Here is a 111,972-nt window from a genome sequence, read left to right on the forward strand (position 1 = left end):
CGACGTGGCCGTGCGCGCTCATGATTCTCCCTGGTCGAACGGTCGGCAGTAGGCTCGGAGAGAGGATTCATTTATCTCACGAGCTAAGTAACTTAGATGCTAAGGAGTATCTGCGTGGAGGGCAAGCCCCGCCCCCCGGCCACGGCCGCGGAGGCGATGTCGCGCATGGACCAGTACGTCGCCCTGGGCATCGTCGGCCAGCAGGAGGTGGCGCAGCGGCTCGGGCTCAACGTCACCGACCTGACCTGTCTGGGCCACATCCTGGGAGCCGGGGACACCCCCCTGGCCGCCGGTGACCTCGCCGAGCTGGTGGACCTCACGACCGGCGCCGTCACCGGGGTCCTCAACCGCCTGGAACGGGCCGGGTACGCGCGGCGCCGACCGGACCCCTCCGACCGGCGCCGGGTACGGGTGGTGGCCGAGCCGGAGGCGGCAGCCCGGGTCGTCGCGGTCTACCAGCCGTTCTACGACCGGCTGGGCGCCCTGTTCGCCGACTACACCCCCGACGAGGTCGCCGTGATCGCCGACTGGTTCGAGCGCGCCGCGGTCGAGGTCCGCGCCCACTGTGCGCAGGTGCGCTCCGGGGAGCTGGACACCGGGGAGGCTTAGCCCCCGCTGGTACCATGGGCGGTTGACCATCTTCTTTTCATCTGCTTCTTGCTTCGAAAGGTCCTGCATGAGGAACCCGTCAGTTCACGGACGCTTCGGTGTGAAGGGCGGTGCCAAGGCCGGAGCCAAGTCCGGCGGCAAGACCCCCCGGAGCATCGGGCCGCAGGGCGAGTTCACGATGCACGAGCCGAAGGTGCCGGGGCTGGCGCCGGTGGACTCGTTCTCGGAGCTCGACCTGCCCCTTGAGCTGGTGACGACCATGGCCTCCCTGGAGGTCAGGGAGCCGTTCCCCATCCAGGCCGCGACACTTCCCAACGCGCTGGCCGGCCGGGACGTCCTCGGCCGCGCGCAGACCGGCTCCGGCAAGACCCTCGCCTTCGGCCTGGCCCTGCTGGCGCGTACGGCGGGGCAGCAGGCGGACCCGAAGCGCCCGCTCGCGCTGATCCTCGTACCGACGCGCGAGCTGGCACAGCAGGTGACCGAGGCGCTGGAGCCGTACGCGGCGGCCCTGAAGCTGCGGATGGTCACCGTGGTCGGCGGCCTGTCCATCGGCCGGCAGGTGAGCACCCTGCGCACCGGCGCCGAGGTCGTGGTGGCCACCCCCGGCCGCCTGAGCGACCTCGTCGGGCGGCGGGACGTACACCTCGAGCGGGTGAAGATCACCGTGCTCGACGAGGCCGACCAGATGTGCGACATGGGCTTCATGCCGCAGGTCACGGAGATCCTGGACCAGGTGCACCACGCGGGGCAGCGGATGCTGTTCTCGGCGACCCTGGACCGCAACGTCGACCAGCTGGTGCGCGGCTACCTGAAGGACCCGGTCGCGCACTCCGTCGACCCGCAGGCCGGCGCGGTGACCACGATGGACCACCACGTGCTGCACATCCACGCGGCCGACAAGATCTCGGCGGCGACCGAGATCGCGGCCCGGGACGACCGGGTGCTGATGTTCCTCGACACCAAGCACGGGGTCGACCAGTTCGTGAAGCACCTGCGGGCCATGGGCGTACGGGCGGAAGGGCTGCACAGCGGCAAGTCGCAGCCGCAGCGCACGCGGACGCTGGCCCAGTTCAAGACCGGGGCCGTCACCGTCCTGGTCGCCACCAACGTCGCGGCACGCGGCATCCACATCGACGACCTCGACCTCGTGGTCAACGTGGACCCGCCCGCCGACCACAAGGACTACCTGCACCGGGGCGGCCGTACCGCCCGCGCCGGCGAGTCCGGCCGGGTCGTCACCCTCGTCACCCCGAACCAGCGCCGGGACATCGTCCGCCTGATGGCCGACGCCCGGATCCGGCCGACGATCACGCAGGTCCGGTCCGGTGAGGCGGCGCTGAGCCGGATCACCGGCGCCAAGGCCGCTCCCGGGGTCCCGCTGGCCGGTTCCGCACCGACCGACGCCAAGGGCCGGCCCTCGGGGTCGGACCTCGGCTTCCGCGGCATCGGCACCCGGCCGGGCCGGCCGGGGAAGGGCAAGGAGTCCCGCAAGACCTTGGAGGCCCGGCAGCAGGCCGAGGCCCGCCGCGCCGCCCGGGTCCGCCGGGGCATCTGACGGGCCGCGGCGCGGCCGGCCGTTTCAGACCGCGGTCCGCCTGCGCAGACGGACCGCGGCGGCGGTGCGGACGCGGCCGGTGCGGCCGCTGCTCGCCAGCAGGCGCAGGGCCTCGTACGAGGTCAGGGACTGGGCCACGGTGCGCTGGCACCAGTCCGAGGCAGCGGTGAGCTCCGCGGCGGACCAGGACTCGCCGCGGGTGATTGCCTTGAGCAGGACCCACTCCCGCAGCCGGCGCTCGGGGAAGGCCCGCCCGGCGAGCGCGGCGGCCATCGCCCGGGCCCAGGCGGGGAAACCCTCGTCGGAGAGCAGCCGCGCCGCCCGGCGGTCGAGGTGGGTGACCACCGCGCTCTCGGCCATCACCGGATCGGGGTCGCGCAGCACGGCGGCCACGGCCTCGGCCTCGGCGCTCCCGCACGGCGCGACGGCCAGTGCCTCCAGGTGGCGGCCGTACCGCCAGTGCTCCGGGGGCGTGGCGGCATCGGAACGGCTCATCGGGCGGCGCCTTCGCGTACGTGCCCGGCCCAGCCGTCGTCCGGCAGCGGCTCCCAGTCGACCTCCACGGTGAGCCCGTGGTGGTCCCGCGCGATGGCGGTCACGGTCGCGGTGGCGATGGCCTTCGCCTGGTCGGCGTCGACGACGGTGGAGTCCGCCCGGCCGCAGCCGACACCGGGGATCGACTGCGCCCAGCCGCCTCCCACCGGCATGACCAGGACCCGCTCCGGCATGCCTATGGCAGGCCGCTGCTGCTTCTTTCCTCTCCCCATGGCACCCATTCCACACGACCGCCGTGAACGGCCGGTCGTCAGGGTGCCGTCAGGGCGTCAACGGCCCGCGGGGGCCAGCAGCAGCGACTCGGCGCCGACCGGCCGGTAACCGGCGGCCTGGAAGGCGCGGATGCTGCGCGCGTTGCCGGTGGCCTGCTGGGACCAGACCGGCTGCCCGTCGGGCACCAGGTGGCGGGCTGCGCGGGCCAGTTCCCGGCCCAGCCCCCGGTGCCGGACGTCCTCGTCCACTTCGATCGCCGTCTCCCAGCGGCCCGCGACTCCCCTGCCGAGGACGAGGACTCCCCCGTCGGCCGACCAGACCCGTACGTCGTCCCGGCGCTTCAGGGCCCGCCGCACACGGGGGTGGTCGGGATCGGCCATCTCCCTGAGCTCCAGCGGGGGTTCACCGGGGAGCGGCCCCGCGACGGTGAGCAGGTCTATCGTGTCGGTGCTGCGTCCGGTGCGGTCCAGCAGGGCGGCCAGGAAGCGGGCGTTCATGGTGGCCGCGAGTGCGTCGCAGTCGAGGGCGTCGAGGGTGGAACGCACCCAGTCCGGGTCCTCGTCGGTGAACACGACGGAGTGCGCGGTGAAGGCGATGACGCCCGCGTCGCGCCGGTTCTCCTGCGGGACCACCGTGGTGCCGCCGTCCGGAGGCGGGAACCGCCCCTCGGCCGCGGCGTCCAGAATCTCCGTCAGTGTCTGTCCCATGCCCGTCAGCCCTGCCATTCGGGTGCCGTGTCGGCGCGCCTGATTCGTGGTCGCTACACATGATCCCAGGAGCGGTGCGGGCCGGTTCGGGCGGGGACGGCGGAGAGCCGGGCGGCGACGGGCCGTGCCGGACTGCAGGGGCCCGGCTCTCCGCGTCGCGGGTTCAGACCCCGTGCGTCCCGCGGTTCGGGCGGGGCTCGTGCGCCTCGTGGCCGCCCGCCCCCTGGCCGCCCTCGTGTTCCGGCTCGGGCAGCGGAGCCCCGGTCTCCAGAAGGGTCTTGAGGCTCGAAGCGAGCATCGGCCAGGCCCGCCCGCACATGCCGATCAGGGTGCCGCCGGGCTCGAACCCCTCGTGCAGGACGGTCAGCCGTGCGAGGGTGTCGCCGACCGGCTCGATCTCGTACGTCACCTTCGTGCGCCGCTCCTTGGCCAGTTCGGCCCGCAGCTCCTCGGCGATCCCGACCGAGGCCGCCCACTGCGGGCTGAAGGTGTGCCAGGTGTAGGAGAGCACGCGGTCCGGGATGCAGTCGAGGACCACCTGCTCGGGGTCGCTGGTGCGGGCACCGCGCTCGACCCAGTCCATCGACGAGCCCACCGCCCAGTCGGTCTCGAAGCTCAGGCCCCAGTACCGGCGGGTGAAGGCGGGGTCGGTCAGGGCCTGCCACACCCGGGAGGGATCGGCCTGGATGTACAGCGTGTAGGTGATCGCACTGTCGCTCATGGCCCCATGCTGCGGGACCGGGGACCGCGGACGCCGGATTTCCCGATCATGGCGGCGGCCGCGGCCGGGGCGGCCGCCGCCCGCGTCACCAGAGGACGCCGTCCTCCGGGAGCTCCATGGGCGGTGTGCGGGTGGGGACGGGGAGGGACAGACTCGCGCGCGCCGCGTGGACCGCCTCGACTTCTTGTGCGCCGGCCGGGCCCCAGTCGCTCAGTTCACGGACCTGCTCGGGAGTGGCCAGCAGGCGGGCGTACGCCGGGTCCGCGGCCGGCGGGAGGCCGGTGAGGCGGGCCGCGGTGCGGGCGTGGGCGCCCTGAGCGGTGTGCCGGTAGCCGAGCGGGACGGCCCCGGTGGCCGGTCCGGCCGTCGGGGGCGGCAGACGGGCCGTACCGGTGGCCCTGGCGATCAGGAGCAGGACCCGGCCGTCGGGGCCGAACAGCCAGCCGCAGTGGTCCCGTACGGGCAGCTGCGCTGGCACCGGACCCGGGTGCCAGGTGCCGTGCAGCGGGGTCCGCCGGGTACGGAGCACGCCGAGCCGGTCGAGGGCGGTCGGCGTGGTGGGGCGGCCGTCCTCCAGCAGGGCGGTGCCGGGGCCGTTGATGCGGGCGCGCAGGGCGGACAGGGCGCGGCGGGCGTCACCCGAGTCCATCAGGGCGGGCAGGTCGGCGGGCTCGGCGAAGTGGATTCCGGTGATCTCCTGGGCAGGGAGGCGGACGGCGTCGATCCGCTCGGCGGTCCAGGTGCCGCCGTCGTAGACGTGCAGGATCTCGCCGGGGAAGCGCATCTCGGGCGGGAAGCCGGGGGTGTCGGCCGGGATCCAGTCCACGGCCAGTCCGCGCGGGTAGCGGCCGTCGACGCCGAGTTCCTCGCGCAGCTCGCGGGCGGCGGCCGCGGAGGGCGCCTCGCCCGCGTCCACGGCTCCGCCGGGGAGCAGCCGGTCGGCGCGGTAGTCGACGCTCTGGACGAGGATGCGGCCGTCGGTGTCGGTGACGAGGACGACGGCCGCGGTCCAGACGGCGGCGCGGGAGGCCCCGTACTCCTCGGGGGTCATCCAGGTCCCCGCCCGGCCGTGGTCGTCCGTCTCGGCCCGGTCGGTCTCGGCCGGGCCGGACTCGGCCGGGCCGACCTCCGTCCCACTGGTCGCGGGCCGGCCGGCCTCCGCCCCGTCGGTCTCCGCCTGGTCGATCGCGCCCTGGTCGGTCAGCTGCGGCATCGGACTCCGTTCGCCGTGGGTGGACCCGCCGACTGTGCAACAGCGGGCGCGGCCCCCGGGTTACGGCGCCCCGCGCGCCTCGGCCCCCGACCCCCGCATGGCCGCCCCCATGGCTGCTTATTAGCTGGTTATGTCGCCCTTGGTACCTTCCGCAGGCGGACTGGCGGCATGAAAACCGCCGGTCCGACCACGTCACCGCACCGGCCGGACCCAGGAGAGATCCCCCCATGCGACGCGCTTCCCCCACGGGCACCCGGTCGGCGACCGGAAGGCGGCGGAGGGCAGCGGGCCCCGGCGGCGCGACCGCCGGCGCGACAGCGTGACGGGCGGCGCAAGCGGCGGGAGCGGGCGGCTGGCCGGGGTGGACGCGGTGCGCGGTCTCGCCGTCCTCGGCATGTTCGCCGTGCACGTCGGCCCCGGCCCGCGGCCCGAGGGCGCCGGTTACGTACTCGTCGCGGCCGACGGACGCGCCCCGGCCCTCTTCACGCTCCTCGCCGGTTTCTCCCTGGTCCTCGCCCAGCGCGGCCAGGACCCGGCGCGGCGGCCCGACGGCTGGGCGCGGCGGTGGCGTCCGCTGCTGATCCGGTGCGCCGTCCTGGCCGTACTCGGGCTGTTCCTGGCCTCGCTGCGGCCCGGGATCCTGGTCATCCTGGCCTTCTTCGCCGTGTACTTCCTGGCGGCCGAGCCCTTCACCCGGCTGTCGACGCCGGTGCTCGCCTCCGTGGCGGGCGTCTCGGTGGTGGCGGGTCCGCTGCTGTCGTTCCTGCTGGGCCCGGTGTTCGGGTACGGGTCATCCGGGCGGGGCCTGGTCCCGGAGGCCGCCGACCTGGCGAGCTGGTCCGGGCTGGGCACGGTGGTGTGCGAGCTGCTGCTCACCGGGGCGTATCCGCTGGCCACCTACTTCCCGTACGTCCTGGCCGGGATGGCCCTGGCCCGGCTGTGCAACGTGCGGGAGCTGGCCGTGGCCCGGCGGATGGCGGGGTGGGGCACGGCCGCCGCGGTCGCCGGATACGGCTCCGCCTGGCTCGCCGCCCACGTGTTCGGGGGCCGGCAGCGGCTGCTGGAGGCGATAGCCGTCCACCATCCGGAGGCCCTGGCCGCCGCCGACCCCGTCGGAGCGGTGCTGAGCGGGCAGTTCGGCGCCGTGCCCAGCACCTCCTGGGACTGGCTGCTGGTGGCCGACCCGTACAGCCAGACCCCGCTGGAGACCCTCGGCAACGCGGGGGTCGGGTGCGCCCTGATCGGCCTGTGCGCGACGGCCGCCCGGCACGCGCTGGGCGGGCGCCTGCTGCGGCCGCTCACGGTGCTCGGGGCGATGGCGCTGAGCGCGTACGTGGTCCACGCGCTGGTGCTGGCCGGTCCGGCGCACGGCGCCGCCTCCTGGTCCTCCTGGCTCGCCTTCAGCGGCACGGCGCTGGTCCTGACGTGGGTCTGGCAGCGGATCTGGGCCGGCAGCCCCCTGCGCCGCGGCCCGCTGGAACATGCGCTGCGCCTGGCCACGGGGGCGGGGCGCCCGACGCAGCCCGGGGGCGCGGAGCGCGGGAGGTGACCGGTCATCGGGCTTCCGAGCCCCCCACCCCCGTGGAGGGGCTCCGGCCGGGACCTCCCGTACTCCGTACCGCAGATGACTCCGTCTCACGGGGTCACGTGCCGTCCGCACCGTGCGGGAACGATCACCACGCCAGGGAAGGGGAGGGCACCCGGCCCATGGCAGCAGACGCCAGTCAGGGGACCGATCGCGCCAAGGGGGGACCCGGCACGCCACGCCGTCAGCATGCGAACCCTCCAGCGGCGCCTCGACGAGCACGGCACCACATGGAGCAACGAGGTCGAGACGGTACGCCGCGAGCACATCACGCGGCTGCTCCACGGCACGGACCTCAGCATCGACGCGACAGCCGCTCGAAGCGACTACGCCGACGCCCGCGCCCTGCGCCCGGCCGTCCAGCGCTGGTACAACACCACACCCGCCGCCCTGCGCCGCACCGGCCGTCCGCACGGCGGCGCGCGGACCGGCCTGGGCGACGAGCCCGCTGTGCCGGTTCCCGGCGCCCGCCGGTGACGTTCGAGCCCCTTCAGCCGTGCAGCAGCCGCATCCAGTCCTCCGGGACCCGGTCGGCCGGACCCGGCGCCGGCTGGTCCGCGGGGTGACCGCCCGGCGGCGTCAGCTCGGGCCCGGACTCGTACATCTCGTCGCGGTCGTAGTCCCAGAACCAGTCCTCGCCCGGTTCGAAGCTCTGCACCAGGGGATGCCCGCTGGACTTCCAGTGGGCGGTGGCGTGCTGGGCGGGGGACGAGTCGCAGCAGCCGATGTGGCCGCACTGGGCGCAGCGCCGCAGGTGGAACCACCAGCCGCCCAGTGCGTCGCAGTCGGCGCAGCCGGTGCCGGCGGGCGGGACGCTCGGGTCGATTCCCTTGATGTCGCTCATGCGGGCTCCTCGGCGGTCTCGGTGCCGGGCTCGGTCTCGGTGCCGGGCTCTGTCTCGGGTTCCGGGGCGGTCAGCGGCAACAGCACCTGGAAGCGGGTGTCGCCGGGTGCGGACTCGACCTGGAGGCTGCCGTGGTGCTTGTTGACGACGATCCGCCAGGAGATGTCCAGGCCGAGGCCGGTGCCCTCGCCGACCGGCTTGGTGGTGAAGAAGGGGTCGAAGATGCGGCTGCGGATGTCCGCCGGGATGCCGGGCCCGGTGTCGCGGAACTCCACCAGCAGCCGGTCCCCCTCCCGCGCCGTGCGGACCGTCAGCGTGCCGTCGCCGCCGGTGCTCCCGATGGCGAAGACCGCGTTGTCGATGAGGTTGGTCCACACCTGGTTGAGCTCCGCCGGGTAGGCGGGCACGTCCGGCAGGGAGCGGTCGTAGTCCTTGACCACCCGGACCCGGGCTCCGATCTTGCCGGACAGCATCAGCAGGGTGCTGTCGAGGAGTTCGTGGACGTCGACGACCCGGTGCGGGGCGCGGTCGAGCTGCGAGTACTGCTTGGCGGCGTCCACGAGGTGGGAGATGCGGGTGGTGGAGTCGTCGATCTCGTCCATCAGCAGCTCGGTCTCGACCGTGTAGTTGAGCCAGCCGACGGCCCCCGGGAGGATGTCCTCGGCCACGGCCGCCGCGACCTGCTCCAGCCAGTCCGTGTCCAGCCCGGCCTGTACGAAGGTCGGTGCGAGCCGCCAGCCCTCCGCGATGCCGTGGTCGTCGAGCCAGTCGGCGAGCTCGTCCTCCCGGTCGGACGCCTCCAGGGGGCTCAGCACCGGTGCCTTCGCGACGCGTTCGGCGGTGCGCTCCTGGATCTCGATGAGGTCGGCGAGCGCCTCGCGGGAGTACGGGCCGTGGGCGATGACGGCCAGCTTGTGCCGCATCTTGCCCACCCGCTCGCGCAGCGCCGCGGTGGCCCGGACGGCCGCCGCGGCAGGGTTGTTGAGCTCGTGGGTGAGCCCGGCGGACAAGGAACCCAGGGCCAGCAGCCGTTCGCGCTGTCCGATGGCCCGCTGGGTGTTCTTCGCGCCGAAGAAGAGCCCTTCCAGCAGGTGCGCGGCCATCGGGAACCATTCCTGCATGAAGTCCGCGAACGACTGCGCGGGCAGGACGAAGAACCGCGTCGGCTCGGTCACCCGCATCGAGTTGGTGTACGTCTGCGGCACCCGGTCGCCCAGGTAGGCCTGCATGGCTCCGGCGTACACCCCGCGCTGCGAGGTCCGGCTCACCTCGACGTCGTCGCCGCCGACCCGGCGGAACAGGACGACGGTGCCCTCGATCATCACGTAGAAGCAGGTCGCCGGCTCGCCCTCGGTGTAGACCGGACCGGTGTCGAACCGCTCGACCCGCCCCTCGGCGCACAACCGCCCGAGCTGCTCCGGGGAGAGCTTCTCGAACAGGAACAGGGAGGCGATCTCCTGCGGACTGCAGGGCATCGCCCGCCCGCTCATGACTGCTCCAGGTACCGGTGGACGAGCATCACGGCCATGGCTCCCTCTCCGACGGCGGACGCGACGCGCTTGGCGGACCGGGCCCGCGCGTCGCCCGCCACGAACACGCCGGGAATGTTGGTCTCCAGGTGGTAGGGCGGCCGGTCCAGCGGCCACTCGGCAGGCGGCCGGCCGTCCGGCGTGAGGTCCGGCCCGGCCAGGATGAAGCCGCGTTCGTCGCGCAGCACCGTGCCGTCCAGCCAGTCGGTCAGCGGGGCCGCGCCGATGAAGACGAACATCCACTGCGCGTCGACGAGTTCCGTCGCGCCGCTGTCCACGTCCCGCAGCACCAGCTGTTCCAGGTGCCCCTCGCCCTGCGCCGCCTCGACGACGGTCCTGGTGCGCACCGAGATGTTGGGCGCCTCCTGGATCTGCTGGATCAGGTAGTACGACATCGATGCGGTCAGGGACTCGCCGCGCACCAGCAGTGTCACCGACTTCGCACCGCGCGCCAGGTACATCGCGGCCTGTCCGGCGGAGTTGGCGCCGCCCACGATGTAGACGTCGTGCCCCTGGCAGGAGGACGCCTCGGTGAGCGAGGAGCCGTAGTACACCCCGCGGCCCGTCAGGTCTTCGCAGCCCGGCGCCAGGAGCTGCCGGTACGACACGCCGGTCGCCAGGATGACGCTGTGCGCGGCGACCGAGGAGCCGTCGGAGAAGCGGACGACGCGCGCCGGGCCATTGAGCTCCAGCCCGGTCACCTCGCGGGCGGTGAGGATCTCGGCGCCGAACCGGCCGGCCTGGCGGCGGGCGCGTTCGGTGAGCTGGGCGCCCGAGACGCCGTCGGGGAAGCCGAGGTAGTTCTCGATGCGGGAGCTCTGCCCGGCCTGCCCGCCGGTCGCCGACCGCTCGACCAGTACGGTCCGCAGTCCCTCGGAGGCTCCGTAGACGGCGGCGCCGAGCCCGGCGGGGCCGCCGCCGATCACGACGAGGTCGTAGAACTCGGCGGTCGGCGTCGTCGCGAGCCCCACGTGGGCGGCCAGGTCGGGCGCCTCCGGCTCGATCAGCACGGTGCAGTCCGGCGTGATCACCACGGGGAGCCGCTGGGCGTCGGCCCCGGCCGCCTCCAGCAGCCGCAGTCCCTCGGGCTCGTCGGAGGAGTACCAGCGGTACGGCACCTGGTTGCGGGCCAGGAACTCCCGCACCTGCGAGGAGCGGGCCGACCAGCGGTGCCCGACCACCTTGGTGGCGGGTACCGGCCGGTAGTCGCTGGCGCGCCAGGCGGCGAGCAGGTCGTCCACGACCGGGTAGAGCTTCTCCTCCGGCGGGTCCCAGGGCTTGAGCAGGTAGTGGTCGAGGTCGACGACGTTGATCGCGTCGATCGCCGCGTTGGTGTCGGCGTACGCGGTCAGCAGCACGCGCCGGGCGCCCGGGTACACGTTCAGGGCCTGTTCGAGGAACTCGATGCCGTTCATCTGCGGCATGCGGTAGTCGGCCAGGATCACGGCCACCAGGTCGCCCCGCAGCTTCAGCTCGTGCAGTGCCTCCAGCGCGGATTCGCCGGACTCGGCGCGCACGATCCGGTACCCGGCGCCGTAACGGCGCCGCAGGTCACGGGCGACGGCACGGGAGACCCCCGGATCGTCGTCCACGGTCAGGATGACGGTCCGCGCTGGGTCGGCGACCTCTGCCATACGTCTCCCACGACGGCCTGGACCGGCGGCACGGCGAGCCGCCCGCCCCGGTTCCCGCCCATCGTATGTTCGATCGTCCGGGTTCGCTCCGGGACGCCACGGCGCGTGCCCTCCCGGTGCACGCCGAGTCGCCGGGATCACTCGACCGTGTGATGGGTGCGGCCCGCTCGGCGCCGGTGCGGCAGGGTGGGCGGATGCAGCTGCGCCGGGCCCTGCCCCTGACCCTTGCCGCGCTCGTCACGGCCACCGGATGCGTGACGGTGCGCTCCGCCGGCCCGCCGGACGCGCCGCAGCCCGTGCCCGCGGCGGTCCGTGCGGAACCCCGGCAACCGACGCCTCTCGCCCTGCCGTTGGGGCCCCTGCCGGCGGTGTCCGAGCCCGCCCCGGCGCCGCCGGAGCCCGAGCGGGTGCCGCCGGTGCCCGTACCGGCCTCGGCACCGCAGCAGCCGCACCGGATCAGGCCCGCACGGCCTGCGAAACCGCCGAAGCCGGCCAGGCCGGCCAGGCCGGCCAGGCCCGCCGCCCCGGCCGCGCCGCGCAAGCGCCCGCCGGCGGCGAAGCCCGCGCCGAGGCCGGGGCCCGCACCGCAGCGCACGTACGACATGGCCCCCTTGTGCGCAGCAGCCCGCGACACGGTCCCACCCTGGATCGTCGCCCTGTGCCACTAGGCCGCCCCCTCCGGTCCCGGATCCCGGGAGGAGCGGAAAATCGATCTCGAGCACCGCTCCACTCACCGGGACGACGGTCCGGTGGCGAGCAACCTGCCGCTTGGTGCGAGAGAGGACAAGTCCGTGGGCGTCTACGTATCGGTCAGAGGATGGCTGGAGTGTGATGAGAGGCAACTCGCCGAAGTCGAAGCGATCATCTCGTCTCACCAGGACGATCACTACTCCCACGGATGGGGCACGCCTCGCCGGCACGTCAACTGGACGCACTACGTCTTCTACGGTGCCGACATTCGGCAGTCGGCCGTGGACTGGCTCGTCGAGCAGATCAGGGAGATCGCCCGGATCCCGGCTTCCGACGCCGACGGAGACCGCGTCAGGGGGCTGTTCCTCGCCGGCCACGAGACCGAGGGCACAGCCGAATGGCAGGTCCGCGAGGGACGCCTCTTCATCTCGCCGGGCGACATCAGGCACCGGTACCTCGACGGATAGTGCCGCATCAGGCAGCCTTCGCCCTGTCGACGACGCTGCTGCCGACCGAAAGCGACTGCCATGAACCGCCTTCCCGCGGACCCGACGGTGCTCCACCCGTTTCCCGACCAGCCTCGGGTGGTCCTGCTCAAGCCGCTGGTGACCTCGCCGCTGATCGAGGTCGGGGAGTACTCCTACTACGACGACCCCGACCATGCGACCGCGTTCGAGACCCGCAACGTCCTCTACCACTACGGGCCCGAGAAACTGGTCATCGGGAAGTTCTGCGCGCTGGGCACCGGAGTGCGGTTCATCATGAACGGCGCCAACCACCGTATGGACGGCCCCTCGACCTTCCCCTTCCCCATCATGGGCGGCTCCTGGGCCGAGCACTTCGACCTGATCACCGGCCTGCCGGGCAGGGGCGACACCGTCGTCGGAAACGACGTCTGGTTCGGCTACGACACCATGGTCATGCCCGGAGTGCGCGTCGGGCACGGCGCGGTCGTCGCCTCCGGGGCGGTCGTCGTGGACGACGTCCCCGACTACGGGGTCGTCGGCGGCAACCCGGCCAGACTCATCCGCACCCGCTACAACGACGACGACATCGCCCGTCTCCTCGACCTCGCCTGGTGGGACTGGCCCGCAGAGCACCTCACCGAACACCTCCGGGCCATCATGTCCGGCACCGTCGACGACCTCGAGGAGATCGCCCCCCGAAGCTGAGCCGCTCCCTCACGGACATGACGCGAGGCAACGGCGTCCGCCATCATGGTCGGCATGAACACGCCGAGCACCGACTGGGTCACCATCGCGGCCTACGAGCACCTGGGGCGCCTCCACCCGATGGCGGCCGCCCGCGCTTGACTGCGCGACCGAGGCATCGACTGGATGCCGTTCGATCCGGACGGCGTCCGGATCGACTTGTCCTGCGGCATCGGCCCTGACGGCCGCTGGCACGGCTGGTTCACCGTCCGCGTCCACACCGACGCGCTACGTCGCCTCGGCCTCCATCCCGACCAGCCCACTGCCGGGATCACCCACCCCTCCCCACCCGGCTGGTGGCACGCCACCGCCGAACGCCACGCGCTGCGGAGGTGACCTGCTGCGCCGGCGCCGTTCCGTTCCGCCATGATTTCCAGGAGCAGGTCGAACAGCGACGCGTCGCCGTCGGCGGTGGGCACGCGTCCTGCCAAGCGTCTCCTGGACTCGGCCGAAGTATCCGCCGGGCCCGTTGACGGCCTCACCGATCGCGCAGTAGAAGCTGTCCTTGTAGACGATGTGCCGGCCGTCCAAGGTGAACACCTCGCCTGCCGGAGCGTCGGGCCTCCCCTGGCACTGGTACTCCCGGGACCACAACGCCACCGACAGCCACGCGTGTCTGTCCTCGGGTGCGAGCTCGTGCCACATGCCGGTGCGGTTCAGGTGACCCGTGCGGAGCAGCTCCCACACGCGTTCCGCGCCTGCCAGGGCGTTCTCGCACCACAGTGTCAGCGTGAGGTCGACGAGGCCGGCTCCGCGGACGGAGGGCTCGACGCCGATGACGGTGACCTCGCCGACGAAGCAGGAACCCATGGTGGCACCGTCACCGTCGAGGAGGTCGAACCATGCGTTCCCGGCCGTGGCACGACGACTGCCCACGTGGCCAACGCTCTATCCGTCAAACCGCCCATCCGTCTCGCAGGACTCCGGCTCTCCGCCCTCGCCTGTCGGCCGGGCCGGATCATCCGAGTGGCTTCGGCCCGGCTGACGGGGTGGGGGTAGGGGGTTCGGTTGGATGGGTGGGGCGGGGCTCGGCCGGGCTCCGTACAGCCCTCCACCCCAGGGAGTCGCCATGGCGAAGATCGCCCTCTTCGGCTCGACCGGCACCATCGGCAGCCAGGTGCTGCGCGAAGCACTGCGTCGCGGCCACGAGGTCACGGCGGTCGTACGCGATCCCGCGAAACTCGCGGACCCGGCGGGCGGGGCCACGGCGGTGGTGCGGGGCGACGTGCTGGACCCGGCGTCCGTGGCCGGGGCGGTGGCCGGGCACGACGTCGTGATCAGCGCCTTCGGCCCCGGCTCCGGGGACCCCTCCGCCCTCGTGGCCGCCGCGAAGTCGCTGATCGGCGGGGTGCGTTCGCTCGGCACGGACTCACCCCGGCCGCGGGTGGTCGTCATCGGCGGGGCGGGCTCGCTGCGCACCCCCGGCGGCCCGCTGGTCTGGGACCGGGCGGGCATCCCGGCGCCCGTGCTGGCCCTCATGCACGCCCACGGGGACGCCCTGGACTTCCTGCGGACGGTGCCGGTGGAGGAGGTCCACTGGACCTGCCTGAGCCCGGCCGCGCAGATCGCTCCGGGCGAGCGCACGGGCACGTACCGGCTGGCGATCGACGACCTGGTCGTCGACGACGGGGGCCTCAGCCGGATCTCCACGGAGGACTTCGCCGTCGCCCTGCTCGACGAGATCGAGCTCGACGCGCACGCGGGCCGGCGGTTCACCCTCGGCTACTGAGCACCCCCGAGGGCCCGGGCTCTCCCGCGGGGTTAATGGGTGGATGCGTCTGCTCCGGATACCTACAGTGACGAGGCACCACGTCGTCGAGCAGGAGCGGACCATGCGCACCCACTATCCCCGTACGCCGCACCTGCCCTGGTCCCCCGGGGCCTCGGCGGACGACGTCCGGGCCGTCGGGCTGGCGGCGCTGGCCGGGCGCGAGGTGGTGGTGACGGAGAAGCTCGACGGGGAGAACACCACCCTGTACGCGGACGGCCTGCACGCCCGCTCCCTCGATTCGGCGCACCATCCCTCGCGGGCCTGGGTCAAGGGGCTCCAGGGCAGGATCGGCCCGGCGATCCCGGCCGGCTGGCGGGTGTGCGGGGAGAACCTGTACGCGCGGCACTCGATCCCGTACGAGGATCTGGACAGCTGGTTCTACGGGTTCTCGGTGTGGGACGGGGAGCACTGCCTGGACTGGGACCGGACCGTGCGCTTCCTGCGCGGGCTCGGGGTGCCCACGCCGCGCGTGCTGTGGCGGGGCACCTTCGACGAGCGCGCCCTGCGCAGGCTGAAGCTCGACACCGCGCGGGAGGAGGGGTACGTCGTGCGGACGGCGGCCGGTTTCGCGCGCGAGGACTTCGGGCGGTGCGTGGCCAAGTGGGTGCGGGGCGGGCACGTGCAGACCGGTACGCACTGGATGTTCGCCGAGGTCGTGCCCAACGGGCTGGGGCCGGCGGCCCCGTTGTGGGCGGTGCGCTCGGGAGCCGAACCGGACGTGGCGGCGCTGGCCGCCGCCGTCGGGGTGGCCGGGACCGATGCCGCCGGTGCGGACGAGGCCGCCGATGACGTGGCCGAGGTCGCCGCCCGGATCGACGGGGCGGGACGGACCGGCGAGGACCGGCTGGCCGGAGTGCTGGCCGCCCTGCTGCGGCGCGAGCCGCGCGGCCGGATCGCGGCGCGGCTCGCGGCGGGCCCGGCCGGGATGGGACTCGCCCGCCGGGTCGGCGACCTGGTGGGCCTGTACCCGTACCTGCAGCGGCCGTTCCCCGACGCGGACCGGCGGGCCGGGCTGGTCCGGATGGCCATGGCGGCCGATCTCGGGGTGCTGCACGCGCTCGCGGGGGCGCTGGCCGAGGGGCCGGAGGCGCGGGAGTACGTGGAGTGGTCCGCGCTGTGGGCCGACGAGGCGGGGCTGCTCGGCGGCCCGGATCCGCTGGGGTCCTTGCGTGCCGCGCTGCGGGAGCCCTTCGCCGGGCTGGACGCGGACGCGGCCGACCGTTGCTGGGCGGAGGCCCGGCGGGCCTTCGGGCAGGGGCGGATCGCGGCCGCGCGCCCCGGCCTGGCTCCCGGTGCCGGCTGCGCCGTGGCCGAGGAGGCGGTGGCGGCGACCTGGCAGTGGCGTGACGGAACGTTTCCCCGGCTGGTGCAGCTCAGCGGGCCCTCGGGCAGCGGGAAGAGCACCTTCGCCCGCGGCCTGCCCGGCGTGGACGCGTACATCAGTCTCGACGAACTGCGCACCGCCCGGGGTTCCCGCGCGGACCAGCGGGCCAACGCGGACGTGCTGAGCCAGGGCCTGGACCGCCTCGACGCCGCCCTGGCCCGGGGCGGGACGGTGGTGTGGGACGCCACCTCGCTCACCGACCAGCAGCGCGGTCTGGCCGGCTCGGTCGCGCGGCGCCGTGACGCGCTGGTCACCCACGCCGTGGTGCTGGTCGACGAGCCGGAGCTGCGGCGCCGCAACACCGTGCGCCCGCATCCGGTGCCGGAACAGGTGCTGACCTCCCAGCTGCACCGGTTCAGTCCCCCGCACGCCGGCCAGGCGCACCGTACGTGGTACATCGGTGCGGGCGGGGACGTGGAGGACGCGGCGGGCGGCCTCGCGGACGGCCCGGACACGATCTGCGGGGAGATCTGATGCGTACCAGCGAGCAGCTCTACCACCAGGTCCGCTGGGACCCGCGGTTCGATCCGGCGCGGTTCGTGCTCGGGCTGCTCCAGCGCGGGGCGGCGCCGAAGCGGGTTCCGCTGCCTTCCTTCGTGCCCGGCGGCGACATCCCCTGGCACCGGGTGCTGTTCGTCGAGGCGGACGGCGAACTGGTCTGGGACCGGGCCACGGGTGTGGACCGGATCGATGCCACCGCGGCGGGGCGGGTCCGCGATCCGCGCCTGCTGCGGGCCCCGTTCTTCACCGCGCGGACCCCGTACGCGTGGGACCCGGCGGGCGGTGGCGCCTGGCGGCCCGCGCAGGCCCCGCCCCGCGGCGCGGCCGGGGCTTGCGCGGCGGTGCGGCTGCTGACCTGGAACACGCTCTGGGACCGGTACGACGCCCCGCGCATCGCCACCGCCCGGCGCAGGCCGTTGCTGCTGGCCGATCTGGCGGCCGCCGACGCCGATGTCATCGCGCTGCAGGAGGTCGAGCCCGCACTGCTCTCGATGCTGCTGGCGGCGCCGTGGGTGCGGGCCGGGTACACCCTCGGCACGGATCCCGGCGGCCGGGACGTCACCGAATGCGGACTGCTGGTGCTGAGCCGGCTGCCGGTGCGGGAGGCGGGGATGCACCTGCTCGGCGCGCACAAGGCGGTCACCGCCGTGACGGTGGACACCCCGGCCGGCCCGCTGGTCGTCGCCGCCACCCACCTGACCAGCGACCACACCGAGAACGGGCACCTGCGGCGGGATGCCGAACTGGCCCGGCTCGCGGAGGGCCTGGCCGGTGTCGAAGCCGCGGTGACGCTGCTGGGCGACTTCAACGACGGCCGCCACGGGGCCGAGGGGCCCGCGGCCGCACTCGGCATGCGGGACGCCTGGAGCGACGTGCACGGGGCGGCGGACGGTACGCCGACCTTCGACCCGGGGGCCAATCCGCTGGCCGCGGTGGGCTCGCTGTCCGGGCGGGCGTCCCGGCTGGACCGGATCCTGCTGGGGGCCACGGGGGCGCGGGTGACACGGGCGGCGCTGCGCGGCAACGTACCCGCCGAGGAGGGGCTGTTCATCTCCGACCACTTCGGTGTGGAGGCGACCGTCGAGTTCGGTGCGCCCGGCGGCGGGCCGGCGCGGCTCGACGTACCCGCGACCGCGCGGACGGCGGTGGCGTGGCTGCCGCCGCGGCTGCCGGAGGCGGTGCGGGAAGTGCGCCAGAAGCACGACCCGCAGGCCGCCCGCTGGCCCGCGCACGTGAACCTGCTGTTCGGCTTCGTGCCGGAGTCATCCTTCGACGAGGCCCTGCCGCTGCTGGCCGAGGCGGCCGCCGGCACCGCGCCCTTCGAGGCGCGGCTGGAGGGCGTGCACAGCTTCGGGCACCGCGAGGACGCCACCGTCTGGCTGGACCCGGCGGCGGCCGGTGACGGGCCGTGGCAGGAACTCCGGCGCGCCCTGACGGAGCGGTTCCCCGGCTGCCGGGGGCGCGCCGAGGGGTACACCCCGCACCTGACGCTGGGGCGCAGCCAGGATCCGCAGCGGGCGGTCGCGGAGTTCACGGCCCGGCTCGGCGGAGGAGTCTCCTCGCCGGTCGGGGAGCTGGCGGTGCTCTCGCGGCGCGGGGACGGACCGATGCGGGTCCGGGCGACGGTGGCCCTCGGGACCGGCGAGGTGCGCTGGGAGCCGGATCCGGAGCCCGGCCACGGGCGCGGTCGTGAGCCCGGGCACGAGCGCGGGTACGAGCCCGGCCCGGTGGCGCCGCACGGCCACGCCGAGTCCGTCGTCGCCCGCGTCCGGGCCGCCCTGGCCGGAGCCGAGGTGCACCTCGCCGGATCCCGCCGGATGGGCTGCGCGCTGCCGGGGGCCGACCTGGACCTGGTGGCGGCGCTGCCCGGGCCGGCCGATGTCACCGGCGTACGGGACCGGCTGGCTGCGGCCCTCCCGGAGGCCGGGGCGCTGCGCGAGGTGACCGGGGCGCGGGTGCCGGGCCTGCGGTTCCGCGTCGGGGCGCTGTCCGTTGACCTGGTGGCCGTGGCCACCGGCGGCCTGGATCCCGCGCACGCGGTGGCACGGCGTGCGGAGCTGGGTGAGGCGGGCGCCGTCGCGCTGAGCGCGGTGAGCGACGCCGATGCCGTACGGGAACGGGTGGGCGCGGAACATGCCGCCTTCGCCCGGCTGGCCCGGGAGGTGAAGGCGTGGGCGCGGGCCCGCGGGCTGGACGCGGCCCCGTTCGGCGGGCTGCCGGGGCTGGCCTGGGCGGTCCTGGCGGCGCGTACGGTCCAGGAGGCCGGGGCGCTGGCCCCGGACGCCCTGCTGCGGGAGTTCTTCGGCCGGTGGGCGGCCTGGGACTGGCGGGAGCCGGTCGGGCTGTCGCCGTCGGCCGCGGGGGCCCCGGCCGGACCGGACCCGGTCACGGTGCTCACGCCCTCGGCGCCGGTCCGCAGTTGCACCGCCCAGGTGGGACCGGGCCTGCGGGACCTGCTGGTCCAGGAGTTGTACCGGGCCTGGGAGCTGCTGGAGGCCGGGCCCGACGGCGCCGGCCGGGCCGTGGTGGCCCCGCCGCCGCTGCACCGCCGGCACGCGGCCTGGGCGGTGGTGACCGTACGGACGTCCGGCGGGGAGTTCGAGGAGATCCTGGGCCGGGTGCGGGGGCGGCTGCGGGCGCTGCTCGGCGCGCTGGAGGAGGCCGGTGTGGCGGATGCGCACGCCTGGCCGCGCCCCTTCGAGTCCGGCCCGGGGCTCGCCCGTTACGCGATCGGCCTCGGCTCCGCCCCGCCGGACGCGGCGGAGTTGGCCGCGCTGGCCGGCCCGTGGCGGGCCGGCCTGCCGGGGGTCGAGGTCACCCGGGCGGCCTGCGGCGAGGTGCCGGACCTGACCTGACCCCGGCCCCACCTGCCCCGACCTGGCCTGACCTGGCCTCGTGTCTGCGGGGACGGGGTCAGACCTCGATGACGATCTTCCCCGCCGTGTGTCCGCCCTGGCTCAGCTCGAAGGCCGCCGCGAGCTCGGCCAGCGGGAAGGTCTTGGCGACCGGCACCTTCAGCTGTCCGCTGTCGGCGAGCCGGCCCAGTTCGGCGAGGTCGCTGCCGACCGGGCGGACCCACATCCACTCGCCGCCCGATCCGAGCACGCTGGGGTCGGCGATGGAGGCGTGCCGGCCGTCGTCGTGCAGGACTTCCCGGGTGACACCGCCGACGCCGCCCACGAAGTCCGCGACGACGGTGGGCCCGTCGGGCACGAGGGCGCGGACGCGGTCGGCCAGGCCTTCTCCGTACTCGACGGGTTCGCCGCCGAGTTCGCGCACCCGGTCGTGGTTGCGCGGGGAGGCGGTGCCGATGACGCGGGCACCGAGCGTGCGGGCGATCTGCACGCCGAGGGAGCCGACACCGCCCGCGGCGCCGTGGATGAGGACCGTGTCGTCCTTGCCGGTGCCGAGGCGGGTGAGCAGCTGGTAGGCGGTGAGCCCGGCCAGCGGGAGCCCGGCGGCCTCGGGCCAGCTCAGCGAAGAGGGCTTGTGCGCGAGGGCGCGTACGGGCACGGTGACGAACTCGGCGAAGGTGCCGCCGTGCAGGTAGTCCTTGCGGGCGTAGGCGATGACCTCGTCGCCCTCGGCGTACTCGGGGACGTCGATGCCGACCCGCTCGACGGTGCCGGCCACGTCCCAGCCGGGGATCACCGGGTAGACGACGTCCATCAGGGTGTCGAGCGCGCCCGACATGATCTTCCAGTCGACGGGGTTGACCCCGGCGTACTTCACCCGGACGAGCACCTCGCCGGGGCCGCACTTGGGCAGTGGCAGCCGGATCTCGGCGAGCACCTCCGTCCCGCCGTACGTCTCGTACGCCATCGCCCGCATGGTTTCCTGACTGCTCCGGCCCGACTGGGACATGTACCCGACCTCTCCGTGTGCTGGTGGACCCGCCCCCGGTCCATCCCACCATGCACCCCGCGCCCACCCCACGATGCGGGGCGAACGCGGCGCGGCGCGTCCCGGGCCGACGGCACGGCACGGCATCGCCGTCAGGCGCGGCCGGTCACACCTGGGCGGTCCGGCACGGCCGGTCGGGCGGGACCGGCCAAGCGGGGCCGGTCACCCCGGGCCGGTCACGCGTGCACGGGAAAGGCGGCCTGGAAGTCGAGCCGCCCGTCCGCCCCCTCGGCGATCCGCCCGAGCAACCCGTCCAGCTCCAGGTACGCCTCCCAGCGCTCGACGCCGGCCGCCCCCGCCATGCGGCCCACCACGAGGTCCTCCAGGTCCTGGACCCGCTTGCCCTTCCACACCTTGTCCGCGAGGCTGACCAGCAACTCCTCGGTGCTCACCGTGCCTTCGCCCCACGCGGCGTGCGTCGCGGCGAACCGGGCCTGCCGCTCGGTGAACCCGTGCGCCAGCAGCAGTTCCCGGCCCGCCGGCTCGTGCTCGGAACCCGGTCCGCCGAGTTCGGCCGTGTGCACGGTCTTGCCGATGTCGTGGGTGGCCGCCCCGAAGAGCACCGCCTCCCGGTCGAAGGCCAGGCCCGGGCAGTGCCCCGCCAGCCAGTCGGCCAGCTCGTGGGCGACGTCGTGCACGAGCCGCAGGTGCGCGGCCAGCCGGGGTGGGGCGGCCAGCGCGCGCAACAGCGCGGACACGGTGGGCGGAAGGGGCCGCAGCGGCGGATCCCCCGGGGTGTCGAGCGCCCTCGACAAGGCATCGTTCCGGGACATCGGATCATCCTAGGAAGCACTGAGCGCTGAGCGCTCGGCGCTGCACGATCACTCGTACTCGGTGCCGCCCTTGCGGGTCAGGTAGGCAGGGCTGACCGCCTTGGCGATGGCCCGGCCGCCGACGACCGGACTGTAGCGCTCCGTCGACGGGCGGATCACGACGCCCTCGCGCAGGTGCACGGCCCGCCCGGACACGGTCTCGCGGCCGCTCGCCAGCTCCAGCACCCTGTCGAGGTCGTACGGGCCCTCGTACAGCCGTGGCACCAGCGGCAGTTCCCCGTCGGTCAGGACGGCGGCCGGGTCCAGCCAGCGCACCTGCCCGTCGATCTCGGCGGACACGTCGAAGACGGCGTACCCGGGTGGCGTGTCGGCGGTGCGCACGTCGGTCCCGTAGGCCAGGTCCTGGACGCCCGCGCCGTACACCTCGGCGAAGATCCCGACCCGGGTGGCGCCGAGCCGGGCGGCCAGGGCCGCCGCGACGGCCGGCACGCCGTGGCCGCGTACGGCCCGCCAGTAGAGGTTGCGCTCGTCCTCCTTGAGCGCCAGCCCCTTCGAGCCGAAGCCCTTGGAGGAGACGAGGGAGCGCTCCTCCTGGACCACGTACGTGAACAGGCAGGCGGTGCCGTGCAGTTTCTCCGTGAGGACGACCTGCTCGCCCGGCTCGAAGATGTGCGGGTAGCGCTGGAGGTTCTCGATGTCGACCCACGGCATCAGGTCGGCGGCGGCTTCGACTTCGCCGTTCATCGTCGTGGGGATGGGCGGGGACCATTTGGTGATGCCGAGCAGCTCCGCGAAGTCCGTGCCCTCCTTGGCCGCCCGTACGAGGTCGACGCCGGCGAGCGCGCGCGGCCGGCACACCAGTCCCTGCGAGAGTTCGCCGCGCAGCCGGACCGCCTTGACCCGGTCGGCGGAGCCGCCGGCGAGCCGCCCGGTGAGACCGAGCTCCTCGATCAGTCCGGCGGGCAGCACGGCCTGTTCGGGTATGTAGAGCGCGAACTCGCCGGTGCGGTAGGCACCCTTGGCGATCACGGCGCGGTACAGGCCCACCTGGGCCAGCTCCAACGCGTCGGCGTTCGGGTGCTCGTGGACGGTCAGCTCTTCGGCGGTGACTCTCAAAGTCGACATGGAGGGACTCCTGCGTGTTCAGGGACGCGGACGACGTGCCGTCCTGCGGCGGCGCGTCGGTGAGGATCACTCTCCGGCCGGCATTTTCGCTGGTCCAGCGAATATCACGGTGTTAGCCTGCCGCACCGCGTGCTGTGTTCCGACATCCGCTGTTCCACCGTCCGCAGGAGGCTCCCGTGGCACGACGTCGTCCGGTCACCGTCGTCACCGGTGGCAGCAGGGGCATCGGTGCGGCGACCGCCCTGCGGCTGGCCGCCGACGGGCACGACCTGGCACTGGGCTACGCCCGGGACGAGGCGGCCGCCGAGGCCGTCGCCGAGGCCGTACGCGCCACAGGGGCCCGCTGTGTGACCGTACGCGGCGACACCTCCGAGGAGTGCGCCGTCGAGCGGCTCTTCGACATCGCCGGCGCCGAACTCGGCACGCCGACCGGCCTGGTCAACAACGCCGGGGTGACCGGCCCCCTGGGCCGCCTCGCCGACGCCCGGACCGAGGACCTGCGGCGGGTGGTCGAGGTGAACCTCCTCGGGTACCTGCTGTGCTGCCGCCGGGCCGCCCGGGACATGGCGGAGTCCGGAGGCGGGGCGATCGTGAACGTCTCCTCTGCGGCCGCCACCCTCGGCAGCCCCGGGGACTACGTGCACTACGCGGCGACCAAGGCGGCCGCCGACGCGCTGACCGTGGGCCTCGCCAAGGAGCTCGGCCCGGACGGGATCCGGGTCAACGCGGTCGCGCCCGGCATCATCGAGACCGACATGCACGCGGCGATGGGCGATCCCGACCGCCCGGCACGGGCGGCGGCCGGGATCCCGCTCGGACGGCCCGGCCGGCCCGAGGAGATCGCCGGGGCCATCGCCTGGCTGCTGTCCCCGGAGGCCTCGTACACGACGGGAACCGTGCTGCGGGTCTCCGGCGGCCGCTGATCCCCCACGGCCGCCGGAGGTCCGGGGCGCTACCTCATCGCCGCCTGGGTGGCGGGGCCGTAGACGCCTTGCGGGTCTCCCTTGATGGACCGGTCGCGCTGGAGCTGGCTGACACCGCGCTTGGTCTGGCCGTCGTAGACGCCGGTGACGGAGACGTACGTGAACCCCTGCCCGTAGAGCATCTCCTGCAGGGCGCGGACCTCGGGCCCCTTGTCCCCCATCCGCAGGGTCACGTAGGCATCCGACGGTCGCGGCGACGCGCTCGGCGAGGGCGTCCGATCCGCGCCCTCGCTCGCGGTCGTGGGAGGTTCCGTCGTCGGGGTGGCCGAGGGCGCCCCGGACCGTGCGGACGCGGTCGGCCGGGGCCCTGCGGTGACGTCGGCGCCCGGGCTGCGCGCCGGGAGCGCCGGCAGGGACAGCTCGGGCGGCGGGCCGGCCCGCGGCGGCTCCGGCTCGGGCCCGCTCAGCAGGGGCACCAGCGCGCCGACCCCGGCGAGCGCGAGCAGGATGCCGACGGCCAGCGGAAGCCGGCTGCGGCCGCCGCTGCGGCTCCCGGAGTCCGCGGCACGGCGAACGGCGCCGCGCGCGGGGACGAGGGCGGGGGCAGGGGCAGGGGCGGGGGCCTCATCGGGTCCGCCGTGCGGGCCGCTCGCCGGTCCGGGGAAGGCGAGGGGTCCGGTCTGCGGCCAGGCGGGCGCCGTCGACCGGGGCGGCCGGCCCGAGGGGGCGACGTACGGGCGTACGAGCAGGTGGTCGTCGGGGACGAGCCCGCTCTCATCAGGGTGCTGGGACATGGTGTCTCCCCGGCAGGGACGGGGGCCGGCGCGGCGGTGCGGTGCCGGCCCCCACCCGGCCGGTCAGGCTCTGCGCCGCCGGGCGGCGGGAGCCAGGGGCACACCGGCGGCGGGGACGCCGCGGGTGCCGAGTGCCGGAGAACCGCCGGTCGTGGCAGGGACGAGCGATGAGCGGACGTATTGGGACATCTGGCGTATCTCCGAAGTGCGGCTCAAGCGGTGGCTCTTGATCGGCGCACTCTTGCCCTCCGGCAGGGTCCGGGTCAAGCCTGATGTCCGGTATCCACCTGTCCATCCCGTCTGTCGGTGCGGCGGACCGCCGTGGCCCAGACGGTGCAGGCGGCGGCGAGCATCAGGGCGGCTCCGCCGAGCGGGGCGGCGGGCGCGGAGATGCCGTCGACGGCGAGGCCGCCGAACAGCGCGCCCGCGGCTATGGCGAGGTTGAACATGGCCACCATGAGCGAGGAGGCCGCCTCGGGCGCGTCCGGGGAGGCCTTGATCATCCAGCCCTGGACGCTCACCGAGACCCCGCCGTACGCGAGTCCCCAGGCGAGCAGCAGCGCGGTCCCGGCGACGGGTCCCGGGAGGACGGCGATGAGCGCGAGGATCACGGTGAGGCAGGCGCTGACCACGAGCAGCGTCCGGTACGCGTCGCGCGCCCCGGCCAGGAAGTTGCCGGCGACACCGGCGACGCCGTAGCCGAGCAGGAGCGTGCTGACGAATCCGGCGTCGATGCCGGAGACGTCCTGCAGGATCGGCCGGACGAAGGTGTAGGCGGCGAACTGCCCGGTCACCACGAGGAAGGTGACGATCACCCCGGCCCGGACCGCACGGTTCCCCCGGAGCAGGGCGGGCAGTTCGGGGAAGGCTACGGGGCGGGTCGGCGGCAGCGCGGGCAGCAGCAGGACCAGGGCGGTCAGCGTGACGAGGCCGAGGGCGCCGACCGCCGCGAAGGCGGTCCGCCAGCCGCCGTGTTCGCCGAGCAGGGTGCCGGCCGGCACACCGAGCACGGAGGCGGTGGGAACGCCGCCGAAGACGAGGGCGGTCGCCCGGCCGACGTGGCGCTCGGGGACGAGACGCACGGCGAGTCCCCCGGCGATGGCCCAGAAGCCGCCGACGCTGACGCCGACCAGCAGCCGGGCCGCCAGTACGACGGCGAAGTTCGGGGCGAGGGCGGCGGCGAGGTTGGCGGCGGCCATCAGGGCGATGAGCACGCACAGCACGAGCCGCCGGTCGAGCCGGCCGGCGCCGACGGTGACCAGCGGAGCGAAGCATCCGGCGACCAGCCCGGGCACGGTGACCATCAGCCCGGCGGTCCCGTCGGAGACGTCCAGGTCGGCGCCGACCGGCGTGAGGAGCCCGACGGGCAGCAGCTCGGAGGTGATGACGCAGAAGATCCCGAGCGCGACGGCGCACACGGCCGCCCAGCCCTTCCACGGCGCGGGACCCTTTCCGGGCACGGGTCCGCTCCCCGGTCCGGATCTGCTCCCCCGTTCGGACCTGCTCCCCGGTGTCGATCTGCTCCCCGGTTCGGACCGGGCCGCGGGCAGGGACGGGGCAGCGGGCTGCGGTGTGGGCCCGGCGGTGGAATCCGGGGGCGGCGTGGGGTTGCCGGGCGCGGCGGCTGAGGTCATGGACGGGCACTCCGTACGGGCGTTCGGCTGGCAGGACGCGGCGGCGCGGGGCTCCGGAGGTCGCGCCTCCCCCGTCGCCCGCACGCCGTTCCAATCTCCCACACGCCCCGGCCGCAACCACGGGGCGGTGTCACCCGGACGCGTGAGGCGTGGAACCGGGCGGGCCGCACCGTACGGCAAGGTGGTCGGATGCAGTTACGCCGGGCCGTGCCCCTCTCCCTCGTCGCGCTCCTCGCGAGCGCCGGCTGTGTCTCCGTCGCACCGCAGGATGCGGCTCCGGTTCCCGTACGCGGTTCCGTACCGCCCGCCGACGCGCCCGAGCTCCCCACACCCCTGGCGCTGCCCTTGGGGAGGCTTCCCACGACCGCCGGGCACGACCCGGACGCGGACCCGCACCCGGACCCGGAACAGGACCCCGGCCCGGGGCCCGCGCCGTCCCCCGACCGGGCCCGCGCCAAGGCGACGCCGCCCCGGCGGGCGCGTGTGCCGGGGCCCGCGACCGCGCACCCGCACCAGCGCCGGCGGCCGGCCCCGCCGCCCCGCATCGACGAGCTGTGCGCGGCCGCGGACGGGGTCGTACCGCCGTCCATCGTCGATCTGTGTCTGCGGCAGTACGGCCGCTGACCGTCTCCGCGCCGGGTGCGACGCTTGACCCTCTCCCTGTGTCAGACCTTGTAGTGGAGCGCGTCATGTTCACCATCGGAGACTTCGCCAAACACGGCCGGGTGTCGGTCCGCATGCTGCGTCACTACGACGCCCTCGGACTGCTGCGCCCGGCGCGTGTCGACCCGTTCACCGGCTACCGCTTCTACGAGGCCGGGCAGCTCGCCCGCCTCAACCGTGTCATCGCGCTCAAGGAACTCGGCTTCAGCCTCGACCAGGTGGGGACGATCCTCGACGAGCGGGTGGGCGCGGAGGAGCTGCGCGGCATGCTGCGGCTGCGGCAGGCGGAACTGGAGACCGCCATGGCCGCCGCGGCGGCCCGGCTGGTCCAGGTCGAGGCGAGGCTCCGGACCATCGAGAACGAGGGAACCATGCCTGCCGACGACATCGTCGTGAAGAGCCTTCCGCCCGTCCGGCTCGCCGAGCTGACCGGGACGGCCGCCAGTTACGAACCGCAGGACATCGGGCCGGTCATCGGCCCGCTCTACGACGAGCTGTGCCGCCGCGTCGAGGAGGCCGGGGTCGTCCCGACCGGCCCCGGCACCGCCTACTACGAGGACGCGCCGGGCGCGGACTCCGGAACGGCGGTCCTCGTCCACGCCGGTCTGCCGGTGGCGGCCTCGGTCCGCGCCGAGGACCTCGGGGACGGCGTGCGGATCGTCGCGCTGCCCGGCGTGGAGCGGGCCGCGACCGTGGTCCACCGGGGCTCGATGGACGGCGTGCTGCCGACCGCGCAGGCGCTGGCGCGGTGGATCGACGCGCACGGCCACCGCTCTGCGGGATACGCGCGGGAGCTGACCCTCTCCTGCCCGCAGGACCCGGACCAGTGGGTCACCGAACTCCAGGAGCCGCTCGCCACGTCCTGACGCCCGGAGACCGCCCTGACGCCCGCGCCCTGGCGCCCGGGGCGTCAGGGACGGCGGCCGCAGACGTGCGCGCAGCGGCGCGCCGTGTCGCGCCGGACCGTACGGAACCGGCGCAGGGTGCTGTGGCCGCGCCGCTTCCACTCGCCCCGCGGCAGGGCGGCCCGCTGGCCGCCGCCCGCGATCAGGGCGTTGACCGGGGTCATCGGGTCGGCGGCCATCGCCTTGGCGAACAGGACGCCGACGACGAGCGGGACCAGCGCCACGGCCAGGGCCGAGCCTGCGGTGGTCACGTGCTGCATGCGCGGGCGGACGGTCGCGCTGCGCGGGGCGTCGGAAGTCATGACCCCATTCGACCAGCGGCGGCCCGGCGGGGAATCGGGGCGGATACTCAGGCCGTTGGGCGCAACATACTCAGACGGGCGGACGGGCCCGTGGGCGAGGCGACCACGGCGGGCTCGACGGTCCCGACGGGCACGTGACGAGAACGGGGAGGGTGCGGGGCGATGACGGCAGCGGGGCAGGGCTTCGAGGCCGCGACCGGCGACGGCCCGGAGCCGCCGCCCGGCCGGCGGGAGGCGGAGCTGCGCACGGCCTACGAGGGGCTGCTGCAGATCCGTCGTCTGGTCAACGGCCCGGCGGGCGCGGCGGTTCCCGCGCCGTGGGAGGTGCGGCAGGCGCCGCGCGCGGTGGCCCTCGTCCTGGAGGCGGCGGGGATCACGCCGTCGGCGGTGGACGCGGAGGGCCGGCGTACGCGCACGGGCTACCGGGTGGCCGCCGGGCCCCAGCCCGGGCGGGTGGAGGTGACCTGGCTCGGGCCACCGGGCGGCGGTGCGGCCGAGGAGGAACAGGAACGGCTGACGGCCTGCGCGGCCGTGCTCGAACAGCTGGGCTGGGTCTGCCTCCTGTACCGGGGCCCGCGTCGGCGCCGCTTCCTGGAGGTGGAGCCCCCGTAGCCGCCCCTTAGGCTGCGGGCATGGACTCCGCCGTACTCGACCGCCGGACCCGGATGCACGAGGAGTGCGTGCCGCCGGACCTCGTGGACCGGCTCCTCGCCCTCGGGCACGCCGGCTTGGTCCGCGCACAGGCCCTGGCGGAGGACGGCGACTGGTTCTGCGCCCGCGCCTGGGCGCGTCTGCTCACGGACCGGGGCCGGCCGGAGGAGGCCCTCGCGGTCCTGGCCCCGTACGTCGGTACCGGCTGGTGGACGGCGGCCGCGGAGGCCGCCCGGCTGCTGGACGCCGAGGGCCGGGGCGAGGAGGCCGTCTCCCTCGTCCGCCCCTTCGCCCGGGACGGGGAACGGTCCGCGCTGCGCGACCTGGCCCTCCTCCTGGCCCGGCGCGGACAGGGCGAGGAGGCGTACGAGCTGCTCCTGCCGCACGTCCCCGACTGGTTTCTGGCCGAGCCCCTGGTCGAGGTGGGCATCGGCCTGGGCCGGGGCGAGGAGGTCGCGGCGCTGCTGGAGGCCCGCATCGCATCCCGGAATCCGTGCGCACGGTGCGGCAGCCGGGAATGCGGTGAGCGGTACAGGGAGCCGTTCAACGCGGTGAACCTGCTGGCGTCCGTTCGCGAGCGGCAGGGCCGTACGGACGAGGCGGTCGCGGTGCTGCGCTCCTACGGCTCCGTTCCGGTCAACAACCGCGACCCGCTGGCCGAACTGCTGGTGCGGCACGGCCGGATCGGCGAGCTGCGCGCGTACGCGGCGGGCGAGGACCGGCCCCAAGCCGTCCGCCACCTGGCGGAGTTCCTGGAAGCCCGCGGCGACGTGGCGGGCGCGGTCGAGGCGTACCGCGAGCACGCGGAGCGCGACGCTTGGCACGCCCCGACCCTGCTCGCGGAGCTGCTGGCCCGGCACGGGCGGGGCGCCGAGGCCGTCGAGGTGCTGCGCTCGCTGAACAGCTCTGAGGACTGCACCCTGGACCTGCTGTGCGGGCTGTTCGCCGCCGAGGGCCGCGCCGAGGAGGGCCTCGCCCACCTGGACGCCCTCAAGGCCCGGCGGGGCAAGGAGGAGTGGGAGCTGTTCCGGCTGAGGGGCCCGCTCCTGGCGGCCTGCGGGCGGCTGGACGAGGCGGTGCGGGAGGCCCTCGCGCACCCGGAGGGCCGAAGCCCGTACGCGGTGGAAAGCCTGGCCGGCCTGCTGGCGGGCGCCGGACGTCCGCAGGAGGCCGTCGCCCTCCTGGAGGAGGACCGGTTGGAGCACCAACAGGCCCTCGGCCCGATGCTGGTGGAGCTGGGGCGGGCCGAGGAAGCCGTCGCGCTGCTGCGAACGCCGCGCCCCGCCTCCCCGCCGCCGGAGCCGGTGGGCTACAGCGACTGTCCCCCGTTCTGAGGCTTCGCCTACCCACCGCGCAGGCCCTGGTCCCCTGATGCCCTGATGCCGGTGCCCCGGTTTCGGTGTTCACCGTGCATGACCGCCGGCCGGGCGGGGCGGTTCCGGGAGAAATCCGGTGGCCGGGTACGCCCCCGCGCCGGGAGACTCACCCGATGGGCATGCTCGACACACAGGCGGACCGCATCGGCCGGGGCGAGACCGTGGAATTGCGGCCGACCGGCGGATCCATGGTGCCGCTGGTCCACAGCCGGCAGCGGGTCCTGGTCGCGCCGGCCGACCCGGCGCTGGTCGAGGTCGGCGACATCGTCCTCGCCCGCGTCTCGGGCACCGTGTACCTGCATCTCGTGTCGGCGGTGGACATCCCGCGCCGGCGCGTGCAGATCAGCGACAACCACGGCCACGTCAACGGCTGGACCGGCCACGAACGGGTACTGGGCATCTGCCTGGCCGTGGACGGCGTACCCCGCCCCGGCGCGGCGGCCAAGGTGCGCCGGCCCGCGATCCGGCCCGGCGCCCTCGCCACCCGCCGCCTGGACCTGCTCCCGCTGCTCCCCGCGCACGCCGACGAGATGAGCCTCGTCCTGGCCGACCCCGCCCTGCACGCGTTCACCGGGGGTGCGCCGCTGGCGCGGGACGAGCTCCGCACCCGCTACGAGCGGCTCACCGCCGGCTCCCCCGACCCCGCGACCGTCTGGGCCAACTGGGTGCTGCGGCTGCGCGGGCAGGGACGGCTGGTGGGCACCGTCCAGGCCACGATCAGCCCGGCACACGGCGCGGCCGAGCTCGCCTGGGTCGTCGGCACCCCCTGGCAGGGCCACGGCTTCGCCTCGGAGGCCGCCCGGGCCGTCGCGGCCTGGCTGGCGCCGCTGCCCGTCGGCCTGCTGGTCGCGCACATCCACCCGGAGCACGCCGCCTCGGCGGCGGTCGCCGCCGGCTGCGGGCTGCGCCCGACCGGGCGGCGCCGGGACGGTGAGGTCCGCTGGGAGTCCGGCGGCGGCCGGGGCGGGCGCCTCAGCTCAGGGTGAGCAGGACGACGTCCACCTCTGCGCCGCGGGCCCGCGCGAATTCGCGCTCGCGGCCGGTGACGGTGAACCCGCACTTCTCCAACACGCGGATCGAGCCCGCGTTGTCGGCCACCGCCCCGGCGTGCAGCGGGCGGGTGTCCTCCAGTCGGATCAGCTCGGCCAGCGCCCGGGTGGCGATGCCCCGCCCCCAGTGCTCGCGGCCGATCACGTACGTCACCTCGCGCTCCCCGGGCGGCCCGTAGACGGCGGCGTGCCCGACCACCGCCCCGTCGGCCAGCACCGTGCGCAGGGTCACCATGGGGTCGTGGCGCACCTTCGCCCAGTGCGCGTCGAAGTGGCCCCGGTCGTAGTGGTACTTCCTGGTGATCGCCGCCATGTACTGGAGCCTCGGGTCGGTCAACTGCTCCCAGAACACATCGAGATCACTGTCTTCCGTCTCTCGCAGCCCGATCTTCACGTGCGCTCCCCCCAGCCCGGCCGTTCGCTCACGACGCCACCCTACGTCGCGGGTCGGGCGTACCGTCCGGCCAGTGCGGCCACCGTTTCCGCGAGGGCGCGGCGCAGTTCGGGCGGGCCGAGCACCTCGGCCTCCGCGCCCAGCCGGAGCAGGTCGCCGACGGCGATCGCCTCCGACTCGACGGGCAGGAGCACCCGGACCCAGCCGTCCGCGTCGGCCGGGCCGGCGTCGGCGAGTGCCCGGTTGCCGGCCGCCCCGAACTGCATGGGCAGCAGCCGCTGTCCGCGCGGGGACAGGCGCAGTTCTGCGGTCTGCTGGTGGAGTACGGCGTCCAGGCGGCTGGTGGACTCCTGCCAGTACGCGGCGAGTTCGAAACCGGCGGGCCGTTCGAAGCCCTCCGCCGCGGTCTCCACAGCGAGGAACCGGGCGACCCGGTAAGTCCGTACGGCGTCCCCGGCCCCGGCCACCAGGTACCAGATGCCGCCCTTGAGGACGAGGCCGAGCGGGTGCAGCTCGCGCCGCACCTCGCCGCGCCAGCGGCGGTAGTGGGCGTGCAGGACGCGCTGGTCCCATACGGCCTGGGCGATCTGCGCGAGGTGCGGGACGGGGTCGGCCTCCCGGAACCAGGCGGGCGCGTCGAGGTGGAAGCGGTCCTGGATCCGCCGGGCCCGTCCGGCGAGTGCGGCGGGCAGCGCGGCCTGCAGCTTCAGCTGGGCGGCGGCCAGGTCGGCGCCGAGGCCCAGTTCCTGCGCGGGTCCGGGGGCGCCGGCCAGGAAGAGGGAGCCGGCCTGGGCGTCGGTGAGACCGGTGAGGCGGGTGCGGTAGCCCTCGGCGAGCCGGTACCCGCCGGCCGGCCCGCGGTCGGCGAGGACGGGGATGCCGGAGGCGCCGAGGGCCTCGACGTCCCGGTAGACCGTGCGCAGGGACACCTCCAGCTCGGCGGCGAGCTCGGGCGCGGTCATCCGGCCGCGGTTCTGCAGCAGCAGGAGCAGGGAGAGGAGCCGGTCGGCGCGCATGCGTCCATTGTCCTCCGTACCTGACAGAAGGTGTCAGGTACGGCTGCCAGCCTGGGGCACAGCCTGATGAACCGCCGGGCGGAACAGACCGTCCGGCCGGCCGAGAGGACAGCCATGCCCACGCCCGTAGAGACCGGTGGCCGCTTCACCTTCGCCAACTGGGAGGAGAACCCCGTCGGATCCACGGAGGCCGTTCCGCGGCTCGCCCACGCCCGTGTCACCAATGCCTTCACCGGCGGGATCGAGGCGGCCGGGACCGCGTGCGACTACACGATCGCCTACACCGGGGAGAACGTCGGCGGCTACAGCGGCATGGAACTGGTGACGGGCAGCGTCGACGGCCGCAAGGGCAGTTTCGTGCTCGAGGAGCGCGGCACCTTCGACGCCGGCGGCACCGTCTGCCGCTTCGAGGTGGTTCCCGGCTCCGCCACCGGAGACCTCGCCGGACTGACGGGCTCCGGAGGCTTCACCTACCGCCACGGCGATTCCTCCGTCGCCTACTCCTTCACCTACGACCTGACCTGAGGACCGGCTGCTGCCGCCCTCGGCGGCAGCAGCCGGTCAGGGGCCGTCAGCCCTGGCAGAGGCCGCGGGCGTAGTCGTACGTCGCGGTGGCCTGGGAGTACCGCCACTGCGGGTCCAGCAGGTCGCTCTTCAGCTGTCCGGCCGCCGCCGGGCTCTCGACGACGTAGCCGAAGTCCTGCAGCCAGGACGGGTACAGGTTCTTGGAGCCGATGTAGAAGGCCGATCCGTCGACCGAGACCAGCTTGTGGTGCTGGGCGTAGGGCTTGCCGTCCGCCCAGGTCGGCTGGTCGGAGGCACGGAACGTGGCCAGCTGGAGGTTCTCGCACATCGCCGTGCGCGCCCGGCCGCCGTCACCGGTCAGGGCCGTCACCCGGCCGCGCAGGGCGTCGCTCACCTCGGAGAGCGACTTGATCTGCGAGTAGCCGCCGCTGCCGATGGTGCCGCGGTTCGCCGGGTCGCTCACGACGATGCGGACCTTCACCCCGGAGGCGAGCTTCGCGGCCAGGGCGTCGTAGAGGCGTACGTCGTAGCGGGGCAGCGGCGGGCAGGTGGCGTGCACGTCCTGCTGGGAGATCTCGATGTGCGAGGTCGCGCTGGAGACGAGGGCGCGCAGGGCGCTCTCCTCCGGGTTGACGGTGTCGTAGTCCCGGTCGGCGTTCGTCCTGTCGTACACCCCGATGCCGCACTTGGTGTCGCCGGCCGTGGGCAGGACCGGGCGGAAGGACGAGGTGGGGTCGTTCTGCCGGATGCCCACGCCGAGGCCGCCGACGGCGAGCGCGGGAACGTTCCCCCCGCCCTCCGGGGAGGCGGGCCGGGGCAGGGAGGGCATGCAGTCCGCGCCGGGCGAGGCGGCGAACCAGACCGAGCTCCAGGTGCTCTTGTTGCGGCAGGTCCAGTCCCACAGGGAGTCCAGGTAGCGGCCCGCCGAGCCGGCGGCGGGCCCGGACAGCGCGAGGTCGACGTCGCTCACCGGGTGGGAGGTCTCGAGGTAGTCGTCCTTCCAGCTGTTGATGCCGCCGGTGATCACCGAACCGCCGTCCACCACGACCAGCTTGGAGTGGTTCCAGGAGAACGCGGTCTTCGAGGTGGTCATCGAGGCCACGTTGAGGGTGATGTTGCCCGCGGCGGCCGGTCCGAGTTTCGCGAGCAGCTCGTCCCGGTACGACGACGGGATCACCGTGGAGTGGTAGATGGGCGCGGCGCCGACCAGGATGCGCACCTTCAGCCGGTTGCCCTTCTGGGCGGATTCCCTGAGGCCCGCGACGATGGCTTCCTGGTACCCGCCGTTGGGGAAGGGCGCCAGCGTCGATATGTCCACCGTTTGCCGGGCGCCGGCGATGTCCTGGCGCATCTTCTCCAGGAGACGGCGGGATCCGGGCCGGTCGGCGCAGGTGGCGTCACCCCAGCAGCCGGGGGTCTGGAGCAGCCAGTCGGCGCCGCCGGGGGTGGTGGAGCCGAGCCGGTTGCCGGAGGTGCGTTCCCAGACCGAGCCCTCCAGGCCCGGCGAGACCTGACGCAGGGTCTGCTCGACCGAGTCCAGGTGCGGTGTGGGCGCATCCGCGGCGGACGCGGGGGCGGTGGCGCCGAGGAGGGAGAAGCCGAGCGCGAGGGCCGAGGTCGAGACGAGGGCCGCCGTACGGACGGTGCGTGCCAATGTGGTTCCTTGACTGGGGGGTGGCTCAGGCCGGCAGCGTGGTCGGCCACACCTCCGACCTTGATCAACTCCCGCAAGTTACCAGCACGTAGCCCTCTGTTCACCTGCCTCGGGCGAGTTCCGGCCACCCGCGCCGGACCGCCCGCAGACCGTCCGGCACACCGGGTCGGAACGGCGGCGAATCCGACGCGAGAGAAGAACCGATGCAACCTTGGAGGACACGTGTGGCGTGAGCTCACAGAACAGTTCGATGGCGTCGAACCGGGGCACCCCGCGACCGAACAGGATCTGCTTGACCTGGAGCTCCAGTTGGGACAGACACTCCCGACGCCCCTGCGAGAGCTGCTCCTCGAATGCAATGGCGTGGTCGATGAAGACGGAACAGACGTCGTCTGGAACGCGGCGCACATCGGCCTGAACAACGCAGAATTCCGGACCTCAGAAAGCCTCCGAACGCTGTACATGCCGTTCGACGCACTGATGTTCTTCGGTGACAACGGCGGCGGCGATCAATTCGCCTTCGTGTGCACCCCTCAACGCCCCGACGTCTTCGTCTGGGACCACGAGAACGACAGTCGCACGTGGGTGGCGGCCGATCTGGAGCAGTACCTTCACCGTGCGCTTTCCCACGCCGGCGAAGACTGGTACCGCTGACGACCAGCCCCCGCGACCGGCAGCGCCGAGTGCGGCAACGGAAGGCTCCGACCCGATCCGCCCGGGTGAACATTCGGACCGCGTCGCGATGAGTACGGGCCCCGCCGCCGGTCTACCCTTCAGACCCATCGCCCCGAAGGAGCGGCAGATGACCCGTACGACAACCCTTGACCTCGGACCACAAGCCCGGATCGTGGCCCGTCTCGCGGCAGGTGTCCCGGACGCCCGGCTCGCCGACCCGACGCCCTGCCCCGAGTACGCGGTCAGCGTCCTGCTGAGCCACCTCACAGGCCTCGCCGTCGCCTTCCGCGACGCCGCCCGCAAGGACCTGGGCCCCACGACCGACACGGCCCCCGACCCGGCCGCGTCCGCCCTGCCCGCCGGCTGGCGCGAGGAACTGCCCCGGGTCCTCGGCGAGCTGGCCGAGGCCTGGAGGGACCCCGCCGCCTGGACCGGCATGACCCGCGCGGGCGGAGTGGACCTGCCCGGCGACATCGCGGGGGCGGTGGCTGCCGACGAACTGGTCGTTCACGGCTGGGACCTGGCCCGGGCCACCGGCCAGGAGTACACACCTGATCAGGCCGCGCTGCACGCCTCGCACGCGTTCCTCCTGGCGGCCGCCGAGGACGAGAGCCGCGGCGGGGGCATCTTCGGCCCCGTCGTACCCGTACCGGACGACGCCCCGCTGCTGGACCGGGCAGTCGGGCTGAGCGGCCGCGATCCGGGCTGGACTCCCCCGGCGTCCCCCTGACACGGGCCGCCTGCCGCCCATCGGGCGCTCACACCGGTCGGCGCCTGCGCGCAGGGGACAACGGCTACTCGGTCAGGAGAAACGGGAGTGCGTCGGGTCGGGGAGCCGGGCAGCACGGCGGGACGGCCGCTGCTGTGGGATGACGTGAGCTGCTTCTTCGACCCGGACTTGACTGGGCGCTGCCGGACGTGCGCGTACCGGATGCCTCGGTGGAGGACTGGCAGCCGGTCCTCGATCTTGTCGCGGAGAGAGGCTGGAAGTGCTGGTACTCCGAAGGCGCGGCCGTGCCTCCGGTGCCCCGAGCGGAGGCCGTGCTGTCCCGCTCGGCGGATGCCGAGTGCCCGGACCTGAGGGTCTGGCGCCGACTGCCGATGTGTTGGCGGTCTCTCGTTTGCCATGCTGACGATGAAGTCGACTTCGAGGTCGACCTGCGGGAGTTGCAGGGCCAGGAACGACTTGATGTGCTCCGTGACGTAGGAGGTGTCGTCCGGGAGCATCACGGAGAGGACGTCGGCCCGTCGCCTGGCGAGGCAGCCCCAGGTCGTCCGGCGCGCTGCCGAACCCGAAGAGGGGCGGATCCCGCGCTGGAGGCTCAGAGCCCGGCGTCGCCGTGGGCGGCTGCACCGACGAATTGGCTGCGCACCCCCAGGATGCGAGCGGCACGTCGTGACCGCCTTCCACACGACCGTGCAAGCGGTCTTCGCGGCGTGCTGCCGGGTGTGCCGCTCGCGGACGGCCATACGAGGCAACCGGACTGCCACCCACCGCCGCCCGTCGACGTGGACTCGTTCGAGGACCGGCCGGGGCCTTGCCCGAGACGGGCGGTGCGGGTCAGGCGTGGGGGCCCGTCGTGACCTTGCCGAGTGTGAGGTCCGCGGTTCCCTCGAGCATGGCGCCCGTACGTTCGGCCTGTTCCTCCAGTGCGCGGCGGTGGGCCGCGCTCAGTCGGCTCAGCAGTTCCACGGTCAGCGCGATGCGGCGGCCCGTACGGCGCTGGTGCCAGACACCGGCGACCGTGCCGTCGACCAGGAGGACGGGGTGGTTGCCGGCCTGGCCGCCCGCCAGGGCGCGGGTGGCCGCAGAGCCGGGGAAGAGCAGTTCGCGGGGTCGGCAGGCGACGGCGTACGCGTCGAAGTAGGGCAGCAGCCGCACGCCACGCGCGGGTTCGTCCGGGAAGGCGGTGTCGCCGGCGGCGACCCATGCGCGGCCGGACGCGAAGGCCACGGCCTCGATGCGGCCCTTCTCGGCGAGGGAGGCGAAGAGTGCCGCGGCCCAGCCCTTGGGAGCGGCGAGCCAGGCGGCGAAGTCCTCGGCGGTGGCCGGTCCGTAGGCGCGCAGGTACCGGTTGACCAGCTCGTGGAGCGACCGGGTGGGAGGGGCAGGGGTGCAGCCGGGGTTGGTGTACGTGACCTTGCGGCCCCGATCGCGGCCGAACGCGAGCACTCCGCGCTGCGCGGCGGTGTGCGTGACCTGGCGCCAGCGCGGCCACAACGTCTGGAAGGCGGGCATGACCGGGTCCGCGGCCCAGGAACCGGTCCGTGCCACGATCGCCTCGGTGAGCTCGTCCACCGTCAGTTCGGCGCCGGTCAGCGCGTCGCCGATCGCCGCGAGCACCTCGTCCGTCTGGGCGGCCGTCATCCGGGCCTCGGGGCTCAGGGTGCCGGGGCGGGCGGGCAGAGCGGAGAGGGCCCCGGTCCACCAGGGCAGGTCCTGGGCGGGCAGCAGATGGATGGTGCCGCGCGGCCCGAAGGTCTTGACCAGCGTGCCCGGTCGCGCTCGCGGTCGCGGTCCCGGGTCGGGTCCGTGGGCCGGCTCGGGTCCGTGGGCCGGGTCGGGTCCGGGGGCCGGTCCGGGTCCGTGGGCCGGGTCGGGTCCGTGGGCCGGTCCGGGTCCGCCGGTCAGTGCGTCGCGTACGTCGGTGCGGGTAGCGCCGTCCAGGCGCAGCGCGAGGGAGAGTTCCGCCGCGGACATCACCTGGGCGTGCGCGCCGAGCATCCGCCCGGCGATGTCAGCGGGCGAGGTCCCGGCGGTCGAGGCAGGGGTGAGGAGTCCTTGCCGGTCCATCCGACGGGCGTTCGCGGCGGTCCAGGACACCGGGATCGGCTGCATGGGGCCACGCTACGTCTCGCCGGCAGGACCAGGGCCCGCAGCCGCTTCGCATGCCGGCCGCGCGGCGGGCGGCTGCCCCCTCATCCGGGTGGAGTCTTTCCTCCTGTCGGGGATCACCACTGGTCACATGGGGTGAAAGGATCGCGTGGCTCGTTTCCCTGCACCGGGTGGGAAGCGTTGATGGGGATGTGAGTACCTCAAGCACCGCTCCGATACTGCCCGCCGCTCTCGCGCCCCTGGCCCCTCCCGCCGTGCACGACTCGGGCGCTGACGCCGCGCCCGGCGGCATAGTCGTCCACTCCTGCACCACCCTCGGCGCCACTCTGGTCGTCGGCCTCGGCGGGGAGATCGACCACTTCAGCGCCGCCCCCCTGCGGGCGCTCCTGGCCTCGGCGGCCGACGACGGCTACACCGGCCTCGTACTGGACGCCTCCCGCGTCACCTTCGCCGACTCCGGCCTCCTGGCCGTCCTCGAATGGTGGCCCCGGCACGGACGCCGCCTCAGGCTCGTGAACCGCTCCCGGGCCGTGAAACGCCTCCTGCACGCGGCCGCCGCTGCAACGCAGCAGCAGCCCCGGGCTGTCTCACTGACGACACAGGCGACGTCATGACGTTCATACTCCTGACCTGCACTCCGATGCTCGCGGCGGTCCTCCTGCTGTACGGGGACCGCCGGCAGCCGCGGAACCGACGCCCTGCCCGGCCACCTCTGACCACACCTCCCAGAACCCTGATCCACTGCCCCCTGGCGCCCCCGGTCTTCGGCGCGATGGTGTAACCCCCGGCCAGGGGGCCCGCGATGGCCGCGGGCCCCCTGCGGGCCGGCCAGTGGCCGCCGCTCAGCCGAAGCTTCGCCTGCGGTCCCCGGTCTGCTGCGGTGGGATGTGGCGCAGCCGTCGGGCATGACGCCGGCTCCGGCCGGTCGTGCGTGCGTCCTCGTCACGGGACCGGGCTGCGCCTTGGTCGGATTCCGCCGGTGCCACCGCCGGGGCGAGCGCGATCGCAGCGATGACCGCCGTCACCACGACGAGGATGATCCCGATGCTCACGGACATGATTCCCGCCTTTCGCCTTGACCCTTACCTCTTGTAGCTACTCAGCGTTTCCCAGATGGGGCACGATAAACACGTTGAGTGATGTTTGGCTTGGACCAACTCCACCTGGCGGCGTCATGACTTGCGGCACCTGCGCTTCGGACGGGTCGTCACTCCACCCAGGGCTTCCACACGTTCTCGTTGCGCTCCACCCACTTCTTCGCCGCCTGCTCCGGCGGCAGCTTCTCCTCGGCGATCATCAGGGACACCTCGTTCTGCTGCTCCTTGTTCCAGTGGAACTTCTTCAGGAAGCCGGCCGCCTTTCCGCCCGACTCCGCGAAGCGCGTGTTCAGGAACTTCTGCAGCGGTGTGTGCGGGTAGGCGCAGGCCACCTTCTCCGGATCGTCCGCGCAGCCCTCGGTGTACTCGGGGAGCTTCACCTCGGTCATCGGGACGCGTTCGAAGAGCCACTGCGGCTCGTACCAGTACGTCAGGAAGGGCTTGTGCTCCTTGGCGAACTGCTTGATCTGGGTGATCTGGGCCGCCTCGGAGCCGGCGAAGACCACTTCGAAGTCCAGGCCCAGGTTCTTCACCAGTGCCTTGTCGTTCGTGATGTAGGACGGGGAGCCGTCCATCAGCTGGCCCTTGCCGCGGCTCTCGGGGGTGCGGAGCTGGTCTGCGTACTTGTCGAGGTTCTTCCAGTCGGTGACGTCGGGATGGGCCTCGGCGAAGTACGTGGGGACGAACCAGCCGATGTGGCCCGTCACTCCCAGGTCCCCGCCGGGGGTGATGGTCTTCTTGCCCGCTACGTACCGCTCCTCCTGTTCGGGGTGGCCCCAGTCCTCCAGGATGGCGTCGACGCGGCCCTGGCTGAGGGCGTCCCACGCGGGGACCTCGTCGACCTGGACGGTGTCCACCCGGTAGCCCAGCTCGTGTTCGAGGAGGTAGGCGGCGACGGCGGTGTTCGCCTGGGCGCCGACCCACGACTGGACGGAGAGGGTGACGGTCTTCGCGCCCTGCGCGGCGGCGTACGGCGAGGACTGGCGGGTCATGTCGGCGGCCCCGCAGCCGGTGAGGACGGCGAGTCCGGTGGCGGCGGCGAGGACGGCCGCGCCGCGCCGGCGGTCGAGGAGCGGGCCGAGGGCCCGGTGGTGTGCGCCGCGCATGTCAGGCCTCCTTCGCGGGCTGGGTGACGCGGTCGAGGAACAGTCCGAGGCAGACGATCGCGGCGCCGGCCACCAGGCCGGTGGCCAGGTCGCCCTGCGCGAGGCCGAGGACGACGTCGTAGCCGAGCGCGCCGCCGCCGACCAGGCCGCCGATGATGACGACGGCGAGGACCAGTACCACGGCCTGGTTGACGGCCAGCAGCAAGGCCGGCCGGGCCAGGGGCAGTTGGACCTGCCGCAGCAGCTGTGAGCGGGTCGCTCCGAGCGAGCGGGCGGATTCCACGACGGTCGGGTCCACCTCGCGCAGGCCCTGGACGGTGATCCGGACGACGGCCGGGAGCGCGTACACCACCGCGGCCGCGGCGGCGGGTGCGCGGCCGACGCCGAACAGCGCGACCACGGGGATGAGGTAGACGAACTGCGGCAGGGTCTGGCACACGTCGAGGACGGGCCGCAGCAGCCGCTCGGCGCGTGCGCTGCGGGCAGCGCCCACGGCGATCGCGAAGCCGAGTACGAGCGTGACCGCCACGGCGGCCAGGACCTGGGAGAGCGTGTCCAGGGAGGCTTCCCACACACCGAGCACTCCGACGGCGGCCAGGGCGAGGACCGCGGTGAGGGCGGTGCGCCAGGTGCCGGCGAGGAGGGCGAGTGCGCAGGCCACGAGCAGGAGCAGCCACCAGGGAGCGGCCTGGAGCCCGCCGCGCAGCGGGTCGAGGATCCAGCCGGTGAAGCGGGCGGCCCAGTCGGCGGTGCCGCCGACGACGGGTACGCCGGAGTAGAGGTGGTCGGTCATCCAGGCGACGGCCGCGTTCACGGGGGCGGCCAGGGAGACGGTCCAGGACTCGGGCCACAGGGAGCTGTCGGCGATGCGGCCGGCGACCGCGGCGGCCACGGCCGCGAGGAGGGTGAGGAGACGGCCGTACCAGCCGGAGAACACCCGGCGCAGCAGGTGCTGTTCGCGGGCGGGTACGGGGTCTGCGCCAATCCGGCGGCCGGCGGCGTCGGCGGTGCGGTCCAGCACCACGGCGAGCAGCACGATCGGGATGCCGGCGGCCAGGGCCGCGCCGACGTCCACGGAGGCGAGGGCCTGGTAGACGCGGTCGCCGAGGCCGCCCGCGCCGATGACGGAGGCGATGACGGCCATGGACAGGCCCGTCATGATGGCCTGGTTGACGCCGAGCAGGAGCTGTCGGCGCGCGAGCGGGAGGCGGGCGGTCAGCAGCCGCTGGCGGCCGGTGGCGCCGAGCGAGGCGGCGGCCTCCATGACGCCCGCGTCGGCCTCCCGCAGGCCGAGGGCGGTGAGGCGGGCCATGGGCGGGGCGGCGTAGACCACGGTGGCGAGGACGGCGGCGGGCACGCCGATGCCGAAGACCAGCACCATCGGCAGCAGGTACGCGAAGGCCGGCAGGATCTGCATGGTGTCGAGTACGGGGCGCAGCATGCGGTCGGCGCGCGGGGAGAGCCCTGCCGCGAGGCCCAGCAGGGCGCCGAGTGCGACGGAGGCGGCGACGGCGACGACCATCAGCGCGAGGGTCTGCATGGTCGGCACCCACATGCCGAGCAGTCCGCAGGCGGCGAATGCGGCGGCGCAGGTCAGGGCGAGCCGGATGCCGGCGAGGCGCCAGGCGACCAGGGCGGCCAGGGCGGTGACGCCCGTCCATCCGGCGGCGAGGAGGAGCACGTACACGGCGCGGACGGCGACCACGACGGCGTTGCTGACGTGGCCGAAGCCGTAGAGGAACAGCCAGTGGCTGTCCCGGTGGTCGATGATCCAGTCGCCGGCGCGGCCGAGCGGTCCGGACAGGTCGACGGCCAGGGCCGCGGGCCAGCTACCGGCTCCCGGGAAGGCCACGGCCAGCGGGATCAGCAGGGCGGCGGCGACGCCCAACGGGAGGAGGAGTCCGCGGCGCCCGGCGAGACCGGGCAGGGCTCTGCGCGGGCGGTCCTGCGCAGCGGGTGCGGTGCGGGAGGGACGCGGGCCGGCGGACCGTCCGCAGGGGCGCGGGCCGGCGGACCGTGCGGAGGACCGCGGGGCCTGCGCGGGGACGGCGGCGCGGGGGTCGGGTGAGGTGTGGTCCGGTGTGTGGGTCGGGGTCGCGGTCATGCGCACCACCTCCGGGCGTGGGGGACGGGGACCTTGGGACGGGCCGGGCGGGTCATGCCGCCACCCCCCGTCCGGCCGGGGCCGGGAGTCCGGCCACGACGGCGAGCAGCCCCGCGTCGTCCACGACGCCCAGGCAGCGGCCGCGGTCGACGACGCGGGCCGGACCTCCGTACAGGGCGACGGCATGGATGGCCTCGGCCACGGTGGTGGCGGGGGCCAGTGCGGGTCCCTGTTCGGCCTCGCCGGCGGCGGCGGGGCGCATCGCGGTGCGGACGGTGAGCACCTGTTCGCGGGGGACGCCGCGGACGAAGTCCCGTACGTAGTCGTCGGCGGGCGAGCCGACGATCTCCTCGGGCGTGCCGAGCTGGACGATGCGGCCGTCGCGCATCAGCGCGATCCGGTCGCCCAGGCGCAGGGCCTCGGCGAGGTCGTGGGTGATGAAGACCATGGTGCGGCCCTCTTCGTGGTGGAGCCGTGCGACCTCCTCCTGCATCTCGCGCCGGATGAGGGGGTCGAGTGCGCTGAACGGTTCGTCGAACAGGAGTACTTCGGGGTCCGCGGCGAGGGCGCGGGCCAGGCCGACGCGCTGCTGCTGGCCGCCCGAGAGCTGGCCGGGGCGCCGGTCCTCCAGGCCTTCGAGGCCGACCTTGGCGACGAGTTCGGCGGCCTTGTGCCGGCGGTCGCCGCGGCCGACGCCCTGGATCTCCAGTCCGTACGCCACGTTGTCGAGGACGGTGCGGTGCGGGAGCAGGCCGAAGTGCTGGAAGACCATGGCGGCGCGGTGGCGGCGCAGGGCGCGCAGCCGGGTGGCGTCCATGGCGAGGACGTCCTCGCCGTCGATGGACAGGCTTCCGGCGGTGGGCTCGATGAGCCGGGTGAGACAGCGTACGAGGGTGGACTTGCCGGAGCCGGACAGGCCCATCACCACGAAGACCTCGCCCTTGCGGACGTCGAAGGTGACGTCGCGGACGGCCGCGGTGCAGCCGGTGCGTTCGCGCAGTTCGGTGGCGGACAGGTCGGCGTCGGCGGAGCCGGGTACCTTCGCGGCGGCCTTGTCGGGGCCGAAGACCTTCCAGAGGCCGTCCACGGAGAAGACGGGGGACGCGGCCGGATCGGTGACGGGGCCGGCGGAGGTGGCGGGACCGGTCGGTGCGGCGGGGGTGGTGGTCATCGGGTACCACCGTCCCGGGACAGCAGTTCGGCAGCCTTTTCGCCGACCATGAGCACTCCGATCATCGGGTTGACCGCGGGCATCGTCGGGAAGACCGAGGCGTCCGCGATGCGGATGCCCTCGAGCCCGCGGATCTTCAGGTCCGGGCCCACGACGGCCCCGGGGTCGTCGGCGGCGCCCATCCGGCAGGTGCCGGCCGGGTGGTAGACGGTGTGCGCGACGGAGCGGGCGTAGGCGCTCAGCTCCTCGTCGCCGGTGATCTCCGGGCCGGGGCACACCTCGCGCTTCAGCCAGCCGGCGAGCGGCTGGGTCGCGGCGATCTCGCGGGCGAGCTTGATGCCGTCCACCAGGGTCCGGCCGTCGTAGTCGTCCTCGTCCGTGAAGTAGCGGAAGTCCAGGGCCGGTTTCACCTCGGGGTCCGCGCTGGTGAGGTAGAGCCGGCCGCGGCTGCGCGGCTTCGGGATGTTGGGGGTCATCGACACGCCGTGCGCGGGGCGCTCGTAGCCGATGCGCTCGGGGTTGTCGGTGAAGGGGACCTGGTAGAAGTGGAACATCAGGTCGGGCCCCGCGGAGTCGGGGTCGCGCCGGACGAACAGCCCCGCGTCGCTGTCCATCGCGGAGTTCTCCGGTATTGGGCCGTCGGTCTCCCAGACGATCACCGACTCGGGGTGGTCGAGCAGGTTCTCCCCGACCCCGGGCAGGTCGTGCACCGGCGGGATGCCGAGGGCTTCCAGGTCCGCGCGCGGGCCGATGCCCGAGTGCAGCAGCAGCCGCGGGGTGTCCACGGCGCCGGCGCACACCAGGACCTCGCGGCGTGCGGTGACGAGGTGCTCCGTGCCGTCCGAGGTCCGTACGTGGACTCCGCGCGCCCGGGTGCCGTCGAGTTCCAGGCGGTAGGCCCAGGTCTCCAGCAGGATCCGGAGGTTGGGGCGTTCGTCCATGACGGGGTGGAGGTAGGCCACCGACGCGGAGGAGCGCTTGTTGTCCTCGGGGTGGTAGGCGAGGTCGAAGAAGCCGGCGCCCTCGTGGAAGGGCTTCCGGTTGAAGCCCTCGACGCGCGGGACGCCCAGGGCGGTCTGCGCGGAGTCGACGAAGTCGCGCGCGATGGCGTTTCGGTCCTTCTCGGCCACCGGGACGATGTTGTTGAGGAGCCGGTCGAAGTACGGGTCCATGGCGGCCGCGTCCCAGCCCTCGGCACCCGCCCGCTCCCACTCGTCCCAGTCGGACGGGAGCGGCTTGAAGGCGATCAGGGTGTTGTGCGACGAGCAGCCGCCGAGGACGCGGGCGCGGCTGTGGCGGATGTGCGAGTTGCCGCGGGGCTGCTCGGTGGTGGGGTAGTCGTAGTCGAGCTCGCCGCCGAGCAGGCCCATCCAGCGGCGCAGGGTGAGCACGTCGGGGCGGTCGACATCGCTGGGGCCGCCCTCGATGACGGCGACGGTGACGTCCGGGTCCTCGGTGAGGCGGGAGGCGATCACCGAGCCGGCGGTGCCGCCGCCGACGACGACGTAGTCGTACTCGTACTCGTACTCGTACCCGTGCTCCGGCTCGTGCTCGTGCGCTGCTGGCTCGGTGGTGTGCGTGGGGGTGGTCATGGCTCTGCTCCTCCTTCAGCCCGCGAACCAGCGCACGGGGCGCGGGGCGAGGTTCTGGTACACGTGCTTGGTCTCGCGGTACTCGGCCAGGCCCGACGGGCCCAGTTCCCGCCCGATGCCGGACTTGCCGAAACCGCCCCACTCGGCCTGCGGGAGGTAGGGGTGGAAGTCGTTGATCCAGACGGTGCCGTGGCGCAGCCGGCCCGCCACGCGACGGCCGCGGCCCGGGTCGGAGGTCCACACCGCGCCGGCGAGGCCGTACTCGGTGTCGTTGGCGAGCGCGACGGCCTCGGCCTCGGTACGGAAGGTCTCGACGGTCAGGACCGGCCCGAAGACCTCCTCCCGTACGACGCGCATCCCGCGGTGGCAGCGGTCCAGCACGGTCGGCCGGTAGAAGTAGCCGGGCCCGTCGGGCCGCTTGCCGCCGGAGCGGAGCACGGCTCCCTCGGCGAGGGCGGAGGCCACGTACCCCTCGGTGCGTTCGCGCTGCGCGGCGGACACCAGCGGTCCGCACTCCACGCCCGGGTCGGTGCCGCGGCCGAGGCGGATCCGGTCGGCCCGGCGGGCGAGTTCGGCGACGAAGCGCTCGGCGACGCTCTCCTCGACGATCAGCCGGGAACCGGCGGAGCAGACCTGGCCGCTGTGCATGAAGGCGGCGTTGAGGGCCTGGTCGACGGCGGTGTCGAAGCCCTCCTCGGTGGTGCAGGCGTCGGCGAAGACGACGTTGGGGTTCTTGCCGCCGAGTTCGAGCGCGACCTTCTTGACGGAGTCGGCGGCCGCGCGCATCACCTTCGTACCGCTGGTGAGACCGCCGGTGAAGGAGACGAGGTCGACGTCGGGGTGGGCGGCGAGGCGCGCGCCGACGGGGTCGCCTGCTCCGGTGACCAGGTTCGCGACGCCGGCCGGCAGTCCGGCCTCCGCCAGCAGGCCGATGAGGGCCACCGTGGACAGCGGGGTGATCTCGCTGGGCTTGAGCACGAACGTGTTGCCCGCGGCGAGTGCGGGGGCGATCTTCCAGGAGGCCTGGAGGAGCGGGTAGTTCCACGGGGTGATCAGGGCGCAGACCCCGACGGGCTCGTGGACGACGACGCTGTGGACGTCGGGGGTACCGGCGTCGACCACGCGGCCGGCGCTCTCACCGGCGACGAGGTCGGCGAAGTAGCGGAAGGCGTCCGCGACGCAGTCCACGTCCACGCGGCCCTCTTCCAGCGTCTTGCCCGCGTCGCGGCTCTCCAGCAGCCCGAGGAGTTCGCGGTCGCGGTGGAGCAGGTCGGCGGTGCGGCGCAGGAGTGCGGCCCGCTCCAGGACGGGGGTCTGGGGCCACTCCCCGCCGTCGAAGGCCGCGCGGGCGGCACTGACGGCCGCGTCGGTGTCCGCGATGCCGCCCTCGGCAACGACGGCGAGGACCGTGGCGTCCGCCGGGTCGAGGACCTCTCGAGTGGCTCCTGATACCGCGGAACGCCAGGTCCCGGCGATGTGGATGGTCGTCTGTTCGGACACGACGCGCTGTACCTCCGATTCCGGCACCGCGGCCTACCCGCGGTGGTGCTGCTCGGGCGCGCTTGCCCCGGTCTGCGGAAGCCATGTCCCATACGTCACTGGAAGTGACGGGAGTCACTCCCCATCACCCCCGAGAAGAAGGGGCCAAATATGGGCATTTCGAGCATCCGGAGGGTGACGGGACAGCCCCCTCACGGGAAGGCGGCACCACAGCGGAGGGCGCCCGGTACGGGTCGCGCCCGGGCGCCCGACAACGCGGTGCGGCGCGGCGCGGCGCAACGTCCCGCATCCCGTCGCCGATTGCAGAGGCCATTTCCAACCAGCACGGCGAGCAACCTGGCGAACCTTCCCAACCCCAGCACCAGCCGAGACGCCGAACGTCCCCACCGCATAGCCGGTGGGGACGTTCGAAGCCGGCGCAACCTCGAGGGATCCTTCGCGGGCTGCATTGATCCCTCACTGCCCCCGACCCCGGTGAACCCTTCCGGTCACAGCACTAGGCAGCGGCAAGGTCGATCGCCGAGACGGTGCCGTCGCCCCTGCTGGCGACGTAGACGCGATTGGTGAGGGGCTCGAAGGCCACACCTTCCGGTTTGGGTCCGACGGGGAACGTGTCGCCGACCCTGTTCGACGTGGCGTCGATCACCTTCACCGTGCCGTCGGAGGCGGTGACGTAGGCGTTGCCGTGCGAGTCGACAGCAACACCGATCGGTTTCGCGGCGACGTCGACAGCGACGGTGCCGCCGGTTGCGATGTCGATCACCGAGACCGTCGTGAAGCCGGAGTTGGTGACATAGAGACGACGCTTCTGGGGGGCGATGGCGATGCCCATGGGCTGCTGTCCGACCGCCACGCTCCCGACCACCTCGCTGGTCGCGGGGTCGACCACCGACACGGTGTTGAACTCGGGTTGCGTGACGTAGAGGCGGTGATCCACAGGGTCGACCGCCGCGCCGAGGGCGCTGGGGACATCGATGAAATCAGGGGTGACGAACGGGGGCTCGGCACTGGTACGAATGATCGACACCCTGTCACGACCGTGGTCGGTCACGTAGGCACGGCTCAAAAGATGATCGATCGCCACCCTCAGCATGTTGGGCGGCAGGCCGGGCGGGCCGACGTCGAGGGTGGCGACAACGGCATGGAACCGGTCCATCGCCGTCACGGTGACGTTGCCGCTGTTGGCGACGTAGACGCCGAATTGAGGATCGGTCGCCACGCTCTCCGGGCGCAAGCCGACGTTGAGGGTGGCGATCACGGTGTTGGTGGAGGACTTGATCACCGACAGGGTGTTGTCGCCTCTGCTGGTGACGAAGACCTGGCCGTGGACGTCCACCGCCACGGCGAACGGCCCGGTCCCCACCGGAATGGTGGCCACGACCCGCAGTTTCTCGGTGTTGGATGTTTTGCTCATGATCCGACCTACGTTGTTGTGGTGGGCCGGGCAGATCGGAACCGCTCAGCCGCCGGTGGAACCGCCCGTCGCTTGCGGTACGCGGTCGACGCCCAGGCAGCCACCTCTCCGATGGCGCGGGGCGTGAGCCGTCATCCTCTGCGCGGGTTCACGGGCGCGCGCATTCCTCAAACCGGACATCCGAGACGTCGCATGCCGGCGAGAGCCCCCAAAGCACCAGCGTCTCACCATGTCAAGTGCGATGCATCCCGGGAGCGCACGGTCCGGCCGCGACGGCACTTGCACGTCGTTGAAAGAGAAACGACGGGGCATCAGCTCGCGGCCCTACAGGAGGTCCGCCGTCACGCCACCGGCAGCCGCACACCAGAGCGGAGATGCGTATCGACGTGCGAGGAAGCGGCGGGAGCGGCTGTTACACGGAGCTGAATCCATTCGGCGCACCGCACACTGCATGGCGCGAATGAACTGCTTATGTGGCCGAAACCCCCTTGCTCCGACATCACAGAGGCCGCCGCCGACCCCACCCCGTTTGCGTCAACCACGCCTTGACGCTTGGCTCTTACAAGCGAGAGTTACGGACATGTCCGCATTGAGAAACACACATCACGAGTTGTGGCGGTTGACGGTGGTCCGGGCCAGAGTGTGGCTCCTCGGCAGGACGCCGGGACCCGCACGGAGCCCGCCCGGCTCGCACAACCCCGGGCTGGGCTGACTGTTCAAGGAGTCATCTGCATGTCTGCTTCTCTCGCCACCCGCCGCCTTCTCGCCGCGGTCCTGGCCTCCGGCGCTCTGGTCGGCGCGGCCGCCGTCCCGGCCGCCGCCCACGACGACGACCGGCGCGGCCACCACGGCCGGCACTCCTCGATCGTCATCGGCGACGTCCAGTACGACAGCCACGGCCGCGGCCGCGACAACCGCGCCCTGAACCGCGAATGGATCGAGGTGAAGAACACCGGCCGCAACTCCGTCAACCTCCGCGGATTCACCCTCACCGACCAGGACGGCAACCGCTACCGCTTCAACCACCTCCGCCTGGACGGCCACTCCAGCGTCAAGGTCCACACCGGCAACGGACGCGACACGCACCGCGACGTCTACCAGGACCGCCGCCACCAGATCTGGGACGAGCGCGACACCGCCACCCTCCGCGACGACCGCGGACGCGTCGTCGACACCGAGAGCTGGGGCCGCCGCGGGCACCACGACAACCACCGCCGCTGACCCGGACCGGCAGCCACGGCATCGGGGACAGTGAACTGCCGGCCACCCACAACGCGTGCCGCGGCAACCAGCCGCGGCACGCCACCCCGACACCTCACCCCCAACACCTCAGCCCCGACACCTCAGCCCCCATGACCCGCCCGAAGCCGCAGCAGCGCGCATCCGTCCGACACCTGGAGGTCCACGTGGAGTCCTGGCAGTGTCCCCCGTCAGCGGTCACGGTCCCTCAGCTGACCCTCGACCCCTACCGCTTCCCCGGCGCCGACACGGTCGACGCCGTGCCCGGTGAGGCTCAGCCGTCCGACCCGGACTTCACCTGGCCCCTGCAGCCCGCGGACCGGCGACGCCTGGACCTCCACGCCGCGCTGACCACCGCCGGCGTTCCACCGACCCCTGGTGACCTGGAAGCCATCCACACCCTGTCCGCACTCGACGACACGACCAACGCGGCGCTCCTGCGATGGATCAACGCCGTCCGCTGAGCCCGCTGAGCCCGCTGCCGGATGCCGCGCGGGCCGCCGGCTCCCGTGTCCGTTCGGCGTTGAACTGGGCCCCGGTGAGCAGCGCCAGATTGGCGAACCAGAGCCAGACGACGAAGACCACGACGCCGGCCAGCGAGCCGTAGAGGCGGCCGTACGTGTCCAGCTCCGTGTAGAACGTGAAGAGCCCCGAGGCGGCCAGCCAGAGCAGGGCCGCCAGTACGCCGCCGGGCAGGCCCTGACGGGCGCCCCGGCTCTGGGGCGGGCCGGTGCGGAAGAGCACCAGCACCAGGAGGGTGACGACCACGAGGAGCACGGGCCAGCGCAGGAGCGCGATGGTGTCCGGGCCTCCTCCGGCGGCCCGTGCGACCCATCGGGCCGGCGGCCCGGACATGACCAGCCCCGCGGCGCCGGCGATGAGCAGGGTCAGCAGCAGTGCGGCGTTGATGAGCAGCGTGTGGGCCGCACGAAGCGGACGTCGCGTATCGGGCACCCGGTGCATCGTGTGCAGGGCGCGGCGGAACACCGCCAGGTAGCTGCACGCCGACCACAGCGCACTCACCACACCGCTGAGCAGCAGGGCCCACATCGACGAGTGTTCGGCCGAGAGGCCGCCCAGCGCGTCACGGAGTACCTGTGCCGACTGCGGAGGTGCGTAGGCGGTGAGGTCGGCGATCAGCCGGTCCCGCGTCGCCCCGCCCAGCAGCCCCACGAGGGAGACGGCGATGACGAGCGCGGGCAGCAGAGCCAGCAGTGCGTAGTAGGTGAGGGCGGCCGCGTGGTCGGCGAGATTGTCCGTCCAGACGCGGACGGCTGTGCTCCGCAGCTCGGCGCGGGTGCGCGCCGCGAGGGTGGTGGCGGTGGCGGGAAGACCGCCTCGGCGCGGTGCGGTGCGGGGGATGTCGGTCACGCCGTGCACGTGCCCTGCGGGCCCGGGCCCATGCGCCGCCCGCGGGGTCGGCGCATGCGCGCGCCGGTGCACCCGGAGCCGGCGTACGTCCGGCCTGGCCTCCTACCGGCGAGGGGGCGCGGGCCCCATCGGCCCGCGCCCCCTCGCCTTCGGTCGGTGTTCAGGTCACGGTGCGCCGAAGGTCAGTGTCAGCTGCGGCGTGCCCTCGTTGGCCTGCGCCTCGGAGGACCACAGCCACAGGGCGTCCGTGCCGGTGCTGCTCAGTGCGAGGCCGTAGCCACTGCCGAGCGCCGCCGCGACGGTCCCGGTGGTGAGCGCGGTGGTGTGCACCGCACTGCCGTCCGGGATGCCCGCGAAACTGCCCAGTGCCGGGCCGCCCAGGGCGGGGCGGTTGTTGTACGTGGTCCCGTCCTCGCTCCACGACCCGGTGACCGGGACGACCGAGACGGTGTCCGTCGTACCGGCGCCGCTCATGGTGCTGGTCTTCACGCTGAGGGTGGCCGACTTCAGGACCGTGCCCGCGGGTGCGGCGGGCAGGTCGAAGCGCAGGTAGCTCGCGTAGAAGGAGGTGCCGCGCACCGCGAGCGAGCCGGAGGTCCCGTAGTTGGAGGCGGGCGCGCCCGCGTTGGCGTACGTGTCCTCCGCGGCGGTGACCTGGACGACCGAGTCGGCCGGGGCGGTGGCGAGGGCGTGGTGGTTCTGCACCTGTGCCGCGCTCAGGACGGTCGGGTAGACGGCGGTCTCGTCGAGCTGTCCCGCCCAGTACTCGCTCGTCGGGCGGTCGGGCCAGCCGCCGAGGCTGTCGCCGCCGGCGTGCCAGTAGCCGGAGAAGTTCTCGTGGGTGGTGACGTTCAGGGTGCCTTTCTGGGCGCCGTCCACGTACAGGGTCATCCCGCCGGGGCCCTGGCTCGCGACGACGTGGTGCCACTGGTTGTCGTTGTACGCGCCGCTGGTGGTGACGGTGCGGGTGGCTCCGGTGTAGACGCCGTAGACCAGCCGGCCGTCGTTGGTCATGTAGATGTGCTTGTCGTACTGATTGCTGCCGCGTGCCTGGTTGTTCCCGAAGCCGAGGAGCTTGCCGCCCCGGGTGGTGTTCGTCTTGAACCAGGTCTCGATGGTGTAGGTGCTGCCCACCGTCTGCCGCTTGTCCGCGTACACCTGGGTGTCCGTGCCGTTGAAGCCGATCGCCGTGCTCGCGCCGGAGACCGCGCCGGGCGCCTGCCGCAGGGCCGGGGCGTTCAGGTGGACGCCGCTCTGGTTGCCGGCGGCCGAGGAGTCGGCGACGAAGGGCAGGGCCGACTCGTCGTAGCGCCAGTACTGCTGGGCTCCGTCGGCGCGGACCTGGTTGGGGTAGCCGTCCACCTGGGCCGGGACGGTCACGCTCGCCGTCGCGGACAGCGCGCTGGTGTTGCCGGCCGCGTCGGTGGCCGTCACCCGGTACGTGTACGACTGGCCGGCCGCCGCGGTGGTGTCGGTCCAGGAGGCCTGCGGCCGCTTGAAGAACAGCGAGTCGGCGGTGACCGTGGCGATCGGCGTGGCCGCGCCGTTGCGGTAGATCCTGTAGGTCAGCGCGCTGTCGTCCAGGTCGAGGCTGGTGCGCCAGCGCACCTGGACCTCGCCGGGCTTGAAGCTGACCGCGCTCGCGACGGGCACGGTGGGCGCGCCGGTGTCCCCGGTGGAGGCGAAGCGCGTCAGGCTCTGCTGCGCCGCCCCGTTGACGGTGGTGAACTCCCCGCCGACCCACAGGTACTGGACGCCGCCCTTGGAGCCGACCGTCATCACGCGCGGGCCGATGCCCTCGCCGATGCCGTCGTTGGTGTCGGGGGCCCAGCCCAGCTTGCCGGTGCCGCTGGTGGGCTGGGCGAGCAGGTGGTGGCGCTGGCCGTCGGGGAACTCGCCGACGCTGGAGCAGTCGTGCGCGTGCGAGGCGCTGTAGAGCACGCTCTGGTACGGCAGCACGGCCTGGGTGGCGCCGAGGCAGGTGTCGCGCCAGCGCTGGCCGAAGTCGCCGAGGTTGAGCGCGATCCGGCCGTCGAAGACGCCGCCGCCCGTGCCTTCGTTGGCGGTGTAGAAGCCGGTCGCGTCGGTGGCGATGTCCTTGACGACGGAGTTGGTCTCGATGAAACCGGCGTACGTCTTGGTGAGCGCGCCGCTCGTCGCGTCGACGACGGCCAGCGCGTGCGTGTTCGCGCCGTTGACGGTGAAGAAGTCGCCGCCGAGTACCACGCTGTTGCCGTCCGGGGTGACCTCGACGGCGCGCCCGGGCTCGTCGGCGTCGGCGGTGAAGGGCTTGAGTGCCCCGTCGGCAGCGCCGACGGCGGCGAAACGTTCCCGCGGCTGGCCGGCGACGCTGAGGAAGTCACCGCCCGCGTAGACGGTGTCGCCGGTGACGGCGAGGGCGCGGACGGTGGCCGCGAAGGCCGGGCGGAAGCCTGCCTTCACCGTGCAGCTCGCCACGTCGATGGCGGCGAGGCTGGACACGGCCGTGCCGTTCACGGCGCCGAAGTAGCCGCCCGCGTACAGGGTCGTCTTGTCCGGGGAGAGGGCGAGCGCGCGGACCGTGGCGGTGCCGGAGGCGACGGTGAAGGAGAGCTTGCAGGAGGTCGGGGCGCCGGTCGCGGCGTCGAGCGCCACGAAGTTCACGGCCGACTGCTCGCTGCCTGCGCCGCCCGCGGGCGGGCGCACGGTGGAGAAGGTGCCGCCGGCGAAGACCTGGCCGCCCGCCTCGGCGAGAGCCCAGACGACACCGTTGGGCTGCCAGGTCGACAGCGGGTCGGCAGTGAAGGCGACGGGCGGGGTGACGGCCGCCGCCTGGGGGACGAGGCCGAGGCCCAGCCCTGCGCCGGTTCCGGCCAGGGACAGGGCGAGAGCGGCTGCCGGCCTTCTGGATCTACGCATGAACCCCCCAGTTCGGTGTGGCGTGCGGCCCTGCGGCGCGGCCGCGCGAGTCATGGCCGGAAACCGCCGAACAGCAGTCCACAACCATGCGTACGGGCGCACCCTAGGGCGATTCCGCGCTCGGTTCATCCCACTTGGCACATCGGATGCCAAATCGCGCCGGTGCCTCCGCCCGGGCCCCGCCGTCAGGCGCGCGGCTTGGCGCGGACGTGCATCCGCTCCCCCTGCCGCCCGAACAGGCTCAGGATCTCCACGGGCCGCCCGTCCGCGCTGGTGAACCAGTGGGGCAGCCGGGTGTCGAACTCGGCGGCCTCGCCGGGGCCGAGGACCAGGTCGTGGTCGGCGAGGACGAGCCGCAGCCGGCCGTCGAGCACGTACAGCCACTCGTAGCCCTCGTGCGTACGGAGATCCGGCTCGGCGCCACGGTCGGGGATGAGCATCTTGAAGGCCTGGAGGGGGCCCATGCTCCGGGTCAGCGGGACGGCCGTACCGCCGTTCGGCATGGCGCGGGGCGTCAGCCGCACCCGGGGGTCCCCCACTTCGGGGGCGCCGACCAGGTCGTCCAGGGGCACGCGGTACGCGCTGGCCAGCGGCAGCAGCAGTTCCAGGCTGGGGCGTCGCTGTCCGGATTCCAGCCGGGAGAGGGTGCTCTTCGAGATGCCGGTCGTCTCGGAGAGCGCGGCCAGCGTGAGGCCCCGCTGGGCGCGCAGCCGCCGGAGCCGGGGGGCGACCTCGTCGAGGACCGCTTGGTGGGGCGCCGGCTTCTCCACGCGGGCGCTGTCCATGCGGTCGCTGTGCATCCGGTCGTTCTCCATGGGGCCATTCCACTCGCCCGTCCCGGAAACGGCAACAGGGTTTGCCGTTGTGGTGCGGGGTCGCACACCCTCCTCGGCATGAGCCCCCACAGTGATTCCGGACCCGGACACCCACAGCGGCAGGCAGCCACCGCCGCCGCCCCCGAGGCCACGGCCGACGCCGGCCGGCGGGCGCCGGCGGTCCGCTGGGTGCTGGCCGGCCTGTCGCTCTCGATGCTGCTGTCCTCACTCGGCACCAGCATCGCGAACGTCGGCCTGCCGACCCTGGCGCAGGCGTTCTCGGCCTCGTTCCAGCAGGTCCAGTGGATCGTCCTCGCCTACCTGCTCGCCATCACCACCCTGATCGTCGGCGTCGGCCGGCTCGGTGACCTGGTCGGCCGCCGCCGGCTGCTCCTGGGCGGGATCCTGCTGTTCACCGTCGCCTCGGTCGCCTGCGGGGCCGCGCCCACGCTCTGGCTGCTGATCGCCGCACGGGCGGTGCAGGGTCTCGGCGCGGCCGTCATGATGGCCCTCACGATGGCCTTCGTCGGGGAGGCGGTCCCGAAGGCGCGGACCGGCAGCGCCATGGGGCTGCTCGGCACGATGTCCGCGGTCGGCACCGCTCTGGGCCCGTCGCTGGGCGGCGCCCTGATCGCCGGTCCCGGCTGGCGGGCGATCTTCTTCGTCAACGTGCCGCTGGGCGTCCTGACCTTCGCCCTCGCCCACCGCCACCTGCCCGTCGACCGGCAGCGGAACGGGGCCGGCCGGCCCCGCTTCGACCACCTGGGGACCCTGCTGCTCGCGCTCACGCTCGCGGCCTACGCCCTGGCCATGACCATCGGCCACGGCCGGTTCGGCCCGGTCAACCTCGCCCTGCTGCTGGCCGCCGCCCTGGGAGTCGGCCTGTTCGTACGCACCGAGGCGCGAGCGGCGTCACCGCTGATCCGGGGGGCGTTCTTCCGTGATCCCGTGCTGCGCGCGGGACTCGTCACGAGCGCGCTCGTCTCGACGGTGGTGATGGCGACGCTGGTGGTCGGGCCGTTCTACCTTTCCCGGACGCTCGGGCTCGACGCGGTCCTCGTCGGACTCGTGCTGTCGACCGGTCCGCTGGTCGCCGCGCTGACCGGGGTGCCGGCCGGCCGCATCGTGGACCGCTTCGGCGCCCCGCGCACGACCGCCGCCGGGCTCAGCGTGACCGCGGCCGGCGCCCTCGCCCTGTCCTTGACCCCGGAGACCTTCGGCGTGCTCGGCTACGTCGCGCCCCTCGCGGTCGTCACCGCCGGGTACGCGGTGTTCCAGACGGCCAACAACACCGCCGTCATGGCGGACGTCCGCGCCGATCAGCGGGGTGTCGTCTCGGGCATGCTCAACCTCTCGCGCAATCTCGGGCTCGTCACCGGTGCGTCCGTCATGGGTGCCGTGTTCGCACTCGCGTCGGCGACGGCCGACCTCACCACCGCGGGCCCGCACGCCGTCGCCACCGGCATGCGGGTCACGTTCGCGGTCGCGGCGGTCCTGGTCCTCCTCGCACTCGCCGTCGCCCTGGCCGGACGCCCGCAGGAGGGCGGGCTGCGGGGCGGGGGCTGAAGGCCCGCCCCGCCGGAGGTCACGCAGGGTCACCCTGCGGAAACGGCCCCGCGCGGGCCCGCGCGCCTCTACCGTGCCCTGAGGTGATGGGCACGGCACCGGAGGTGGGGCGGATGGACGAACAAGAGGACATGCGGCTGGCGGGGATGACGCCGGAGATCTCCCGCCGCACCCTCACCATGCTGCGCGGCCTCGCGGGCCTGGAGCCGCCCGAGCAGGTGCCGGAGGACGCCATGGTCGTCGCCGACGCCATCCTGGCCGAGCACGGCACGGACGGGCTCCGGGTGCTGGTGATGACGCTGGCGTCCTGGGCGACGGCCCAGATCGAGAACGTCGCCGAGCTCAGCGGGCGCAGCCACGAGGCGGTGCTGGACGCCATGGAGCTGGCCTGCCTGGAGGCGAATGCCGAGGACTAGGACGTCTCTTCCGGCTCCCGGAGGAGACGGTTCCGCGTGGCGCTCGGAAGAAAGACGGTCCGGGCCGGCCGGGATCGGGCGGGCGTCGGCGACACTGGGAGAGCAGGAGCGTCGCCGGGGGGCCGTTCGTGATCGGAGGCCGTCGTGAGCACACCTTCCCCCATCCGCATCGCTGCCGTCCTGTCCACGGAGCACCGCGGACGGCTGATGTCGCAGGCCCATGAGGTCAATTTCCCGGAGAACGCGCGGATCTTCGACGAAGGCAACCGGGCGGAATCCTTCTGGATCGTGCGCTCCGGCACGGTGACCCTGGAGATTCCCGTGGCCGGCCGCCGGCCCGCGGCCGTGGAGAACCTCGGCCCCGGTGAGCTGGTGGGCTGGTCCTGGCTGTTCCCGCCGTACGTGTGGCAGCTCGGCGCGGAGGCGATGACGCCGGTGCGCGCCTACGAGTTCGACGCCGCGGCCGTACGGATGCTGATGGACGCCGATCCCGCCTTCGGGTCGGCGATCGGGCACTGGGTCGGTCGCGTGCTCGCGATGCGGCTCCAGCAGACCCGCACCCGGCTGCTCGATCTGTACGCCCCGCGGCTGAGCGCGGCCGGCTAGGCAAGGCCGTCCGGGCCACCGGCATCGGCGGCGGTCCGGTAGGGCGGTCCGGTAGGGCGGCCTGCTGCCCGAATGGCCGGTCGACGGGTGGCCGCGCACGATGGAAGGGTGCGAAGCGAGGCTTACGGCACGGGCAGCGGACCGGTGTCCGGATTCCTGGAGAACCCGGTCGTCGGGATGGCTCCGTGGATCGTCTTCTCCCTGCTGGTCGGACCGGGACGCTTCGAGATGGCGGTCGGGATCGCCCTGGCGGCGGCCGTCACCCTGGTCGTCGTGAGCCGTGTGGTCAACCGGGGCAGCTCCTGGAAGCTGCTGGAAGTGGCCGACGTGGTCTTCTTCGCCGCGCTGGCCGTCATCGGCGCCCTGGCGAGCGAGGGCACGCTGCGCTGGCTGGAGACGTACGCGGGCGAGGTCGCGAACATCACCCTCGCCGTGATCGCCTTCGGCTCCATGGCGGTGGGAATGCCCTTCACCATCCAGTACGCCCGCGAGCAGGTCGATCCGGCCCTGTGGCACACGCCCGGCTTCGTCCGGACCAACTACGTGATCACTGCGGTGTGGGGTCTCGCCTTCCTGGTGGCGGCCGTCGCGGGTGCCTACGGCGACCTGGTCCTGCACAACCCGGACAACATCTGGACCGGCTGGATCATCCAGATCCTGGCGATCGTCGCCGCGCTCCGCTTCACCGTCTGGTACCCGGACGTGGTCCGGGCCCGCGCCGCGCGCGAGGCGACCGGCCAGGGGCCCGAACCGCTCCGCCTGGCCGGGCTGCTGCTGCCCCTGGCCGGCTTGCTGGTGCCGATCGGGATCGCCGTCCTCGTCTTCGACGGCAACGTGTGGTGGCTCGGTGTGGCCCTGATCGTGGCCGGCGCACTCCTGACGAAGGCGCTCCAGTCGCAGAACTGAGCCTCGCCGCCCGCCGCGACGGGCTTTTCAAGGCCGACCCCACGGCAACTCCCCCCGGCTCAGGGCGGTAGCGTAGGGATGACATAAAACCATGGGCAAGTATGTGTCGGTGTAGTCCGATTCATGCCGCCCGTCGCCGGCCGCGATGTCACCGCCTGGCTGTTGGTTGCGTCTCACCCTCTGAGCAAGGAGCTCCGCACGCATGTCCATACCACCGCAGCCGCCGTCGTCCCCCCAGCCGTACCCGCCGTCGGGACCGTACGGGCAGCCGGTGCAACCCGGGCCGTACGGCGGCCCTCAGGGCTGGCCGGGGCAGCCGCCGATGGTGTCGCAGAAGACCAACGCGCTGGCCATCGTCGCGTTCGTCATGTCGCTCCTCTGCGGTATCCCGCTGGTCCCGCTGATCCTCGGCATCATCGCCCTCTCCCAGATCCGCAACCGGGGTGAGAAGGGCAAGGGCCTCGCCGTCGCGGCCATCGTCATCCACAGCCTCATGCTCGCGTTCTACGCGATCGTGCTGACCCTCGGACTGACCGGGGTGCTGGACGACGCCGCGCCGAAGCGCGACACCAGCGGCCAGGTCACCGGATCGGGCTCCAGCAAGGTGCAGGACATCCGCAAGGGGGACTGCTTCAACACGGGCGGCGATCTGGCGGAGTACCAGGACAAGGACGGCGGCCAGGCCGGCTACTCGGTGAGCATCGTGCCCTGCGACCAGGCGCACGAGGGTGAGGCGTACGCCGTCTTCAACCTGGACGACGGGGCGTACCCGGGCACGGAGAAGGTCGTCAAGTCCGCCGAGGAGAAGTGCTCCGGCACGGCTCTCACCGACTACGTGGGCAAGAACGCGAAGGTCTCGGACAAGCTGGAGGTCTTCTACTACTACCCGCAGCCCAGCACCTGGACGTTCGGCGACCGTGAGATCACCTGCTTCGTGGGCGACCCCAGCGGCGCGAGCACCGGATCGATCCGCTCCGCCGGGTCCTGACCTCCTGCCTCCGGCCCGATCGGCAGGACACCGCCTCTAGTCCCTGGCGCCGGCCGTCTCGGCCGGCCGGCGCCGCAGGACCAGTGCGGCCGGGGTGACGGCCGAGACGACCGCGAGGGCCGCGCAGGCGGCGACCGTCGCGCCGAGGACGTCCCACGGGATCACGATGCCGCCCGGGACGTCCAGGAGCCCGAACGCCCAGCGGATGCCGGCCAGGTTCAGGACGGCGACCAGGGAGCCGACGACCGCGCCGACGAGGACGACCGTCAGGGATTCCCCCGCCACCAGCCGGAGCACCTGCCACCGGGTGGCGCCGGCCAGGCGCAGCGCCGCGAGTTCGCGGGCCCGGTCGGCGGTGGCCATCACGAGGGTGTTGGCGAGTGCGATGCCGGTGTAGAGCAGGGCGATGCCGAGGACCAGAAGGAAGCCCAGCCGGGTGGTGCGCTTGGTCTCGGGGTGACTGGCGGCCACCCACTGGTCCTTGGTCAGGGCCCGGCCCCCGGCCCGCGCCGCCGCCTCGGCCAGCCCGGACCCCACCTCCGCGGCGTCCGCGCCCGGGGCCAGCCGTACGTCGATCCGGTCCACCGGCGCCCCGGCGGCGTTGGCCGGGGTGACGTAGGCCCCGTTGTTGCCGGTGCCGATGCTCATCACGGCGGCGATCCGCAGGTTCTTGCGGGTGCCGTCGCCGAGCCACACGTCGACGCGCGATCCGACGGTGTGCCGCTCCCACTCCTGCGTGACGATGACGGAGTCGTCGTCGAGGTCGCTCAGCCTGCCCGCGACGAGGGGCGGTTCGGCCGTCCGGGCGAGGGCCTTCGGGTCGGCGGCGCGGGCGTCGGAGCGGATCAGCGCCACGCCCTCCTCCAGCACGTGGACCGTGGTCGCGGCAGTGGCGGACACCTCGGTCCCGGGCACGGCCCGGATCCGTTCGACGGCCGCCCGGTCGAAGCCTCCCGCCCCGCCCGTGATGACGAAGTCGGCGCTGGTCTGCTGCCGGATCTCGGCGGCCCTGGCCTCGCCCAGGGTGGCGGTCGTGCCGAGCAGGGATCCGGCGAGGGCGACGGTGACGAGGACGGGGGCGGCGATGGCCGCCGTACGCCGGATGCCCGCGGCCGCGTTCTCCCGGATCAGCATCCCGCCGGCGCCCGGCAGCCGGGCCGGAAGCCAGGCGACCAGCCTGGCCAGTGGCCGGACGAGCACCGGGGCCAGCAGCGCGAACGCGACGATGAACAGCATCGGGCGGGTGATGTACGTCTTGCGGTGGAGCAGGTCCGACGGGTCGGTGAGCAGCGCGTGCGCGAGGGTGCCGAGACCGGCCAGCAGCAGTGCGGCGCCGAGGATCCAGCGGCCCGGGGTCATGGTCCTCGTCTCGACGGCGGCTTCGCGCAGGGCCTCGGCGGGTCCGACCCGCCCTGCCCGCCAGGAGGCGGCGAGGACTCCGGCGAGGGCGACGAGCAGGCCGGTCCAGAAGGCCGCGTGGAGGGGCCAGGTGGCGTCGCCGATGGCGAACCACCGCGGTGCGATGCCGTCTTCCACCAGACACCGGGCGAGCACGGGTGCCCCGTACGCCCCCAGCAGGCAGCCCGCGGCGGAGGCGAGTACGCCGAGGACCAGCGCCTCGGCCAACACCGTGCGGCGGACCTGGCCCGGGGTGGCGCCGGCCGTGCGCAGCAGGGCGAACTCCTTGCGGCGCTGGGCGACGGCGAAGGCGAAGGTGGAGGCGACGACGAAGGCGGAGACGAAGCCGGTGACCCCGCCGGACGTGCCGAGCAGGGCGTTCACCGCGAGCAGCGCCTCGCTGTCGCGCTCCGGGTCGGGGTCGGCGTGGCGGCGGTCCCGGCCGGTGAGGACCCGTACGTCCGGGTCCTGGCCCACGGCGGCGCGTACGGCGGCCGGTTCGGCGGCGACGACGAGCTGGTCGATGGCGGGTGACAGCCGGGAGGCGCGGGCGTCGGTCCAGAACACGGCGTCCTCGAAGCCGTGTCCGCCGCCGGGCGCCGCGACCGTGCCGACGACGGTGGCGGGTCCGCGGTCGGTGGTCAGCCGGGTGCCGGGCGCGGCCCAGCCGGTGGTGACGACCTCCTCGTCGGACTGCGGGGCGCGGCCGTCGGCGAGGGCGTACGGGGCGAAGGCGGCGACCGACCAGGGGTGGCCGACGAGTTGCTCCGGTGCGCCGTCGGCGCGGACGGGGAAGGACCGGTCCTCGGTGGTCCGGCCGAGGGCGGCCAGCCGCTGGGCAAGGCCGCGGTCGACGGGTTTGGGGTGGGCGAGCCGGCGGGTGCGCTCTCCGTTCGGGGTCGGGACGCGCAGGACGTCGTCGCCCTTGACGACGACGGGGGCTTGGGCGAACCGTTCGGGCAGGCGCTGCGGGGCGTCCAGGGTGGCGGCGAGCCCGAGGCCCGTGGTGGCGACCAGGCCGACGCCGAGGGCCAGTGCGAGGAAACTTCCGACGAAGGTGACCCAGCGGGTGCGCGCGGTGCGCAGGGCGATGCTCAGCACGGCGCGGCCTCCAGCGTGGTCATGTGGGCGGCGATGTCCGGGGCGCTCGCGCCGGCCAGTTCGCCGTTCAGGCGGCCGTCGGCGAGGAAGACGACACGGTCCGCGTAGGAGGCGGCCACGGGGTCGTGGGTGACCATGACGACCGTCTGGCGGTCGGTGTCGACCATGGCCCGGAGCAGGGTGAGCACCTCGCGGCCGGTCCGCGAGTCCAGGGCGCCGGTGGGCTCGTCGCCGAAGAGCACGTCGGGGCGGGTGATGAGGGCCCGGGCCAGGGCCACGCGCTGCTGCTGGCCGCCGGACAGCCGGGCGGGCCGGTGCCGGGCCCGTTCGCTCAGGCCCACCCGGGCCAGGACCTCGCGGACTTCGGCCTTGGCGGGGCGGCGGCCGGCGAGGCGCAGCGGCAGGGCCACGTTCTGCTCGGCGGTCAGGGCGGGCAGCAGGTTGAAGGCCTGGAAGACGAAGCCGATCCGGTCCCGGCGCAGCAGGGTCAGCCGGGTCTCGCTCAGTCCGCCGAGTTCCGTGCCGCCGATGGTGACGGTGCCGGACGTGGGCCGGTCGAGTCCGGCGGCGCACTGCAGCAGGGTGGACTTGCCGGAGCCGGAGGGGCCCATGACGGCGGTGAAGGTGCCCTGGGGGAAGCCGAGGGAGACCTGGTCGAGGGCGGTGACCGCCCGGTCGCCGGTCCCGTGGACCCGGCTGACGTCCCTGAGTTGGATCGCGTCGTTTTCCATGCCCCGACTCAACCGTCCCGGACGGTCCGGCACAGCGGGCCTGGAGGGTGTTCCGGGGGTGGGGCCAGACCTACCCCCGGAGGGGTTCCAGACCCCGTCCGGGCCGATCACGGCCTGCTCGGCCAAAGGTTTCGGGGGCGTTTCCCGGTCGGTGTTCGGCCGATTCGGCGGGCCGCTCCCCCACAGGTCAGCCCACTCCCACCGCTGCGGTCTGCAGTCATTCGTACACGATGGGTGACGAGAAATGGGGGTGCGAACGGGCGTTCGCGGCCCGCGTGGGCAAGACTCTGTCCGCTATCCGAAACACCAACCCAAGGGAGTGTTCGAAATGCGGTCCATCGCAAGGGGTCTCGGGCTCGGTTCCGCCGCCATGGCGCTCACCGCGCTCACCGCACTGGCCTGGCCGGGTACGGCCGGGGCCGCGCCGGCCGGTACGGAGAGCCTGTACGCGCCGTCCGCGCTCGTGCTCGGCGTGACGGCGGGACAGGACGCCGACAGCGGCACGGTGCTGCGTGCGGTGACGCTCGTCTGTGCGCCGACGCCGGGCGGGACGCACCCGAACCCGGTTGCCGCGTGCGCCGAGTTACGCGCGAACGGTTCCCGGCTGGACCGGCTCGCGGCCCCGGCCGCCGACGCGGTGTGTACCAGGGAGTGGAACCCGATGACGGTGACGGCCGACGGGGTGTGGCAGGGCCGCCGCCTCAGCTACTCGTACACCTTCGCCAATCCGTGCGGCTTCCGGAACACCACGGGCGTGCTGTTCGACTTCTGACCCTCCGTGACACGACGGGCCGGGCGGCGCCGTGCGACCGCCGTCCGGCTCACCGGGTCCCGACGACGCGCGCTCTCAGCCCAGTTCGAGGCTGGTCACCCCGAACAGCTCGGCCAGGGCGAGGTCCGGGGCCGGGCCGGTGTACATCCGGGCGGTCTCGAAGACCGGGACCAGGCCGAGGCCCGCGAGGAGCGCCGTGGCCTGCGGGTTCGCGTCCGGCGCGTCCACGGAGACCACGCCTGCGGGCGCGTGCCGGGCGAGCCGCAGCAGCAGGGCGGCCGCCACCGCCGGGTCGGCCGCGTACAGCGGGCCGATCCGGTGGGCGGCGCTGCACGGGCGGATCACGCCGAGGCCTTCGACCCGGCCGTCGCGGACGGCGGCCAGTGCCGTGCGGCCGGGCAGCCCGGTCCAGGCGGACAGGAAGGCGGGGCGGGGTTCGGGGAAGAACCGCCGGTCATAGGCGGCGAGCAGGGCGAAGGGCAGCGAGGCCGCGTCCACGATCGCGACCCCGGCGTCGGCCCCGGCCCCGGTGCCGTTCTCGCTCTCGCCCTCGCTCTCGGCCGTGCCGCCGCCGTACCCCTCGGGGACACCCTCGTAGCGGACGTTGTTCCAGGCCGGAAGGAAGCCGGACTTGCGGTAGTTGTCCTGCTGGGCGACGACCCCGTCCAGGCCCACGAGCCGGCCGTCGAGGCGTTCCATGCCGGCGTGCCACAGCCGGATGCCGTAGCCCTGGCCGCGGAAGGCCGGGCGGGCGATGTAGAGGCCGATGAAGCCGAAGCCGGCCCCGTACCGGACGGCGGAGATGCAGGCCACCGGTTCGCCGTCGAGCCGGCCGACGAGGAAGCCCTCCGGGTCGGCGACCGCGAACGCGAACCGGTCCGAGTCCCCCGGGTTCCAGCCCTCCTCGTCGGCCCAGCCGCGCATCAGTTCCATGTCGGCGGCGCTCGCGCCGGTGATCTCGAATCCCGTCATGCCGGTGTTGTACCAGACCCGGACGGTGTGCGCAGGAGTGCCTGACCGGCCGTCAACAGCTGTACGAACGCGGTGAGATCGGCCTCCCGGTGGAGGTCGCTGACCTGCCCGTCGCCCACTTCGACGACCCGCCAGGCCCCGTCCGCGCGCAGCGCGAGGTCAGTGGTCACGAAGGGGCAGCCCAGCGCTTCGACGGCAGCCCGTACCGGTTCGAGGTCAGGCTCGGCGACCTCGGGGACCTCGGCGACCGCACTGTCGGGGTGGGCGGTGACCAGCCGGGGCACCCCGTCGCGCCACCACACGCGCACCTCCGCGGCCGCCCCTTGCGGCACGACGAAGGTCTCGAAGGCCCTCAGCACCACCCCGCCCGCCAGGAACTCGTCCTGGAGTTCGACGAAGCGTGCGACCACCCGGTGCAGGGCGGCCGGATCGGCGAGGTCGGGCACGTAACAGGCCTCGGCCCACTCGTGCTTGCGGGACTTCACGTAGTCCTTGACCACGGCGGACCCCGGCGGCAGGCCGGCGGCGAGGGCCGCGAGCCGCTGCGGGTCCGGGACCTCCCCCGGCGCCGTGGGCAGCCAGCCGCTGACCGGGGTCAGGCCGGCGAAGGTCCCGTACCAGCCGGGGAGTTCGTGCGCGCGCCGGTACGCCTCGGGGGTGACGACGAGTTCGGCGCCGCGCAGGCGCAGGGCGGCGTCCAGTTCGGCGTACCGCCCCGCGGGGAGCATCCAGCCCCGGTACCAGACGGCTCCCGTCCCCTCGGGCACCCGCGCCACCGCCCGTTCGGGGTCCCCGGCGAGCAGCGCGTCGTGGTCGACGAGCAGGGCCGTGCCGCCGACGGCGCGCAGCTGCCGGGCCTCCGCCGCGAAGTGGGCGTCGGCCCGGCGCTCGTTCAGCGGGTCGTGGCAGTAGAGGACGGTGGTGGTCGCGGTCGTCGTCGGCATGCGCCCACCCTACGGACGGCCCCGCGGATCACCGTACGGATTTCAGCCCGCGCAGATCACGTCGTCGAGCCGGATGGGCTTGGAGTCGAGGCGGACGTACGCGGTGAAGGTATCGGTGACCCCGCCGGCCCAGTGGGTGGTGACGGTCGCCCAGCCGACGCCGGCCGACTGGGCGACGGTGACCGGGCCGATGCCGATGCTCTGCGGTTCGTTCTGGGAGCAGAGCAGGACGTCGGAGTCCGCATTCACCTGCTGTCTGTCCTTGAGGATCTGCGAGACGTGCTGCTCGCGGTCGTGCGGGGACGGGCCGTGGGCGCCGTAGAAGGTGGCGAGGAAGCGGCTGATCTGATCGGCGGTGTGCCCCTCCGCGATCGCGACGGGTGCGACGGACGGGGCCGGCGCGGCGTGGGCGGGGACGGACGACAGGGCCGGCAGCGCGAGCAGGGTCAGCAGCAGGGCGCCGAGGCTGTGCGGCTTGAGCATCATGCCCGGTTTTGTACCCGGCTGGCCGGTGCACAGGGAGGGAGCCGCGCGGATCTCACTCCTGTGGGGGGCGGGATTCACCGCAGAAACGACCCTCCGGCGCCCTCGCGGCAGGGGCGCGGTAATGGGGTCGCGGGCGCCCGGCGCCGGTACATAGGGTCGGAGCATGGGAAAGCCGCTTGTCGCAGTGTTCAGCGGGGCCGGGATGTCCACCGACTCCGGGATTCCGGACTACCGGGGGCCACAGGGCCTGTGGCGCCGGGAACCGGACGCCGAGAAGCTCGTCACCTACGAGTACTACATGGCCGATCCGGAGATCCGGCGCCGGTCCTGGCTGATGCGGGCCGAGCTCGCCGCCCTCGGGGCACGGCCGAACGCCGCGCACCTGGCCGTGGCCGAGCTCGAACACGGCGGCACCCCCGTCCGGGTCATCACCCAGAACGTGGACGGGCTGCACCAGCTCGCCGGGATGCCCGCGCGCAAGGTGTTCGAGCTGCACGGCACCTCCCGGTCGGTGGTGTGCACGGCCTGTCACGCCCGCTCGGCCATGGACGAGGCGCTGGCCCGGGTCGCCGCCGGGGAACCGGATCCCGCCTGTCTGACGTGCGGCGGGATCCTGAAGGCGGCGACCGTGATGTTCGGGGAGCGGCTCGATCCCGTGGTGCTGGGGCACGCGATGGCCGTGGCCAAGGGGTGCCAGGTCTTCATCGCCGCCGGTTCCACCTTGCAGGTGCAGCCCGCGGCATCACTGGCCGGGATGGCCGCCGAGGCCGGGGCCCGGCTGATCATCGTGAACGCGGAGGAGACCCCGTACGACTCCCTGGCCGACGAGGTCGTCCGCGAGCCGATCGGCACCGCCCTGCCCGCGCTGCTGGCCGGGATCGCCGCGGGCTGATCCAGGCCGGCGGCCTGATGCGCGCCGCGTCGGATTCGGTCAATCCCCTGCCCACTTGGCCGAGATGGCCCCAATGATGCCCTTTCAGGCAAATCTGACCGAAGATCATCCCACTTCTGGCACCCCGTCCCTCCATGATTCCCTACGGGCCCTCCGGGCCCTCACGGACGGCACGCAGCCGTCTGCACAGGGGTGGGAGGGCGGAAGTGACACACGTACTGGCCGAACGCGACGACGTGCTCCTGGCCGCGGCCGCCGCCGCTGCCCGGGCCCGCACCGGGAGGGGCAGCTGGCTGATGCTGGCCGCGCCGCCCGGCCGGGGCCGGAGCGCCGTGCTCGACACCGTGGTCCGGCGGGCGGGTTCCGACCACGGCGTACGGGTGCTGTCGGCGCGCTGCTCGCCCGAGGAGACCGCCTTCCCCTTCGCCCTCGTACGCCAGGTGTTCCCCGGCGCCGACGGCGTTCCCTTCACCGATCCCGCCGCCGAGCAGGAACAGGAGCTCTTCCACCGGCTCCTGGACCTGCTGACCCGGACCGCAGCAGTCCGGCCCGTGCTGCTGGCCGTCGACGACCTGCACTGCGCGGACCCGGTGTCACGCCGCTGGATCGGCTACCTGGCGCGCCGGATCGCCGGGCTTCCGATCCTGCTGCTGGCGACCGAATGCCGTGAGCACTCCGACGTCACCTGGCTGCCCCGCACCACGGGCGCGTGCCACCCGCTTCCCCCGCTCGGGCAGGACGCCGTCACACGGCTCGCGCGCGAGCGCGGGCTGGCTCCCGAACAGCGTGCCACGCTCCGGGACGCGACCGCGGGCAACCCCGCCCTCGTGCAGGCACTCCTCACCGACCTGGCCGACTCCGCCCGCTCCCCCGACCCGGGAACCGGGCACGCCTCGGACCCGCCGGGCGGCGTTCCTCCCGCCCGCTACCGCGACGCGCTCGCCCGCTGGATCCGGCACCGCGCCGACGACGAAGCCCGCCACATCGCCCTGGCCCTCGCCATCACCGCCCGATGCTCTCCCGCCACCGGTTCCGCCCTGCTCCAGGAGGCCTTGACGCTCTGTCCGGCCCGCCACGCGGCCGCGCCCTGCGCGCCGCGGCTGGCCCGGCTGCTCTCCCACCCGCTCGCCCTCGCAGCCGTACTGGACGCGGCCGACCCCACCGAACTGGCGGGCCTGCACACCCGCGCCGCCCGGCTGCTCCACGACCGCGGCGCCCCCGCCGCTGCCGTCGCCGCCCACCTGCTGCACCTGGAGCGCCCGCGGGCGAGGTGGATGGCACGCTGCCTCGAGGAGGCTGCCGACGACGCCGTACGGGCCGGGCACACCGAAGAGGCCGCCGGACTGCTGCGCCACGCCCTGCGGACGCAGCCGCCGCCGGCCCGGGACCGGCACGCCGACCTCACGATGCGCCTCGGATCGCTGGAGTTCCCGCAGAGCGCCGCGGCAGGCATCCGCAGGCTCCGCACGGGCCTCGACATGCACCCCGACCGCCGGGAACGCGCCGCCGCGGCACCCGCTCTCGGCGCGGCCCTCGCGGCCCGCGGGCGCACGGACAGTGCGCTGGGCGTCCTGCACCGGGCGAGCAGCGGCGCCGACGACGACGAGCTGGTGCACGTCCTGCAGACGGTCGCCGCCCTCATCTCCTCGCACGACGCGGTCGCCTGGCGCGATGCCGTCGCGGGCCTGCGCACCCTCGCCCCCACGGCCTCGCCCGCCGTCGAACCGCTGGTCTGCGGTCTGATCGCCGAGTACGAGACAGGTGCCGGGCTCCTCTCCGCGGCCGAGGTCCTCGACCGGATCCAGCCCCGGCTGACCGGGGCACCGGTCCACCCGCGACTGCGCACCGCCTGGCTCGGCAGCGCCGCCACCCTGCTGCAGTGGGCCGACCGGCTGGACGACGCCCGGGCCCTCGCCCGGCAGGGGCTGCCCGTGCCGCCGACACCGCCGGACCTGACCGACGCGGGCCTTCAATGCCTGCTCAGCGCCCGGGCGGAAGCGGCACTCTGGGCGGGTGACTTCCGGAGCGTCATCGCCGAGAACACCCTCCTGGCACACACCTGCACCGGACGCGGCATCCGCGCACCCCACCTGGTCTCCATGGTGGCGCTGGCCCGGTACGAGCTCGGCCTGCGCGACCAGGCCTGGCAGCTCCTGTCCACACCCGACGAGACCACCGCGGACAGCTCCTGGGAGTGGAACGAACTGCGCTACGCGCGCGCCCTGCTCCACGGCTTCGAGGGACGGTGGCAGGCCGCGCTCGACGACCACCTCGCCTGCGGCACCGGCCAGAGCGCCCGCGACTTCGTCAGTCCCGTGGCCACTCCGTGGCGTTCCGGTGCGGCCCTCGCCCTGGTCCGTCTCGGCCGGGCGGGCGAGGCACGGGAGCTGGCCGAGGAGGAACTGCGCCACGCACGCCGCTGGGGCACCCCTCGGACGGTCGGCAGGGCGCTCCGGGCCCACGCCGCGGCCGTCGGCGGCCGGCAGGGACTGGAGTCCCTCACCGAGGCGGCCGCCCTGCTGGAGGGAGCGCCCGCGCCGGTGGAGCGCGTCGAGATCCTGATCGACCTCGGCCGGGCGCGTATCGGGGCGGGGCTCGGCCGCAGGGGCCGGGACGATCTGCGCGTCGCCGACGCCGAGGCGGCCCGGCTGCTGTCCCCCGCGGGTGCCGGAGTCGGTCTGTCGGCCGGAGACCGCCCGGGCGACAGGGGCGCCGACCCGGCCGCCGTGCCGACGGGCCGACTGCTGCGCGCGACGAGCGCCGCGCTGCGCGACGCGAACGCCCGCACCACGACACGGGCCAGGACCGGCCCGGGCGCACTGACCGGAGCGGAACGGCGCGTCGTCGACCTCGCCGCCGAGGGGCACACGAACGCGCAGATCGGCGAGGCGCTCCACCTGTCCCGGCGCACGGTGGAAACCCATCTCACCAGTTCCTACCGGAAGTTGCAGGTGACCCGCCGCAGCCAGCTTGCGGCCGGCCTGGCCGGAACGGACACCGCCGGGGGCGGGCCACGGGACTGACCACGAGAACGCGCGGAGCACCGTGTTCGTGGTCTTCCACGATGTGCCGGGACCCGGCCGGCGGACAGAGTGGGCACCGCGCCGGACCGGCCCCCGCGGTCCGGCGCCACCTCCATCCGACCGGCTCCCGCCGCACCTTCGACGGAGCCGTGCACGAAAGGTACTGAGCATGAATTCCACGATGCGCACGTCCGTCCGCTCGGGTCTGGTCGCCCTGATCGCCGTGGCGGGGATGTCGGCCCCCCAGGCCGTCGCCGAGGCCCGCCCCGCGACCGTTCCCACCGCGCAGACCGCCTCGGACCTGGGGGTCATGCTGGCCCCCAACGAGCTGTGGCAGCTGCGCAAGCGGGGCAGCCGCTACGAGATCGCCAACGTCCACAGCGGCATGTGCCTGAAGGTGAAGGGCGGCTCGAACGACAGCGGGGCTCCGGTGGTCCAGGCCGAATGCGGGACCGCGAGCGAGCAGTTGTGGAAGTCGGAGGTCACCGACGGCGGCACGTTCATCCAGCTGCGCAACGCCAACTCCGGCAAGTGCCTCGACATCGCGGGGGGGTACGGCGCGCAAGGGCGCCAAGATCGTCCAGTGGGACTGCAACGGCGGCCTGAACCAGAAGTGGTGGGACACGGACAACATCGACGGCAACCCCGGCTGGTGGATCAGCGGCACCACCCCGAGCGGTGCCCCCACCTGGATGTGCCTGGACATGCCCGGCGCCAGCACGTCCTCCGGCACGCAGGCCGCCGTGTGGGAGTGCGTCTAGCCACCCGCCGCCTGGCCCTGCCCGACCGGGGAGGGCGGGGCCAGGGGACAGTGCACTCCTAGGCCGCGTCGGCCGCCCGGCGCATCTCCGCCACGTCCAGCTTCTTCATCTTCATCATCGCGGCGGTGGCCCGGGCGGCCCGCTCCGGGTCCGGGTCGCTGACCAGGTCGACCGCGCCCGGCGGAATGACCTGCCAGGACACCCCGAACCTGTCCTTGACCCAGCCGCAGGCGGACTCCTGGCCGCCGTCCTTGGTCAGCGTGTCGTAGTAGTAGTCCGCCTCGGGCTCGTCGGCGCAGTTGATCATGAAGGAGATCGCCTCGGTGAAGGGGAACTGCGGTCCGCCGTTGAGGCCGACGAAATTCTGCCCGTTGATCTCGAACTCGACGGTCATCACCGAGCCCGCCGCTCCTGGGTTCGCCTCCGTGTAGCGCGCGATCCGGCCGATCCTGCCGTCCTTGAACACGGACACGTAGTACTCGGCGGCCGCTTCCGCGTCGCCGTCGAACCACAGACACGTGGTGAAACCGTTGCCGCTCATCTCTGCCTCCAGGCCGGTGCGTGGACGGTGGATACCGTTCCGCACATACAGACCGGCCCCGGGCCCGAAATTCATCGGTGGCCCGGGGCCGGTCTGTGTTCAGCCGGGTTTTTCGCCCGTACGGCTCACTTCGCGGGCGCCGCACCCATGGCGAGCATGCGGTCGACGACGCGCGCGGTGGCGTTGCCGTCGTCCAGGTCGCAGAACTCCTCGCGGAACGCCGCCCGCGCCTCGGCGTACTGCGCCCCGACCTCGTCGGCGTTGCGCACGGCCTCGATCAGGCTCGGCGAGTCCGCCAGCAGCGGGCCGGGGGCCTTCTCCTCCAGGTCGAAGTTGAAGCCGCGCAGCGTGCCGCGGTAGTGCGCCAGGTCGTACGTGAAGAGCAGGATCGGCCGGTCGGTGTGCGCGAAGTCGAAGATCGCGGAGGAGTAGTCCGAGATCAACACGTCGGCGACCAGCAGCAGGTCGGCGGCGTCGGGCCAGCGGGACACGTCGACGACGAAGCCGTCGCGCACGCCCTCGCGGACCTGCTCGGTCACGTGGTGGTGGCCGCGGACCAGCAGGACGTGGTCCTCGCCCAGCTCACGGCGGGCCTGCTCCAGGTCGATGCGCAGGTCGAGCTTGTAGCCGCCCGACCAGCCCTCGCAGTTCTCGCGCCACGTCGGCATGTAGAGGACGACCTTCTTGCCCTCGGGCAGGCCGAGCCGCCGCCGGACCTCGGCGATCCGCTCGGCGTCGGGCCGCACGAGTGCGTCCGTACGCGGGCTGCCGGCCTCGATGACCTCGCCGTCGTAGCCGAGGGCGCGCTTGAGGATCGGCGTGGCGTAGGAGCTCGGGGAGGCCAGCAGGGACCACTGGGCACTGTCGTGCTCCAGCCCCTCCAGGATCTCCGGACTCGTGTAGTAGTCGTGCACGAAGTCGTGCCCGATCTGCTTGATCGGCGTACCGTGCCACGTCTGTACGACGACCTGGCCGGCGCGGCGCTGGAAGAGCCCCGGCACGTTGTCATTGGTCACGTAGTAGCGGGCGCGGGCCAACACCTCCCACGACTCCACGCTGCCGTACTGCACGGCGCGGGCGGTCGCCGGAACCTCGGCGCGGCCGTCGCGGACCAGCCAGATGTGCTCCAGCTTCTCGCCGCGGCGCAGCAGCTCCTCGTGGATGGCGCGCGGCGAGTCGCCGGCGCCGTTCCCCTGGAAGGTGTCGTAGACGACCATGTCCTTGACCGGCAGGGCGCGCTGCGCCGGGTAGGTCTCGAAACGGGCGACGCGCTGGGCGAAGTGGGAGCGGTCGTGCGGGCTCAGCAGCGGGTCGGCGACCAGCACCATGCGGTCGTGGAAGCGGGTCTCGACCCGCATCCGGCGGCCCTGCGTGCTGAAGGGGTGCGGGCCGGCGAAGAGCAGGCCCGGGCCCATCTGGACGGGCGCGCCGCGGTCGACGCCGAGCAGGCCCGCGGTGGTTCCGGCCTGGGCGACCGGGCGCAGCGTGGGCCACCAGCGGCCCTCGGGGAGCGTGGTCCGGCCGGCGTACGCCTCGGGGAGCACGGGCTGGAAGGTGGTCTCGAAGGCGTCCCCGTCACGGGTGAGCGGGTAGCTGAACTCCACGCCGTGCGCGTTGTGCAGGACGAGCTCGTACGGCTCGTCGGCGGGCGCCACGAACCGGCCCCGCAGGGTCACGGTGCCGTCCTCGGCCGTGACCTCGTCCACCAGCGGCGGGGAGGGCTGCACCGAGAGGGTCAGGTGTCCGGTGTTGCCGCGCTTGGCGAAGAGCGAGCGGCCGGTGTCCTCGCCGGGCAGGGGCAGGACCAGGCCGTTGAAGCCGCCGCGCTCGTCGTGGACGAGACGGTGCTCGGCGCCGTCGGCGCCGATCACGGAGAGGCTCCAGGGCTCGGGGGCCCACTCGCCGGGCTCGACCTCGGCGTCCGGTACGGCGGCCAGCTCGGCCAGCGCGACGCGTGCGGTGAAGGGGACGCGGCCGGAGCGGGCCGCGGCGGTCTCCAGCGGGAAGCTGAGGACGGCGCCGGTGGTGACGTGGACGGCCCGCAGTGCGGACGCGGCGCCGACCTCGGCGGAGAGCTCGCCGGTGATCTCGACGGCGTCGTCACCGGCGGGGTGGACGTCCAGGGCGCGGGCGCGGACGACCTCGACCTGGATGGTGAGGGAACCGGAGACGGCCGGGACGATCCGGACGTCGGGGGCCACCCACTGCGGGGGCGGGTTCTGGCCGGTGTCGTGCTCGCCGCCGCGCAGGCGGGCGCGGTGCAGACCGCCGGCGCCGGTGACGGCGATGGACGTGGTCCATATTCCGTCGCGCCACTTGCCGCCCGACTGGAAGATCGAGGGGTCGACGACGGCGGTGAAGCCGGCCCAGTCGGCGTGCCGCAGGGCGAGGTGCGGGGACTTCACGGTGGCCATCGGGGAGGCGACCGTACGGGCGCTGACCACGGAGCGGCGGCGCTTGCCGCCCTCGCGGAAGACCAGCATCTTGCGCGAGCCGAGGCGGCTCTCCGCGCCGAGGTGGCCGGGGAGGGCGTAGCCGCGCAGCAGCAGCTTGCCGTCGGCCCAGGCCGCCTGCTCCAGACGGCTGACGACGCGGCGCTCGCGCGGGCCGAGGGTGAGGACCTTGGCGGGGACCGGCGGGCGGCCCTGCAGGAAGGGATAGTCCGCCTGCGGGCGGGCGAGGCCCTTGACCGGCACGCTGTAGTGGTAGTCGCGCTGGTGGTGCAGGAGGGCGATGAAGTCCTCGACGCGGCCTTCGCCGGCCAGGTACGCCTTGAGCCGGTCGGCGACGGTCAGGTCGGGCCAGGGGCCGGTGCCGATCTCGCGGACCAGGCCGCCGACCTCCTTGACGAAGGCGGCGCGGAAGTCGGCACCGCCTTCGGCGACGTACTTGTAGATGAGCGGGAGTTCCTCGCTCAGCACGTTGTAGTCGTAGTCGCGCAGGTAGCGGACGTACTTGGCGCCCTGCTTGGCCTTGAGGGACTCGCGGACCAGGCGGACGGACTTCACGCGGTCGATCAGGGAGATCGGGTCGGTGGAGCGCTGGGTGATGGAGCGCTCGCCGGTCTCGCGGACGCGCCAGTGGTACACGCAGTCGCTGATGATGTCGACGCTGGACGCGAAGTAGTGCGCGGGGATGCTGACCGGGGCGTCCTCGTAGAGGATGCCCTCCGGGTACTGGAAGCCGTGCTCGTCCCAGAAGGTGCGCCGGTAGACCTTGTTCCACGCGGTGCGGTCGGTGACCAGCGCCGGGAACTTGGAGATGTGGGTCTTCAGCTGGGTCTTGGCGAAGGCGGCGCGGTGGCCCCACGACTGGTTCATGCCGACCGAGCGGAAGCGCTTGACGTTGCCGCCGGCGAAGTCGGAGCCCGTCTCGTCGAGGGCGTCGATCATCCGCTGGTAGGCGTAGTCGGGCATGGTGTCGTCGCTGTCGACGAAGGCCAGGTACTCGCTGTCCGGGTGGATGTGGCGGGCGCCGGCGTTGCGGGCGGCGCCGAGTCCGGCGTTCTCCTGCATCACGACGCGGAAGCGCTTGTCCCGGGCTGCGAAGGCCTTGGCTATGACGGCGCTGGTGTCCGTGGACCCGTCGTCCACGAGGATGGCCTCGAAGTCGCCGAAGGTCTGAGCGGCGATGGATTCCAGGCACTCGTCGAGGTAGAGCTCGACGTTGTAGACGGGGACGACGATGCTCAGGCGCGGGGGCATGGGTGGCGGGTTCTCCAGCGTTTTGTGCTTTATCGATGATCAGCTGCTCACAGCATCCTACTAGGTAGCAGAATCATGAACTCCTCCCTTATCGGGCATACCACGGCTGATCGCCGGGGCGGACGGCAAAGATTTAAGCCGTCCGCCACCTCGACGTCGCAGTCCCGGGTCAGACCTCCAGTTCGGCCTCGATCGACTTCAGCTGGTGGCGGGCCATCGCGAGGTTGGCCCGGCCCTTGTCGAGGGCGAGGTAGAGGAAGAAGCCGGAGGTGCCCCGGCCCTTCAGCAGACGGATCAGGTGGTACTGGCTGCCCAGGGTGATGAGGATGTCCTCGATCTCGTCCTTGAGGCCGAGCATCTCCATCGTGCGGACCTTGGCGCGGACCACGTCCGTGTTGCCGGCGGCGGCGACCGTGAGGTCCAGGTCCTTTCCGCCGCCGACGGTCCCGAGGGCCATGCCGCTGCCGTAGTCGACGAGGGCCGCGCCGAGCGCGCCTTCGATGACGGTGGTGGCTGCCTTGAGCGTGGTCTCGACGTTTGCCATGAGGGGTTCCTCTTTCTTCTTTCGTTGTGTCGTGCGCTGTGGCGGTACGTGGTGCAGGTTCGGTCCGGTGGCGCCGTACGGGGTCAGGCGGGCGGAGCGGGGGGCAGCGGGGGAAGCGGCGGAAGGCCGGAGCCGCGCCGCCCGATGATGTGGTCGATCAGTTCTGCTATCCGGAGGCTGGAGCGCCGGGCCTCGAGGTGGAGGCGCCCGACGTTGACGCGGGGCTCCGCGGTCAGGGTGAGGACGGCCGCCATGCCCGCCGCATAGGTGGCCACGTATCCGTCCTCGCCCCGCACCAGCAGCTCGCGGAACGCTCCCTGCCCGGTGCTGTCGCTCAGCCGCTGGGCCACGCCGAGGGCGGCCGCGGTCAGGGCCGCGATGGATTCGGCCTCGGCGGCGGCGCTGTCCTGGGCGAGGACGAAGCCGTCGGCGCTCGCGGCGAGCGCACCGGTGAGCTGGGGTACCCGGGCCCGCAGCCTGCGGAGCTCGGCGAGTATCTCGGCCTCCGCCTCGGGGGGCACCGTACTCATGTCGGGCTTTCTCCTTTCGGGCTGCCTCCGCTCGGAGCGGTCGGCGCGCAGGGCCGGTCGCAGCGGGAGCCTCACAGGCTTGCCTCCAGTGCGTCGCGTAAGCGGCGGAGCAGCGCCACATCGGGGGATTGGGCCTGGATCATCCAGTCGGGCAGGGGTGCCGCGACGGGGGGCGGAACCGGGGTGTGCGGGGTCTCGACCAGTCCGGCCGCCGCGAGGCGCCGTACGTCGAGAAGCGTGTGGAAGGCGGGCCGGCCCAGCACCCATGCGAGGTCCGCCGGGGTGCGTACGCCGTCGGCCTCGCGGAGCAGGATCCGCTGCCGGGCGCCGACCGTCTGGCCGGGCGAGGCCGCCCGGGGCACGACGGGCGCGGTGTCCAGCAGCGGGTACGGCCAGACCGCGTCGAGCAGTTCACGGCGGCGGCGTGTCTCCCGTTCGACGGCGGCGGCCGGGACGGAGCGGACGGAGCCGATCCAGTGGGTGGCCCCGCGGCGGAACCGGGAGGGCCCGCTGCCCGGGGAGAGCGCGAAGAACGCGGCGTCGAAGATGGCGGCCAGGTGGCAGATCTCCAGCTCCCCGCCGGAGAGCCCGCCGCTGTCCACGAGGAAGCGGGCGACCTGGCGGCGGGCGCCGGCCCGGTCGACGGCCTCGCGCCAGCGCTCGGGGGCGAGGCCACCGCCGGTGGTGAGCAGGACGTCGAGGCCGGGGGTGGCCGGACTCTCCGCGTGGACTATTCGGCCGTCCTCCAGGAAGAGGGTGCCGCGGTCGCGGAGCAGGGCGCCGGTGGCGCGCTCCGCGGCGAGCCGGGTGAGCAGGGGGGAGACGGCGGCGAAGGTGTTCGCGGCCGTGGCCGTGGCTGTGGCCGGGGTGGTCATCTGAGCACCAGCCCTTCGGCCAGGGCCCTGAGTCTGTGGCGGGCGAGGGCGAGGTTTCCGTCGGCCCGGTCGAGCCACAGGTGCAGGAAGACGCTGCTGTCGAAGCTCGTGTCGACGAAGCGCAGGACGTGGTAGCCGGTGCGGGTGGTGACGATCAGGTCCTCGACGGGCGGTCCGGCCGCGTCATCGCCCGACGCCGGCATGGCGAAGGACTCGTACTCGGCGGCCGCCCGGGCCAGCTCGGCGGTCTCGGCGGCGGTGGTCTCGTGGTCGCCCACAGGCGACTCCCCGGCGGTGCCGAGGGCCAGTCCGCTGCTCCAGTCGACCAGCGCGGCCCCCCGCGCACCAGGCAGGGCCATGGCTTCGAGCAGGCATTCGTCGATCCCGGGCACGCGGGCTCCCCTCCCGGCCGGATGTGCTGTTTGCACGGTCGTACGGCGCGACAGGAGGGAACCTACTCAACTTCCACAGCACGAAAGGGCGTTCTGGCATTTTCCGCTGGAACATGCCATGAAGCGCGTGAGAGCTTGGCCGGAACGCGTCGATATTTGATCACGAAGCGAGCGGAAGATCGTCCGCGAGACGGAACGAGCCGCCTTCCCGCTGAACGTACCCCTCATGACTGAGGGTCCGCAGGAGGTGGTAGACGGTGGGCAGCGGGATCCCGGTGACCCGGGCGAGCCGCTTGGCCGTCGCCCCGCCTTCGGCGTGCATCGCTTCCACGAGGCGCAGCGCGCGCTGCACGGAACCGATCAGGGTGGGGGTGCTGTCCTTCTGGCTGTGGTCGGTACCCATGGTGAGTCCCCCTGCTCGGTACGAGGCCTGGCAAACCCATCAAAGTCGCTCACTGGCCGCAAAACCAAGCGGACTCGCGTAAACCTGAGCATAAGATCACCGGATACCTGTCGGTCGGTTCCGCTAGCGCGTGCAGGTCACGTACGCCGGGAGCGGGGTGTCCTCGATCAGGTGGCGCGGCAGGCACAGCCCGAAGCGGTGTTCCAGGACGGCGAGGGTGTGACGGTCGCGGACCTCGTACGGTTCCCCGTCGGGGCGGGCGCACGCGCCGTCCGGCGCGAGTATCCTGGCCGCGATCAGCTCCGGAAGCAGGAAGTCCGGCTGGTGGCCGCCGCGCCAGCATTCCTCGCCGAGGCCGAAGCAGCACACCAGCTCGCCGTTGCGGGCGTACGCGAACTGCTTGGGCGGGTGGTCGGGCTGGGGGTCGAGGTGGACGGCCTCGACGCCGCCCCGGGAGACCTCGGCGAGCCGTTCCGCACCGGCCGGCAGGCCGTGTTCCACGGCGAAGGACCAGTCGCCCCACCGGCCGACCCGGGCCACGCCGTCCCCGTCGACCGTCTCCGTGACCATGCTCCAGGCGTCCAGGGCGCCCAGTGGCCCGGGCCGGACCCCTGGTACCGCGCCGAGCCGCGCGGCGAGTTCGTCGGGGCCGATGCCCCGGGCGAAGGTCAGGCCGACGAACCATCCGTCCCAGTCGGCCAGCCACTGGATTCCGCCGGCCGCGCCGGCTCCGCCCTCGGCCATGTGCGCCATCCCTGCACTCCCCACGGTCTCCCCCGCGACGCCGGCGCTCCCTCACCGGCACGATAGTCAGACCGCGGGCCGCTCCGGGAGGAGGCGCTCGACCATCGTCTCGATGAGCCCCTCCACCGGGTGGGCCTCCAGCATCGCGGGCGCGGTCAGGTCGTCCACGATCAGGCCCAGCATCGCGAGGTACAGCAGGACCACGCCCTGCCGGTCCCCGGGCAGGCCCGCCTCCATGTGCCAGGCGATGTTCGCCTCCAGCTCCTCGCCCTGGAACCCGGCCAGCTCCGCCTGGAGTTCGGGGCGCCGGGTGCCCTCCAGCCGCAGCTCCAGCATCGCGATGTGGACGCTGCGCTCGCGCCGCATCCGCTCCAGGAGGCGGGTCAGCAGCACCTTGGTGTCCAGCGGGCCGGCCAGGTCCGCCGGCTCCGGCGTCAGCCGCTCACGGGTGCGGTGCAGGATCTGCACGAGCAGCTGGGCCCGGTTGGCGAAGTAGTTCGAGGCGGTGCCCGTGGGCACACCCGCCTCGGCGTCCACCGCGCGCAGTGTCAGGCCGCGCGAGCCCTCGCGCGCCAGGACTTCGATGGCGGCGTCGAGTAGTGCGGCGCGGCGCTGCGGATTCTGGCGCATGGGCGGTCCCTGGGGGTGGGTGCGGCACATCGCGTGAGGCACATCGAGTGATCACTGCAAGTGCAGTGATTCGCACACGGTAGCGGATGCGCCCTCCCCGGGCCCTCCCCACGGTCCCCTCCCCCGTGTCAGGCTGCCCGTCATGGAGCGGATCATCGAGGAGATACGCGAGGACCTGTCCCGCCGGATCGCCGTCGCGGCGGACCGGCTCGCCGACCGGACGCTGACGGAGGATCCCGACTACGCCGCCCTGCTCGGCCGGGCCGAGCTGCGCGAGCGGATCCACCACCACCTGCGCCAGGCCGTCGAGGGCCTGGTCCGCAGCTCGCGGGGCCTGCCGGTCGACCTCGCCGACGCCCGGGCCACCGGTGCACTGCGGGCCGAACAGGGGCTGCCGCTCGCCTCCCTGCTGCGCACCTACCGCCGCGGCGGCCGGATGCTCTGGCAGACCCTCACCGAGGCCGTGGCCGCGCACGACCGGGCGGCACTGCCCCGGCTGCTGCCGGGCGCGACCGCATTGTGGGACGTACTCGACCAGATGACGGACGCCCTCACCGACGCGTACCGCCGCACCGAGGCCGCGCGCGCCGACCGTGACCGGGAGCGCCGGGCGGCCCTGCTGGACGTCCTGCTGGACGGGGCAGCCGACAGCGGCGGCCCGACGGCGGCGGAGGCCGCGGCACGGCTGGGCCTGCCGGAGCGGGGCCGGTTCGCGGTGGTCGTGGTGGGGTCCGGCGGCGAGGCCCTGTCCGCGGGGCCGGCCGCGGGCCCGGTCGGTGGTCCGGTCGGTGGTCCGGGCGACGCCCCCGCTCCGCGCGTGCTGTGGCGGGTCCGCGGCGACGGGGAGACCGGCCTGGTGGAGCTGGGCCACCATCCGCTGGAGTCCGTACGGGAGCTGCTCGCGCCGCTCGGCCTGCGCACCGGGGTCAGCCCGGTCGTCGGCGCGGCGGCCGAACTGGCCGGGGCGCACCGGCTGGCCGCCCTCGCGCTGCGCACGGCTCCCGAGTCCGGCGGCCCGCGCACGGCGCTGCTGGACGAGCGGCTGCCGGCGGCGCTGGTCGCCGCCGAGGCCGAACTCGCCGGCCGGCTGCGGCAGGTGGTGCTGGGTCCGGTGCTCGCGCTGCCCGCCGAGGACCGGCGCACCCTGCTGACCACCCTCGGCACCTGGCTCGCCTGCCAGGGCTCGACCACGTACGCCGCGCAGCGGCTGTACTGCCACCGCAACACCGTCTCCAACCGGCTGCGCCGTCTGGAGCAGCTCACCGGCCGCTCCCTCACCGACCCGCGGCAGGTGGTGGAACTGGCGCTGGCACACGCGGCGGTGGTCCAGCACGCCGCGGCCCAGCACGCGGCCTCGGCCCGGCACGCCGCGGCGCAGCACGGCCCCGGGGAACCGCCTACCCCTCCTGCCGCGCGGGCCGCGCGCGTTTCGCCGACTCCAGCAGGTACGGCACGTCGATCACCGCGACGCCCGGCGTGAACAGCAGCCGCGCCTTCAGCCGCAGGGCGTTCTGGTTGTGCAGCGGCTGTTCCCACCAGTGGCCCACGACGAACTCCGGGATCACCACCGACAGCACGTCCGTAGCGGAGTCCGCGGCCAGTTCCTGGACGTGGGCCATGATCGGGCCCACCACCTCGCGGTACGGCGAGTGCAGGATCTTCAGGGGCAGGCCCGGATCGTGCGCCGCCCAGGCCTCGCGCAGCCGGGCCGCCTCCCCCTCGTCCGCGGCGACGGTGACCGCCGTCAGGGTGTCGGGACGCAGCCCCTGCGCGTAGCCGATGGCCTTGAGCGTCGGGGCCTGAACTGCGGCGACCAGGACCAGGACGTGGTGGCGGGCCGGCTTGCGCGGCTTGATGTCGGGGGCCACGGAGACCTGCCGGGCGACCTGGTCGTAGTGACGGCGCACGCCCTTCATCCCGAGGAAGAGCAGTGGCATGGCGATGACGACCAGCCACGCCCCGTGCGTGAACTTGGTGAGCAGGACGATGACCAGGACCAGGGCGGTCAGGGAGGCTCCGACCGCGTTGATGGCGCGCCTGCGGTGGATGTGGACGCGCTCCTCACGCGGGGTGGCGGGCGAGTCGAGTTCCTTGCGCCAGTGCCGGACCATGCCCGCCTGGGAGAGGGTGAAGGAGACGAAGACGCCGATGATGTAGAGCTGGATGAGGCGGGTCAGCTCGGCGTCGAAGGCGACGATGAGGGCGATCGCGGCGAGCGCGAGGAGGACGACGCCGTTGGAGTAGACGAGCCGGTCGCCGCGGTTGGCGAGCTGGCGGGGCGCGTACCGGTCCCGGGCCAGGATCGAGGCGAGCATCGGGAAGCCGTTGAAGGCGGTGTTGGCGGCGAGGATCAGCACGCCGGCGGTGACGGCCTGGAGCAGGTAGAAGAGGAAGTGCCAGCTGCCGAAGGTGGCGCGGCCGATCTGCGCGAGGGCGGTGGAGGTCGGGGTGCCGGGCGGCAGGCCCAGTTCGGTGGGGTCGGCGGCGACGTGCACCTGGTACGACATGGCCAGGGCCGTGATGCCCATGAACATGGTGACCGAGAGCGCGCCCATCGCGGCGAGCGTGGTCGCCGCGTTCCTGGCCTTGGGCTTGCGGAAGGCGGGGACGCCGTTGCTGATCGCCTCGACGCCGGTGAGGGCGGTGCAGCCGGAGGCGAAGGCGCGCATCGCGAGGAACACCAGGGCGATTCCGGTGTAGGTGCCTTCCGCGGTGATCGGCAGGTGGGCGGACTCGGCGCGGATGGTGTCACCGGTCCCGAGCCGTACGGCGGCGACGGCGAACATCAGGTAGATGACGAGGACGAAGCCGTAGGTGGGGATGGCGAAGACGCGGCCCGACTCCCTTACGCCGCGCAGGTTCATCAGGGTGAGGAGCACCACGAAGGCGACCGACAGGGCCACTTCGTGGTCGTTGAGCGAGGGGATGGCGGAGGTGATGGCGGAGACGCCGGAGACGACGGAGACCGCGACGGTCATCACGTAGTCGACGAGCAGGGCGCTCCCGGCGGTGAGCGCGGCGGTCTGCCCGAGGTTCTCCGCACTGACGACGTAGGCGCCGCCCCCGCCGGGGTACGCGTGGCAGGTCTGCCGGTAGGAGGCGACGACCACCACGAGCAGGAAGACGATGGCGGCGGCCGCGTACCAGGTGAGGTGGAGCAGTGCGACGCCGCCGAGGGCCAGGATCAGCAGGATCTCCTCGGTGGCGTATGCCACCGAGGAGAGCGGGTCGCTGCAGAAGATCGGCAGGGCGAGCCGTTTGGGCAGCAGGGTCTCGCCCAGGCGCGCGGTGTCGAGGGGTTCACCGACGAGCACGCGTTTCGCATTGATTCGCCTCATTGGGGCATGATCGTCGATTCCTTTCACCGATCATCCCTTTTGCGGCTTGTGTCACCCTGCGAGCTCCTCCGCCCGGTGAGCCAGCCAGAGGTCGTGCCGGGCGCTCGGGGACTGGAGCAGGGAGCGCTCCAGCAGCACCTCGATGCGGGTCAGCCGCTTGCGGACACCCGGGACGGAGACCCCCAGCGCCGCTGCCGCCGGAACGAGTTGGGCGTCGTGCGCCAGCCAGGCCCGGACCGTGGCGCGCGCGCCCGCAGGGGCGTCCGGTCCGCTCAGCGCGCTCAGCTGGACACGGGCCCAGGCGGTCACCCGCGGATCGCGCAGCACCGCGTCGAGACCGGGGGCGGCCGCCGCGGGCGCACCGTTGCCCCACCGGGCGCCCGGGGTGAGCCGCAGCGCCAGCGAGAGCGCCGCCTGGTCCCCGAGGCGCGCGAGGTCCAGCCCGAGCAGCGCCTCGACCAGCCGGAGCCTGGCGGCGAGGGTGTTGCGGTGGATCTTCAGCAGCTGCGTGGCGTGCGAGGAGAAGTTCAGCCAGGCGTGGGCGGTGGCGCGCAGTTCCTGTCCGTCGGGGTCCTGGGGGCGCCGGGGCTCGTACGCGTACAGGGGCGCGAGCAGGGCCTGCGCCCAGCCGGCTCCGGCCTCGTGGGCGGCGAGGGCCAGCTCGGGGCCGGGCCCGAAGCGGGCGTGCCGCTCGTCCCGCTCCCGGGCGACGGCCAGGGCGTGGAAGGCCTGGAGGTAGGCGGCCGGGGCCTCGCGCAGGCGCAGCTCCCCGCTGACCCCGACCGTGCAGTCCGGGGCGACCGCGACCAGCGCGTCCGCGAGGGGGTCGTGGCCGGCGGACGCCGCCGCCGGGCCGGCCGGGACGAGCACGATGAGGTGGCGTACGTAGACCGGGCAGCGCACGATCCAGGCCCGGCCGTCCGTCAGCTCCTCGCACAGCCGGGCCACTTCGGCGCGCTGACCGGTGCGGCATTCGACGACGTACATCCGCATCGGCTCGGGCAGCGAGGGCCCCAGCGCCTCGGCGATCTGGTGGGCGGTGGAGAGCCGGCCGTTCATCAGCAGGTGCAGCACCGCCTCGCGCGCCCGCGACTCGGCGAGCGCGGCCCGCTCCTCCCGCTCGGCGGCCTCCTCGGCGCGCAGGACGAGGGCGAGCGGTGCGGCGGCGTCCGCGAGCAGGGTGGCGGCGTCGGGGTGGTGCGGCTGCTCCAGTACGGCGGCCAGCGCGCGCCCGCCGTCCAGCGCGAACAGCAGCGTGGCGGAGCCGGGGGCGTGCAGGACGGCCGACCGTACGCCCCGGGCGGTCAGTTCGGCGGCGCCCCGCACGGCGGCCTCCGGCCCCCGCCCGTGTCCCGCGTCCACCACCCCGGTCCATCCGCCGAGGCGGGCGGAGAGCCATTCCAGCAGGGCCGCCGACCCCCCGGAGTGGGCGAGCCGGTGCAGCTTGAGGACGTCGTCGGACCGGGACACCGGCGCATTCAACCATCCGCCGCCCACTGTGCGCTGTGATACCCGTCTCGGCCGGTCACTGTGCACGGCGAACCCTGCCAACGGGCCCCGGACCACGTACCTTTGGCCGCGAGCGGCCGGATCCCGGCATCCACGGGGGAGAAGACCGGGGTCCGCCGCCGCTCACATCCTGGCGGCCGCGCTGCGGATGGCCTCGCGGATGCGGAAGTACGTGCCGCAGCGGCAGATGTTGGCGATGGCGTCGATGTCCTCGTCCGTGGGCTCGCTGGTGCGCTTGAGCAGGGCGACGGCGGCCATGATCTGGCCGGGCTGGCAGAAGCCGCACTGGGCGACGTCCTGTTCGAGCCAGGCCTCCTGGACCGGGTGCAGGTCCTCGCCGTTCGCCAGCCCCTCGATGGTGGTCACCGACCTGCCCGCGCACGCGGAGACGGGCACCACGCACGGGCGGACGTCGACGCCGTCGAGGTGGCTGGTGCACGCCTTGCAGACGTCCACCCCGCAGCCGTACTTGGGCCCGCGGACGCCCAGCATGTCGCGGAGCACCCAGAGCAGGGGCAGATCGTCGGGCGCGTCCACGGTGACGCTCTGCCCGTTGACGGTGAAGGTGTGCGAGGGCACGGCGTACTCCTGGATCCGGACCGGCGAGGGGTGGGGGCTAGCGGGGGTAAGGGGTGAAGTCGACGTCGAAGTCGAGGGGGAAGCTGCGCGGCTTGGAACCGGTGGCCCGGGCCCAGGCGTTGGCGATCGCGCCGACCGCGGCGGGCACGCCCAGCTCGCCCGCGCCGCCCGGCTCCTCGCCGGTGGCCGGCAGCACGAAGACCCGTACGTCACGCGGGGTGTCCCGCTGCTGCGCCCAGTGGAACTGGCTGTAACTGCCCTCCAGCGGCAGTCCCTTGTCCAGGTGCAGTCCGGCGCGCAGGGTGGTGGAGATCGCGTCGGTGAGACCGCCGATCATCTGCGCCTCCAGCCCGCGCGGGTTGACCGGCAGGCCCACGTCCACGGCGATGACCGCCTTGGTGACGCGGACGTGCTCCGGGTCCCGGGTGTCGATCTCGACGAGGCACGCGGTGCGGGACTTGTACTCCTCGTGGAAGGCGATGCCCTGCGCGCAGCCCGCCTCCATCGGCCGCCCCCACTCCCCCTCCGTGGCCACCTTGTCGAGTACGGCGCGCTGGGCGTCGGTTTTAAGAAAGGTGCGGCGGAAGCGGTACGGGTCGCGGCCGGTCCGCGCGGCGAGTTCGTCGACCACGATCTCCTCGGCCCCGCGCGTGTTCGCGGAGTACACCGAGCGCCAGGACCCGGTGGGGATGCCGGTGGGCACCTCGGTGAGCGCCTGGGTGGTGAGTCCGAAGTGGTACGGGGACTTCACCGTGGTCAGGAACAAGGTCTGGGCGAGGGTGGCGTTGCCGATGCCAAGCGGCAGGCTCGCCGCGGTGGCGGTGATGATCTCGCCCAGCCCGTGCCGGAAGTCGGTCTCGGCGGCGGCGACCCGGTGCTCGAAGCTGAGGACCTCGCCGAGCAGGTGGGTGGCCCGGATCTTGTGGTGGGTCGCGGGACGCATCCGGCCGTGCCGGGTGTCGTCGACACGGGTCCACATCAGCCTGACCGGGCGGCGGCAGGCCTTGGAGACGCGGGCTGCCTCCAGGGCCGCGTCGAAGAAGAGCCGCCGGCCGAAGGAGCCGCCGGCCTGGACCACGTGCACCTTCACCTTGTCCAGGGGCAGGCCGAGGTCCGCGGCGATGGTCTCGCGGGCCACGATCGGGGACTTGAGCCCGGACCAGATCTCGGCACGGTCGTCGCGGACGTCGGCGATGGCGGAGTTGGTCTCCATCGGGGCGTGGCTGACGAAGGCGAAGTCGAACTCGGCGTCCACGTACGGGGTCAGCAGCGGCGGCACCAGCAGCGGCGGGGTGGCAGCGCGCAGCTTGGCGCGGACCTGGGCGTCGGACAGCTGGTCGGCGGGGCCGGGCCCCCAGGTGACCTGGAGGGCGGACTTGGCGGTGATGGCCTGCCCGAAGGTCTCGGCGACGACGGCGACCCCGGTCGGGACGGTCACCACGTGCAGGACGCCGGGCATGGCCCGGACGGCGGCGAGGTTGGTGACGGTGCGGACGGTGCCGCCGAGGGTGGGCGGGCGGCGCACCACGCAGGGCTTGGCGCCGGGCACGTCGAGGTCGAGGGTGTACTGCTGGGCGCCGGTGACCATGGCGCGGGCGTCGACCCGGCTGGTGGGCCTGCCCACGAGCGTGTGCTTCGCCGTCTTCTTGGGGGTGGCGCCCGGCACGATCAGGCCGGGGTCGGCGGCGGCCGCGGCGAGGGAGCCGTAGTCGGCGGTGCGGCCGTCAGGGGCGCGGACGGCCCCGTTGGCGGTGGTCAGTGACTCCGCGGAGAGGCCCCAGCGACGGGCGGCGGCCGCGACGAGGCGGGCCCGGGCGGTGGCCGCGCACTGGCGGACCGGCCCGTAGAGGGAGCGGATCGAGTTGGAGGATCCGGTGAGCTGGTTGAAGAGCAGCTCGGGCCGCGCGTCGTCCAGCTCCACGCGTACGCCGGCGAGCGGCGCGTCGAGTTCCTCCGCGACCAGCATGGCCACCGCGGTGGTGAGGCCCTGGCCGACCTCCTCGCGCGGCAGCCGGAAGCGGATGGTGCCGTCCGCCTCCACGGCGAGCGCCAGCAGGGCGGAGGTGGGCGCCCCGGCGAGGATGAACAGGTCTCCGAGGTCGATCACGTCGGCGATGGCGGGCAGGGACGGCACCACGGCGTGGGCGGGCTGCGGGGCGAGCGCGTCGGCGCCGGCGCGGGTGACGAGCGCGAGGGTCGGCGCGGCCACGAGGTAGGTGAGGAAGGAGCGGCGACTCTGCCCGGCGGGGCGGCCCTGCCCGGCGGCGCCGTCCCGGGGCGCGGAGTCGCCCCGGACCCCGGCGTCGTCCTGGACCCCGGCCCGAACCGTGTCGTGGTCGCGCCCGGCGGCGTGGCTGTGCCCGCTCATGTTCGTTGTGTCCCCACGCTGCGCGGGCCCGCCCGCACGGACCTCCCCCGGTTCATTACCGGCACGTAGGGTAGCGACCAGGTCGTGCGGTGGGAAGCCCGGGCTCCGCATCGACTCGCGGCGGCGGGTCCTCCGTTCGGGGGTATCGCGGTGGGCCGCGTTGATCCGGGCCCGGTACGAGTGTCGCCGCGGTCCGCCCTCGTACACCTCGGCCGTACGATCGAGCGGCGGCGGGCCGAGGGCCGGTTTCCGGCCGCCCCCGTCACCGCGTTCCGGCTCCGACCGGCTGGTGCAGGTCCCGCCCCGCCGAAGGCAGTTGACCGGATTCGTTCGCACACGAAATACGTGCCGGAAGGCCTACGGCATATGCCGGAAGCAAGAACATAGCGGATGTTGCCAAACGCCTTACACACCGTCGCGCCCTGTGCAACAGTCGTTACCGGTCCTTCCTTCAGACTTGGCCGTGCCGCGCCTGTATCGGAGTTCTCATGCCGTCCCACCTGTTCGCGGACCGTTCCGCGCAGCCGCCAGAGCCGGGGTCGGTGGACGCGCTGATCTCCCAGACCCGGCGGCTGCGGGGAGAAGTGGACGCGGTCCGCCGCGACACCGTCGTGGACGACGACGACGCCCAGGGCCGCTGGCAGCGCGCACTGTGCGATCTCGCCGTCCACCACCTCGACGACCTCGGCGAGCATCTCGGCCAGCTCAAAGAGGGCCTGCCGCCGGTCCCCGAGACCATCGAGCACCCGCAGGCGGCCCCCGAGGCCGGGCCCGAGGCCCACACCCGCGTCGGCAGCGCCGAATGGAATCTGCTGACGGACGAAGTGAGCTGGTCCGACGAGCTGTTCCAGATCTTCGGGCGCTCGCCCGAAGCCGGCGCGCTCCCCCTGGACGAACTGGGCTCCACCCTTTTCTCCGAGGACCAGCCGCTGCTCACCGCATGGGTCACCGCCTGTCTGGTGGACGGCAAGCCGATCGACGGCGAGTTCCGCATCGTCCGGGCCGACGGCCGCGTACGGACGCTGCACATGAGGGGCGAGCCGGTACTCGACTCCGACGGCTGTACGGCCTCCATGTGGGCCGTCCTGCGCGACGTGAGTGAACTGCGCCGGAGCCAGCGTGCGGTGCGCGAGTCCCGTGACTCGCTGCAGCGCCAGCGGGAGATCGCGCAGACCGAGCACCGGCTGGCGGTCGAGCTGCAGGAAGCCGTGCTCCCCCCGTGGCGCGGCTCCCTGCGGTTCCCGCACAGCAACGCGGGCACGCTGGACGTGGCCGCCCACTATCTGCCGTCCGCGACCAGTGCGCTGATCGGCGGCGACTGGTACGACGCGCTCGAACTCCCCGACGGCCGCTCGATGCTGACGGTCGGTGACCTGACCGGGCACGGGGTGACCGCCACCTCCGGGATGGCGATGATGCTGGGCGCCCTGCGCGGGATGGCCATGGCGGGGATCGAGCCCGGCCCGCTGATGGGCTGGCTCAACCAGCTCCTGGAGACCTCGGTGCAGCCGGCCCTCGGATCGGCCGTGTGCTGCCGGTACGATCCCGCGCGCCGGGTGCTGTCCTGGGCGCAGGCCGGCCACCCGGCCCCGCTGCTCTTCCGCCGCGGTTCGGGCCGGAGCCTCCTGCCGCCGGAGGGCGTCCTGCTGGGCGCGACCTCCGGAGCCTCGTACGGGCAGGCCGAGGAACGGCTCGAAGTGGGCGACCTGCTGGTGCTGCACACGGACGGACTGACCCCGCGCAGCATCGAGTTCAGCCGGGCCGACGGGACCGAGCGGCTCCTGGCGCTCGCGCCGCGGTTCGCGGCGGCGCGGTCGGCGCAGGACTGCGTGCGGATCGTGATCGAGGAGTTCGGCGAGAGCGAGCGGGAGGACGACGCCTGCGTGCTCGTGGCCCGGGTGGGCGGCTAGCGGGCACCACCCGAACGGGCTTCACCGCCACACGGGTTCACCGGCAACACGGCTTCACAGCCGCACGGTTCAGGGCCGCACGGTTCAAGGCCGTACGGCTTCGGGACGACACCGATCCAGAAGAGCTCCGATTCAGGGCCGCGCCGGAAGGCGCGGCCTTTCTCGTCTCCGTACACGGCGTGCGGGCATGCGGGCGGACGGGGCGCGCGGGGCCGGCGTGGGACTACACCCCCGTGGCGCGCGGCGCCGGGCTGTCCGGGAGGGCCAGCTTGATCTCCTGGCGCAGGTCCTCGATGCGCGGGTAGCCGGAGTACTGGGCGGTGAGCCGGTACATCTCGCGCAGCCGGTCCCAGGTCCGGTGCGAGGAGGTCTCGTTCATCGAGACCAGGGCCAGGCGCGCGTAGCGGTCGGCCTGTTCGGGCTCGTCGGCGATGAAGCAGGCCGAGGCCATGGAGATGTAGTCGAAGATCTGCGAGCGCTGATAGCCCTCGCCGCGCAGCCGCAGGGCCTCCCTGGCGTGCCGCGCGGCGACCGGCGCCGCCGTGGCGTCGTGGTCGGCGAGGGTGCGGTAGGCGAGGGCCTGCATGCCGTGCAGGTCGGCCTCGTCGAAGTGCTGCATCCAACTCGGCGGCGGCACATCGCCCTTGTCGGAGACGAACAGGTCCTCCGCCTCGCCCAGGGTGCGGCGCATGGCCTGACCCTTGCCCATGGCGGCCTGCGCCCAGGCCTCGATGGTGTGGAGCATGGCGCGGGTGCGGGGCAGGGTCTGCTCGCCCGAGCCCGACTGGGCGAGCTTCATCAGGTCCAGGGCCTCGTTCGGCTTGCCCAGGTGGACCATCTGGCGGGCGGCGCGGGACAGCGCCTCGCCGGCGCGCGGCCGGTCGCCGCCCTCGCGGGCCGCGTGCGCGGCGATGACGAAGTACTTCTGCGCCGTGGGCTCCAGGCCCACGTCGTGGGACATCCAGCCCGCGAGCACGGCCAGATTGGCCGCCACCCCCCAGAGCCGCCGCTGGAGGTGGTCGGGGTGGTGGTAGGCGAGCATCCCGCCGACCTCGTTGAGCTGGCCGACGACGGCCTTGCGCTGGAGACCGCCCCCTCTGGAGGCGTCCCAGGCACGGAACACCTCGACGGAGCGCTCCAGGGCCGCGATCTCCTGGGAGCCGATCGGGGCCGCCTCGTAGCGGTCGTATCCCGCGGGATCGGCCTGGAAGGACTCCCCGAAGTGCCGCGCCTCCTTCGCTAGGGCGGGGTCGGTGTGCAGCCAGTCGTACATGGCGTTGCTGAGGGCGGAGCCGGCCGTGAGCACGGCGCCCGCGCCCATCAGACCGCGACGGTTGAGCATGAGGTCCATTCCCGTGAATTCGGTGAGGACCGCGGCTGTGCGTTCGGGCGCCCACGGCATCCCGTCGGGGTTCTCACGAGCCCCTTCCGGCTGCCGTCTGGAGGTGCGCCGCTGCCGTACGAACCCGAGGTCCTCGATGGTCACGACACGACCGAGCCGCTCGGTGAACAGTGCTGCCAGTACCGTGGGCACCGGTTCGCGCGGGGTCTCCCCCATGTCGATCCAGCGCCGCACCCGCGAGGTGTCGGTGGCCAGCTGGGGGTGGCCCATGGCCGCCGCCTGCCGATTGACCATCCTCGCCAGTTCGCCCTTCGACCAGCCGGCCAGGCCGAACAGGTCGTTCAAGCGGGTGTTTGGACCTTTGCTCACGTCAAGCCCCCAGGTTCTCGGCTGAGTTGACAGTAGCCCCCCGTCAGATGCCCAGCGACTATTCGCCAGGCTTCGCCAGGGCACGCCCGATGGTTCGCCACCTTGCGCCGGGTGTCAGGTAGGAATGCGCCTCCCCGACCCGGTCTCCGGCGGAACTCCCCAGGGTGAAGCAGGGGATCCGGCGGGGCGGCGTACGCAACTCGTCGGCGCACGAAGGGATCCGTATCACCATGTACGCAGCAACGTCCTCCGTGTCCGCACCGGTCCGGCCGCACCGCACGCTCCCGGCGGGCGGCGGCCCCTACCTCGAACCCGGCCGCCCGTCGGCTCCGGTGCAGGGCACCTTCCGGGCACGGCGGATGCCGGGTACCGGGTCTCAGCCCGTCAGTGGAAGAATCGACCTCTCGGGACCGCAGGGGGCGCAGCTGCGCACCGCCCTCGCCTCGGTGCAGCGGATCTGTCCGGAGTTCGCGCCGGTCCAGGTGCTGCGGCGCAGCGGACGGTCCGTCCTCCTGGTCGGGACCACCGGGCGGATGACCGCCGTCGCGAAGGTTTTACTGGACCACTCGCCCGAGTGGCGCGAGCGCTACCGGCACGAAATAGCGGCGTACCGGACGTTCGTCCGGCACCGCCCGCCGGTCCGGGTGCCGCGGCTGATCGCCGCCGACCCCGAGAACTGCACGCTGGTGGTGGAGCGGATGGCGGGCCGGGTCGCGGCCCTGCAGCGGCACCCGGTGGAGCCGCCGCCGCGGGTGGACCTGCGGGCGGCCCTGGGCGCGGTGTGCCGGGTCAACCAGTGGCGGCCGCCGGCCGAGCTGTTCGGAACCCCGATGAACTACGCGCGGCGGATCGCCCGCGACTACGAGTTGGGGCTGCTGACCGACCGGGACCTCGGCGACCTGCAGAAGCTGCTGCACGGCGTGAAGCTGTCGGGTACGGCGCTGCAGTTCAACCACGGTGACGCGCTGCTGTCGAACCTGCTGCTGTCCCCCGCCGGTCCGGTGCTGCTCGACTGGGAGCACGCCGGCTGGTACCTGCCGGGCTACGATCTGGCCACGCTGTGGGCGGTGCTGGGCGACGCCCCGGCCGCCCGTGCCCAGATCAGCCGGCTCGCCCAGTCGGCCGGTCCGGCCGCGCGGGACGCCTTCCTGGTCAACCTGATGCTGGTGCTGACCCGGGAGATCCGGATGTCCGAGACGGCGGTGCAGCGCTCGATGCTGGCGACCGCCCCGGCCCAGCCGCTGCCGGCGGGATCCCTCTCCTCCGGGGAGGAGCAGCGGCTGCTGCTCCGCCGCTTGCACGACGACGCCGGAATGGCGCGCAGAGCGGTGCGCGCGGCGGTCGGCACGCGCTGACCCCTCCCGCACCCGGTGTACGCGAAGTCCCGTGGCCCCCACCGCCACGGGACTTCGCTCGTTCGCGGGTGCGCACGCAGCGGGGGCGGGCGCGGGTGGCTGCGCCGCCCGTGCGGCGCGGTCTTGCCCCGGATGTCCCGGCGGGCTCCGTTAGCGTGGGGAGACGATCGGCGGGAGGCGCGGATGAAGTCCGGAGTGCGCAAGTGGCAGGCGGTGCGGGAGTTCGCCCTCGGCCTTCCGGAGGCGGTGGAGGACCATCCGTGGGGTCCCGAGGACTGCGTGATGAAGGTGAACAAGAAGATCTTCGTCTTCCTGGGGAACACCGACGGGCCGGGGCAGCCCGGCCTGTCCGTCAAGCTCAAGGACGAGGCGCTGCACGGGCACGCCATGGCCTCGCCCGGAGCGGAGCCCACCGGATACGGCCTGGGCCGCTCCGGGTGGGTGTCCGTCCCGCTGGCGGAGAAGGGGGCGCCCTCCGTGCAGGTGCTGTGCGAGTGGGTGGAGGAGAGCTACCGCACCGTGGCCCTCAAGCGGCACGTGAGGGAACTGGACGCCCGGATGGGGGCGGAGGGCTGAGCAGTCGGTCTTGCGCCGGGGCGCCGGATGCCTTGACATCACATGATCCCCCGAAGACCTTTTCTGACTCAGCATCAGACGTGCTGGAGCCGATCCCCGCCCTCCCCACACCGCTGGAGCCTGCCCATGTCCGCAAGCGCTTCACGCACCTCCCCCGGAACCCGCCCGTCGAGACGTACGGTCCTCGCCGGTACGGGCGCCGGTGTGCTCGCCGCCACCGTGCTCCCCTCCGCCGCGGCCCGGGCCGCCGGCGCCCAGGACGGCCCCCCGCTCGGCGAGTTCGACGTCGTCGTGGTCGGTTCCGGGGCCGCCGGGATGACCGCCGCGCTCACTGCCGCCCACCGGGGGCTGAGCGTGCTGGTCGTCGAGAAGGCCCCCACCTTCGGCGGATCGGCGGCCCGTTCCGGGGCCGGCATCTGGCTGCCGAACAATTCGGTGATCCTGGGCGCGGGGGTGCCGGACACCCCGCAGAAGGCGGCGACGTACCTCGCGGCCGTGGTCGGGCCGGAGGTGCCGGCCGACCGCCAGGCCGCCTTCCTCGCCAACGGTCCGCGGATGCTGGACTTCGTGATGGCCAACAGCCCGCTCAAGTTCCGTTTCATGGAGGGGTACAGCGACTACTACCCGAATCTGCCGGGCGGCCTGCCGAACGGCCGGTCCATCGAGCCGGACCAGATCGACGGCAACATCCTCGGCGCCGAACTGGCCCGCCTGAACCCGGCGTACATGCCCGTCCCGGCCGGGATGGTGGTCTTCAGCCAGGACTACAAGTGGCTGAACCTCGCGGCGGTGAGCGCCAGGGGGCTCGCGGTGTCCACCGAGTGCCTGGCACGCGGCACGAAGGCAGCGCTGTGCGGGGAGAAGCCGCTGACGATGGGCCAGGCCCTGGCGGCCGGACTGCGCGCCGGACTGCAGCGGGCGGGGGTGCCGGTGTGGCTGAACAGCCCGCTGGTCGACCTGGTCCAGGAGGGCGCTGCGGTCACCGGTGTGGTGGTGGAGAAGGAGGGCGTACGGGGAACCGTACGGGCCCGGCGCGGGGTGGTCGTCGGCTCGGGCGGCTTCGAGCACAACGCGGCGATGCGGGCGCAGTACCAGCAGCAGCCGATCGGCACCCAGTGGTCGGTGGGCGCGAAGGAGAACACCGGCGACGGGATCCGGGCGGGGCAGCGGGCCGGGGCAGCGCTGGCCCTGATGGAGGACGCCTGGTGGGGGCCGTCGATCCCGCTGCCCGGGGAGCCGTACTTCTGCCTCGCCGAACGGACCCTGCCGGGCGGGCTGATCGTGAACGCGAACGGCGCGCGGTTCGTCAACGAGGCGGCGCCGTACAGCGATGTGGTGCACGTGATGTACGAGAAGGACCGGGGCGCCACCGGTTCGCACATCCCGGCGTGGCTGATCGTGGATCAGAACTACCGCAACAAGTACCTGTTCAAGGACATCCTGCCGACGCTCGTCTTCCCCGATGCCTGGTACCAGGCGGGCGCGGCGAAGAAGGCGTGGACGTGGGACGCCCTCGCGGGCCAGATCGGGGTTCCGGCGGGCGCGCTGCGGGCCACGCTCAACCGGTTCAACGCGCAGGCGTGGAGCGGGACCGACTCCGACTTCCACCGGGGCGACACGGCCTACGACCACTACTACACGGACCCGAACGTGCATCCGAACTCGTGCCTGGCGCCGATCTGGTCCCCGCCGTTCTACGCGTTCAAGATCGTGCCGGGGGACCTCGGGACGAAGGGCGGCATCGTGACGGACGCCCGGGCCCGGGCCCTGCGGGCGGACGGCTCGGTGATCCGGGGCCTGTACGCGGCGGGCAACGCGAGCGCGGCGGTGATGGGCCACAGCTACGCGGGGGCCGGGTCGACGATCGGGCCCGCGATGACGTTCGGCTACGTGGCGGCGAACGACATCGCGGACGCGTGACGGCCCGGCGGACGGGTCGGCGCGGAGGAGGCGGCCTAGCCCTGCTGGAAGAGCTCGGCGGGGAGCGGCTTCAGGAGGGCGTAGAGGTCATCGGTGATCGGGCGGTCCCAGCTGGCGATGGTCACCAGCACGTTGTCACTGCGGTCGAACTGGACGCAGGAGATGCGGGACTCCGACAGCTTGACCTTGCGGACGATGAGGAGGTTGTCGCCCTGCATGACGGGGCAGTCCTCGACGCCGGTGACCTCGACGTCCTCTTCGTTCTCGAGGGCGTCGAGGAGCTGGGCCACCTCGAAGGGGACCTCGCCGTCGGAGAGGTCCCGGGCCGGGGAACCCTCGGGGAGGTTACCGATGATCATCGCGGGGCCGCGTCCGCCGAACAGGTCGTAGCGGAGGAAGACACCCTGGCAGCTGCCGTCGGGCGCGGGCAGCAGCCCGGCCCCGAGATTGCCCGGCCAGTCCCCCGGGTCCATGGCCAGGACGTCGAAGTCCGGGCCGGCGGGTGTGGCGGCGCGGTGGCGGCGGAGGAAGGACATGCCGCCATGGTACGTGGCCGCACGAGTTTTCCGGCCCGGGGGCCCGGATCCCGGCGCCGCCCGGGCGGGGCGCGCCGGACCGGCCGGTCAGACCGGGGGAACCAGGGTGAACCAGTGCGGGAGCAGGGTGGCGTCACCGGCCGTGACCCGCAGGGCGGTGGCGGGCAGCCGTCCCCACAGGAAGAGGGCGAGGTCCGAGGCCGTTGCGGCGGCCTCGACGTCCGCCGGGGAGGTGGGGCCGGGCTCCGGGACGGGGGCGCACTCCAGCAGGACCTCGTCCGCCGCGAAGACGACCGTCCAGGTTTCCGGACCGTCGGTACTCCGGAAGCGGTACCGCTCCCCCGTACCTGCGGGGGCCGCCTTCCACGAACGGCGGGCCGGGGCCATCACCTCGACGGTCTGGGTGACGGCGTCCGCCGCGACGCCCGGGTCGAGGGGGCCCGCGGTCCCCGTGGCGGATTGTGCGTCCCAGCGGTGGACGGCCAGCTCGATCAGCTGCATCCGCAGCCAGAAGCCCGAGGTCTGCTCGGCCGACCAGGTCCACACCGGGGTGTCCGGCCCCAGCTCCCCGAGCAGCTCGGCCAGCTCCCGGGCGCCCTGCGCGAACCATTCCGTCAGCGCGCCGGGGTCCGCGGGGACCCGCGGGAGGCCGAGGCCGGCGGGGTCGGGCGGGGCCGTGAGCCGCTCCCGCAGGACGTGGGCCAGGTAGCGGTGCACGCCCCCGAGATGGGCGACGAGGTCGGAGACCGTCCAGCCGGGGCACGAGGGGACGGTCGGTACAGGCTCGCCGCGGTCGAAGGCCTGGCGGACGGCCTTCTCGAATGCCGATGCCTCGCTCTGGAAGTGGGAGATGCGGTCGATGTGATCCATACGGTTGACCCTGCCCGCCGGCTGGCGGAATCTCCCGCCTTGTGCTCCGGGCGAACGATTCCGGCGCGACACGCCGACCGGCGGATACGAGCCAATGCCATGTAAATCGGGCGGCCCTGTAATCTGATCATGACCATCTGAACAGGTTCAACAACACTGGGGGGCCGGTGTACCGTCACCGTGTCATGATCTCCGCCGCCGTCGTCGCGGCAGCCGTCGGTCTCGTCGTACCGGGCGCGGCCCACGCGGCCGAGCCGGCCGCGAACCACAAGCAGGACGCGGGCAAGAAGCTCGCGGCAGCCGTGGAGAAGGCGGCGAAGACCGCCACCTTCAGCAGCCCGCCGGAGCGGTCCGTCCGCACGGCCCCCGCCACCGCGTCGGCCGCCGAGGGCGCTCCGGCCGCGGCCGCGGGCCACTATGTCGGTCTGGTCACCACCGGATCCGGTGCGCGCACCATGGACCTCTCCACCTGGGTTTCGAGCGAGAAGACCGAGGTGTTCCGGGTGGTCGTCGACTGGGGCGACGGTCACACGACGGACCCCGAGCACTCCCTCACGGACGGGTTCCTGCGCTTCAAGCACACGTACGCCAAGGTCGGCACCCACAAGATCACGGTCACGGCGACCGATCTGGGGACCAAGGAGGCCGTCACCAACAGCGTCGACGTCGTCGTCGCCGGCTCCGACTTCACCCCGCACGCGCCCACCCGGCTGCTGGACACCCGGGACGGCACCGGAACTGCGGCGCCCCAGCCCGTCGCCCCGTACGGAACGACCCGGGTGAAGGTCGGCGGCAACAGCGGCATCCCGGCCGGGGTGACCGCCGTGGCCCTCAACATCACCGCCACCGGCGCCGCCGCCGACGGGCACATCGCCGCCTATGCGTCCGGCAGCGAGCAGCCGACCACGTCGAACGTCAACTTCACCGCGGGACGGTCCGTCCCGAACCTGACGATCGTGCCGGTCGGCGCGGACGGATACGTGGAACTGGTCAACCGCAGCCCGGGCTCGGTGAACCTGATAGCGGACGTCACGGGCTACTTCGCCCGCTCCGCCTCCAGCGGCTACACCCCGCTGGACCCCGTCCGTCTCGTCGACACCCGGGACGGCACGGGCACCGCCAAGGGCCAGGTCGCCGGGCAGGGCTCCTTCGGTGTCCAGATCGCCGGCCAGGGCGGACTGCCGGCCGCGGGCATCACCGCCGTCGCCCTCAACGTGACGGTCACCGCACCCAGGGACTCCGGCCACCTGACCGTCTTCCCGAGCGGGCAGCAGGCTCCGATCACGTCGAACGTGAACTTCACCACCGGCCAGACGGTCGCCAACTCGGTGATCGTGCCGGTGGGCCCGGACGGCAGGATCAACATACGCAACGGCTCCTGGAGCCCGGCCGACGTGATCGTGGACGTGACCGGCTACTACAGCGCCGACGGCAAGGCCGCCTACCTGCCGCTCGCGCCGGAGCGCCTGTACGACTCGCGAAAGTACTTCTGGCCGGTGCACGGCCAGGACTACTGGTGGGAGTCGCTGTTCGAGCCCGACGTCACGCTCGCGGGCGCGGTGATGAACACCACGGTCACCAACACGGAGGGCAGCGGCCACCTCACGGTCGCCCCGGACCCGAACACCCGGGAGGCGTACGGCCAGAGCAAGGCCGTCCGGCCGACCCCGCCGAACTCCTCCAACCTGAACTGGACGAAGGGCGAGACCGTCTCGAACCTGGTCCAGGCGAGCACCGGCAAGAACGACATCGTCGACTTCTGGAACCGGGGCTGGGAACCGGCCGACCTGATCGTCGACCTGTTCGGGGTGTACGCCAAGAACTGACGCGCACCTCCGCGGCCTACGGCGCGTAGGCCTCCAGGGCGGCGGCCAGGCCCGGGACGTCGGAACCGAGCTTGCGGCAGGCCCCGGACAGGGCCCAATCCGGGCCCCGTGCGGGGCGGTCGGAGCCGTCCGGGGCGGGCCTGGCCGCCGCCCGCCTCGCCGCCAGGAGCTCCTCCTGCGTGAGCCGGTCCCGCGCGAGCCCGTCTTCCCCGTCTTCTCCGTCCTTCCCGTCCGGAGCGCCCGGCAGGGTGCCGCCCAGCCGGAGCAGGGTGTTGGCGGCCCGGGCCACCAGCGCGTCGGCCCCGCATGCGCGAGCCGTCATCACGGCACGCGCCAGCAGGTCCACGTCCCGCAGCTCGCTGCCGAGCGCACCCAGGGCGCGGGCCAGTTCGTAGCCCGCCGGCGACTCCGCGAGCAGCGCGACCGCCTCCTCCAGCAGTCCGGCCCGGTCCTCCGGCGCCGCGACCTCGGCCGCCACCCGCAGGGCCTGGCCGATGCCCGACGGGGCGCCGAAGGCGCGGGCCCGCCGCACGGCATCGCCGGCCAGGGCGCGCGCCCGGTGCGGATCGTCCGCCACGACGGCCCGGGCCAGGTGCAGCTGCCACGGGCACCACGCCGGATTCTGTATGCCGCGCGGGGTCAGCCGACGGTCGACCTCCTCCAGTTGGGCGACCGCCGCCCGCACCTGGCCACGGGCCAGCAGCAGTTCGGCGTAGACCGTCTGGGAGTCGGGGAAGACCACGGCCGCCGGGAAGGGCCTGCCGTACTCGTGCTCCCGGCCCAGCTCCCAGGCCTCGTCGACCCGGCCCCGCGCGAGCAGCGTCGTGAGGAGGATGGCTATGGCGTACCAGTGCACGGGGGTGCGCCGGCCCACGCGTTCGGCCAGCCGCAGCCCGGCCCGCGCCAGGTCCTCGGCCTCGGCGAGCCGCCCGCGCCGGTAGAGGATGTAGGCGCGCAGGTTGTACGCGAAGGAGAGGTGCGCCCCGCGCCAGCCCTGCCGTTCGAACTCGGCGGTGCCCGCCTCGAACAGCTCCTCCGCCCGTCCCGGCCGGTCGGCGTACATGTGGGCCATCGCGACCAGGACCGGGACCTCGAAGCCGCGGTCCTCCTGGGCCCAGCTGAAGGGCCGCTCCAGCACCCGTCCCGCGTGGTGCAGCACCACGTCCACCGGCTCTCCCCGCAGGCAGGCGTCCCAGGCGCGCAGCCCGATGACGTACCGCTCCGTGAGGTCGCGCCCGGCCAGCCGGTCGGCGAGCCGGGCGAGGCGCCGCGAGCGGGCCGGTGAGTCGGTCTCCGCGGCATTGAAGGCGTCCCACATGAACTGTTCCGACTGCAGGCGCAGCCGGGCGCGGACGTCCTGGGTGTACGGGATCTCCCGTGCGAGGGACTCCGAGGCCTCGGCGAGGCGGTCGCTGTGCGAGAGCACCTGGGCGAGCCGGATGACGATGCCCTGGCGCAGGGCCGGATCGTCGAAGGGCTCGGCGAGGGCGGCCCGCAGATGGTTGACGGTGTTGGCGGGCTCGGTGAGCAGGGAGGCGCAGCCGAGTTCGTACAGGACGGCCGCGCGCTCGTCGAAGTCCGGTGGCTCACGCAGCGCGCGGGCGAGCTGGCGGCGGGCGGCCTCGGGGGCGCCGGCGCGGAGGTTCTCGCCGGCGGCCTCGCGCAGGATGCGCACCACCCAGGGGTCGTTCTCGGGGTGGGTCTCCAGCAGGTGGCGGGCGGCGGCGGAGGGTCCGAGTCCGGCGTCGACGACGGCCGCGGCGGCCTTGCCGTGCAGGGCGACGCGGAGCGCGTCGGGGATGGCGCGGTAGATGCCCGTGGCAATGAGCGGGTGGACGAACTCCAGCCCCGCGTCCGGCTCTTCCGTGGCGGCGGACAGGATGCGCGCGTCGCGCAGCCGCCCGGTGGCGTCCACGGCCTCCTCGGTTCCGAGGGCGGCGACCCGGGCGGCGAGGTCCCGCGGGATGGCGGTGCCGAGGACGGCGCAGGCCCAGGCGAAGCGGACGGTGGAGGGGCCGAGGCGTTCGAGGCGGGCGGCGAGGCCGCTGCCGCGCTGGGCGGCGGCGAGGTCGCGCAGCAGCGGGGCGTTCGCCTCGACCGGGGGCAGGCCCTTGTCGCGGACCTTGGCGGCGAGTTCGACGGTCTCGAAGGGGTTGCCGGTGGTGACGGCCCAGGCTTCCTGGCAGAAGGCGTCGTCGGCGTGGTCGCCGAGCCATTCGCGGACCAGGGCGGCGACGGCGGCCGGGGTGAGCGGCGCCAGGGGCAGCGGGCGCTGTCCCGCCCGGCCCGGCAGCGTACGGAAGGCTTCGGCGTCCGCGGGCAGTTCGTCGGGACGGTAGGCGACGACGAGGAGCAGCGGGAGGTGTTCGGCGCGCGGGGCGAAGGCGGCGAGCCAGCCGAGGGACTCGGGGTCGGCCCAGTGGGCGTCGTCGAGGAGGAGGGTGACGGGGGCACGTTTGACGACGAGGTGGGTGAGGACCCAGTCGAGTCCGTCGCGCAGGCCCTGGGGGTCGGGCGGGGCGCCCTGTTCGGGTGCGCACAGTCCGAGGGCCGGTCCGACGATGGAGTACCAGCCCCCGAGGGCGGCGCGCAGTTCCTGCTCGGAGGTGCCGGCCAGCTGGGGCTGGATCAGCTGGCGGGCGACGTGGAAGGGCTGGCTCTGCTCCTGTTCCCCGCCGCGGGCGGCGAGGACGGTGCAGGAGCGGGCGTGGGCGCGGCGGCGCAGTTCGGCGAGCAGCGTGGTCTTGCCGAGGCCGGCCGGGCCGGAGAAGGCGAGCAGCGCGCCGCCGGCGTCGGGCCCGGGACCGGTGAGCTGGTCCAGGGCTTCGTCGACGGTGGCGAGTTCGGCCTCGCGTTCGACCATCGTAAGCCGCATGCGGGTCCGGCGGTCCGTCATGGCTGGTACCCCCCAGGCCTGTTCGGAGCATCAGCGTACGCCCGCGCACAGGGCGAGGGATCCCACAGTGAGGAAAGAATCCGATCTTCTTTTCCGGCAACCTTTCAGGGGGCCCTCCAGGGGCCGTCCAGGGGCCGTCCGGGAGCTTTTCGGGGGGCGTTCCGGGACGTGTCAGTCCCGTGCGGAACGTGCCGCGAGGTCCTCCAGGACGGCCACGGCCTCGGCGGCCCGGTCGGCGGCCACGAAAAGGTGGTCGTGGTGGTAGCCGGCGATGACGTTGCAGCTCAGTCCGTGCGCGCCGAGTTCGCCGGCGAAGGCCGCGGTGAGGCCGACGGCGTCGAGCGCGGAGTGGATCCGCAGGGTGATCCAGCCGGCGGTGTAGTCGTAGGCGAGCCCGGCGGCGTCGGCGTCCTCCTGCCGCAGGACCAGGGTGAGGCCCTCCCGCTCCAGAACGGTGGCGACGGGCGCGGTCCCGGCGGGCACGGTGCCCCCGGGGACGGTACAGAAGACGTACCGCCCCTCGTTCAACTCGGGCCGCATACCGCTCAGGAGCTTGCGCAGATCGTTCTCTCCACTCATGCCGCCACCGTACCCGGAGTATCCGGTGTGGCCGGTTTCGCCCCGGTCCGATCGGTGACCGCTCCTCACCTGCGGCGGACGGCGGCGAGGGCGGCCAGGACGCCGACCGCGCCGACGACCGCCGCGATGCCCTGCGTGGCCACCGACAGGGGTGCCGCGAGCTCGGGACGGGTGGCGGCCACGTACAGGAGCCCGGCGCCGATGACGAGCACCAGGAGCACGAGCACGAGGGCCAGCAGGGGGACGACCAGGTCGCCAGCCGCCGTACCGGGTTCGGCCGTCCGGCTGGCGGGTGCTGCGCGGCGGGGCCGTTCCCCGGAAGGCACGGGAGTGGCACCGGTGGCATCCACCGGGTCCGGGTCAGGTTCCGGGTCCGGAGCGGGATCGGTGTGCACGGCTGCTCCTCAGCGCCGCAGGGCGCCGCGGCGCTCCTGCTCGGCCGTCCAGCGCCGCACCTTGCGGCGGACCCGCTCCCCGGTGGCACAGGGATCGGCCTCACCGGCCCGGATCGCGGCCTCCGTCCAGGTGCCGACGGCCCCGTCGCCCCACGCCTCCACCACGGCGCGCTCGGCGGGGCCGAGGCTCCGCAGGAGAGCGGCGAGACGGGGGTCGTCGGGTTCCCGGGCGATCACGGAATCCTCCGCGGAGCGGCCGCCCGTCACCAGGCCGGCCAGGGAGAGGCCGTCCGCCAGGGGAGCGTCCAGGGACAGCAGCCGCGCGTTGCGGACACGGCGCCGCCACAGGGGTGTCAGCTGCGCGTGCCGGGTTGCGGCTTCTTTGCGCAGACCGGCCAGCGCGCAGGGGCCGATCGGATCGCCGCTGAAGAGCGGAGCGGGCCAGTCGCCGAGCAGCGCGGTGGAGACCGCCTCCCGCCAGCGACCTCCGCTGCGCAGGCCGAGCACGTCCGCGGCGAAGCGGTCCATCTGCTCGTCGTCGCCGAGCAGCGCGGCCGAGCGCGCCTTGAGGGCGGCCACGGCATCGGCGGCGATGCGGCCCAGCCCCACGCCCACGAGGGGGAGGCGGGGCGCCGGCTCGACGGCCACGGCCGCGCACACGACGGAATAGCTGTACTCCGGCGAGTCGAAGGGCAGTGCGCGGCGCTCCGCCTCGGTGAACAGCCGGCGGCCCGCGAGCACTTCGATCCCGGGGTCGTCCGCATGCCTGCGCACCATGACCGACTCGACCGGCAGGGCGTCGCGGACCCCCTGGAGGCGTTCGAGGAGGTCCGCCGTCAGCGGCCGGGGACGCGGGTGTGCCTCCGGGCCGGATGCGGCCGCTCGGGTGCTCGTTCGATCCGAAGGGAAGGTCATCGCTCGTTCTCCTTGCCGACTGCCTGAGGGTCCGTCTCCTCTCGGCCTCCGCAGGGCGGCTCGACCGACAGGAAAACGCGCAGCGGCAGGTGTGACGTGCGTCACGAGACCTTCCGCGGATTCCACCGGGCCGGGGGGCTCCGCGCCCGGTGGTGCCGCGCCTGCGGGCTCGGTCTACGTCAGGTCGAACTCACCACCCCGGGCGTTCAGTACGAACTTGTGCCACTCGTCCGGCGTGAAGATCAGCGAAGGGCTCTCGGGGCGCTCGCTGTTGCGCATCGCGATGAAGCCCTCCACGAAGGCGATCTGGACGTCACCCGCTCCCCTGCTGCTCGACTGCCAGTCCGCCTCGGTGAGATCGAGGTCCGGCTTGCCCCAGCCAGCGAGGGGCTGCGAAGTCATGCTCTCGGCCACGTGCGTGCTCCTCCCGGTACGTCGTCCGGGGGCAAGGTTAACCACCGCAGCGCGTGGCGCACAGGCCACGGTGAGTCACCGTGGCCTGTCCCGTACCCCGCCGGCCCCTCCGTCGCCGGCCGGGTCCGCCGTCAGGAGGTGGGCTCCTCGGCCCCCACCAGCCACATCGCGAAGAACTGCGCGCCGCCCCCGTACGCGTGGCCCAGGGCCCGCCGGGCTCCCGGAACCTGGTGTTCCCCGGCCTGGCCCCGGACTTGGAGGGCTGCTTCCGCAAAGCGGATCATTCCGGAGGCGCCGATCGGGTTGGTGGACAGGACCCCGCCGGAGGGGTTGACCGGAAGGTCCCCGTCGAGTTCCGTGACCCCGGCCTCGGTGAGCTTCCAGCCCTCGCCCTCCGCCGCGAACCCGAGGTTCTCCAGCCACATCGGCTCGTACCAGGAGAACGGCACGTACATCTCCACCGCGTCGATCTCCCGGCGCGGATCCGTGATCCCCGCCTGGCGGTAGACGTCGGCCGCGCAGTCCTTGCCGGCCTGCGGCGAGACGAAGTCCTTGCCCGCGAAGAGCGTGGGCTCGCTGCGCATCGCCCCGCCGTGCACCCAGGCGGGCGGTTTCGGCGAACGGGCCGCGCCCGCACGGTCGGTGAGGATCATCGCGCAGGCGCCGTCCGAGGAGGGGCAGGTCTCGGAGTAGCGGATCGGGTCCCACAGCATCGGCGAGGCCTGGACCTTCTCCAGGGTGATGTCGTGCTCGTGGAGATGCGCGTACGGGTTCTTCAGGGCGTTGCGCCGGTCCTTGTAGGCGACCAGCGAGCCCACCGTGTCGGGTGCGCCGGTGCGCCGCATGTACGCGCGCACGTGCGGGGCGAAGAACCCGCCCGCGCCCGCCAGCAGCGGCTGCTGGAAGGGGACGGGGAGGGAGAGCCCCCACATGGCGTTCGACTCGGACTGCTTCTCGAAGGCGAGGGTGAGGACGGTCCGGTGGACGCGCGCCGCGACGAGGTTGGAGGCGACCAGGGCGGTGGACCCGCCGACCGAACCGGCCGTGTGCACGCGCAGCATCGGCTTGCCGACCGCGCCGAGCGCGTCCGCCAGGTACAGCTCCGGCATCATCACCCCCTCGAAGAAGTCGGGGGCCTTGCCGATGACGACGGCGTCGATGTCCGCCCAGGTCAGCTCGGCGTCGGCGAGTGCGCGCGCCGCCGCCTCGCGGACCAGTCCGGCGATGGACACGTCGTGGCGGGCGGCCACGTGCTTGGTCTGGCCGATGCCGACGACGGCGACCGGCTCCTTGCCGGACCTGCCGGTTGCGCTCATGCTCGGTCCCCTTCCAGGACGGCGACCAGGTTCTGCTGGAGGCAGGGGCCGGAGGTGGCGTGGGCGACGGCCCGGTCGGACTCGCCGCGGTGGATGCGGGCGGCCGCCTCGCCGATGCGGATCAGGCCGGCGGCCATGACCGGGTTGGCCGCGAGCGCCCCGCCGGAGGGGTTGACGGTCACGTCGTCCCCGAGCCCGAGCGCCTTGCGGAGCACCACCTCCTGGGAGGAGAACGGCGCGTGCAGTTCCGCCGTGTCCACCGGCGCCTCGAAGACGCCCGCGTGTTCGGCGGCGATCCGGGTGGACGGGGAGTCGGTGAGGTCGCGCAGCCCGAGGCTGTGCGCCTCGATGCGGTGGTCGATGCCGGTGATCCAGGCCGGGCGTGCGCACAGCTGCCGGGCCAGGTCGCCGGCCGCCAGGATCACGGCGGCCACGCCGTCCCCGATGGGTGGGCAGTCCCCGGTGCGCAGCGGCCGGACCTGGTAGTCGCCCTGGGGCACCGAACCGCTCAGCTGGGCGTGCGGGTTGGCCTCGGCGGCGGCTCGGCTGCGCGCTCCGATGGCGGCCAGGGCGGGCTCGTCGGTCTCGCCCGCGTCGATGAGGGCCTGGGCCTGGAGGGCGGCCAGTGCCACCGAGTCGGGCCAGAGGGGCGCCACGTAGTACGGGTCGAGCTGCCGGGTCAGGACGTCCCGTACCGAGCCGGGCGAGGACTTTCCGTACGAGTAGACGAGCGCGGTGTCGGCCTCGCCGGTCTGGATCTTGACCCAGGCCTCGTAGAGGGCCCAGGCGCCGTCCATCTCCACGTGCGACTCGGAGATGGGCGGCCAGGCTCCGACCCCGTCGAGGGTCATGGTGAAGGAGAAGGCACGGCCGGCCAGGTAGTCGCTGGAGCCGGAGCAGGTGAAGCCGATCTCGCCGGCCTTCAGGCCGGTCGCGGCCAGCACCCGGTGCAGGACCGGCATGACCATCTCGACTTCGCTGAGCTCGTCGGTGCGGCGCAGGTGGTCGCTCTGGGCGAAGGCGACCACCGCGACCTCACGGGCGTATCGGGCCATCAGATGAGCTCCTTGTACGCGTCGTAGTCCGCGTCCGGCTCGCCGGTGGGGCGGTAGTGGTCGGGGTAGCGGCCGCCCTCGGTCCACACGGGCTCTACCCGCAGGCCCATGCGCACCTGGTCGTACGGGATGCCGCCGATCCGGCCGTGGAGGGCGAGGCCGGCGCCGTCGAGGGCGATGTGGGCGTAGACGTAGGGGACCTCGATGTCGAGGTTCCTGGCCTTGATGTTGACGATGCAGTAGGTGGTGACCGTGCCCGCCGGGCCGACCTCCACCTGGTCGGTGGTGGCCACGCCACAGGTGGGGCAGGCGCCGCGCGGGGGGACGTACACCTTGTGGCAGGAGGGGCAGCGCTCGCCGACCGTCTTCTGCTCGGAGAGGGCGTTGATGTACGCGGTCTGGGCGCGGCCGGGGCTGTAGACGTAGTCCAGGCGGGCCTGCGCCACGATACCGGTGACGGCGCCGGCGAAGTCCCCGTCGTGCGGGGCGGCCTCGGCGCCGGCCGGGCCCTCGTACGGTTCGAAGCAGGCGATGTCGGTGATGGCGCCGGTGCGCTCGGCGGCCCAGCGGATGCGTACCCGCATGCCGGTGTGCACGGCCTCGGGGCCGGGCGCGTCGAGGGCGTGCAGGAGGGCGGTGTCCGCGCCGTCGAGCTTGACCAGCACCCAGGCGAAGGGGGTGTCCAGGGGCTGGTGGGGGCGGGGCAGGTGGTTCCACGCCCAGGTGGTGACGGTGCCGGTGGCGGCGACCTCGACGAGCTCGCGGATCTCCTCGGCGGTGACGGGGTCGTACTCGACGGGCGGGACCATCACCTTCCCGCCGGCGGTCTTCACCCCGAGGACGACGCCTTCGCGCAGGCCGGTGAGGAAGGCGCTCTGGACGGGCCCGAGGGACCGGGTGAAGGGGAACTCGACGACGAGGGGGGCGCGGAGCAGCTCCGGTGGGGAGGCAGCTGTCATGGTGGCTCTCCGATGTGTTGATTCCGAGTGTGGGTCTTCAGCGGAGCCTGCTCCTCCAGCCCTGCGGGCCCCGTCCGGCCGGGCAGGCCAATCCCGCCTCGCCGGCACAAACCCAGCCCCGCCGGCGTTTGAGGCGCGGGCGCGGAGCGCCGTAGGGGGTCCGGGGCAGAGCCCCGGCTGCGGTGCCCCGGTTACTCCCGCCGGTACAGCGCGGGCCGCTTCTCCGCGAAGGCCCGCGCCCCTTCCTTCGCGTCCGCCGTGTCGAAGATCGGCCACCCCCGCAGCAACTCCGAGGCCAGCCCCTCCGCCTCCGTCATCTCGGCCGTCTCGTAGACCGACGCCTTCACCGCCTCCACCGCCAGCGGCCCGCACGCGTTGATCCGCTCCGCGGTCTCCAGCGCGGCCTCCAGTGCCGTGCCGTCCGGCACCACCCGCCCGACGAGCCCGATCCGCGCCGCCTCCTCCGCGGAGTACGGGCGCCCGGTCAGCAGCATCTCCAGGGCGTGCGTGCGCGGGATCTGGCGCGGCAGCCGCACCGTGGAGCCGCCGATCGGGAACAGCCCGCGCCTGACCTCGAAGAGTCCGAAGGTGGCCCCCGCGCCCGCCACCCGGATGTCCGTGCCCTGCAGGATCTCCGTCCCGCCCGCCACGCAGTAGCCTTCCACCGCCGCGATCACCGGCTTGCGCGGCCGGTGGTGACGGAGCATCGCCTTCCAGTGCAGGTCGGGGTCGGCCTTGAGGCGGTCCCGGTACTGGTCGCCCGCCATACCCTTCCCGGCCAGCGCCTTGAGGTCCATGCCGGCACAGAAGTCCCCTCCGGCGCCGGTCAGGACCACCGAGCGGATCGTGTCGTCGGCGTCCGCCTCCAGCCAGCCGTCGTACAGCCCCACCAGCAGCGGCAGCGAGAGCGCGTTCTTCGCCTCGGGCCTGTTCATGGTGAGCACCAGCGTGGCGCCGTGCCGTTCCACGGTCAGGTGTTCTGTCCCACCCATTGCCGTCCTCCCGTCTCAAGACCTAGAACAGGTTGCAGTAGGGGAGGGTGCAGTTCAATAGTTTTCTGACACTCAGTCAGATTTCTTGGGCGGCGCCCTTCCCAGTTGCCGGCTCCGGCGCTCTAATGACCGCCGAGCAGACCAGCCACGGGGCCAGTCGTCGGGAACATTCGGGGTCAGGAGGAACGGTGGAGTACAACCTTGCCGACCTGTTCGAGTCGGTTGTGGACGTGGTCCCGGACCGTGAGGCCCTCGTCTACGTGGACCACCCCGGGACCGGTGCCGAGCGCCGCCTCACGTACGCGGAGCTGGACGCGGCGGCGAACCGGATCGCGCACCACCTGCTGGACAGCGGCCTGAAGCCCGGCGAGCACCTGGGGCTGCACCTCTACAACGGGATCGAGTACCTGCAGACCGTGCTGGCCTGCCTGAAGGCCCGGCTGGTCCCGGTGAACGTCAACTACCGGTACGTGGAGGAGGAACTGGTCTACCTCTACAACGACGCCGATCTCGCCGCGCTCGTCTTCGAGGGCGAGTTCACCGAGCGGGTCGCGGCCGCGCTGCCGCAGACGACGGGGCTCCGGCACCTGATCCGCGTCGGAGAGGCCCCCGAGGGAGCCCCGGAGCCCTCGATCGCGCCGGTGGCGTACGCGGACGCCGAGACGGCCGGCTCGCCCGAGCGGGGCTTCCCGCCGCGCAGCCCCGACGACCTCTTCATCATCTACACCGGCGGCACGACGGGCATGCCCAAGGGTGTCATGTGGCGGGCGGAGGACCTCTTCTTCGCCGGGCTCTTCGGCGGTGAGCCGTCGGGCGAGCCGGTGAAGCGGCCGGAGGAGCTGGCCGAACGGGTCGCGTCGAAGGGTGCCGGGCTCACCTTCTTCCCCGCTCCCCCGCTGATGCACGGCACGTCGACGCTGACCTCGTTCATCGCCTTCAACTACGGCCAGCGGGTGGTCATCCACCGCAAGTACGCGCCCGAGGAGGTGCTCCGCACGATCGAGAAGGAGAAGGTCTCCAGCGTGTCGCTGGTCGGCGATGCGATGCTCAGGCCGCTCATCGACGCGTTGAAGGGCCCGCTCCAGGGCACCGACCTGTCCTCTCTGTTCAGCGTGTCCTCGTCCGGGGCGATCATGTCGGAGACGGTGCGCGCCGAGTTCCAGCAGCTGGTGCCGAACGTGCTGCTCCTGAACAACTTCGGGTCCTCCGAGTCCGGCTCCAACGGCCGGGCGGCGGACGACTCCGGCCCGGAGAAGGGCTTCCGCCTGGTGGTCAACGACCGTACGCAGGTGGTGGACCCGGTGACGCACGAGCCGGTCGCGGTCGGCGTGCCGGGGCGGCTCGCGCAGCGCGGGCACGTCCCGCTCGGCTACTACAACGACCCGGCCAAGACCGCCGAGACCTTCTTCCAGAAGGGCGCGGAGCGCTGGGTGCTGCTCGGCGACATGGCGACGGTCGACGAGCAGGGCATCGTCACGGTGCTCGGGCGGGGCTCGCAGTGCATCAACACGGGTGGCGAGAAGGTGTATCCGGAGGAGGTGGAACAGGCGCTGAAGTCCCACCCCGACGTGTACGACGCCCTGGTCGCCGGCGTCCCGGACCCGACGTGGGGCAGCCACGTGGCCGCGGTGGTCCAGGTCCGCGCAGGTTCCCCGGTGCCGACCCTGGACGAGATCCAGAGCCACTGCCGCACCCGCCTGGCGGGCTACAAGATCCCGCGCCAACTGGTCGTCGCACCCGCCATCCAGCGCTCCCCGAGCGGCAAGGCCGACTACCGCTGGGCGAAGGCGGTCGCGACGGAGGCGGACACGGCCCCCCAGGCGTAGGGACACGGAGAGGACGGCGTACGGCGGAGGGGCCGGACCCCCGGGCGGTCCGGCCCCTCCGACCACGATGCGGGCAAAACAAGATGCGAGCGAACTCCCGCCGCTGACAGCGTGTCCGGGTGAACAGTGAACAGATATCCCGCATCGCCCACGCCGACCACCCGATCAAGGCCCCGCTCGACGACGCATCCGTGAACCGGCTCCTCGAACGCGGCGCCCCGCGTGGCGACGAGCGTGTGCTCGACCTCGGTTGCGGCGGCGGGGAATGGCTCCTGCGCGCCCTGGCCACGCGCCCGCAGTTGCACGCCGAGGGCGTCGACATCTCCGAGGAGGCCCTTGCGCAGGCCCGCTCGGCAGCGGACCGGCTCGGCCTGCAGGAACGCCTCGTCCTCCACCGGCGGGCAGCCGAGGAGTTCGTCTCGCCACAGCCGTTCGACCTCGTGCTGAGCGTCGGCGCCACGCACGCCTTCGGCGGCCTGCTCCCCACCCTCGCGGCGGCCCGCGGGCACCTGGCTCCGGGCGGCCGCGTCCTGATCGGGGATGGGTTCTGGGACCGCACCCCGTCCCCGGAGGCGATCGAGATGCTCGGGGACTTCACCGACTTGGCGACCACCGTGGACCGCGTCGTGGCCGACGGATGGACCCCCGTCTCCGGGCACGTCAGCACGCGCCGCGAGCTGGACGACTACGAATGGGCCTGCTGGGGGTCGCTGGCCTCGTGGGCCCTGGACCACCCTGATCATCCGGACAGCGCGCAGGCACTCGAAACCGCCTCCCTCCGGCGCTCCGAATGGCTGCGCGTCTACCGGGACACCTGGGGCTTCGTCTCCCTGGTGCTGCGCCGGACCGCCGACTGACCGAGCCCGGGGAGCCCCGGCAGGCCCCGGTGAGCCCAGGTGAGCCCGTCCACGGGCGGGATCGCCGGGCCGGGCGGCTCGTGGTGCGGCGCCTCGGCGGATTGGCCGGCCGTCAGGTGCCGGAGGCGAGGAAGCGCTCCACCCGGGCCGCGAACCAGGCGGCGTCGTCCAGCCACGGGAAGTGCCCGGCCCCGGACTGGACGTCGAGCGATCCCGCAGGGAACAACGCGGCGAGCCGGGCCGCCAGCGCCGGACGGGGGTTCCCGTCCAGTTCCCCGGCCAGCACCAGCACCTCGCCCGTGAGCCGCCGCAGGCCTTCCCGGGTGGCGGGCGGGTCGAAGGCGCCGGGGCCCGCGTAGGCATCGGCGGCCTTCTCGTTCTGCTGCATTCCGTTCGCCGCGCAGTGCGCCCGGGCCGTCTCGTCCCAGCGCCCGTAGAACAGCGGCGCGGCCAGGTCCCAGTCCGCCTCGCCGCGGCCGTCGCCCGCGAGGATGCGCTCGTAGGCCTCGATGGCCGTGTCGTACGGCTCGGTTCCCGCGCGCAGCCGGGCCCCCTCCAGCCGCTGCTCCGGGGTGACCGGAAGGTCCACCGCCCACGCGGTCGGGGTGACCAGGACGGTCCGGCGCAGCCGCTGCGGGTGCGCGGCCGCGTAGAGCTGGGCGAGGTTGCCGCCGGCCGAGTGGGCGAGGAGGTCCATGCGCTCCAGGCCGAGGTGGATCCGGAGTGCCTCGACGTCGGCGACTTGGTGGTCGACGCGGTACGTCGACTCGTCCGCCGGTATCGCGGAGTCGCCCGTACCGCGCAGGTCGAGCAGGATGAGACGGCGTCCGGCGGCCAGTCCGCCGAGGTCGCCCAGGTATGCGGAGGCCCGCATGGCGCCGCCCGGGAGGCAGATCAGCGGCTCGCCCTCGCCTTGCAGGTGATAGGCGAGTTCGGTTCCGTCATAGGTGGTGAAGGTAGGCATGGGAGCCATCACAACAGACGATCACTCGTTCGAGTCATTGATTTAGCCTGCCCGACCCTGGCAATCTACCGAATGATCGTTCGGTTCACTCAGGATGAGGTGACGGCATGGCGGTGCAGGCGGATCTCCACGACGAAGGCGAGCGGCTGGGCCGCGACGAGCTGGCCGCCCTCCAGCTGACGCGGCTGCGCGCGACCCTGCACCGTGCCTACGAAAACGTGCCGTTCTACCGGCAGGCCTTCGACAAGGCGGGCGTCCATCCCGACGACTGCCGCTCGCTCGCCGATCTCGCCCTGTTCCCCTTCACCGCCAAGGCCGATCTGCGGGACCAGTACCCCTTCGGGATGTTCGCCGTGCCCCGCTCCGAGGTGCGCCGCATCCACGCCTCCAGCGGCACCACCGGGCGCCCCACGGTCGTGGGGTACACCGACGGGGACCTCTCCACCTGGGCCGATGTCGTCGCCCGGTCCATACGTGCGGCGGGCGGCCGGCCCGGCCAGATCGTCCACATCGCCTACGGCTACGGGCTGTTCACCGGCGGCCTCGGCGCGCACTACGGTGCGGAGCGCCTTGGCTGTACGGTCGTGCCCGCCTCGGGCGGGATGACGGACCGCCAGGTCCGGCTCATCGAGGACTTCCGGCCGGAGGTCATCATGGTGACCCCGTCCTACATGCTCACCCTGCTCGACGAGATGGAGCGCCAGGGCATCGATCCCCGCGCCACCTCGCTGCGCACCGGCATTTTCGGCGCGGAGCCGTGGACCGAGGAGATGCGGCGGGAGATCGAGGAGCGGCTCGGCATAGACGCGGTGGACATCTACGGCCTGTCCGAGGTCATGGGACCGGGCGTGGCGCAGGAGTTCGCCTCGCACAAGGACGGCCTGCACATCTGGGAGGACCACTTCTACCCGGAGGTGGTCGATCCGCTGACGGGCGCGGTCCTGCCGGAGGGCGAGCAGGGCGAGCTGGTGTTCACCTCGCTCACCAAGGAGGCCATGCCCGTCATCCGCTACCGCACCCGGGATCTGACGCGGTTGCTGCCCGGCACGGCCCGGCCCGCGTTCCGCCGGATGGAGAAGATCACCGGCCGCAGCGACGACATGATCATCCTGCGTGGGGTGAACCTGTACCCGACCCAGATCGAGGAGATACTCCTGCGGACGGCCGGCCTGGCTCCGCACTTCCAGCTGCGGCTGACCCGGGAAGGACGGATGGACGCCCTGACGGTACGGGTGGAGGCCCGGCGGGAGACGGACGCGGAGGGGCGGGCGACCGCAGCCGCCCAGGTGGTCCGGGCCGTCAAGGAGGGGATCGGGGTCTCCGTCCGGGTCGAGGTCGTCGACCCGGAGACCCTGGAGCGTTCGGTGGGGAAGATCAAGCGGCTGGTGGACCTCCGCAGTGCGGGGGAGGTTGCGGACACGCGTCCGGGCGGCTGAAACCACCCCTTCGGGCCCAATTCCGGGCGGCTCCCGGGAGCGGGATCGCCCTCCCGGGTAGTGCATGACCTGTGACCTCGACCTTCCGGCAGCTCCACGACCGGCTCCAGGGCTCCCACATCGGGCTGGCCTGGAGCCGGGGCCGGGAGATGGAGCTGATGCACCGGGCGATGGGCTTCGCGGCCCTCGGGTTCCTCACGCTGGTGCCGCTGCTGGTGGTCGTCGCGGCCGCCGCACCCGGCAGCGGTTCCGGCTTCGGCCGGTGGCTCGGCCAGGCGCTCGGGGTGGCGCCGTCCTCGCGGGCCCGGGTCGAAATGCTGTTCAGTGCCGCGGACCTGGCACTGGAGCGGACCACCGCCTTCGGTCTGGCCGCGCTCGCCGTGTTCGGCCTGACCTTCGGCTCGGCCGTGCAGACCGGGTACGAGAAGGTCTGGGACCTGCCGACCGCCCGCTGGCACACCATGTGGCGGCACGTCGTCTGGCTCGCCCTGCTGGTCTGCTACCTCGCCCTGCTCGTCGAGATCCCCGCGCCCTCGAACGACGCCATCGGCACGATCTCCGGCACGGTGGGCGACCTCCTCGGCACCTGCCTGTTCTTCGTCGCCTCACAGCGTCTGCTGCTCGGCGGCCGGGTCCGCTGGCGGGCCCTGGTGCCGGGAGCGGTGGCGACCAGTCTCGGCCTGCTGGGGCTGCGGATCTTCTCGCAGCTGGTGTTCTC

At 73.4% G+C, this 111,972-nt stretch carries 102 protein-coding genes and 2 pseudogenes (2 of these 104 running past the window's edge); 44 read left to right on the top strand and 60 right to left on the bottom strand.

The genetic code is table 11. The features are described from left to right. Window positions 1-22: the start of an HGxxPAAW family protein gene (locus OG472_RS05725; protein WP_405941044.1), read on the bottom strand. The gene continues 347 nt to the left of window position 1, outside the view; the window shows 22 of its 369 coding nt (coding positions 1-22); the start codon lies at window positions 20-22; the stop codon falls past the left edge of the window. A 92-nt stretch (window positions 23-114) separates the two neighbouring features. Between OG472_RS05725 and OG472_RS05730 the strand changes: the two genes are divergently transcribed. Then, on the top strand, window positions 115-609 hold the full coding sequence (locus tag OG472_RS05730) for a MarR family winged helix-turn-helix transcriptional regulator (RefSeq protein WP_383564620.1): 495 nt from the start codon (window positions 115-117) through the stop codon (window positions 607-609). Between the two features lie 67 nt (window positions 610-676). After that, the gene (locus tag OG472_RS05735; protein WP_405941045.1) at window positions 677-2,164 is read left to right on the top strand and encodes a DEAD/DEAH box helicase; all 1,488 of its coding nucleotides are present in this window, start codon (window positions 677-679) and stop codon (window positions 2,162-2,164) included. 24 nt (window positions 2,165-2,188) lie between these two features. On the opposite strand, the gene OG472_RS05740 is transcribed toward OG472_RS05735, so the two are convergent. The 5 genes from OG472_RS05740 to OG472_RS05760 form a co-directional block, all read right to left on the bottom strand. Beyond that, window positions 2,189-2,659, bottom strand: a complete 471-nt coding sequence (locus tag OG472_RS05740) for a hypothetical protein (RefSeq protein WP_405828238.1) — start codon at window positions 2,657-2,659, stop codon at window positions 2,189-2,191. Beyond that, window positions 2,656-2,931, bottom strand: a complete 276-nt coding sequence (locus OG472_RS05745) for a hypothetical protein (RefSeq protein ID WP_401603259.1) — start codon at window positions 2,929-2,931, stop codon at window positions 2,656-2,658. The genes OG472_RS05740 and OG472_RS05745 overlap by 4 nt, the downstream gene beginning before the upstream one ends. A 57-nt stretch (window positions 2,932-2,988) precedes the next feature. After that, window positions 2,989-3,639: a GNAT family N-acetyltransferase gene (locus tag OG472_RS05750; RefSeq protein WP_401603261.1), complete on the bottom strand. Its 651-nt coding sequence runs from the start codon at window positions 3,637-3,639 to the stop codon at window positions 2,989-2,991. Window positions 3,640-3,802: 163 nt separating this feature from the next. Beyond that, window positions 3,803-4,360: an SRPBCC family protein gene (locus OG472_RS05755; protein WP_401603263.1), complete on the bottom strand. Its 558-nt coding sequence runs from the start codon at window positions 4,358-4,360 to the stop codon at window positions 3,803-3,805. Between the two features lie 85 nt (window positions 4,361-4,445). Then, entirely contained in the window at window positions 4,446-5,573 is a 1,128-nt protein-coding gene (locus OG472_RS05760) for an NUDIX domain-containing protein (protein WP_405941046.1), read from the bottom strand. Window positions 5,574-5,892: 319 nt separating this feature from the next. On the opposite strand from OG472_RS05760, the gene OG472_RS05765 reads away from it, so the two are divergent. Beyond that, on the top strand, window positions 5,893-7,122 hold the full coding sequence (locus OG472_RS05765) for a DUF418 domain-containing protein (RefSeq protein ID WP_405941047.1): 1,230 nt from the start codon (window positions 5,893-5,895) through the stop codon (window positions 7,120-7,122). 225 nt (window positions 7,123-7,347) lie between these two features. Continuing rightward, complete coding sequence (locus OG472_RS05770; RefSeq protein WP_405828244.1) at window positions 7,348-7,635, top strand: helix-turn-helix domain-containing protein; 288 nt, start codon at window positions 7,348-7,350, stop codon at window positions 7,633-7,635. Window positions 7,636-7,648: 13 nt separating this feature from the next. On the opposite strand, the gene OG472_RS05775 is transcribed toward OG472_RS05770, so the two are convergent. Genes OG472_RS05775 through OG472_RS05785 form a run of 3 tightly spaced genes read right to left on the bottom strand, consistent with a single transcriptional unit; the run spans window position 7,649 to window position 11,165 of the window. Beyond that, window positions 7,649-8,002, bottom strand: a complete 354-nt coding sequence (locus tag OG472_RS05775) for a UBP-type zinc finger domain-containing protein (RefSeq protein ID WP_401603270.1) — start codon at window positions 8,000-8,002, stop codon at window positions 7,649-7,651. Continuing rightward, on the bottom strand, window positions 7,999-9,492 hold the full coding sequence (locus tag OG472_RS05780) for an ATP-binding protein (RefSeq protein ID WP_401603271.1): 1,494 nt from the start codon (window positions 9,490-9,492) through the stop codon (window positions 7,999-8,001). Before OG472_RS05780 ends, OG472_RS05775 begins: the two co-directional genes overlap by 4 nt. After that, window positions 9,489-11,165: an FAD-dependent oxidoreductase gene (locus OG472_RS05785; RefSeq protein ID WP_401603273.1), complete on the bottom strand. Its 1,677-nt coding sequence runs from the start codon at window positions 11,163-11,165 to the stop codon at window positions 9,489-9,491. Before OG472_RS05785 ends, OG472_RS05780 begins: the two co-directional genes overlap by 4 nt. Before the next feature lie 194 nt (window positions 11,166-11,359). On the opposite strand from OG472_RS05785, the gene OG472_RS05790 reads away from it, so the two are divergent. The 7 genes from OG472_RS05790 to OG472_RS05820 all read left to right on the top strand — a co-directional run bounded on the left by OG472_RS05790 (window position 11,360) and on the right by OG472_RS05820 (window position 19,577). Then, a complete protein-coding gene (locus OG472_RS05790) occupies window positions 11,360-11,833 on the top strand; it encodes a hypothetical protein (RefSeq protein WP_405941048.1) in 474 nt (157 codons plus the stop codon). An 81-nt stretch (window positions 11,834-11,914) separates the two neighbouring features. After that, the gene (locus OG472_RS05795; RefSeq protein WP_401603277.1) at window positions 11,915-12,322 is read left to right on the top strand and encodes a hypothetical protein; all 408 of its coding nucleotides are present in this window, start codon (window positions 11,915-11,917) and stop codon (window positions 12,320-12,322) included. 60 nt (window positions 12,323-12,382) lie between these two features. After that, the gene (locus tag OG472_RS05800; protein WP_405828248.1) at window positions 12,383-13,027 is read left to right on the top strand and encodes a CatB-related O-acetyltransferase; all 645 of its coding nucleotides are present in this window, start codon (window positions 12,383-12,385) and stop codon (window positions 13,025-13,027) included. Window positions 13,028-13,192: 165 nt separating this feature from the next. Further along, entirely contained in the window at window positions 13,193-13,402 is a 210-nt protein-coding gene (locus OG472_RS05805) for a hypothetical protein (RefSeq protein ID WP_405941049.1), read from the top strand. 733 nt (window positions 13,403-14,135) lie between these two features. Further along, the gene (locus OG472_RS05810; RefSeq protein WP_405828250.1) at window positions 14,136-14,795 is read left to right on the top strand and encodes an NAD(P)-dependent oxidoreductase; all 660 of its coding nucleotides are present in this window, start codon (window positions 14,136-14,138) and stop codon (window positions 14,793-14,795) included. A gap of 103 nt (window positions 14,796-14,898) precedes the next feature. After that, on the top strand, window positions 14,899-16,695 hold the full coding sequence (locus OG472_RS05815; RefSeq protein ID WP_405834782.1) for an RNA ligase family protein: 1,797 nt from the start codon (window positions 14,899-14,901) through the stop codon (window positions 16,693-16,695). Then, window positions 16,695-19,577: a poly(A) polymerase gene (locus OG472_RS05820; RefSeq protein ID WP_405941050.1), complete on the top strand. Its 2,883-nt coding sequence runs from the start codon at window positions 16,695-16,697 to the stop codon at window positions 19,575-19,577. Before OG472_RS05815 ends, OG472_RS05820 begins: the two co-directional genes overlap by 1 nt. 58 nt (window positions 19,578-19,635) lie before the next feature. On the opposite strand, the gene OG472_RS05825 is transcribed toward OG472_RS05820, so the two are convergent. From OG472_RS05825 to OG472_RS05835, 3 genes are all read right to left on the bottom strand, one after another. Beyond that, a complete protein-coding gene (locus OG472_RS05825) occupies window positions 19,636-20,553 on the bottom strand; it encodes an NADP-dependent oxidoreductase (RefSeq protein ID WP_405943143.1) in 918 nt (305 codons plus the stop codon). A 248-nt stretch (window positions 20,554-20,801) separates the two neighbouring features. After that, window positions 20,802-21,398, bottom strand: a complete 597-nt coding sequence (locus OG472_RS05830) for an HD domain-containing protein (RefSeq protein ID WP_405828254.1) — start codon at window positions 21,396-21,398, stop codon at window positions 20,802-20,804. A 48-nt stretch (window positions 21,399-21,446) separates the two neighbouring features. Next, window positions 21,447-22,523, bottom strand: a complete 1,077-nt coding sequence (locus tag OG472_RS05835) for an RNA ligase (ATP) (protein WP_401603287.1) — start codon at window positions 22,521-22,523, stop codon at window positions 21,447-21,449. A gap of 176 nt (window positions 22,524-22,699) precedes the next feature. Here OG472_RS05835 and OG472_RS05840 point away from each other — a divergent pair, with 176 nt between their 5' ends. Continuing rightward, entirely contained in the window at window positions 22,700-23,446 is a 747-nt protein-coding gene (locus OG472_RS05840; RefSeq protein ID WP_401603289.1) for an SDR family oxidoreductase, read from the top strand. A gap of 29 nt (window positions 23,447-23,475) precedes the next feature. Here OG472_RS05840 and OG472_RS05845 read toward each other — a convergent pair whose 3' ends face one another. Next, window positions 23,476-24,240, bottom strand: a complete 765-nt coding sequence (locus OG472_RS05845; RefSeq protein WP_405941051.1) for a peptidoglycan-binding protein — start codon at window positions 24,238-24,240, stop codon at window positions 23,476-23,478. 263 nt (window positions 24,241-24,503) lie between these two features. Next, window positions 24,504-25,700, bottom strand: coding sequence for an MFS transporter (locus OG472_RS05850; RefSeq protein ID WP_405941052.1), 1,197 nt, complete (start codon window positions 25,698-25,700; stop codon window positions 24,504-24,506). 363 nt (window positions 25,701-26,063) lie between these two features. Here OG472_RS05850 and OG472_RS05855 point away from each other — a divergent pair, with 363 nt between their 5' ends. Both OG472_RS05855 and OG472_RS05860 read left to right on the top strand, forming a co-directional pair. After that, entirely contained in the window at window positions 26,064-26,498 is a 435-nt protein-coding gene (locus tag OG472_RS05855) for a hypothetical protein (protein WP_405828264.1), read from the top strand. A gap of 65 nt (window positions 26,499-26,563) precedes the next feature. Next, window positions 26,564-27,403, top strand: a complete 840-nt coding sequence (locus tag OG472_RS05860; protein WP_405941053.1) for a MerR family transcriptional regulator — start codon at window positions 26,564-26,566, stop codon at window positions 27,401-27,403. A gap of 44 nt (window positions 27,404-27,447) precedes the next feature. Here the strand turns inward: OG472_RS05860 and OG472_RS05865 are convergent, their stop codons facing one another. Then, entirely contained in the window at window positions 27,448-27,744 is a 297-nt protein-coding gene (locus OG472_RS05865; protein WP_037806522.1) for a hypothetical protein, read from the bottom strand. A 162-nt stretch (window positions 27,745-27,906) separates the two neighbouring features. On the opposite strand from OG472_RS05865, the gene OG472_RS05870 reads away from it, so the two are divergent. From OG472_RS05870 to OG472_RS05880, 3 genes are all read left to right on the top strand, one after another. Next, window positions 27,907-28,356, top strand: a complete 450-nt coding sequence (locus OG472_RS05870) for a hypothetical protein (protein WP_401603299.1) — start codon at window positions 27,907-27,909, stop codon at window positions 28,354-28,356. A 20-nt stretch (window positions 28,357-28,376) separates the two neighbouring features. Next, window positions 28,377-29,729 carry a hypothetical protein gene (locus OG472_RS05875; protein ID WP_405941054.1) on the top strand — a complete coding sequence of 451 codons (1,353 nt, stop codon included), beginning with the start codon at window positions 28,377-28,379 and terminating at the stop codon, window positions 29,727-29,729. A 155-nt stretch (window positions 29,730-29,884) separates the two neighbouring features. Next, window positions 29,885-30,757 carry a GNAT family N-acetyltransferase gene (locus OG472_RS05880; RefSeq protein WP_405941055.1) on the top strand — a complete coding sequence of 291 codons (873 nt, stop codon included), beginning with the start codon at window positions 29,885-29,887 and terminating at the stop codon, window positions 30,755-30,757. Here OG472_RS05880 and OG472_RS05885 read toward each other — a convergent pair. Both OG472_RS05885 and OG472_RS05890 read right to left on the bottom strand, forming a co-directional pair. Then, window positions 30,744-31,214 (bottom strand): GNAT family N-acetyltransferase, encoded by a 471-nt coding sequence (locus tag OG472_RS05885; protein WP_405828271.1) that lies wholly within the window; start codon window positions 31,212-31,214, stop codon window positions 30,744-30,746. The genes OG472_RS05880 and OG472_RS05885 overlap by 14 nt on opposite strands. Before the next feature lie 41 nt (window positions 31,215-31,255). Further along, complete coding sequence (locus OG472_RS05890) at window positions 31,256-32,230, bottom strand: helix-turn-helix transcriptional regulator (protein ID WP_405941056.1); 975 nt, start codon at window positions 32,228-32,230, stop codon at window positions 31,256-31,258. A gap of 114 nt (window positions 32,231-32,344) precedes the next feature. Between OG472_RS05890 and OG472_RS05895 the strand changes: the two genes are divergently transcribed. Further along, window positions 32,345-32,755 (top strand): DUF3224 domain-containing protein, encoded by a 411-nt coding sequence (locus tag OG472_RS05895; RefSeq protein WP_401603306.1) that lies wholly within the window; start codon window positions 32,345-32,347, stop codon window positions 32,753-32,755. 46 nt (window positions 32,756-32,801) lie between these two features. On the opposite strand, the gene OG472_RS05900 is transcribed toward OG472_RS05895, so the two are convergent. Beyond that, window positions 32,802-34,409, bottom strand: coding sequence for a phospholipase (locus OG472_RS05900; RefSeq protein ID WP_405941057.1), 1,608 nt, complete (start codon window positions 34,407-34,409; stop codon window positions 32,802-32,804). A gap of 222 nt (window positions 34,410-34,631) precedes the next feature. Between OG472_RS05900 and OG472_RS05905 the strand changes: the two genes are divergently transcribed. The 3 genes and pseudogenes from OG472_RS05905 to OG472_RS05915 all read left to right on the top strand — a co-directional run. Then, a complete protein-coding gene (locus tag OG472_RS05905) occupies window positions 34,632-35,063 on the top strand; it encodes an SMI1/KNR4 family protein (protein ID WP_405941058.1) in 432 nt (143 codons plus the stop codon). Between the two features lie 148 nt (window positions 35,064-35,211). Further along, window positions 35,212-35,814, top strand: a complete 603-nt coding sequence (locus OG472_RS05910; RefSeq protein ID WP_401603312.1) for a TIGR03086 family metal-binding protein — start codon at window positions 35,212-35,214, stop codon at window positions 35,812-35,814. Window positions 35,815-35,943: 129 nt separating this feature from the next. Further along, window positions 35,944-36,293: pseudogene (locus tag OG472_RS05915) on the top strand (hypothetical protein); the annotation flags it as partial. 352 nt (window positions 36,294-36,645) lie between these two features. Here the strand turns inward: OG472_RS05915 and OG472_RS05920 are convergent. After that, window positions 36,646-37,923: a winged helix DNA-binding domain-containing protein gene (locus OG472_RS05920; protein ID WP_405941059.1), complete on the bottom strand. Its 1,278-nt coding sequence runs from the start codon at window positions 37,921-37,923 to the stop codon at window positions 36,646-36,648. A gap of 188 nt (window positions 37,924-38,111) precedes the next feature. Here OG472_RS05920 and OG472_RS05925 point away from each other — a divergent pair, with 188 nt between their 5' ends. After that, window positions 38,112-38,534, top strand: coding sequence for an STAS domain-containing protein (locus OG472_RS05925; RefSeq protein ID WP_405828281.1), 423 nt, complete (start codon window positions 38,112-38,114; stop codon window positions 38,532-38,534). Between the two features lie 228 nt (window positions 38,535-38,762). On the opposite strand, the gene OG472_RS05930 is transcribed toward OG472_RS05925, so the two are convergent. From OG472_RS05930 to OG472_RS05960, 7 genes are all read right to left on the bottom strand, one after another. Continuing rightward, complete coding sequence (locus tag OG472_RS05930; RefSeq protein WP_383564545.1) at window positions 38,763-38,978, bottom strand: hypothetical protein; 216 nt, start codon at window positions 38,976-38,978, stop codon at window positions 38,763-38,765. A 149-nt stretch (window positions 38,979-39,127) separates the two neighbouring features. Beyond that, window positions 39,128-40,009, bottom strand: a complete 882-nt coding sequence (locus tag OG472_RS05935; RefSeq protein ID WP_405834784.1) for an ABC transporter substrate-binding protein — start codon at window positions 40,007-40,009, stop codon at window positions 39,128-39,130. Between the two features lie 115 nt (window positions 40,010-40,124). Then, window positions 40,125-42,227 carry an ABC transporter permease subunit gene (locus tag OG472_RS05940; RefSeq protein ID WP_401603316.1) on the bottom strand — a complete coding sequence of 701 codons (2,103 nt, stop codon included), beginning with the start codon at window positions 42,225-42,227 and terminating at the stop codon, window positions 40,125-40,127. A 52-nt stretch (window positions 42,228-42,279) separates the two neighbouring features. Further along, window positions 42,280-43,398, bottom strand: coding sequence for a glycine betaine/L-proline ABC transporter ATP-binding protein (locus OG472_RS05945; protein WP_401603318.1), 1,119 nt, complete (start codon window positions 43,396-43,398; stop codon window positions 42,280-42,282). After that, complete coding sequence (locus OG472_RS05950) at window positions 43,395-44,990, bottom strand: GMC family oxidoreductase (protein WP_405941060.1); 1,596 nt, start codon at window positions 44,988-44,990, stop codon at window positions 43,395-43,397. Before OG472_RS05950 ends, OG472_RS05945 begins: the two co-directional genes overlap by 4 nt. A gap of 15 nt (window positions 44,991-45,005) precedes the next feature. Continuing rightward, window positions 45,006-46,490: an aldehyde dehydrogenase family protein gene (locus tag OG472_RS05955; RefSeq protein ID WP_405941061.1), complete on the bottom strand. Its 1,485-nt coding sequence runs from the start codon at window positions 46,488-46,490 to the stop codon at window positions 45,006-45,008. Window positions 46,491-46,986: 496 nt separating this feature from the next. Beyond that, window positions 46,987-47,904 (bottom strand): YncE family protein, encoded by a 918-nt coding sequence (locus OG472_RS05960; RefSeq protein ID WP_405941062.1) that lies wholly within the window; start codon window positions 47,902-47,904, stop codon window positions 46,987-46,989. 732 nt (window positions 47,905-48,636) lie between these two features. On the opposite strand from OG472_RS05960, the gene OG472_RS05965 reads away from it, so the two are divergent. After that, window positions 48,637-49,125, top strand: a complete 489-nt coding sequence (locus OG472_RS05965; protein WP_401603326.1) for a lamin tail domain-containing protein — start codon at window positions 48,637-48,639, stop codon at window positions 49,123-49,125. Between the two features lie 131 nt (window positions 49,126-49,256). Beyond that, window positions 49,257-49,607 carry a hypothetical protein gene (locus tag OG472_RS05970; RefSeq protein WP_401603329.1) on the top strand — a complete coding sequence of 117 codons (351 nt, stop codon included), beginning with the start codon at window positions 49,257-49,259 and terminating at the stop codon, window positions 49,605-49,607. Here OG472_RS05970 and OG472_RS05975 read toward each other — a convergent pair. The 3 genes from OG472_RS05975 to OG472_RS05985 form a co-directional block, all read right to left on the bottom strand. Then, window positions 49,591-50,514: a YihY/virulence factor BrkB family protein gene (locus OG472_RS05975; RefSeq protein WP_401603332.1), complete on the bottom strand. Its 924-nt coding sequence runs from the start codon at window positions 50,512-50,514 to the stop codon at window positions 49,591-49,593. The two genes, OG472_RS05970 and OG472_RS05975, sit on opposite strands and share 17 nt — an antisense overlap. A 165-nt stretch (window positions 50,515-50,679) precedes the next feature. After that, window positions 50,680-53,412, bottom strand: a complete 2,733-nt coding sequence (locus OG472_RS05980; RefSeq protein WP_405941063.1) for a DNRLRE domain-containing protein — start codon at window positions 53,410-53,412, stop codon at window positions 50,680-50,682. A gap of 185 nt (window positions 53,413-53,597) precedes the next feature. Next, entirely contained in the window at window positions 53,598-54,197 is a 600-nt protein-coding gene (locus OG472_RS05985; RefSeq protein WP_401604510.1) for a helix-turn-helix domain-containing protein, read from the bottom strand. Between the two features lie 108 nt (window positions 54,198-54,305). On the opposite strand from OG472_RS05985, the gene OG472_RS05990 reads away from it, so the two are divergent. The 5 genes from OG472_RS05990 to OG472_RS06010 all read left to right on the top strand — a co-directional run bounded on the left by OG472_RS05990 (window position 54,306) and on the right by OG472_RS06010 (window position 58,709). Further along, window positions 54,306-55,793 carry an MFS transporter gene (locus OG472_RS05990; RefSeq protein WP_405828302.1) on the top strand — a complete coding sequence of 496 codons (1,488 nt, stop codon included), beginning with the start codon at window positions 54,306-54,308 and terminating at the stop codon, window positions 55,791-55,793. Window positions 55,794-55,906: 113 nt separating this feature from the next. Then, window positions 55,907-56,209, top strand: coding sequence for a hypothetical protein (locus tag OG472_RS05995; RefSeq protein ID WP_401603340.1), 303 nt, complete (start codon window positions 55,907-55,909; stop codon window positions 56,207-56,209). A 144-nt stretch (window positions 56,210-56,353) separates the two neighbouring features. Then, window positions 56,354-56,815, top strand: a complete 462-nt coding sequence (locus OG472_RS06000) for a Crp/Fnr family transcriptional regulator (RefSeq protein ID WP_376610051.1) — start codon at window positions 56,354-56,356, stop codon at window positions 56,813-56,815. A 108-nt stretch (window positions 56,816-56,923) separates the two neighbouring features. Continuing rightward, complete coding sequence (locus OG472_RS06005; protein WP_401603343.1) at window positions 56,924-57,721, top strand: hypothetical protein; 798 nt, start codon at window positions 56,924-56,926, stop codon at window positions 57,719-57,721. A gap of 202 nt (window positions 57,722-57,923) precedes the next feature. After that, entirely contained in the window at window positions 57,924-58,709 is a 786-nt protein-coding gene (locus tag OG472_RS06010; RefSeq protein ID WP_401603346.1) for a DUF4190 domain-containing protein, read from the top strand. A 36-nt stretch (window positions 58,710-58,745) separates the two neighbouring features. Here OG472_RS06010 and OG472_RS06015 read toward each other — a convergent pair whose 3' ends face one another. Together OG472_RS06015 and OG472_RS06020 are read right to left on the bottom strand one after the other, a co-directional pair. Continuing rightward, window positions 58,746-61,208 (bottom strand): FtsX-like permease family protein, encoded by a 2,463-nt coding sequence (locus tag OG472_RS06015; RefSeq protein WP_405828305.1) that lies wholly within the window; start codon window positions 61,206-61,208, stop codon window positions 58,746-58,748. Beyond that, the gene (locus OG472_RS06020; protein ID WP_401603352.1) at window positions 61,202-61,939 is read right to left on the bottom strand and encodes an ABC transporter ATP-binding protein; all 738 of its coding nucleotides are present in this window, start codon (window positions 61,937-61,939) and stop codon (window positions 61,202-61,204) included. Before OG472_RS06020 ends, OG472_RS06015 begins: the two co-directional genes overlap by 7 nt. A gap of 328 nt (window positions 61,940-62,267) precedes the next feature. Between OG472_RS06020 and OG472_RS06025 the strand changes: the two genes are divergently transcribed. Further along, on the top strand, window positions 62,268-62,711 hold the full coding sequence (locus tag OG472_RS06025; RefSeq protein ID WP_401603355.1) for a subtilase-type protease inhibitor: 444 nt from the start codon (window positions 62,268-62,270) through the stop codon (window positions 62,709-62,711). 75 nt (window positions 62,712-62,786) lie between these two features. On the opposite strand, the gene OG472_RS06030 is transcribed toward OG472_RS06025, so the two are convergent. The 3 genes from OG472_RS06030 to OG472_RS06040 are packed head-to-tail and all read right to left on the bottom strand — an operon-like array spanning window position 62,787 to window position 65,113. Then, a complete protein-coding gene (locus tag OG472_RS06030) occupies window positions 62,787-63,683 on the bottom strand; it encodes a GNAT family N-acetyltransferase (RefSeq protein WP_405941064.1) in 897 nt (298 codons plus the stop codon). Beyond that, window positions 63,680-64,627 (bottom strand): ATP-grasp domain-containing protein, encoded by a 948-nt coding sequence (locus OG472_RS06035; RefSeq protein ID WP_405941065.1) that lies wholly within the window; start codon window positions 64,625-64,627, stop codon window positions 63,680-63,682. Before OG472_RS06035 ends, OG472_RS06030 begins: the two co-directional genes overlap by 4 nt. Before the next feature lie 42 nt (window positions 64,628-64,669). After that, window positions 64,670-65,113: a hypothetical protein gene (locus OG472_RS06040; protein WP_401603363.1), complete on the bottom strand. Its 444-nt coding sequence runs from the start codon at window positions 65,111-65,113 to the stop codon at window positions 64,670-64,672. A 163-nt stretch (window positions 65,114-65,276) separates the two neighbouring features. Between OG472_RS06040 and OG472_RS06045 the strand changes: the two genes are divergently transcribed. The 4 genes and pseudogenes from OG472_RS06045 (at window position 65,277) to OG472_RS06060 (ending at window position 69,789) form a co-directional block, all read left to right on the top strand. Next, window positions 65,277-66,005: an SIR2 family NAD-dependent protein deacylase gene (locus tag OG472_RS06045; RefSeq protein WP_401603366.1), complete on the top strand. Its 729-nt coding sequence runs from the start codon at window positions 65,277-65,279 to the stop codon at window positions 66,003-66,005. A gap of 206 nt (window positions 66,006-66,211) precedes the next feature. After that, window positions 66,212-69,028, top strand: coding sequence for a LuxR C-terminal-related transcriptional regulator (locus OG472_RS06050; RefSeq protein ID WP_405941066.1), 2,817 nt, complete (start codon window positions 66,212-66,214; stop codon window positions 69,026-69,028). Window positions 69,029-69,338: 310 nt separating this feature from the next. After that, a pseudogene (locus OG472_RS06055) lies at window positions 69,339-69,572 on the top strand (RICIN domain-containing protein); the annotation flags it as partial. 58 nt (window positions 69,573-69,630) lie between these two features. Then, window positions 69,631-69,789 (top strand): hypothetical protein, encoded by a 159-nt coding sequence (locus tag OG472_RS06060; protein ID WP_405943144.1) that lies wholly within the window; start codon window positions 69,631-69,633, stop codon window positions 69,787-69,789. A 58-nt stretch (window positions 69,790-69,847) separates the two neighbouring features. On the opposite strand, the gene OG472_RS06065 is transcribed toward OG472_RS06060, so the two are convergent. From OG472_RS06065 to OG472_RS06105, 9 genes are all read right to left on the bottom strand, one after another. Further along, complete coding sequence (locus tag OG472_RS06065) at window positions 69,848-70,330, bottom strand: VOC family protein (RefSeq protein WP_401603375.1); 483 nt, start codon at window positions 70,328-70,330, stop codon at window positions 69,848-69,850. Window positions 70,331-70,455: 125 nt separating this feature from the next. Continuing rightward, window positions 70,456-74,034, bottom strand: a complete 3,579-nt coding sequence (locus OG472_RS06070) for a CDP-glycerol glycerophosphotransferase family protein (RefSeq protein WP_405941067.1) — start codon at window positions 74,032-74,034, stop codon at window positions 70,456-70,458. A gap of 169 nt (window positions 74,035-74,203) precedes the next feature. Further along, window positions 74,204-74,578 (bottom strand): hypothetical protein, encoded by a 375-nt coding sequence (locus OG472_RS06075; protein ID WP_383564479.1) that lies wholly within the window; start codon window positions 74,576-74,578, stop codon window positions 74,204-74,206. A gap of 83 nt (window positions 74,579-74,661) precedes the next feature. After that, window positions 74,662-75,108: a roadblock/LC7 domain-containing protein gene (locus tag OG472_RS06080; RefSeq protein ID WP_401603382.1), complete on the bottom strand. Its 447-nt coding sequence runs from the start codon at window positions 75,106-75,108 to the stop codon at window positions 74,662-74,664. Window positions 75,109-75,179: 71 nt separating this feature from the next. Next, window positions 75,180-75,983 carry a transcriptional regulator gene (locus OG472_RS06085; protein ID WP_401603384.1) on the bottom strand — a complete coding sequence of 268 codons (804 nt, stop codon included), beginning with the start codon at window positions 75,981-75,983 and terminating at the stop codon, window positions 75,180-75,182. After that, the gene (locus tag OG472_RS06090; RefSeq protein WP_401603387.1) at window positions 75,980-76,375 is read right to left on the bottom strand and encodes a hypothetical protein; all 396 of its coding nucleotides are present in this window, start codon (window positions 76,373-76,375) and stop codon (window positions 75,980-75,982) included. Before OG472_RS06090 ends, OG472_RS06085 begins: the two co-directional genes overlap by 4 nt. Before the next feature lie 160 nt (window positions 76,376-76,535). Next, window positions 76,536-76,778 carry a helix-turn-helix domain-containing protein gene (locus tag OG472_RS06095; protein ID WP_383564471.1) on the bottom strand — a complete coding sequence of 81 codons (243 nt, stop codon included), beginning with the start codon at window positions 76,776-76,778 and terminating at the stop codon, window positions 76,536-76,538. 123 nt (window positions 76,779-76,901) lie between these two features. Beyond that, window positions 76,902-77,522: a DUF6461 domain-containing protein gene (locus OG472_RS06100; protein ID WP_405941068.1), complete on the bottom strand. Its 621-nt coding sequence runs from the start codon at window positions 77,520-77,522 to the stop codon at window positions 76,902-76,904. Window positions 77,523-77,588: 66 nt separating this feature from the next. Next, window positions 77,589-78,152, bottom strand: coding sequence for a TetR/AcrR family transcriptional regulator (locus OG472_RS06105; protein WP_405941069.1), 564 nt, complete (start codon window positions 78,150-78,152; stop codon window positions 77,589-77,591). Window positions 78,153-78,294: 142 nt separating this feature from the next. Here OG472_RS06105 and OG472_RS06110 point away from each other — a divergent pair, with 142 nt between their 5' ends. After that, window positions 78,295-79,632 (top strand): helix-turn-helix domain-containing protein, encoded by a 1,338-nt coding sequence (locus tag OG472_RS06110; RefSeq protein ID WP_405941070.1) that lies wholly within the window; start codon window positions 78,295-78,297, stop codon window positions 79,630-79,632. Here the strand turns inward: OG472_RS06110 and OG472_RS06115 are convergent. The 4 genes from OG472_RS06115 to OG472_RS06130 all read right to left on the bottom strand — a co-directional run bounded on the left by OG472_RS06115 (window position 79,550) and on the right by OG472_RS06130 (window position 85,946). Then, entirely contained in the window at window positions 79,550-81,490 is a 1,941-nt protein-coding gene (locus tag OG472_RS06115; protein WP_401603398.1) for an APC family permease, read from the bottom strand. The two genes, OG472_RS06110 and OG472_RS06115, sit on opposite strands and share 83 nt — an antisense overlap. Before the next feature lie 51 nt (window positions 81,491-81,541). Then, a complete protein-coding gene (locus OG472_RS06120) occupies window positions 81,542-82,960 on the bottom strand; it encodes a helix-turn-helix domain-containing protein (protein WP_405941071.1) in 1,419 nt (472 codons plus the stop codon). Window positions 82,961-83,122: 162 nt separating this feature from the next. Beyond that, window positions 83,123-83,578, bottom strand: a complete 456-nt coding sequence (locus tag OG472_RS06125) for a (2Fe-2S)-binding protein (RefSeq protein WP_401603404.1) — start codon at window positions 83,576-83,578, stop codon at window positions 83,123-83,125. A 37-nt stretch (window positions 83,579-83,615) separates the two neighbouring features. After that, window positions 83,616-85,946, bottom strand: a complete 2,331-nt coding sequence (locus tag OG472_RS06130) for a molybdopterin cofactor-binding domain-containing protein (protein ID WP_405941072.1) — start codon at window positions 85,944-85,946, stop codon at window positions 83,616-83,618. A 488-nt stretch (window positions 85,947-86,434) separates the two neighbouring features. Here OG472_RS06130 and OG472_RS06135 point away from each other — a divergent pair, with 488 nt between their 5' ends. Continuing rightward, window positions 86,435-87,856 (top strand): PP2C family protein-serine/threonine phosphatase, encoded by a 1,422-nt coding sequence (locus OG472_RS06135; RefSeq protein WP_401603409.1) that lies wholly within the window; start codon window positions 86,435-86,437, stop codon window positions 87,854-87,856. Between the two features lie 223 nt (window positions 87,857-88,079). Here the strand turns inward: OG472_RS06135 and OG472_RS06140 are convergent, their stop codons facing one another. Beyond that, window positions 88,080-89,567, bottom strand: coding sequence for a hypothetical protein (locus tag OG472_RS06140; protein ID WP_401603412.1), 1,488 nt, complete (start codon window positions 89,565-89,567; stop codon window positions 88,080-88,082). 230 nt (window positions 89,568-89,797) lie between these two features. Here OG472_RS06140 and OG472_RS06145 point away from each other — a divergent pair, with 230 nt between their 5' ends. From OG472_RS06145 to kstD, 3 genes are all read left to right on the top strand, one after another. Further along, the gene (locus OG472_RS06145; protein WP_401603415.1) at window positions 89,798-90,922 is read left to right on the top strand and encodes an aminoglycoside phosphotransferase family protein; all 1,125 of its coding nucleotides are present in this window, start codon (window positions 89,798-89,800) and stop codon (window positions 90,920-90,922) included. A 183-nt stretch (window positions 90,923-91,105) separates the two neighbouring features. Next, window positions 91,106-91,498, top strand: coding sequence for an MmcQ/YjbR family DNA-binding protein (locus tag OG472_RS06150; protein WP_401603418.1), 393 nt, complete (start codon window positions 91,106-91,108; stop codon window positions 91,496-91,498). 126 nt (window positions 91,499-91,624) lie between these two features. Further along, a complete protein-coding gene (gene kstD, locus OG472_RS06155) occupies window positions 91,625-93,418 on the top strand; it encodes a 3-oxosteroid 1-dehydrogenase (protein WP_405941073.1) in 1,794 nt (597 codons plus the stop codon). Between the two features lie 35 nt (window positions 93,419-93,453). Here kstD and OG472_RS06160 read toward each other — a convergent pair whose 3' ends face one another. Next, window positions 93,454-93,954 (bottom strand): hypothetical protein, encoded by a 501-nt coding sequence (locus OG472_RS06160; protein ID WP_401603424.1) that lies wholly within the window; start codon window positions 93,952-93,954, stop codon window positions 93,454-93,456. Between the two features lie 87 nt (window positions 93,955-94,041). Next, window positions 94,042-94,824, bottom strand: coding sequence for a maleylpyruvate isomerase family mycothiol-dependent enzyme (locus OG472_RS06165; protein ID WP_401603426.1), 783 nt, complete (start codon window positions 94,822-94,824; stop codon window positions 94,042-94,044). 185 nt (window positions 94,825-95,009) lie between these two features. On the opposite strand from OG472_RS06165, the gene OG472_RS06170 reads away from it, so the two are divergent. Next, window positions 95,010-96,650, top strand: a complete 1,641-nt coding sequence (locus OG472_RS06170) for a hypothetical protein (protein WP_405941074.1) — start codon at window positions 95,010-95,012, stop codon at window positions 96,648-96,650. A gap of 16 nt (window positions 96,651-96,666) precedes the next feature. Here the strand turns inward: OG472_RS06170 and OG472_RS06175 are convergent, their stop codons facing one another. From OG472_RS06175 to OG472_RS06215, 9 genes are all read right to left on the bottom strand, one after another. Beyond that, on the bottom strand, window positions 96,667-99,546 hold the full coding sequence (locus OG472_RS06175; RefSeq protein ID WP_405941075.1) for an ATP-binding protein: 2,880 nt from the start codon (window positions 99,544-99,546) through the stop codon (window positions 96,667-96,669). Between the two features lie 171 nt (window positions 99,547-99,717). Continuing rightward, entirely contained in the window at window positions 99,718-100,125 is a 408-nt protein-coding gene (locus OG472_RS06180; RefSeq protein ID WP_405941076.1) for an ACT domain-containing protein, read from the bottom strand. Between the two features lie 65 nt (window positions 100,126-100,190). Continuing rightward, window positions 100,191-100,520, bottom strand: coding sequence for a hypothetical protein (locus tag OG472_RS06185; RefSeq protein ID WP_405941077.1), 330 nt, complete (start codon window positions 100,518-100,520; stop codon window positions 100,191-100,193). A 9-nt stretch (window positions 100,521-100,529) separates the two neighbouring features. Then, window positions 100,530-101,435, bottom strand: coding sequence for a hypothetical protein (locus OG472_RS06190; RefSeq protein WP_405941078.1), 906 nt, complete (start codon window positions 101,433-101,435; stop codon window positions 100,530-100,532). Between the two features lie 174 nt (window positions 101,436-101,609). Continuing rightward, the gene (locus OG472_RS06195) at window positions 101,610-101,837 is read right to left on the bottom strand and encodes a DUF397 domain-containing protein (RefSeq protein WP_374778183.1); all 228 of its coding nucleotides are present in this window, start codon (window positions 101,835-101,837) and stop codon (window positions 101,610-101,612) included. Window positions 101,838-101,980: 143 nt separating this feature from the next. Then, complete coding sequence (locus tag OG472_RS06200; protein ID WP_401603441.1) at window positions 101,981-103,165, bottom strand: thiolase domain-containing protein; 1,185 nt, start codon at window positions 103,163-103,165, stop codon at window positions 101,981-101,983. Then, window positions 103,162-104,220, bottom strand: coding sequence for a thiolase domain-containing protein (locus OG472_RS06205; RefSeq protein WP_383564430.1), 1,059 nt, complete (start codon window positions 104,218-104,220; stop codon window positions 103,162-103,164). Before OG472_RS06205 ends, OG472_RS06200 begins: the two co-directional genes overlap by 4 nt. Beyond that, complete coding sequence (locus tag OG472_RS06210) at window positions 104,220-105,179, bottom strand: Zn-ribbon domain-containing OB-fold protein (RefSeq protein WP_405828336.1); 960 nt, start codon at window positions 105,177-105,179, stop codon at window positions 104,220-104,222. The genes OG472_RS06205 and OG472_RS06210 overlap by 1 nt, the downstream gene beginning before the upstream one ends. A gap of 191 nt (window positions 105,180-105,370) precedes the next feature. Next, window positions 105,371-106,171 carry a crotonase/enoyl-CoA hydratase family protein gene (locus OG472_RS06215; protein WP_405828338.1) on the bottom strand — a complete coding sequence of 267 codons (801 nt, stop codon included), beginning with the start codon at window positions 106,169-106,171 and terminating at the stop codon, window positions 105,371-105,373. Between the two features lie 188 nt (window positions 106,172-106,359). Between OG472_RS06215 and OG472_RS06220 the strand changes: the two genes are divergently transcribed. Both OG472_RS06220 and OG472_RS06225 read left to right on the top strand, forming a co-directional pair. Next, entirely contained in the window at window positions 106,360-107,997 is a 1,638-nt protein-coding gene (locus OG472_RS06220; protein ID WP_405941079.1) for an acyl-CoA synthetase, read from the top strand. Window positions 107,998-108,116: 119 nt separating this feature from the next. Then, the gene (locus tag OG472_RS06225) at window positions 108,117-108,854 is read left to right on the top strand and encodes an SAM-dependent methyltransferase (RefSeq protein ID WP_405941080.1); all 738 of its coding nucleotides are present in this window, start codon (window positions 108,117-108,119) and stop codon (window positions 108,852-108,854) included. A gap of 112 nt (window positions 108,855-108,966) precedes the next feature. Here the strand turns inward: OG472_RS06225 and OG472_RS06230 are convergent, their stop codons facing one another. Next, window positions 108,967-109,818 carry an alpha/beta fold hydrolase gene (locus tag OG472_RS06230; protein ID WP_405941081.1) on the bottom strand — a complete coding sequence of 284 codons (852 nt, stop codon included), beginning with the start codon at window positions 109,816-109,818 and terminating at the stop codon, window positions 108,967-108,969. Between the two features lie 107 nt (window positions 109,819-109,925). On the opposite strand from OG472_RS06230, the gene paaK reads away from it, so the two are divergent. Together paaK and OG472_RS06240 are read left to right on the top strand one after the other, a co-directional pair. Beyond that, window positions 109,926-111,254, top strand: coding sequence for a phenylacetate--CoA ligase PaaK (paaK, locus tag OG472_RS06235; protein ID WP_401603459.1), 1,329 nt, complete (start codon window positions 109,926-109,928; stop codon window positions 111,252-111,254). A gap of 71 nt (window positions 111,255-111,325) precedes the next feature. Next, on the top strand, window positions 111,326-111,972 hold the 5' portion of the coding sequence (locus tag OG472_RS06240) for a YhjD/YihY/BrkB family envelope integrity protein (RefSeq protein WP_401603462.1). Its footprint extends 226 nt past the window's final position; the window shows 647 of its 873 coding nt (coding positions 1-647); its start codon is at window positions 111,326-111,328; its stop codon lies beyond the right edge, outside the window.

The sequence above is a fragment of the Streptomyces sp. NBC_00207 genome (genome assembly GCF_045160965.1).
In the GTDB taxonomy this organism is placed as follows: Bacteria; Actinomycetota; Actinomycetes; order Streptomycetales; family Streptomycetaceae; genus Streptomyces.

Excerpts from the sequence above, each read along its gene's own strand:
- OG472_RS05735 (WP_405941045.1), top strand. The coding sequence starts at position 677 with ATGAGGAACCCGTCAGTTCACGGACGCTTCGGTGTGAAGGGCGGTGCC.
- OG472_RS05740 (WP_405828238.1), bottom strand. The coding sequence starts at position 2,659 with ATGAGCCGTTCCGATGCCGCCACGCCCCCGGAGCACTGGCGGTACGGC.
- OG472_RS05745 (WP_401603259.1), bottom strand. The coding sequence starts at position 2,931 with ATGGGGAGAGGAAAGAAGCAGCAGCGGCCTGCCATAGGCATGCCGGAG.
- OG472_RS05750 (WP_401603261.1), bottom strand. The coding sequence starts at position 3,639 with ATGGGACAGACACTGACGGAGATTCTGGACGCCGCGGCCGAGGGGCGG.
- OG472_RS05755 (WP_401603263.1), bottom strand. The coding sequence starts at position 4,360 with ATGAGCGACAGTGCGATCACCTACACGCTGTACATCCAGGCCGATCCC.
- OG472_RS05760 (WP_405941046.1), bottom strand. The coding sequence starts at position 5,573 with ATGCCGCAGCTGACCGACCAGGGCGCGATCGACCAGGCGGAGACCGAC.
- OG472_RS05770 (WP_405828244.1), top strand. The coding sequence starts at position 7,348 with ATGCGAACCCTCCAGCGGCGCCTCGACGAGCACGGCACCACATGGAGC.
- OG472_RS05775 (WP_401603270.1), bottom strand. The coding sequence starts at position 8,002 with ATGAGCGACATCAAGGGAATCGACCCGAGCGTCCCGCCCGCCGGCACC.
- OG472_RS05780 (WP_401603271.1), bottom strand. The coding sequence starts at position 9,492 with ATGAGCGGGCGGGCGATGCCCTGCAGTCCGCAGGAGATCGCCTCCCTG.
- OG472_RS05785 (WP_401603273.1), bottom strand. The coding sequence starts at position 11,165 with ATGGCAGAGGTCGCCGACCCAGCGCGGACCGTCATCCTGACCGTGGAC.
- OG472_RS05790 (WP_405941048.1), top strand. The coding sequence starts at position 11,360 with ATGCAGCTGCGCCGGGCCCTGCCCCTGACCCTTGCCGCGCTCGTCACG.
- OG472_RS05800 (WP_405828248.1), top strand. The coding sequence starts at position 12,383 with ATGAACCGCCTTCCCGCGGACCCGACGGTGCTCCACCCGTTTCCCGAC.
- OG472_RS05805 (WP_405941049.1), top strand. The coding sequence starts at position 13,193 with ATGCCGTTCGATCCGGACGGCGTCCGGATCGACTTGTCCTGCGGCATC.
- OG472_RS05810 (WP_405828250.1), top strand. The coding sequence starts at position 14,136 with ATGGCGAAGATCGCCCTCTTCGGCTCGACCGGCACCATCGGCAGCCAG.
- OG472_RS05815 (WP_405834782.1), top strand. The coding sequence starts at position 14,899 with ATGCGCACCCACTATCCCCGTACGCCGCACCTGCCCTGGTCCCCCGGG.
- OG472_RS05820 (WP_405941050.1), top strand. The coding sequence starts at position 16,695 with ATGCGTACCAGCGAGCAGCTCTACCACCAGGTCCGCTGGGACCCGCGG.
- OG472_RS05825 (WP_405943143.1), bottom strand. The coding sequence starts at position 20,553 with ATGCGGGCGATGGCGTACGAGACGTACGGCGGGACGGAGGTGCTCGCC.
- OG472_RS05830 (WP_405828254.1), bottom strand. The coding sequence starts at position 21,398 with ATGTCCCGGAACGATGCCTTGTCGAGGGCGCTCGACACCCCGGGGGAT.
- OG472_RS05835 (WP_401603287.1), bottom strand. The coding sequence starts at position 22,523 with ATGTCGACTTTGAGAGTCACCGCCGAAGAGCTGACCGTCCACGAGCAC.
- OG472_RS05845 (WP_405941051.1), bottom strand. The coding sequence starts at position 24,240 with ATGTCCCAGCACCCTGATGAGAGCGGGCTCGTCCCCGACGACCACCTG.
- OG472_RS05855 (WP_405828264.1), top strand. The coding sequence starts at position 26,064 with ATGCAGTTACGCCGGGCCGTGCCCCTCTCCCTCGTCGCGCTCCTCGCG.
- OG472_RS05860 (WP_405941053.1), top strand. The coding sequence starts at position 26,564 with ATGTTCACCATCGGAGACTTCGCCAAACACGGCCGGGTGTCGGTCCGC.
- OG472_RS05865 (WP_037806522.1), bottom strand. The coding sequence starts at position 27,744 with ATGACTTCCGACGCCCCGCGCAGCGCGACCGTCCGCCCGCGCATGCAG.
- OG472_RS05870 (WP_401603299.1), top strand. The coding sequence starts at position 27,907 with ATGACGGCAGCGGGGCAGGGCTTCGAGGCCGCGACCGGCGACGGCCCG.
- OG472_RS05875 (WP_405941054.1), top strand. The coding sequence starts at position 28,377 with ATGGACTCCGCCGTACTCGACCGCCGGACCCGGATGCACGAGGAGTGC.
- OG472_RS05880 (WP_405941055.1), top strand. The coding sequence starts at position 29,885 with ATGGGCATGCTCGACACACAGGCGGACCGCATCGGCCGGGGCGAGACC.
- OG472_RS05890 (WP_405941056.1), bottom strand. The coding sequence starts at position 32,230 with ATGCGCGCCGACCGGCTCCTCTCCCTGCTCCTGCTGCTGCAGAACCGC.
- OG472_RS05895 (WP_401603306.1), top strand. The coding sequence starts at position 32,345 with ATGCCCACGCCCGTAGAGACCGGTGGCCGCTTCACCTTCGCCAACTGG.
- OG472_RS05910 (WP_401603312.1), top strand. The coding sequence starts at position 35,212 with ATGACCCGTACGACAACCCTTGACCTCGGACCACAAGCCCGGATCGTG.
- OG472_RS05920 (WP_405941059.1), bottom strand. The coding sequence starts at position 37,923 with ATGCAGCCGATCCCGGTGTCCTGGACCGCCGCGAACGCCCGTCGGATG.
- OG472_RS05930 (WP_383564545.1), bottom strand. The coding sequence starts at position 38,978 with ATGTCCGTGAGCATCGGGATCATCCTCGTCGTGGTGACGGCGGTCATC.
- OG472_RS05935 (WP_405834784.1), bottom strand. The coding sequence starts at position 40,009 with ATGACCCGCCAGTCCTCGCCGTACGCCGCCGCGCAGGGCGCGAAGACC.
- OG472_RS05940 (WP_401603316.1), bottom strand. The coding sequence starts at position 42,227 with ATGACCGCGACCCCGACCCACACACCGGACCACACCTCACCCGACCCC.
- OG472_RS05945 (WP_401603318.1), bottom strand. The coding sequence starts at position 43,398 with ATGACCACCACCCCCGCCGCACCGACCGGTCCCGCCACCTCCGCCGGC.
- OG472_RS05950 (WP_405941060.1), bottom strand. The coding sequence starts at position 44,990 with ATGACCACCCCCACGCACACCACCGAGCCAGCAGCGCACGAGCACGAG.
- OG472_RS05960 (WP_405941062.1), bottom strand. The coding sequence starts at position 47,904 with ATGAGCAAAACATCCAACACCGAGAAACTGCGGGTCGTGGCCACCATT.
- OG472_RS05965 (WP_401603326.1), top strand. The coding sequence starts at position 48,637 with ATGTCTGCTTCTCTCGCCACCCGCCGCCTTCTCGCCGCGGTCCTGGCC.
- OG472_RS05970 (WP_401603329.1), top strand. The coding sequence starts at position 49,257 with ATGACCCGCCCGAAGCCGCAGCAGCGCGCATCCGTCCGACACCTGGAG.
- OG472_RS05980 (WP_405941063.1), bottom strand. The coding sequence starts at position 53,412 with ATGCGTAGATCCAGAAGGCCGGCAGCCGCTCTCGCCCTGTCCCTGGCC.
- OG472_RS05985 (WP_401604510.1), bottom strand. The coding sequence starts at position 54,197 with ATGGACAGCGCCCGCGTGGAGAAGCCGGCGCCCCACCAAGCGGTCCTC.
- OG472_RS05990 (WP_405828302.1), top strand. The coding sequence starts at position 54,306 with ATGAGCCCCCACAGTGATTCCGGACCCGGACACCCACAGCGGCAGGCA.
- OG472_RS05995 (WP_401603340.1), top strand. The coding sequence starts at position 55,907 with ATGGACGAACAAGAGGACATGCGGCTGGCGGGGATGACGCCGGAGATC.
- OG472_RS06010 (WP_401603346.1), top strand. The coding sequence starts at position 57,924 with ATGTCCATACCACCGCAGCCGCCGTCGTCCCCCCAGCCGTACCCGCCG.
- OG472_RS06020 (WP_401603352.1), bottom strand. The coding sequence starts at position 61,939 with ATGGAAAACGACGCGATCCAACTCAGGGACGTCAGCCGGGTCCACGGG.
- OG472_RS06025 (WP_401603355.1), top strand. The coding sequence starts at position 62,268 with ATGCGGTCCATCGCAAGGGGTCTCGGGCTCGGTTCCGCCGCCATGGCG.
- OG472_RS06030 (WP_405941064.1), bottom strand. The coding sequence starts at position 63,683 with ATGACGGGATTCGAGATCACCGGCGCGAGCGCCGCCGACATGGAACTG.
- OG472_RS06035 (WP_405941065.1), bottom strand. The coding sequence starts at position 64,627 with ATGCCGACGACGACCGCGACCACCACCGTCCTCTACTGCCACGACCCG.
- OG472_RS06040 (WP_401603363.1), bottom strand. The coding sequence starts at position 65,113 with ATGATGCTCAAGCCGCACAGCCTCGGCGCCCTGCTGCTGACCCTGCTC.
- OG472_RS06045 (WP_401603366.1), top strand. The coding sequence starts at position 65,277 with ATGGGAAAGCCGCTTGTCGCAGTGTTCAGCGGGGCCGGGATGTCCACC.
- OG472_RS06065 (WP_401603375.1), bottom strand. The coding sequence starts at position 70,330 with ATGAGCGGCAACGGTTTCACCACGTGTCTGTGGTTCGACGGCGACGCG.
- OG472_RS06070 (WP_405941067.1), bottom strand. The coding sequence starts at position 74,034 with ATGCCCCCGCGCCTGAGCATCGTCGTCCCCGTCTACAACGTCGAGCTC.
- OG472_RS06075 (WP_383564479.1), bottom strand. The coding sequence starts at position 74,578 with ATGGCAAACGTCGAGACCACGCTCAAGGCAGCCACCACCGTCATCGAA.
- OG472_RS06080 (WP_401603382.1), bottom strand. The coding sequence starts at position 75,108 with ATGAGTACGGTGCCCCCCGAGGCGGAGGCCGAGATACTCGCCGAGCTC.
- OG472_RS06085 (WP_401603384.1), bottom strand. The coding sequence starts at position 75,983 with ATGACCACCCCGGCCACAGCCACGGCCACGGCCGCGAACACCTTCGCC.
- OG472_RS06095 (WP_383564471.1), bottom strand. The coding sequence starts at position 76,778 with ATGGGTACCGACCACAGCCAGAAGGACAGCACCCCCACCCTGATCGGT.
- OG472_RS06100 (WP_405941068.1), bottom strand. The coding sequence starts at position 77,522 with ATGGCCGAGGGCGGAGCCGGCGCGGCCGGCGGAATCCAGTGGCTGGCC.
- OG472_RS06105 (WP_405941069.1), bottom strand. The coding sequence starts at position 78,152 with ATGCGCCAGAATCCGCAGCGCCGCGCCGCACTACTCGACGCCGCCATC.
- OG472_RS06110 (WP_405941070.1), top strand. The coding sequence starts at position 78,295 with ATGGAGCGGATCATCGAGGAGATACGCGAGGACCTGTCCCGCCGGATC.
- OG472_RS06115 (WP_401603398.1), bottom strand. The coding sequence starts at position 81,490 with ATGAGGCGAATCAATGCGAAACGCGTGCTCGTCGGTGAACCCCTCGAC.
- OG472_RS06130 (WP_405941072.1), bottom strand. The coding sequence starts at position 85,946 with ATGAGCGGGCACAGCCACGCCGCCGGGCGCGACCACGACACGGTTCGG.
- OG472_RS06135 (WP_401603409.1), top strand. The coding sequence starts at position 86,435 with ATGCCGTCCCACCTGTTCGCGGACCGTTCCGCGCAGCCGCCAGAGCCG.
- OG472_RS06145 (WP_401603415.1), top strand. The coding sequence starts at position 89,798 with ATGTACGCAGCAACGTCCTCCGTGTCCGCACCGGTCCGGCCGCACCGC.
- OG472_RS06150 (WP_401603418.1), top strand. The coding sequence starts at position 91,106 with ATGAAGTCCGGAGTGCGCAAGTGGCAGGCGGTGCGGGAGTTCGCCCTC.
- kstD (WP_405941073.1), top strand. The coding sequence starts at position 91,625 with ATGTCCGCAAGCGCTTCACGCACCTCCCCCGGAACCCGCCCGTCGAGA.
- OG472_RS06160 (WP_401603424.1), bottom strand. The coding sequence starts at position 93,954 with ATGTCCTTCCTCCGCCGCCACCGCGCCGCCACACCCGCCGGCCCGGAC.
- OG472_RS06165 (WP_401603426.1), bottom strand. The coding sequence starts at position 94,824 with ATGGATCACATCGACCGCATCTCCCACTTCCAGAGCGAGGCATCGGCA.
- OG472_RS06170 (WP_405941074.1), top strand. The coding sequence starts at position 95,010 with ATGATCTCCGCCGCCGTCGTCGCGGCAGCCGTCGGTCTCGTCGTACCG.
- OG472_RS06175 (WP_405941075.1), bottom strand. The coding sequence starts at position 99,546 with ATGACGGACCGCCGGACCCGCATGCGGCTTACGATGGTCGAACGCGAG.
- OG472_RS06180 (WP_405941076.1), bottom strand. The coding sequence starts at position 100,125 with ATGAGTGGAGAGAACGATCTGCGCAAGCTCCTGAGCGGTATGCGGCCC.
- OG472_RS06190 (WP_405941078.1), bottom strand. The coding sequence starts at position 101,435 with ATGACCTTCCCTTCGGATCGAACGAGCACCCGAGCGGCCGCATCCGGC.
- OG472_RS06195 (WP_374778183.1), bottom strand. The coding sequence starts at position 101,837 with ATGACTTCGCAGCCCCTCGCTGGCTGGGGCAAGCCGGACCTCGATCTC.
- OG472_RS06200 (WP_401603441.1), bottom strand. The coding sequence starts at position 103,165 with ATGAGCGCAACCGGCAGGTCCGGCAAGGAGCCGGTCGCCGTCGTCGGC.
- OG472_RS06205 (WP_383564430.1), bottom strand. The coding sequence starts at position 104,220 with ATGGCCCGATACGCCCGTGAGGTCGCGGTGGTCGCCTTCGCCCAGAGC.
- OG472_RS06210 (WP_405828336.1), bottom strand. The coding sequence starts at position 105,179 with ATGACAGCTGCCTCCCCACCGGAGCTGCTCCGCGCCCCCCTCGTCGTC.
- OG472_RS06215 (WP_405828338.1), bottom strand. The coding sequence starts at position 106,171 with ATGGGTGGGACAGAACACCTGACCGTGGAACGGCACGGCGCCACGCTG.
- OG472_RS06230 (WP_405941081.1), bottom strand. The coding sequence starts at position 109,818 with ATGCCTACCTTCACCACCTATGACGGAACCGAACTCGCCTATCACCTG.
- paaK (WP_401603459.1), top strand. The coding sequence starts at position 109,926 with ATGGCGGTGCAGGCGGATCTCCACGACGAAGGCGAGCGGCTGGGCCGC.